The sequence below is a fragment of the Neobacillus sp. DHD-1R genome (genome assembly GCF_057747995.1).
In genome coordinates this window covers 2,355,590-2,470,932 of record NZ_CM173232.1, presented here as the reverse complement: position 1 = coordinate 2,470,932, position 115,343 = coordinate 2,355,590, and the positions used below count along the sequence as shown (strand labels likewise).

Below are 115,343 nucleotides of genomic sequence, written 5' to 3'. Positions count from 1 at the left end.
TAAATTCACCTGATCTGCGAGACGGTTTACTTGGTTAAACCTCGCAAAACAAGAGGCTGGGAATCTTGGATTATAAATGGTTCCAAGTGGAGCAATTACTTTAATAGGTCGAAAGATTCCACTATTTTGAGGTACAAAAACCTCAGAATTCGCTTCGTCTAATAGAATGGAACGGACAATTGTATAAATAGCGGGAAGTGTCGACCCAGAAAAAGGAACATTATAGCCAGTTTCTACTTGAGGAGAGCTTCCTGTTAAATCAACTATGATTTCACTTCCCCTGATTTCGACACTCGTTTCAATTCTTAATGGGACACCATAATTTCGTCCATCATCATCAAGCCATCCGGTTGGAGCTTTATAAATACCATCAGGAAGTTTTTCGATTTCTTTTCTCAACATTTGTTCTGAATAATCCATCCATCGTTTCTCTGCTGACTTAACTGTTTCCAAATCATACCGTTCAATTAATTCTATATATCTTTTTCTTCCTAAGCGAGCTGAGGCAATCATGGCCTCAATATCCCCTTTATTTTCTTTAGGGGTCCGTACATTTTCTAAAACATGCTTCCAAATGCTTTCATTTTTCTCACCTTTGCTATAAAGCTTAAGTGCGTTGTAATGTTTACCTTCCGCAAAGACATCGACCACATCCACCATTAAGCCTGGAGACATCCCGCCAACATCTAATACATGTCCCGTATTCGCTGCATAGGCTACAAGCTTTCCTTTGTAGAAAATTGGAACAATAATAGCTAAATCTGGAGTATGGGATGCTCCATAATAAGGGTTATTATGGAGAATGACATCTCCATCTTGTATATCGTCGTTGAGAAAATGTTTAATTCCAGAAATATAACCAGGAAGTGACCCAATGTGCATTGGAGATGAATCACTTTCACATAATTCATTCCCATTTTCATCAAATAAACCTGCACCTAAGTCCTCAGATTCACGAATAATACTAGAATATGCCATTCGATAGAGTACGAGTGCCATTTCTTTTGCAATAGAATTTAAGGAACCTGCAATAACACCTAATGTTACGGGATCAATATTTTTTTCATTCATTTTCCCCAAAACTCTTACCCCTCTCACCTGCAATTTTAATTAACAGAACTAAGTTCAGAAAATAATTTCTTTATTAGCTTTCAGCAACTGCAACTAGTTTTTCGTTCTTCTTCGCATTTTTTTCTTTCATATTAATTACGATGTTACCATAATTATCAAAGCTGGCTTCACATAAAGGTGGAATAACAGTGGTACTATCTTTCTGCTGTATGATGGCTGGTCCAACCAATATTTCTCCAAAAGGAATATCAGAGCGATTGTAGAAGGAGGTTTCAACTTCCTCTAATCGATCATTCATCCAAAAATACACAGGCGCTCTCGTCACGTTTCTTGGATCAAGTTTTAACACTTGCGGCTGAGGGGCCAAGTTATGATCATCTGTTACTACCCCAATACCAATTAAACGGATGTTTATAGCTAGTACATCTTGATCTTCAAACTTACTAGCATATTCTCTCTCATGTACAGTGTGAAAGGCTTCTATAACTTCTTCAACCCATTCTTCATTAATCTCACCTTCAGGTGCATCAACACGTAATTCGTACCCCTGACCCTCATATCTACAATCACATACTCGCTTCAAGATAATATTATCATCACTCATTCCATCTGATTTTAGGGATGCGATTGCTTGCTCTTCCAATTTTTTAAACTCATCGCGGAGTTGTTCTATACTTCCGGACTTTAAAGAACTCCAAACGGTGGAGACCTGTTCATAGGTTATATCCGATGCTAATAAACCAGTAGCAGCTGTAATCCCTGGAAAAGGAGGAACGACTACATATGGAATATTTAACTCTTCTGCAATATCACAGGCGAATAGTGGACCTGCACCGCCTGCGGCTACTAATGTAAACTCACGGGGATCATACCCTTTACGGACACTATTCATTTCAATTGCATTGACCATGTTATGAGTCATGATTTTTAACGCACCCGCTGCTGCATCTAGTGGAGTCATATTTAGCTTGTCGGCAATCTGCTTCTTGTAAGCGATTTCAGATAACTCTGGTCTAATTTCCAAACTTCCAGCGAATTTGTTTTCCCCACGGATTCTTCCTAAGAGAACATTTGCATCTGTAGAAGTTGGCAACTTTCCACCTCGGTTATAGCAGGCAGGACCTGGATCAGCACCAGCACTTTGTGGTCCAACACGGAAAATACCGCCTTCATCTACGAATGCAATAGAACCGCCGCCAGCACCAATCGCATCAATATCAACCATTGGAATCATCGCGTTATATTGACCGATTCGTGTATCCAGTAAATGACGCATTCTCATTTCACCACCTGGTGAAACACCAATATCCGCTGATGTACCACCAATATCCAATGTAATAACATTTTTAAAACCGGCATTTTGTGCTGCTTTTATTCCACCGATTAGACCTGCAACTGGGCCTGATAATAAAAGGTTGATTGGTTTTTCAGCTGCCATTTCAGAGGTTGCAATTCCACCATTTGATTGCATTAGGTGCAAATCAGCCTTAACCCCCATATTTTTAAGGTTACTTTTAAGTTTTCGAATATACTTGCTCGTTTTTGGTCCGATAAATGCATTTAAGGCGACGGTACTAAACCGTTCATATTCTCTATATTGAGGTAAAACTTCATTACTAATGGAAAGAAATACTTCAGGGTATTCTTCTTGGATTATTTCTTTTACTCGATTTTCATGCTGTGGATTTTTAAAAGAGAACAAAAAACAGACCGCAATTGAATCAACTTTTGCCTCTTTAAGCTTGCGAATATGTTCCCTTGTCTTTTCTTCATCGAGAGGAATTAACACTTCACCCTCTGCTGTTATACGCTCAGAAACAACCAATCGATTTCTTCTTTTAACTAGTGGGTATTTTTGCCAAGGGAGGTCTTGATAGAGAGAGAAATTGTAGGGTCGTTTGTGTCTTGCTATATGTAAAACATCACGGAATCCCTCCGTTGTCAACATACCTACTCTAGCACCGTTATGCTCAAGAACGATGTTAGTCGCAACAGTTGTTCCATGGAAAAATTGCTCAATTTGCCCAGCATTAATATTTGCCATTTCACAAATTTCGAATACACCCTTGATAACCGCTTCCGATGGATCTTTTGGAGTGGAAGGGACTTTATGAACAATGGATCTTCCTTCTTTTGAATCCATTAAAATTAAATCTGTAAATGTCCCACCAACATCAACACCTATTTTCATTTACTCTCCTCCTTTAATGTTTTTGACCAAAAAAAGGATCTCAATAAGTAGGGAGACTTTTATAGTCAATCTCTTATATACTCCTTGAGCAAAAAAACAATTTTCCCCTTTTCCTATAATAAAGCAAGTTTTATGCCAAGATTTTAATCATAGTTAAAAAATAAGGTAACTTGACTGAAAAACATATAAATTCCGATAACTATTATAAATAATTTTATCCTTTCTTCAGAAATTGTCATAATGATTAGCAGACAAAATTGCTAGTTTCAAATTGTAACGTTTCATTTTGTTTCATTCTCTAAATTAATGAAACAATACGTTAAACATATATTTAAACACAAGATTATGACTAGCCGAATTATCTCCTATTAGTTCTGAAAGAATTTTATTTCTATTGAACCGGGCTTATGCCTGCCAATTTTTGCTTTAAACGCTTATTATTATAATAATGGATATATTCTTCAATTCTCTCTTTAAATGGGCACAGTGCTTCGCCGTAATACATTTTTTGTTTAAGTATCCCAAAAAGTTCTCCATAGGAGAGCTGTTCTTCATTTTATGTTTCTCCGCCAAGAGATCATATGATAATTTTCCTTTTGATACTCTCTAACGACCATTTACTTAAATTGTTCGCTATATTTATCCATAAAAATACACCTGAAAAGTTAGATTTCATCTAACTTTTCGGGTGCAGTACATTGAAGGAAGCCCTTTTTGTTGTGATATTCTAAAATGTAATATTAAGGTAAATGGCATATAAGCTAGCCATTAAATTAGCTTTTATTATATAGGTTTGATTTCCGTTTCAATATTGATGGTTTGTCTATTTGCTAATTTAACCGGCGCTGTCTCCTTAATTCCTATCGCAAGTAGGAAAGAAATAGCACAAGCAATGGATACGACCCACAATGGAGCATATAAATTGTACTTATCTGCTAGTATGCCCGAAATAACTGGTCCCACTGTCCCGCCTATTCCTTCACCAACACACACAATGACAGCAATGGCAGATGCCACTAGAGGCCTAGGTACGGATTCTGCTGGAATTATTGCTAACGAAAGAGGCTGATATCCCATTCCAGCAGTAAGAAAAACTGTAGCAATTAATAACATAATAAAGTTACTATGCAAGACCATGACGGAAATCGGTATTAAAATAGAAACTAAGGTGTAAAGCAGCATCGCAGGTTTTCTTCCGATCCGATCGGAAATCCACGGTCCAAGTAAATTCCAAAGAAACATACCTACTCCCAGGACAGCCATGTAAGCAGCGGCTTGACCTGGAGAATAATTTGCCACGTTTAGTAAAAACAACGGAGCAAAAGCGGTCATCGTTGCAAAAAATATCATAAAGAAATTAGAAATTAAAATATTAAGTACTATATTTCTAACTTTGAATATTTTCTTGTAATCAGACATCGTTAGTTTAGGTTTTTCTGTGCTGCCACTACTCTCATCTATTAATTTTGGTTCTCTCATGTACTTCATTAAAGTTAAAGCCAAAATGACACCAGGAATAGCAAGGAAGAAGAATGCATATCTCCAATTGAAGGAAGTAGCGATTGCGACCACAATGACTGGAACCAAAGCGCCACCGAATAATGGGCCTGCACTTTGGACAAACCCCATATTAAATCCCCGTCTCTTTGGATTAGATTCAGCCATTACCGCTGAATTCACGAGTGGAACAACCGGACCTTCTGCTATTCCCATTAGGACCCGGATAAGGATTAAAGATAAGAACCCAGTGATTAAGCCTGAAAAGAAAGTAGAAACCGAAAAGAGAAGAATAAACGAAATTAATAATATTTTTTTCTTCCCGAGGAAATCTGAAAGTGTGGCAAATACGATATTTGATAATGCCCAAGATAAGGCTAAAACGGCTGCGACAAGTCCCAGTTGTGTGTTATTGAGGCCTAATTCCGGTGCAATGTACGGAAAAAGAAATATCATCGCCATACGATCCATGAACACAGTCCCAAAGACAAAAAACATAACGATAATGGTAAAATTCTCATATCTAAAAAATGACTTCTTGGTGTTCATTAAAAAACCACCTTTACCAATTTTTTATGTTCATAAAAATCTAATAAAAATAATCCATACAAAAATTACAGAATTTTCAGAATTTAATTATCAAAAAAATTCTAAAACGATTTCTTGCACCTATTGTTCATTCAGCTATTTCACTATGAAATAACTGAATGAACTTGATTAGATTAATAAGTTAGACTTTTTACTGGTGACGAAACGACTTCATTTTCGAGCAAGCCTAAATTTATTTTTCCATCAGGAGATTTAACCTCACATCGGACTACATCACCTTCTTTTAAATAATCTGGAAGATTCTTTTGCTTGGAAATGGTTTCTTTCTTTTGGTCTTGTGAGAAAGCTGGGCCCTGCAGAGTATCAATTTCATCATGGGTTAATTTCATTGCTACGCCGCCAGGAGTACCTGTTAACACTAAATCACCGGGATAAAAATTCATCAGACCAGATAACTCAGTTAATGTTTCTTCCGGTTTATATAATAGTTGCGATGTATTAGATGATTGACGTACTTTTCCATTTACGGTTAAAGTGACATCCAGATTGTGAATAATTGGTAGTTCATCCTTATCAAATAAGTATAAATAAGGACCAGTTGGACAAAAAGTACGATAACTTTTGCCCTTATACCACTGAAAGTGTGTAAACTGAATATCTCTTGCAGAAATATCATTCGTTATCACAATACCAGCAACATATTTATGAATATTTTCCGTTGTTACCTCTACTTGATCTGTAATTTCTGTTCCAATAACTAAACCTACTTCAATTTCATAATCTAATAACTCCACCTGTGATGGTCGAATTATTTTATCCCCTGGGCCGGCGAGGGAACTGGATGCCTTCGTAAAAATTAAATTATAGGGTGCTCTTTTAACATCAAGCCCCGACTCAGCCCTATGTGCGGAATAGTTTGCTCCTTGGCAGACAATTTGTGCTTGCTCCGTAACAGGACTTAGTAATGTCACTTGACTAAGGGGTATACCCTCGCCTTTAGCAGCCGTTGTTTTAGCTTTTGGTACACCATTTTCTAAAAAAGATCTAAGAGATTCATAGGTTTCATTTACTGGGTAAACATGCCCATTGTTCACTACTCCCCACTTTACTTTATCCTTGTCTTCAAAACGTACGACATAAATACCCATCGTTTTCCTCCTTTATTTCCCTCAATAGTTATCACTCTTCGTTAAATAAATTTCCAATGAGCGTTAATAGCTCAAACATTTTTTGATATGCTTCTGTTCCGTTTCGATTACAAACCGCTTCCATAACAGCCTTATGTCTTAAAAGCGCTTCTTCGCTGTATTGATCATTCCTCTTTTTTAGCTCTGGAATAGAAGTATGCCTGCTATGAACAAGTGCATTACGCAGGGTATTTACCAGGCTAAACATTAATACATTATGGGAGGCCGATAAAATGCTATTATGGAACTCGTAGTCTGCCTTAGCCCATTCGTCCTCATTTTCAAGTGACTGTTCCAAGTTATCAAACGCACATCTAATCCTAGTTATATCCTCATCCGTTGCATTCATTGCCGCTATTTGGACAGCAGCTGGTTCAATCGCAAGTCGGATCTCTGTCAGTTGTTGAAGAAATTCTTGACTTCGATGAGACTGCAGCGCCCATTGGATAACGTCAGGATCCAACCATTGCCAGTTTTTATGATTTTGTACAATGGTCCCAATTTTTGTAGATGATTCTACTAATCTTCTCGCTGTCAGTCCCTTAAGTGCTTCTCTAACAACAGTCCGGCTTACACCTCTTTGCTCACTTAACACTTCTACTTTTGGTAATATCTCACCTGGTAAAATTTCGCCATTTACAATTTGTTTGCCAATATCATTTAGTAATTGTTCGTTTAAATTATGCATATAGTCTCCTAAAAGATTTACTCACTGCTATAAATATTATTATAATTTTATATGCTTTGTGTCAAATTCATCCATTCCTTATAATAGATTGATCATTCATTTGTTCATGCAGCTTTTCGACCATTTGTGGTAAATCTTCTATCCTACCAGAAGACCCATAAACATAAAAATCCGGACGGTTGATGACTACATCCATTTTATTGCTATGAAAATAATGTTGAAAAACACCATCCATATCAAAGTAACCGTTTTCATTTGAGGGATCGTTAGTTATCTCAATAAATTGTGCTCCAATATTCTGAAGAAACTGGATCTGGTTCTCGCTTAAGTAAAATCTCGGATCATGATTATTACTAATAACCGTCCATCCCCTTCCGATCAAATCATCTAATAGCCCAACTTTTCCATCATGCTTCACTGTTCCTTGTACAGATAATCTTCCAGTTAAGCAATCAGGTAGATCAGAATAGTCATACAGAATTCCAGTAGTTAAATGAGGTAATGGTGGAAATGGACCGACGCTTCCTGATAAAAAGACTTCATCTCTTTTGGCTGCTTCAATCGGATCGGTAACACAAATCATCTTTCCCAGCTCTACACCCATATGGATGTAGCCTTGTACATTGGGATTTCTTTCGTTTGTATATGAATCAAGGATGTTTTCTCGACTTTTATTTTGGAAAACTAACTCCAATTTCCAGGCCAGATTCCAAGCATCCCGTAATCCTGAAGCCATACCTTGACCCAAAAATGGAGGGGTTAAATGGGCAGCATCCCCAGCAATCATGACTCTTCCTTTTCTCCATGTTTCAGCCCAAGCACCCCTGAATGTATAAACAGCATGACGGACTAATTCACAATTTTCCTTCGTAAATCCCCATGGTTTTAATAAAATCCATGCCGTTTCTTCCGTATTTAGTTCCTCAGCCGTTTCCCCAGGCAGGGCCATAAATTCCCAGCGTCTCCTATTTGGTCCTCCTGCCACAATCGTCGTCGGGCGTTTTGGGTCACACAATTGCCAAAAATTCGGTTCCATTTTTTTCTTTTCTTGCGGAATAATATCGACCACTAACCATGTATAGGCAAACCCTAAATCAGTAAACGCTACATCTAATTTCTCACGAATAATACTATTTGCCCCATCACAACCAACAAGATAATCGGAGGAAAATCTCTTTTTCTCGCCCCCCTCAGTTACTACCATCAGTTCAACCGAATCTTTTTTATCGATAAAATCAATGGCTTTATATCCCCTAAAGAGCTTAATGGTGGGAAGACTTTGACAAACGTCATTCAGTAATTTTTCTAAGTCTGGTTGGTTAAAAAAATTATGAATCGGTAAACCCGAAGGTCCCTTTTCTGGCCACGCAATACTTAAGAGAGTTTCACCTAAAGCATTTCTCCATTCATATTCGTCAAAAATGTTTTCTGTAATTTGTGCGAGTTTTTCAGGATTGCAAACCATTCTTAGCATCCTAGCAATTTCATCATCATAGACAATGGCACGCGGAAGTGGGTAATGATTCGGCCATTTCTCAAATACTCCAACACGATACCCCTTTTTCCCAAGTAAAATCGCCAGCATACTTCCGACTGGACCATAACCAACAATCGTGACATCAAAATCGTTTTTCAAAGGCTCCACTCCTTTCTACTAATCTCCAATTCTGACTCTTAATCTTTTACTGTTTCTTTATTTAAAGACTTTGCGAATTCGATAAAAAATGGGAGCGATTGTGGATTGCTCAACGAGTCTGGATTTATAACCTTATCGATCCTATGACCAAGAAGTATTTTACGGATAGGAACCTCCATTTTTTTACCATTCAGCGTTTTCGGAATTTCATTAACTTGATAAATTTCATTTGGGACATGACGTGGAGATGCTAATTTCTTTACACTTTCGTTTATCCTATTTTTTATCGAATCCGTTAGTTGTTCACCATCTTTTAAGACCACAAACATTGGCATGAATGATGGTCTGCCTAAAAACTCTAAATCTACCACCATTGATTCCATTACTTCTTCAACAGACTCTAAAGCCCGGTAGATATCACTAGTACCCATCCTGACACCGTTTCGATTTATCGTTGAATCAGATCGGCCGTAAATAATACATCCGCCTCGCTCATTGATACTAATCCAATCCCCATGACACCAGATACCTGGATAAACATCAAAATAAGATTCTTTATAGCGTTTATTTTCAGGATCGTTCCAAAAATAAAGCGGCATGGATGGCATAGGTTCGGTGATAACCAATTCCCCAACCTCATTCAATAAAGCATTTCCAGCTATATCAAATGATTGAGCGTTTACCCCTAACCCCCTACATTGAACTTCTCCGCTATAAATGGGAAGGATTGGACTGCTAATAATAAAAGCAGAGCATACATCCGTTCCGCCGCTTGAATTTACAAGCCAAACTTTCTCATCAAAATTGTCAAATATCCAGATAAAATCATCCTCTGTTAAAGGAGAACCCGTACTGCCAATTGCCTTCAAGTTTGAAAGTTCATAATGTTTCGGATTAAGCCCGATTTTTTTTGAATATTGGAGATAACCTGCTCCTAAACCGAAAAATGTGGCTTTCGTTTTTTCACATAGTTTCCATAATGCATCTTTTGCCGGATAAGTAGGGCTGCCATCATACAAAATCGTTGTCGCACCAGTAAGCAGCGAACCAACGGTAATGTTCCAGACCATCCAGCTAGTGGATGTATGCCAAAAAAATCGATCGCTTGAAGAAATGTTTTTATGAAGATGAAACGTTTTTAGGTGCTCGATGATAATTCCACCGTGCCCTTGTACAATTGCTTTTGGATGCCCGCTTGTTCCGGAAGAATACAGAATCCATAATGGATGATCAAATGGAACTTGCTCAAAGAATAACTCGCCATCAACTTGTTCAATACTATTCCATAGAATGGAATCTGCCGAAATCGACTCAGGTTGTTCGGATTGAATATTGGAAACGATAACCGTTTTTCTTATGGAGGGTAATGAATCTTGCAATCTAGCAATATCATCTTTCAAATCATAAACTTTTCCGTTAAACTGATATCCATCTACCGTAAAAAGAAATGTTGGTTCTATTTGTTGAAAACGTGCTGTTACACTGGTTATGCCAAAGTCTGGGGAGCAGCAAGACCATATAGCTCCAATGCTTGCACAAGCTAAAAAAGCGATGACTGTTTCCGGCAAATTAGGCATTAATGCCACGACCCGATCTCCTTTTTTTACACCCTGCTTTTTTAGATAGGATGCAATGGTCACGGTTTTTTCATATAGATTTTGCCAAGATACTTCTATTACCTTATTCATTCCTTCGTTAAGAAAAAGTAGGGCCGGTTTTTTATCCGTGCTATTTCGAAAGATGTGCTCAGCATAATTTAGTTTAGCTCCAGAAAACCATTTAGCTCCAGGCATCGTTCGATTTTCAAGCACTTTTGTAAAAGTAGAACTTGATTTTATCTCGAAATAGTCCCATATGGATTCCCAAAAGTCTTCTAGGTTATCAACGGACCATTGCCAAAGCGTTGAATAATCGTTGAACTGGTATCCCCGCTTTTCATTTAACCACTTTAGGTACAACGCCATTTTGGATCGTGTTAACATTTGTTCAGACGGCTGCCAGATCGGGGTTTTTAATTTCTTATTTTCCATAGCATTTCCTCCAGTAATTAAAGAGTAGCTATATCTTTAGCAAACTCTGTTTCCCAGGAGCTAAGAGCCACCCATTGTTTTGGTTTCTGAGGCATGTCTTTATGCCATGGTCGTGGTTCAAAGATTCCTACCTCAGGGAGATAGACGTCCATATCAATATATAATTCAACTAAGTTTTGGTCAGGGTCATGATGGTAGGTGGCAATGTTATGTCCTGCCGTATGGCGGGAAGGCCCCCATAAGATTGGATAACCATGTTTGGATAAGTAATCGGAGCTGGCATAGTGGTGACTGGCATCTTTTAATTGAAAGGCGATATGATGCATTTTTGTTTGGTTGGATTGAACAATATTGATCACATGATGATCTGTGTTACAAGTTAAAAAGTTTGCTATGTTTGGTCCAATCATATCCGTAAAATGGAAGCCAAGAGCCTCCTGATAAAACTCAATGGTCTTTGCATAGTTCTTTGCTTGAAACGCCACATGACCTAATTTAAATGGAATAATACCTGTTTTTCCAAATCCAATTGCCGCTTCCTCCATTTTGGTAAATAATTGAAGAGAGTTACCTGCTGGATCTGTCAGTTCGAGAATTTCTGAGATTCCTGTTTTTGCGTCCGTTTTAATAGCAGAGTCAATTCCCTGGACTTTTAGTTGTTTTTGAACGTCTGATAGACTCATTTGACCATCTAATTGATAGCCATAACATTGTGCACCTTCCTTGTCAGACTGGGAGACAATAATATTGTGGTGATCCAGCCCATTACTTAAAAACACCTTACCACCCTTGTCTTGCTCAACAAACTGATAACCCATTATATCTGTGTAATAATTTTTTAACTTACCAACATCCCTGGTAGCGAAATCAATAAAACTTAATTTAAATACCTTTACTTTTGACATTATTACAGATCAACTCCTTTTACTTTTGTAATCGCTTACCTTTTTTGGCGTTCTGTGTTGGAATTAATTAATATTATTTAATTATTATATTATTTCTAGTTATCTGAATTGTCAATATATTTTGTTGTCTGTTGAATAAATATTTTCCAATTACTCCTTATTAATATGGAAGTGTCAGGCTCGCATAAAGCCTGACACTTGGTAATCATATTAGGAATGTTAATACCGATACCCTGACCCTTACCCTAGAGTTAATGTTTCGAAGCCAAATAATGACTTACCAAATGCATCAACAGAATCTTCATAGAGAAGTACTTTATGAGTGGCTACTGTTAATAAATCTCTAGTAAACAATTCTACTGTATCTCCTTTATAAACAGCTACCCCCCCTAGAGTGGTTAATACTTTAGTAGTGATTTCTGTAACAAAACTGATTATTTTTGCTCTAATCGCAAAGAATTCCTCAGCACCAACGCCACTATCCCAAGTAAAGGTTTCTAATAAACGAATGTATCTTTCCATTAGTCCTTCGGCAGCATAAAATTTTGTTGTCAATTCTGCTAACACCCTCTGGCTTCGAGGTGAATCTTTTTCAAGATTTCCTTCTATTCGAACACGCTTTTCTGTCCGTTTTTTAAATTCTTCCAATAAACGCTCTGCTCCACCAAGGGCAAGTGCTGCAAATCCAACATAAAATGCTGCAAAATACGGCAGATCGTAGAATAGATAATCCTTATCATAGTCAGTCTCTGGAGGTCTACCCGTTGTATTGGCTACCGTTAGCCTAACAATACGTTCCATTGGAACAAAAACATCCTCTACAATTACCTGATTGCTTCCTGTTGGTCTGAGCCCTAGAGTATTCCAATTCTCAACAATTTTTACATCTGTTTTTGACAGCATGAACATGCAGAACTCTGGACCAATACTATCAGGCATTTCCATCATCAAACCAAGACCAATCCAATCTGCATAAAGAACACCACTTGCAAAATTATAAGTACCAGTAATTCGGTAGCCATCTCCATCTTTTTCTGCTCTGCCTACAGGGGCAAATACATCCGCAATTAATCCGCCTTGATTTATTATTTCCTCCCTTCCTTTTTCCGGCAAAAATGCCAATAAAGTATTATGAAGAGGATAGAAGTAGGTTAACCAGGCTGCAGAAATACTATGTTTTGCAACCGTTCGAATAATTTTAGTATAGGTCGAAAAATCAACTTGAGGACCGCCATACTTTTTTGGTAAAAGTAACTTTGGTATTTCGGTATCTTTTAAGGTATTGATCACTTTTTCAGAAAATGTAGAATTCCTCTCTGCTTCATGTAATTCTTCGGCCGCTGCCCTTCCTACTTTTTCCGCACCATCGAGTAATTTTTGAACCAATGCTTGGTCTGCCTTTACAATTCTATTTTGCAAAATGACACCTCTTTCTTTCATTTTTTTCTGGATTTTGTTAATCCATTAAATTTCATCGTGTAAAAATTGATCTAGCATTTTTAAGAACTTGTCTCTTTTTTCAATTTGAATCCAATGGCCACAACCTTTGAACATGTGCAGTTGTGCATTTGGTAAATGCTGAAGAAGCGATAGGCTGCTCTCTTTGGCAACAAAACGATCCTCTACTCCGTGTAATAATAGGAAAGATTGTTGCATTCTTCTTAACGCAGACGGAGGTATGGTGGCTTCGCCAGGGTTCATTGGAAACATATTACTCAAATAGGATTTTCGAACTTCGGGACGCATAACCGTTTCATAACGTTCCTTGAGGACCGATTCTAATTGGTCCCCGAGCACTTCCTCATTATAAACAAACCATTTGGTAAGATTTTTTAGTGCAGTATAGGTAGGATTCCGATAAAATCCTATCATTCTAGCTATTTCAGGAGTTGGCGCAGCTTCTCCCCCAGCACTTCCCATGAGGATGACTTTCTCAAACCGTTCAGGTGCAGTCATGACAAGATTAAGAGAAACATAGCCACCCATGGAATTACCTACTAAATGAGCTTTATCAATTCCTAGATGATCCATTAACTCTAGAACTTGTTCAACACGTAAATGAGTCCACTCCCAGAAACTATTAGGTGGTTCCTCAGGATGGTCCGTGTTCCCGAATCCAAACATATCGGGTGCTATTACATGATACTGATTGGTTAGTGCGGGTAAGACTTCTCTCCAATTTGATTCTGATGTAGCGCCAGGACCTGAACCATGTAGGAAAATGATTGTTTCTGAATGAGAATTTCCTCCTTCGCAAAAAAATGTATGAAATCGTCCTGTATCTACTTTCTTCATCTTATAGACTGTCATATATTTAAACACCTTTCCATCGATATAATCTATTAAGCTTCAGTAGTTTCTTCATTCCCTATAACTGCGTTTTCTCCCCAATAAGTAAGCCCCTGTTCCATATCTTCTGGTGACCATTCAATTGGTTCCCAATCCGGTTCAAAAATCAAGTAACTGTTGGAAAATAATTCAACACGGTGACCACTACCTGGATCTTTCACATAAACATACATTGCTTGAGAAATCCCATGCTTTCCGGGGCCTTTAAATTTTATCCCTTCTTCACTTAAAATATCAGCAGCCCGAATAATATCCTGAGCATTATCGAGCCAGTATGCCAGATGATGAAGACGGTTTGGCCCTGCATTTGTTGTATCACCCATGACGGCAATATCATGAACCAGCGGGGTTACACTCATCCATCCAGCAACAACTGGACCATTTGGGATTTTGATATATTCACGCATCTTAAAGCCTAGATTTTCAGACAGCCATGTATGAATTCCACTTGGGTCATCCGTTGTAGCTATGTTTACATGATCAATTCTTCGAGGAGATATCCCTTTTCGCCATGATTTATAGGTTTGGTTTTTCAAAGCAGATTTTAGTTGTTCAGGTGCTTTTGGTTTTTCAACATCAAAATAGATTTCAAATGGATGCTTACTTGGTATTTGAAAACGGATTGCCCTTCCTTGTCCAGCCTCCTCACCTGTTTCAACCCAATTTATTTTAGTACCCGCTTTTTCTAGAAGTGTAGCGAAACTTTCCACATCTTCAGGGCGTTTTGTGCGCCATGCAATATGATCAACATGGGCCCGATTACCTGCTCTTAGGGAAAGTGTGTGGTGTTCAAAATCACCCCAAGCACGCAGATAATGTGTCCCATCTCTTTCTTCTGTCTCTTCTAATCCGATTACATCACGGAAAAACCATAGCGATTTTTCTAAGTTCGGTGTAACTAAAGCAATATGACCTAATTTTGCAATTTCAGGTAATAACATCTTCCTTTTCCTCCCTTAAAGTCTTAATATTTTTGAAAATAGTTAACTATGTAACTATCAACGAAAACATCCTAATTCGCTTCTGTTCAAAGTTTAAACAATTACAAATAATCTGAATACGGTAAAAAGTATCTAAATAAGCTTAGATTTTTGTACTTTTGTATTGGTTATAAAAAAAAGACCATCGCAGATAGAATCTGGTGGTCAAAAGTCTTACAAATCCAATTCACCTAGTGCAATCATGGATTGTAAAATCAGTAAAAGTTGATGGGATTCGACAGGGTCACGAAGATTTTTCTCAATCAACTGTTCAATTTTCTTAATTCGATAAATTAATCCGCTCTTTGATATTGGCATTTCGATTAGTATTTGTTCAAGATTTCCTCCATTTTTGAGAAAAATATACAAAGTTTTTAGTAATTCTATGGTTTTAGGGTCCACGGAATTAACCAAAAGTCCAAGTTCTTTTTGTGCAATCATTTTTATCTCTTTTATATTTTTGGAACTTATTAATACTCCGACTATACCTAAGGAGCTAAATAATACCATTTTCTTATAAGTTGTCATTCGTAAAGCTATTCCGGCCTCTTCATAATATTTTGATAAGTTTTCAATATCATTTCCTTCGTTACTGATCCCCAGTTTATATTCATAGTTGGGATAATTCTTTTTCAAAAATTTGTAATAAGTATTTATAAATTCATAAATATTGATGTTCTTCAAATTGTCTTTTGTGATGAATAAAATAATTTTTCCCTCACGATGACTGATTAGAATATTTTGGCGCTCTTTATTAAAATACTGATATGTTTTTTCAAGGAATTGTTCCCGGAAAAGAAATTCATCTTCGAACGGAATCTGTTTATTCCTGTATTCTAGTATGGCAATATAAAATGGCAATCCAAGGTCTAAACCAGTATATCTTCCTTTTCGAAGAATTTCTTGTTTTGAAGTAAAGTTGCCAATTAAAATTTGCTCTAGAAAATTCCCTTTCATTCTTTCAAAAGACTCAAAACTAATCTTTTCATTTAAAAAAATGAGGGAGGCTACATTTGCTATCCTATCTAGGAGGATTTGGTCATTCTCTGGATTAAATTTTATTCCTTCATTATAAATAAATGAACAATATCCTATTAATTTTTTTTGGACTATGATTGAAACGGAAAGACGTTCCTGAAGATCAGTTTTTATTATTTTGTTATTTAAGCGCGGTTGGAAAACCTTATTCTTTTCATTACTAAAAATTGGAAAATCCCTCTGATTATATAATTCTATATCTTCTTTTAAGCTTAATAATTTCCTCTGGCTTAAACCTGAAAAGGCTAAGGGATGAAAATCGATATCCTCAATAATTAGGGGAATTTTTATCTCTTGATAAACAATGTCTGCAATGGTCTGCAAATCGCTTCCATTGGCTATTTCTTCGGTTAATTTTCTTTGAAAAATAGATAAACGCATATTGAAATTTTTCTGTTCTAGAAGTTGTTCATAGGTATACTCTAATTCTTTGACTATCGGTATTTCAAGGTAATAATGTAGTTCATCTTGAATCTCTTCTTTCCAGTCCTTTAATGATTTCACAATCCATCTGCACTCTTTGTCCCCCTTTCCAGTACAAGTGACTTCTTTTGCAAGTACTTCTTGCTTACAAATTGTAGACATGAAACCGCTCGCATAACCAGTCAGGGTATGACAAACACTGGTATCGGATATACCAAGACGATTAACATGCTCATAAGCCTCATAGGAATCAAGCCAAGTACCAGTACCATATACCGAAATGATATTTTTATGATCATCTAATTCAACAAAACCCTCATATGTTGTCCCGCTTATATGACCGTTTGTAGTATGAAAAATAGGTCCTTGCTTCATTAAGAAATCTAAGGATAAATCAGATTTCATAGCGGTTTTAGCGTCATTCACTCCCATTTCCCAGCCAAATCGAACAAGAAAACCCTTCTTTCTATCAGAACCTAAGTTTTTCCCAAGCTCTTCTCTTAACAGTCCTAGAGATCCAGATGATGTAACAATCCTTCTATCAATATAATCAAAATCCAAATTATGATGTTGCTCTGAAAAATGGACTCTCACTCCATCACCTTTTTCTAATTTTGTTCGCCATCTTTTATCTAGTATTCAACTATTATGTCTTTTTTCCCTTTACAATATGTGAAATTAAAGATAAGTTAATAGACTTATAAAAAGAACCAATCAAAGTGATAGGTTCTTGTATTGAAAATATTATAGTCGTTCCCAAATGGATGCAATACCCTGCCCTCCACCAATACAAACAGCAGAAGCACCATATTTTCCATTTCGCCTTTGTAATTCATAGGCTAGTGAAAGTGTAATTCTTGTCCCACTTGCAGCAAGCGGGTGGCCAATTGCGATGGCACCGCCATTAACGTTACCAATTGCTGGATCAAACCCTAACTCTTTTTGGCATGCTAGGTATTGTGCTGAGAATGCCTCGTTAATTTCGATTAAATCTAAATCTTCCAGTTTTAATCCAGCCTTTTGTAATGCTTTTTGAATAGCAGGTACAGGTCCAATTCCCATGTATGTTGGATCAACTCCAACAACACTCCAGGAAACGAGTCTTGCAATCGGTTTTAACCCTTTTTCTTCCGCAAATTGACTAGATGTGACAATAACAGCTGCTGCACCATCTACCATCCCGCTGGCATTCCCAGGTGTTACCACACCATTGTCTACAAAACGTGCTTTTACCTTGCTTAACTGTTCCATACTTGTTTTCCGTACATGTTCGTCTTGATCAACCATTTTGTTTCCTTTTTTATCAGGAATCGTGACTGGCACAATTTCTTCTTGCAAATATCCCCTATCAATTGCCGCTAATGCCCGCTGATGACTTGATAATGCGTGACTGTCAACCTCTTCACGAGAAATTTGGTATTTTTGAGCCAGATTTTCTGCCGTTTCCGCCATCGTACAGCCGCCAACGGTATCGTATAAACCATCCCATACCCAGTCCTCAATAGCAGGTCCGCCAAGCTTGCTTCCCCATCTCATACCCGGAATAACATGAGGAACATTACTCATGCTTTCCGTTCCTCCAGCAAGTACTGCATTTGCTTCACCAGTCATGATATAGCGGGCAGCTGTTAAAATAGCTTCTACCCCACTTCCGCATAAACGGTTAATGGTTAATGCAGGGACGTGAATCGGAAGTCCTGCCTTCAAACCCACATGCCGAGCAAGTAGGTGAGCATCTTTACTGGATTGCTGGACATTTGCAAAGACAACTTGATCAATTTCCTCTGGATTAATATTTGCTTTATGTATTGCTCCTCGCGCTGCTTCTACCCCTAAATCGGTTGCAGATATCCCTCTAAACGTGCCTGAAATTTCTGTAAACGCTGTGCGGGCCCCTTCCACTAATACGATATCGGACATTTTATTCATCTCCTTTTCATAAGTACGTTCATTAATTCTGTCTTATCACCTTAATGTTTCTCAATAACGCTCTTTCTCGATAACAGCGTCGGCTATCCGTCGTTTGACATTTACTAAGTTCTCTGGGCTGCTCATAATCAGACGGCTTGCAGCACGAGAAAAGAGTGGATCATCTCCAAGGTAATTGATTAGGTTTAATGCTCTAAGGGCAATCTGCTGGGAGGTTTCATGCGTATATATTTTTGTACAATCTAGCTTTAAATTGTTCAATTTTTCTCTCGTTGTCTGAATAGATTTTTCCGTTCTCAAAATTGCACTCTCAATTCCATAAATTGAAATGACGAGATCTGCTAAGAAGGCGGCAATTTCCTGTTCAATATTAAAATTGCTGAGTGATTTCAACTGGATCGTCTTAATTGTTCCATGGTATAGCTTTTTCATTAGCTGAAGTACCTTTTTTTCATGGAACAGCCATTCCTCAAGAATATCATTATTTTCTTTTGGCTCTGAATAGTTTTTAAAAGCAATGGTAGCAATGAGTATCCGATTAATTTCATTCGTACCTTCAAAAATCCGATTAATCCTTGAGTCTCGATAGTGGGTTTCAATTTCATATTCGGCCATGTAACCATATCCGCCATGAACCTGAACGGCCTCATCTACAATAAAATCAAGAATTTCAGTTGACATTACCTTATTAATGGAACATTCTAAAGCAAATTGGGCAATCGTTGTTCCATAATCTTGATTGGTCCGCTTCATTTCTTCGAACCCTTTTTGCATCGCACCAGCTGCCCGGTATACAGCACTTTCATTTGCGAAAGTCTTGATAACCATATCTGCTATTTTACTTTTAATTAAATTAAAGCTGGAAATAGGCTGACCAAATTGGTTTCGTTCATTGGCATATTTGACTGCTAGCTCAATTGCTCGTTTTGCCGTTCCAAGTGATGATGCAGAAATCTTATGACGGCCAATGTTTAAGATATTAAACGCAATAACATGGCCACGGCCGACTTCACCGATTACATTTTCAATGGGAACTTTGACATGGTCAAGGATTAACGATCGGGTTGATGAACCCTTTAAGCCCATCTTCTTTTCCTCTGCACTCGTGGAAACGCCTTCAAAACTTTTTTCTACAATAAAGGCAGTAAACTTCTTGCCGTCGACCTTTGCATATACAATAAAGATTTCTGCAAAGGCGGAGTTCGTTATCCATTGCTTTTCTCCGTTTAAAATATAATACTTGCCACAATCAGACAGATGGGCCGTGGTTCTAGCACTTAATGCATCTGTGCCAGATGATGGCTCTGTCAAGGCGTACGCGGCAATTTTTTCACCACTCAAAAGATCAGGCAAATACCTGCTCTTTTGCTCTTTTGTTCCAAAATAGGCGATTGGTAAGGCTCCAATCCCTGTTTGTCCTCCAAAAGTTATCGAAAACGAACGGCCAAGAGCCATTTTTTCTGAGATGATCGCTGCACTCACTTTTCCTAACTCCAGCCCGCCATCATCCACTGGTATATCAGCGCCAATAAGACCAAGTTCTCCCGCTTCTTTCATAAGTTGGACCGTTTCAGAAAACTCTTTGTTTTCTATTTTCTCAAGTTTTGGATAGACTTCGTTCATAACGAATTTTGTTGCAAGATCTGCCACCATTTCTTGCTCGTCATTAAAGTCTTCAGGGGTAAACACATCTATTGGAAAAATTCCATCGGTTAGAAAATGTTTATCCTCTTTATTTTCAATTAGCATGTCTTACCCACCCACCTGTTCAACCTGCGACTTCATTTTCTCTCTGATTTCATTTGGGATCGGATGCGCCTTTGGTTTATCCTTAAAGGATGTCCATGCACGTAATTCATAACCTTCGGCCACTATTTGATCACCTTTTACAAAATCATGTCTGATTTTAAATACTTTGTTGTGCAGCTCTTCAACCAAGCTATTTACAACCACTTTGTCTTCAAACAACAGCGGCCTTTTAAAAACACAATTAGCCTCTAATATAGGTACTCCAATATGTTGTTCCATAAAAAGTTTTGAGGAAGGAAAACCAATTGCATTTAAATACTCATGTGTTGCCTCATCCATCCATTTATAAAAATTGGGATAAAAAACAATACCTGCTGCATCTGTATCACCCCATCGAACTTGGAAACTATATTCAGATTTCATTCTTTTTACTCCTTTCATTATTGGATAGACTGATTAATCTTAATACTTCATTTATCTCATAGTTTCGTTATTTGAATTTTTCTAGTAAAACCATGCGTGCTTCGACAATGACAACACAAACATGTTAACTGCGATACCAAATATGTGGAATAGAGGTGAAGGAAATTAAGTCAGCAATTGGAGAAATGAAGTATCCGTTATTTTACAGGATACTTCATTTATTTTTAGATTTTACTTCCCTGCAAAAACTGGTTTTCTTTTTTCTGCAAACGCTTGAAGACCTTCTTTACGATCCTCTGTTGAAAATGCATTTGCAAAACAACTGCTTTCAATGATTAAACCTGACTCTATGTCGGTATTTGCCCCAGAGTTTACTGCCAGCTTTACCATTTGCAGAGCAACAGGTGGTTTTTGTGCTAATTTACTGGCCCATTCCTTGGCAGCCACTAGTAATTCTTCAGCAGGCACTACTTTATTAACAATTTGTAATTCAAACGCGCGATAGGCGTCAAACATTTCCCCAAAATAGAGGAGTTCTTTTGCAATCCCTTGACCAACAATTCTTTGTAAGCGCTGGGTACCGCCTCCGCCAGGGATAATTCCAAGTCCTACTTCTGGAAAGGAAAATTTTGCCTTATTTGAACTAATTCTTAAATCACATGCTAGCGCCAACTCAAAACCTCCGCCAAGTGCAAGACCATTTAATGCAGCAATGACAGGTTTATTCAAATTTTCAATTTTTGAAAAAACAGCCCTAGATATTTTATTCATTTTATTAATCCCCACTAGGTCTTTGCTTGCCATTTCATTAATATCTGCCCCAGCTACAAATGCCTTTTCTCCACTTCCTGTTAAAACAATAGCACGTACTTCATCATTATCTTCCAATTCGTCAAATAAACTAGCAAGTTCGGTGAACACTTTTGTGTTTAATGGGTTTACTGGTGGTCGATTGATTGTAACAACAGCTACTTTATCTTCAATATCACATAGTAAAAATTCATAACTCATTTTTATCCCTCCAATATTATTCGAATCTATTATTCGTAATCGTAAAATCCAGCACCTGATTTTTTGCCAACTCTTCCAGCTCTCACCAATTGTTTTAATAAAAGTGGTGCAGCATATTGATCACTGTTAAATTCCGCTTTAAAATACTCCATAACATGGTAGCCAATATCCACTCCAGCAAAGTCTTGAAGTTCAAATGGACCCATTGGATAATTTAAACCTAGTTTTACTGCCTTATCAATATCCTCATAGGAAGCAACGCCTTCTTGGACAAGTTTAATAGCCTCAATAAACTGCGGGATCATAATTCGATTTACGATAAATCCAGGGGAATCCTTTTTAACTTCAACAGGTTCCTTTGAGAGCCTTTTAGATACCTCTTTTAACTCTTGAACCGTTTCATCACTTGTTTTAAATCCACGAACCACTTCTACTAACTTCATAATCTGTGCCGGATTAAAGAAGTGTAATCCTGCTACCCGCTCTGGGCGATTCGTTGCAGAGGCAATTTCTGTAATAGACATAGAAGATGTGTTTGTTGCTAAGATAACCCCTTCTCGAACTATTTGATCAAGCGCTGAAAATACTTCCTTTTTTAACGGTAAATCTTCAAGAACCGCTTCAATTACAAGATCACTATCTTTTAAATCTTCCAAATTAGTAGTAGTTCGAATGCGACCTAATGCGTCTTGTTTCTGCTGTTCTGTCATCTTTCCTCTTGAAACACTTTTATCCATAAATTTACTCATTCGGTTTAAAGCGCTTTCTAAATAACGCTCCTCAATATCTCTCAAAATCACATTAAATCCATTTATGGCAGCAAGGTTTGCAATACCTCCACCCATGGATCCTGCTCCTACGACGCCAATTGTTTGAATGGTCATTTCTACCTCTCCTTTAGCTTTGATTTTTTGAACCTTCTGTCATTAATTATAACGAATATAGACATTCCGATTGTACCTACAATATGTAGGGAAAAAAATTAGATTTTCGCCAAATTTACGGCATTGAAAGAAAGAGTGAACCGATTTTATTTTCTAAATCAAAAATGGTCGATATTAATCAAACTATCGACCGAAAACATGCTATTTATTTAAAACTAATTAACACTTGAATTTAGGAGTTTATTTTTTTCTATTTCTTGTCCATACATATCATAGAGTTTAAAAGCCATCATTAAATTAAATCGTACTTCTGGATCATTTAATTGAACACCCAATAGTGCTTCAATTTTTTCGAGGCGATATAATAAAGAACTTCTATGAATAAATAGTTCATCCGAAGTGCTTTTCACATTTCCATTATTTTGGAGATAAGTATACAGTGTATTAGATAAATCTGTATTTTTCCCTTCGGAATAGGAGATTAGCGGACCGAGTTGATTATTTACAAACAGGTCAACAGCCATTGAATGATTTAAATGATGTAGTACAGTATACGAACCCAGTTCATCAAAAAGGGAGAAACCCGATTGTCTTAACCGGCTGCTTAAAATGCTTACCGCCTGCTTAGCTTGTTGATAACTTATATAATATTCGTTAATGGCTCCGGTTTGGCCGCCTATCCCCATTAACACATTACATTGGACTGTCGATTCTTTTGTCCAATTAGTTATCTTTTTGTACAGAACCTCCCAACTCTTTTTTGAAAGTCTCTTTTCATTCTTGGCTGGTACGATAAGAATAATATTCTCTTCGTGAAAAACGGTTAATATAGTTGAATCAAATTTAATCAACTGAGATTTAATATAATCCCAAACTAGTTTTTTCTTCATCTGCTGCTCAAATAAATTACTCCTATTTATTTCTTTTGCATCGAGATTTATTACTAGTACAGCTAGTTGATGGCTTTGGAAAAGATCCCACTGAAAAAGGTTTGCATATTGTAGGATTCCTTCCTTATCTTCAATTCTTTTGGTCAGAAGCTTTTTAATAAAACTATCCATTGCCTGCTCCTTTGCATCAAGGACTAGTTTTTGTTTTATGAATTGGATAGAACATATATTTCGTGCTAATTCAATGGTTAAGCGATCAATTTCATCCATATCCTGATTGAGTCTGCGCACTGCTAGGTATCCAAGCAAACTCCCTCCCCCATTAATCATCCAAAATAAAAAACAATCTGTGGTACCATTGGGATCTTGAATGGTAAAAACGGCAGGATCTTTTGAATTACCCTTTTCACGTTTTGCAATTTCAGAAAGTTGCTCAGATAGCTTGTCCAGACTTAAATGATCATCTTTAGAAAATGAAATCGGTCTCATAAAACGGTCAAATAAAAGGACTTGATTATTAAACAGTCTAGAAAGCATGGAAGTTATACCATCAAAATTTTCGACTTCCACCGTTTCTTTTACTAGTTCTTGTTGATAATCCAAAAGAAATTGAAGCCGGTTTTTCTGCTCTTTTTCATTGTTAAATAGACGAGCATTTTCCAAAATAACCGCTACATGTTTTGATAACAATTCTAATACTCGAAGATCATTTTCTGTGAATATATCATTCTTTTCTACATGTAAAACACCAATGGTTTTTAGGTCAATACTCAAAGGAACGGTTAACTTGGAACCTCCTGGCTTCTCCAAAAAAGGAAAATATTTATTTAACTTATAATTTTCTTCAATCTTAATTCTTTCCGTGAACTTTGCGATTCCATACGATGGCGGTTGGAAAACAAAACAATTTTCTTTCTCATTAACTAAATAGATACAGGCAAAATCCGCATTTGTTCCCTCGCCTGCTCTTGAGGTCAACTCTTCAATATGCTTTTGAATCGGGGCATTGAGGGAAAGATTCTTACTAACCCATTCGATCCCTTCCATTTTCTTAAACTGGTAATTTTTTTGACGTGCCATTGCCATTGCGACAGCAATATCCTTGCCAAATTCTTCGAACGGTGTTTCCATATCTAATAATGGAACGTAATTCAAAAAACCAACCATACAAAAACCTAAGAAGATATGATTATCGTATAATGGGACTGTAAACCACGTTTTAACATTCGCTTCTTTTAGTATTTTTGACAACTGACACCTTTTAGCTGAATCAGCATTTTCAAATCTGACACTATGCTGTAGAAGTTTTGGGGAACAATCAACAATGGTCAAAGGAAAAGATTCTGAAACAGTTGGTATGTTTCCACTCCAAGCTTTCAGCACAAATTTCTCCCCTTCATTCATTACGATTCCAACACAATCACAGAAAAGTTCTGAACGAAAAGATGCCGTTAAGTACTGGAGCACTTCTTCTTCTGTATCAAATTTGATAAGATGACGTGATGTTGAGCGTAAATGGTTCTCTAATTTCTTCATTAATTTTTCTTTCTTCGTTTCGAACACAAGCCATTTCCCCTCTCCTTCTATTAATTTTATAGGAAAAATGGATTTATTGGAAATTTTTTAATATACAAATAATTGACAATAAAAAGAGTCCCAGGGATTTATTAGTGTGCTTGCTAATGGCATAAAAAAACGCCCTCCATAAAATATATAAACATAATGAACTCATTTGTTTATATGATTTCTAGACGGGCGTCCAGTTTAACTGCTTAAGCTTTGCTATCTTAACTGCGCTTTTAGTGTTTCCTTTAATTGGTCTTGAAGTGACATCTTTCGAATCTTTCCGCTGGCCGTCATTGGGAATTCATCCATAATTAGCAGCTTATCAGGAACTTTATAATCAGCCACTCTTTGTTGCACATACTCAAATAGTTCTTTCGAATCAATCGAGCCAGCGTGAGGTTTAAGCTTTACACAGGCACAGGAAATTTCCCCTAAGACAGTGTCAGGCAGTCCAACAATCGCCACTTCCATCACCTGGGGATGAGTATAGAACACCTCTTCAATTTCACGGGGATAGATATTATAGCCGCCACGAATGATCATTTCCTTTTTTCTGCCGACGATCCGGAGATTTCCGTGCTCATCCAAGGTTCCAAGGTCGCCTGTGTAGAACCAGCGGTCGTGATCAAGGGCTTCTGCCGTTTTTTCTGGCATATTATAATATCCTTTCATCACGCCAAATCCACGGCAAACGACTTCGCCCACTTCGCCAATCCCGACTTCTTCTCTGAACTCGTTGACGATTTTTATTTCTGCACCAGGAAGTGCCCTGCCAACCGTTTCCGCCCGGATCAGATCATCGTCATCAAAACCCGTCATGGCTAAGGTTGGAGAAGTTTCACTTAACCCATAAGAAACAACAATATCGCAGCCCATATCCTTCCGAATCCGTTTCACAATTTCGACCGGACATGGCGCCGCTGCAATAATCCCCGTTCTAAGGGAGGACAAATCATATTTTGAAAAATCAGGATGATTCAGTTCCAATATAAACATGGTTGGTACCCCATGTTTAACGGTAACTTGTTCGGATTCGATTATTTGCAGCGCCTCTTTTGCTTTGTATACCTCCACTAATACCATACGCGCTCCGCAAGCAATCGTGCTGAGAATGCTTGGTACCATGCCAAAGACATGAAATACGGGAACGGCCACAAAAAAGACATCATCTGATGTACATTTCATCGCTTCGGCTGAGATGATAGCCGTATTCACCACATTGCTATGGGTTAACATTGCTCCTTTAGGAGCACCTGTCGAACCTGAAGTATACAGAATCGTAAAAACATCGTTTTCCGCATCAATGGTGGTTGGAGTTAATGACGGTTTCTCACTGCGTTCCAGTAATTGCTCATAACTCATGAGCCCGTCCTTATCGCTTCGAACGGTAAATAATCTTTCAAGGGTGTTTACTTGTTGAATAGCCCTAGTAAATTGCTGATAATGATTCACTCCAGTAAATTCTTCTGTAAAAAACGCTGCTTTCGCTTCGGAATTAGCCAAAATATATTCCACTTCGTCTTGACGATAACGGGTATTAAACGGGACAAGCACCGCTCCCAAATGACTACAGGCCAAATAAATGACCACAAATTCATTCCAGTTGGGCAGGCAGACGGCTATTTTAGCTCCTTTATCAATTTTTAAGTCTTGAAGAGAAGCTGCAAGAGCAAGAGATTTCTCCCATAAATCTGAATAAGACAGACGAGAATACCCATCGTACAATACTTCATGGTCAGGGTTACTACGGTAAACGCTTTCAAGTAATTGCGAAACACTTAATCTGCTTAGCTCTGTTTTCATATTATCCCTCCTCGGTCGCACCTTTCATTAAAGGACTTCCCAAATCGCGGCAATTCCCTGTCCGCCGCCAATACACAAGGCCGATGCACCGTATTTCTTATTTCTTCGTTTTAGCTCGTATAATAAGGAGAGGCTGATTCTTGCACCGCTTGCGCCAAGTGGATGTCCTAAAGCGACGGCCCCGCCGTTTACATTGCCGATCTCGGGATTGAAACCAAGTTCTTTTTGACAGGCTAAATATTGGGCTGCAAACGCTTCATTAATTTCAATTAAATCCAAATCCTCGATTTTCATATTGGCGCGTTGTAAAGCCTGCCTTATGGCTGGAGCAGGACCAATCCCCATATATTGGGGTTCAACACCAACAATCCCCCATGAAACCAGTCTTGCCAATGGTTTTAAATTTCTCTTTTGGGCATATTCACTGGATGTGACCACCAAGGAGGCGGCACCATCATTGATTCCGCTTGCATTTCCTGCCGTTACGACCCCATTTTCTTTAAAGCGGGCCGGCATCTTGCGGAGCACCTCAACCGGGGTGGCACGCGGGTGTTCATCCTGGTAAATTACCTTTTCGCCTTTCCGTCCCTTAACTGTAAAAGGTACAATTTCCTCTGCAAAATAGCCATTTTCCATGGCCGCCAAGGCACGTGTGTGACTCCTGGATGCAAATTCATCTATTTGGTCCCTGGAAATTTCATATTTTTCTGCAAGGTTTTCTGCCGTAATTGCCATGGTACACTTTCCATAAGGATCATATAGGGCTTCCCACAGATAGTCCTCCATCGGCGCCTTGCCAAGCGGCAGACCCCAGCGTGCTCCCCGAACCACATGAGGAACCTGACTCATGTTTTCCGCTCCACCTGCGATGCTGACGTTGGATTCTCCAAGTTTAATTGATTGGGCCGCATTTACAATCGCCTGCAAACCAGATCCACAAAGGCGATTAACGGTTAATCCGGGCACCTGCTCAAGTATGCCTGCCTTCAGGGCAACGTGTCTCGCCATATAAATGGCATCCGTACTAGATTGAATGACATTTCCGATTACAACTTGGTCCACTTCTTCAGGCTCAATATTTGACCGCTTCATCGCCTCTTTTGTGGTGGCGACTGCCAGGTCAATCGCCGATATATCCCGAAACGATCCCCCAAATTCGGTAAAGGCTGTTCTAGCTCCGTCGATCACAACAATTTCCTTATTTTCCACTGTTTCCACTCCTTAGCGTCCTGTATCTAATATTCTTAATATAATCTAAGTATTCTAAATTTTAAATATTATTATAGTGCTTGTGTGGTAATTTTCACACCTTGAAAATAAGGAATTTGCTAGAGCCATTTCCTCAATATTAAGGAAAGTTTTTTACTTATTATTGACTCGCAGCCACAGGTAACTACTGGCAAGATACGACAAAAAGGCATGAATTCGGGTCAATACCGAACTCATGCCAAGATTCAAGCTATAATCGAACCTACTTAGTAAGCTTTTAGCCTTCTAATAATAAAGAATGTGGATCTTCCAATAAATCTTTCACGGCAACCAGGAAGCTAACAGCCTCTTTTCCGTCCACAATTCGATGATCGTACGATAGAGCAATATACATCATTGGACGGTTTTCCATTCGTTCACTGTCAATCGCGACTGGTCTTGTTTGGATTTTATGCATTCCGAGAATCCCCACTTGCGGGCTATTCAAGATTGGCGTTGACATTAAGGACCCGAACACGCCGCCGTTTGTAATCGTAAATGTTCCGCCTTGCAAATCACTTAAAGTAAGGGCGTTATCACGAGCTTTTTTACCGAGATTACTGATTTCTTGTTCAATTTCAGCAAAGTTTTTCTGGTTCGCATGGCGAACAACTGGTACGACCAATCCCTCTGGTGCTGCTACCGCAATGCCGATATCATAAAACTTCTTGATCATCACTTCATCGCCTTGAATTTCGGCATTTAAAAGAGGGAATTGCTTTAAAGCTGCCACCACGGCTTTTGTAAAGAAGGACATGAACCCAAGACGTACACCATGTTTTTCGAAAAAGGCATCTTTCCGCATACTGCGTAAATCCATAATGGCAGACATATCCACTTCGTTAAAGGTGGTTAACATTGCCGCTGTATGCTGGACTTCTACTAAGCGTTTAGCGATGGTTTGACGCCGGCGGGACAATTTCACGACTTCTACTGGTTTATCAAATTCTTCGTCTATTTGTTGTACGGATGGTTTTGGGCTTGCCTTCTCAAGCTTTGGTTCTTCTTTAACCGCTGCAGTAGGTGTGTAGGCTTTTACATGCTCTGGTCTAATTCTGCCAAGTGGATCACGGCTGCTTACTTGGTTTAAATCGATTCCCAGTTCTCTTGCCAATTTTCTTGCCGCAGGTGAAGCAATCGGACGTGCGGCATTCGAACCTTCTAGGTCAGGCTGGCTGCTTGGTTGACGTAAAGTTTCTTCTGCCGGTTTTTCCGGAGCTTCAGTTGGAACAACTGGAGTGCTTGGAGTGGCACCTGCAGCCGGATTCTCATCGATAATTGCAATGACATCGCCTACTTCGACAATTTCGCCGGTCTCTTTTAATAATTTTGAAACGGTGCCGGAGTATTCGGCATTTAATTCGATATTCACTTTGTCCGTTTCCAGCTCAACAACACTGTCTCCTTTCGTCACTTCATCCCCAATATTAATGAGCCATTGTGAAATGGTTCCTTCTGTAATTGATTCTGCCAGTTCTGGTACTATTATTTCTTTCATCTGATGTATCCTCCTAGGTAAAATGGTAAGTCTCCTATAATACTAGTTTATCAACTATAGTATTTGTTAGTGATGATGGTTAGTGAGTAACTATACACTCTTTCTTGTTTCTGCGTATCTACTAGACTCTATACCGTTCAAGGCCTGGTGGATAATGCGTTCTTGCTCCTTTTTATGCACGAGTGGATCGCCGCCTGCCGTACTTGAACGCTCTTGACGTCCGATGTATCCAACTGTCAGGCTGCCTGAAGCAAGATCAAAGAGAATAGGAGCGATATAGTGCCACGCGCCCATATTTTTCGGTTCTTCCTGTACCCATACGATTTCCTTCAAGTTTGGATAACGCTTTATGATCGCTTCTACCTTTTCCTGAGGAAATGGATACAATTGTTCGATTCGAACGATGTGTATTTCATCTAGTTTTCGCTTTTCTTTCTCTGAGTCGATTTCTACAGCCAAATCAATGGCCATCTTACCTGTTGTTAACACTAAACGCCTTACTCTATCCGTCACTTTCCCCAGCTCAGGCTGTTCCATCACTGTTTGGAAATGCCCTTCGCTTAACGCAGTTCCAGGAGAAGCGACCAACGGCTGACGAAGCAGACTCTTTGGCGTCATAATCACCAAGGGCCGAACAAACTCTGTTCCTAAGATAGAGGCTTGACGGCGTAAAATATGAAAATATTGAGCCGCACTTGTCAGATTCGCAACAGTCCAGTTGTTTTCAGCTGCTAACTGTAAAAAACGTTCCGGACGGGCACTGGAATGCTCCGGACCTTGGCCCTCATATCCGTGAGGCAATAGGAGGACAAGCCCTGATTTTTGACCCCATTTTGCTCTTGCAGATGATACGAATTGATCATAGAGTGGCTGTGCCGTGTTGGCAAAGTCACCGTATTGTGCTTCCCAGATGACAAGTGTTTCAGGCGCAAAGACATTATATCCATATTCAAAACCTACAACAGCTGCTTCTGACAAAGGACTATTATGAACCGCAAACGAAGCTTGTGCTTGCGGAAGCTGGTGCAATGGTGAATAGGTTTCATTTGTTTCCGCGTCGTGGAGGACAATGTGCCGCTGCGCAAACGTTCCCCGCTCAGAATCTTGGCCGGTTAGCCGAATTGGTGTCCCATCTTTTAACATCGACGCAAATGCGAGCACTTCTGCTACCGCCCATTCTACTTTGCCGTCCTCTTCGAGTGCCGTATTACGGCGCTCCAGAATCCGCTTTAATTTTGGATAAACATGAAAACCTTCCGGCCATTTCAACAAATCTTGGTTTAATTCACGAAGGGTATCAAGAGCCACACTTGTTTCCACCGGCGGAATTCCTTTGGCGACCACCCTTGGAACCTCTACTTCTGTAAGGTGTTCACTCTCTTTTTTCTCGGCCATGTTGTCAAACTCAGCCTGCAGCATTTCTTGGACGCTGCGCTGAATATGCTCAACTTCTTCTTGGTTGAGAATGCCTCTATTTTGCAACTGTTTGGAATACACCGCTCTTACGGTTGAATGATTCGCGATTTTTTTGTAAACCTGCGGCTGAGTGACCGCTGCATCGTCCATTTCATTGTGGCCAAATCGACGATATCCAACTAAATCAATCAAAAAGTCCTTTTGGAACTGAGTACGGTATTGATAGGCCAGACGAACTGCAGCCAGACAAGCTTCCGGATCATCCGCATTTACATGTACAATCGGAATCTCAAATCCTTTTGCAAGGTCACTCGAATATCTCGTCGTTCGAGAGTCTTGGCTATCTGTCGTAAAGCCAATCAGGTTGTTGGCGATAATATGAATCGTTCCACCTGTTCGATATCCTCTTAACCCGCTTAAATTCAAGGTCTCCGGTACAATTCCCTGCCCCGGAAAGGCGGCATCGCCATGAACCAATATCGCAAATGCCTTCATAACATCCTGCTTAGGGTAACCGGCTTTCTTTCGTTCTTCTTGGGCAGCTCTTGCAAAACCTTCGACGACCGGATCAACAAATTCAAGATGACTCGGATTATTGGCTAAAGTAATCCGCGCGCGAACGTTCCCGGGGCCTTCCATAAATCGATTGCGTCCTAGATGATATTTCACATCTCCCGTCCAGCCCTCACTAATATCGACTAAATCTTCGGACGGACCCTGCTGCTTAGCAGATGAGTGCTGAAATTCAGAAAACATCTTTCTGTATGGTTTATTTAACACATGCGCAAGGACACTGAGGCGGCCGCGATGAGCCATACCAATCACGACATTACCTGCTCCATCCCCGACACCTTCGTGCACGGCTTCATTCAGCATCGGTACAAGCATGTCAACACCTTCAATGGAAAATCTCTTTTGACCGACAAAGGTTTTATGCAAAAATTGTTCAAATCCTTCAACCTCTGTCAAACTCTGTAACAAGTTCGTTTGTTCTTCTTTAGATAAGGAGCGATGCAAGGAACCTGACTCGACCATTTGCGTTAACCACGCTCGTTCATCCAGATGGTGCACATGGTTAAATTCATAGGCAAGTGTGGAGGTGTAAATATCCTTTAAATGGTTGAAAGCATCCCATGCGTTTTGAATACCTGCCGGCGCCTCCTCCCAAACAAGTTTCGATGGAATCGCTTTCAGATCTTGCTCACTTAGCCCATATTTTTCTGGATTAAACAACTCTTGATTTTGTAGATTCCCCTCTAAAGGGTTCAAATTTGCCGCTACATGCCCGTTTGAGCGAATTTCTTCAAGAAGCTTTACCACTTTTAGTACCTTTTGTATATTTGTAGAATTAGTAGGTTGATCGGATTCATGATTAAAGGTTTCTTCGGTTTGATTTGACTCAAAAGACAAAGGTGAGCCCCATTTAATAAATAGCTCTTTTAATTTTGGTTCAATGGTGTCTTCCCCGTTCGTATACCGCTCATATTGTTCTATTATATAGCCCAGATTTGGACCATTAAATTTCCGCCAAGGATTATGTTCGTTTTTTTGTACTCCCATTCCCGATTCCTCCATTGTTGGTGTTCCTTTATATGATTTGTTTAGGATGATTTAATGAAATCATTTTCATTTACTTATAATTAAGGATAATATAATAATAGAAATAAATAAAATGATAAAAAATTATATTTAATTATAAAAAAAATTTATATCAGATAGCAGGGTGGAAAAATGGATTACCGAGATTGGGAAATACTGAAGATTCTTTATCAACAAAAAAATCTAACCAAGACTGCTCGACTTTTATTTCTAACTCAACCCGCCTTAACGACTCGTTTAAAGCATATGCAGGAAGAACTAGGTGTAAAAATCGTCACCCGTGAAAGCCGGGGTGTGCATTTTACCCCACAAGGTGAATATCTTGTCCATTGTGCGGAGGAGGCCCTTGCTCAATATGAAAAGATAAAAGAAACTGTCCTAAATATGAGTCATAACGAGAGTGATAAAGTGGCAGGTACGTTGAAATTGGGGGTATCTAATTTTTTCGCGAATTATGAACTCCCCTATATTTTAAAACTATTTAAAATGCAATATCCCCATGTGGAATTCAAAGTAACTACCGGCTGGAGCAGAGACGTCACTCAGCTTATCCACAATAAAGATGTTCATATTAGCTTTGTTCGGGGAGACTATGGATGGAGGGGATTATCAAAACATCAATTATTTGAGGAAACCATCTGCATTGCATCCATGGATAAGATTGATAGTAGGGATCTCCCCCGCCTTCCTAGAATCGAATATCGAGGAGATTATTTATTAAAAACTGTCATTGATCATTGGTGGGCTGAAAACTATGCAGAAGCGCCCTTTATCAGTATAGAAGTCGACCAAGTTGATACGTGTAAGGAAATGGTTCTAAATGGTTTAGGCTATGGCATCTTGTCGAGCAGGGTAATTACTGGTATAGAAGACTTACAAAAAATCAACCTCCTTGATCAAGAAGGAAATCCGATATTGCGAAGGACGTGGATGTATTATCATAAGGAGTCTCTTGAATGGAATGTCGTGAAGGCATTTGTACATTTTATTGAGAATTTTGATTGGAAAGACTAAAGTAAAAAATAAAGTGCCGGGCACCCTCCGATAAATTTTGACGCTGCCCGGCACTTGATTTTTTCACTCCGTATCGATACTTCCGGGGTTAACTCTATCTAATAATAATTCCGATGCTGCACTGGCATATAAATACAACCGATGCATCGGTCTAGTCATGGCTACATACAATAATTTGATGTCTAGCTCTTCATCACAATACGATTCTTCCATAGTAAGAATCAGGACAGCATCAAATTCCAATCCTTTTGAAAGGTACGAAGGCAGGATCACCACGCTGCCTTTTTTCATATCTTCTTTTTCTTCTAATAGCTGAATGGGAAGATGGCTATTTTCCAGCATTTTATAGATTCGTAAGCACTCTTTGTCGGTTCTTCCAATAATTGCAATTGAATTAAGCTCTTCCTCTTTTAATAAATGGATATCATCTTCAAGTATTTCTCTTACCTGCTGCAAATTGGCAGGATCAATTTTCGTAAAACGTGGTTTGGCCCCATGTCGGATGACAGGTTCAACCTTTGGCAGGTCTTTATTCATAATCGAAAGAATGTCGTTTGCTAGATGCATAATCTCGACCGTCGTTCGGTAACTCTTTTGTAATGCTTGATAATTAGCATTAGGAAAAATTTCCTTTACTAATGGCTCCCAGCTATGTAACCCTCGATAGGAATGAATCCCTTGGGCCAAATCTCCGACGATTGTAAACAAATCTGTTTCAAAACCTTCTTTTAGTGCGGCAAATTGAAAATAACTGTAATCCTGGGCCTCATCAATAAAAATGCTCTTCATTTTAAATGGTTCTTCGATACCTTCTAATTTCGCCTTCATATAAAATAATGGAGCTAAATCCTCAAGTTCTAGGGCATTTTTAGCAAAAACCTTTTGGCAATAGTGACTTAACTTCTTGCATTCCATCTCTGAAAGTGAACGTGAATACATTTGTAAAAGTTCAGGCGATGTCATCAGTTCCTTATATAAAGTAAAAATATCTTTTTTAACAAAAGAATCCATATAATTTTTTACTGCCACTTTCGACTCTTGTTCCACCGTCTTTATTCTTTGTGCTTTTGAATCCATAAAGCTGATTACTTTTTCCCTTCTTTTATCTGCATCCAGCCTGGTGCTGTACAGGGCCTTATCTAAAGCATCGTCATATTTATTGTTAATTTTAGAAAGTATGATGGATTTTTTTATTCTTAGGTCATTTGCTAATACATTTTTGATTTTATCCAACCTCTTATAGATCGGTAAGTATTGAAATTCTTTTAAAAATAGCCTTTTGAGGTTTTCCCCTCTCAAGAGACGGGATTTTTCAATGATAAAATCCTCGGAAGGGGCCAAATTTACTTCAATTTCTTTCAAATAGCGATCGATGATCCCCTTAAATTCCAGGGAACCTTTAAAACTAGAAACCCATTGGATCCATTTGGTTTTTTCATTCCGATTAATAAAGGCGATTAATTTAGAATTAGGAGATAATAATTTTATTTTCCTGCCTAAACATTTTCTCATAAACTCAATATAGGTCGTTTGATTAATCTTGTTTACCCCTAAATCCGGCAATACCGCGGAAATATAATCGATAAACAATCGATTTGGTGCTAGAATCATTAATTTTTCTGGAGGAAATCGATAACCAGAAGAGTATAGAAAATAAGAAATTCGATGGAGAGCAATGGTTGTTTTTCCACTTCCTGCCGCTCCTTGGACGATAATGGGATGTTTAAGAGAGGCTCTAATCACTTCATTTTGCTCATTTTGAATGGTCGCGACAATTTCGGTTAAGCGATTGTCCGCTTTTCCTGATAAGGATTTCTGGAGTAGTTCATCGTGCGTTGTTAAATCGATATCCCGAATCTCTTTTAATATTCCATTTTCGATTTCATACTGTCGCTTTAGCGATAAATAACCACTTTGCGTTTCCCCATAGGCGTCATAGGTTACATTTCCTAGGCGGCCATCATAATAAACATTGGCAATCGGCGACCGCCAATCGACAATAATGGGGGTCTGATTCACACGGTCAAACAGTGAAGCTTTTCCGATATAGAGAATCTCTTCTTTGCTGTCACCACTGCTTGTGAAATTGATCCTTGAAAAGTACGGTTTGCCGATTACACTTGCTAACCTTTCCAATTCACTTTCGGCCAGTTCTAAATATTGAGCATTTGTGAGGAGGGTCATGTAGCTTAAACTACTATCTGAGGTATCAAGATCAGCAAAGGCTTCTTTCAAATTCTCTACAAACTGTTCTTTATTTCCCTTCGACATTTCCAAAACGCTTTTAATATATTCCTTTGTAAACTCTAACCGCTCGACTTCTGCTTGATAATTTTTATGATCCCGAACTGATTTTTGCTTTTTTTGGCTCATTCTCTAAATGGGTCACCTCTCATCTATGGGAACAGGATGAAAACAAAAAGAAACATCTACCATGCTTTGTAGATGCTTTCATTCATAATGGAGCTATATTTTACCATGGCATAAGTGTTTAAACAAACTATTTGTTAGTAATAAGTGAAAAGTAGTCGATGATCTTTCCCACATCATGTTAATCTTTATAGGAGCTGCCCTGCCATACAAAGCCCATTAGATCTAATTTCACCATTTTTATCCTTTATAATACAATAAAGCAATTAGGAAAATAATCAATCCTATTAAGAAAATAGGACCAAGACTCGTAGTATATACAAAGTAAATTCTAATATGAAGAATGGCATGAATTATAAGAATGATTAGAAGGCAAACAAGCAAAAAAATGGTTAATTGTACGTTTCTATTCCGATTCAAAGGATTTGCTCCCTTCTAAGAGCTTAACAGGAACACTGAATATTTTTTATATAAATATTTTACGGCAGCTCGAATTATTCCTGCCTATACTTGTTCTCATGATACAATAGCTTTAATGAATCGGAGGTAGTGAAATGAAAAAAGTGATTATATTTACTCAAGAAACATGCCCGCCTTGCCATGCGGAAAAACTTTGGTTAAAAGAAAAAGGAATTGAGTTTGAAGAAAGAGACATACGTAAAGACGATCAATATCTCTATGAACTTATTGATCTAGGTGCTGCTGCTACACCTGCAACCATTATCAAAGACGGGGATCATGAGGAAGTTATTCTAGGCTTTGATCAATCGAAATTGGCTGAACTTTTAGGTATATAATGCTTGTTGAAAAGCTTAAAATTTCTTTTTTAATGGTGTTATAAATAGGACTGGCGAACAGTGGATGGCATTGTTCGCCTTACTCAACCGTTTGATAAAACTTCCATTTTTGATATATGTTTAAAATTAAACGCTCTTTCATTTACCGTCATCACCCTTATTCTCTATCAGTGGGCAATGAAACGAAAATACGAATTTAGATGAATTGGAAACAATGGAATTAATCTACTAGAGATTTATCCTGCGAATCCTGATATATTAAGTCATGTCGCTTCTAAACGAATTAAATACTATGAAATGGTGAGTAGTCGCGGTTCCATTATTGGAGCTGAGGAAAGTCCAGGCTCGCACAGTGCTGAGATGCCTGTAGTGTTCGTGCCATCCGTAAGGGTGGGCAGTCGGTTATTATTTCGGCTGACGGCGGTGAAATCAAGCTACGTCCTTGTTGATATGCTGAGAGTAACCTGAAAGTGCCACAGTGACGATGCTTTTCTGGAAACGGAAAAGGTGGAACGGGTAAACCCCTCGAGCGAGCAACCCAAATTTAGGTAGGGGCATCATCCTGCGGGAATATGAACTTAACGGATGAATTGACAATAAGTCGATAGTTATATGACTACTACTTCCTGTACAAGGCTTGCTGCCGTTTGTAGTACGGAGGAAGTACAAAACCTGGCTTACAGCCCTTTCATGAGCTGATTTAATCGTTTAAGAGCAATGATTGCGGGAGTTTTATTGATTCTCGTGTGCTCCCCCTTCAATACATAATCTTCATGGCAAAGCAAAAATACAGAATTATAACCGATTATGAAAGTCGTCTTGACCGTTAGATAAAAGATTTGCAAGGATTGCAGAGTTTTCCTGATCCGCATCATATTGCAAAACATCGTCATATTCAAAAATCTGGAACGAATCACGAAAGTTTTCACTCATGTACTTTACAAAAGCTTCCATGTTGTCTTCCCCATTCTGGCGAAACTCCATCATGATTGAACGAAATTGATGCGGCGGAATCTCACATTTAATATGAAAGGATTTTGAAAATCCGAAGTCGTTTAAGCTGTAGAGATTGTATGTATATGCCATTGGAAACACCCCTCTGCTTATTTATGTTTATTTTAACCAATGTTGTGATACTTAATGAGAATTTTATCGAGCAATAAGATACCCTAAAAAAATAAAAAGTCACATCCGATTATTGGATGTGACCGCAAGATTGTTGTAAAAATAGATCAGACACCATCCAAAAATATGGATGATGTCTGATCTATTTTTTATTTTGTCCTATGTAATAGCCCACACAATTTCACTAGTTATGGCTGCTGCGTTCCCGCCCTGACCCGTTCCTAGTGTCCTTGTTGGACTATGACTCCGCAGGTAGGACTCGAACCTACGACCGATCGGTTAACAGCCGATAGCTCTACCACTGAGCTACTGCGGAATAATGGTGCCTGCTTGAGGATTTGGACCCCATTGAGGGCAAATTGCCTGCATTTAATTACACGGCTAATGTATCGTATTAAAGATGGTTATTTAGTGGAAATGACGGGAGTTGAACCCGTGTGCAAAGATATTGGCACTTATACATCTACGAGTGTAGTCAGTAGAATTCATTTCACACACTTCTTTAGCCTACTGACAGGCATTGAAGCAGCTAGTCTGATTATTCTCTTCCGGCATCCTCAGACGGTGGATTTCGGCGTAGTCCACTTAAGATGAGTCCCTTACCTTACCACATGGACGATGGAAGGAGGAACCGCTATCGTCTGTTATTATGCAGCGAAAGCGAAGTTATTGTCTTGTTTGCCAGTTATTAGGCTTTATCGTTTTAACGAGGACGAATCCCTCGACTCGCCATATAAGCTCAAACTATCCCTGTCGATACCAAGACATTCCCATAATATAATGGCAGAGAAGGAGGGATTTGAACCCTCGCGTCGGTTACCCGGCCTACACCCTTAGCAGGGGCGCCTCTTCAGCCACTTGAGTACTTCTCTGTAATAAAAAACTTACACGTAAATTCGTTATGAACTTACAAGAAAAATATATCATGTTTTCTAAATGGAAGATAGCTGTAAAATTTGGTAGTCCAAAAGTCCTAATTAATATATAAACTTTGTGTTATCTTATATTGACCTGTTTGTTTAAATATTAATAGGAACGGTTCTCATGAGCGGGAACTTTACCATTAAATCCATGAGAACCATCCCTGTAAACATTCTATTTCAGTATCGAAGGAGAATCGATGCTAACGATACCGTTCTTCTTTAAATGGATTTGCTGTCATCGAATAGCCAAACTCTTCCCAAAAACCGGCTTCGTCTTCTTTCAAAAACTCAATCCCTGACACCCATTTCGAGCCCTTCCATAGATAAAATACTTCAGGTGGAATAAACCTTAGCGGATAACCATGTTTTGGATCAATATCCTGCCACTCATGATGTTTATCCTTCCAACGGTATACAAACAAAGAATCGTCCCCTAATAAAGGCTCGAGCGGCAGGTTGGCAGAATAACCAAATCTATCTCCATTATAGTAACCATAAATTTTTATGTATTTTACATCTTTATCGATTTCAACAAACTTTAATAACTCTTTTAGTGCAATTCCTTCAAAAGTTGTATCAAATTTAGACCAGGTGGTCACACAATGCATGTTAACAGTTGAAATAGTCTTCGGAAGCTCCATGAATTCTTTATACGATAAGACCTTTTCTTCTTTTACTTCACCAAAAAGCCTGAAACTCCAAAAGGTTTTATTAAACACTGGGATATCCCCTTTGTGCAGTATGGGCCATTTTTCAGTTTCAAATTGTCCAGGCGGCAGCTGTCTTTCCATCATACACCATCCTTTTTCCTCTTAATCATTTTTTAAGTAAAGTGATTCGTACATATGCTCTATCGTATCATAATAAAATAACCGCCAGTAGGCGGTTATATATTTAAACTACTTAGACGCAGTCGCTAAAGTTGCTTCAGGTGTTGTTACCTTGTCATAAAAATCCACGAAATTGTCTCGTTCGTCGGTATTACGATACGCCATTGCAACACGTGGATGTTCATTCAGCACTCCAGAGATCATGTAAGGAATGATATAGCCCCACTCCCACTTATTTCTCATTTCTACCATGTGCTTTTCAATGATGCCAAGTACTGGCCTTAGTTCATAGCTTGTTTTTTGGATATAGCTAACGAGAAGTTCTGTGTTACAGTTACCTGCTGCACGTCCCATGCCATAGACAGATGAATCTAAGAAGGTTACTCCATTTTGATATGCAGTCAAGGTATTGGCGAATGCTAATTGCATATTATTATGTGTATGAATTCCGAGCTGTTTGTTAGGGAGCAGTGATTGGAATTTTTTCACTTGATGCGCTATTCCCGCAGGATCCAAGCTTCCAAAGGAGTCCACGATATACACAACATCTACAGGGCTTTCTTTCACCATTTCCATTGCTTCAATCAGCTGATGTTCAGGCACACTGGATAAAGCCATGATGTTAAGTGTGGTCTCATATCCCAAATCATGAAACATTTTTACAAGCTCTAAGCCTTTATCCACTTCACGGACATAGCATGCCACCCGGATCATATCCAAAACACTTTGCTCACGGGGCAGGATATCATTTGGATCCACACGGCCAATATCTACTAAAGCAGATAGCTTCGTAAACTTTTTCTCAGGAATGACCTCCTTTAGGAATTGATCATCAAGAAATCTCCATGGATTAGGCTCAGTCGCGTTAAGAAGCTTAGCGGAATTTTTGTAGCCAATTTCCATATATTCCACACCGGCTTCACTTAGTCCGTTATATAGGTCCTGAACAAATTCGACACTGAAATCCCAATTGTTTACTAACCCTCCATCTCGGATCGTACAGTCTAATATTTTGCTGTTATGTACCATAATTGCCACTCCCCCTGTTTTATGCTATTCGTCATATTATTTGTTATTATGAAGGACTATATCAGAAAGTGTCAAACTTTTTTTAAAATTGGAGAAATTTTTCACACTAGGTCATTTGATCATAAAAAAGACTTCCTCTATTAAGGAAGCTGTTAATATTTGACTTAAACACTTCATTTACTTTGGTTGATTAACAAGTGCTTTACGGTCAGTTGATAACGGTGGTTCTTCTAACCAAGCGTGGTTAATCATTATGTTTGCCCCATCTTCTGCAAACAAAGCAATTTCCGCCGCAAGCCGTACATATGTAGCATTCAAATCCATTCTTTGGCAAGTTCCAGCGGCGGCACCGTAATTTCCTATCCCAAGGGCAATCAAATAAGTTGTATGAAACATCATCAATTTTTCTGAAAAGGGTGCAACCGTACTATCGGTAACAAGTGAATCCCAACCCATAGGTACAGGAATATCTTCATTATTCAATATTGAACTGAATTTTTTTATATGCTTATTAGCAATTCCTTTCCCTTCCAAAAAGAATTGTTTTACATCTTCATTTTTAGACACTTGTGCAAAGGCCATCATCATTGCTTTCCCTAAAGCGTTCGATTGGATCCCTATAAAAAGATGTGTTATTTCTATTGCCGTTAACGGTCGTTTATGTCCTATAAAATCCAATAAAAAACTTTGTTTTTCTATAAAATCAACCTTGCTTGGCATTGGTATTTGCGGTGGTCGGATATATAAACCTTTTGATAATAATACTTTTCTTGCCTTATCGTGTAAATCAGATACAGATACAAGTAAATTTCTAAAAAAATCACTAACATCTGAACGTGCCGAAACTCCAATTACCATACTTATACTTGCCATTGCAATTGTCTCTAATTTTTGTATATACATCAGGATAAAAACGTCTGAAAACAATCTAGGTGCATGCGGATTTACATCTTTATCAGTAAAACCAAAAGGTATCGGATAATTTTCTTTAGTAAAAATCTCCGTCATAATTTTAATGTCATTTTGTGCTATGCTCAAGGAATTTTCGATAAGTAGAAGGATTTCTTTATCTTCACAAGTATTTTTAAAATATTTCATCACACAAATTGCTAAGGTATCGTTTAAATACTGTGCCCAAAGAGAACCTATTTCCGAAGCTGTTAAACGGATATGATTAGGTTCGGACCTTCCCTTTTTATCTTCAATCATTTTGTCCCCTCCTCTTATCATTTTTTAATTAATAAACCAACAATTACCGCGTGTAATACGACCATTAACTTTTATGCCTCAAAAAACAATAATTTTACCATTTGTCCTATCAAGAATAATGTTCCCCCTGATAGAAAAAATATTTCTAATGAGAGTAACATCCAATTGCCTCAGAATGGTAGTCCACCGTCTTCGTCATTTCCAAGAATTTAGCTAAACCCTATCTCCTCACGGCTTGAATTTCCCCTTTTCCTTCCTAAGTTTAAATAAGCTTTTTATGGGAAAACAACCTGTATATCATATGAATAGGAGGAATATCAAATGGATCATAATGTACAAAAAACAGGGGCAAGCCAAGCACCAGGGGAAGCTCGATTAGAATTGGCAGCTACAGCAATGGCCAGCAATAAGAAACTTCATGCTAGTGGAAGTGATCGAGATATGGGGTCTACTAGTACAGTAGATATGGAAACAGCTCAAAAGATTATTGATAAATGGCCTGACACTTCTAAAATGGCAGCCAAAAATACCCTCGACTTTAACGGACCACCGAATGAAGCAACTGCCAGCCAGTTAATTTGGTATCATAACGGTCCATGGAAACGAACCATTGCCCATCGTGACGAAGTACCTCATGATTTTCCTGAGCCGCATACCGATGTGCTCGAACAGTTTATCGATTACCATGTACCCGCTGATAAAGTAGGGTTAGTTGCACGTTTGGAAGGCAGCATTGTGATTGATCGAACTAAAGGCGAAGTTTCTGTACATTGCGATAACGAGGGTGCGAATACACTATCTTTAAATATGATGCATGAAATCGTTACTGGCAAACGGACACCAGAAGAAGCTAGAGAGTTTATTGCAAAGGAAATTGTTGAGTACTTATTGAACCGTCCTGCTCCATATGCCGAGCAGTTCCAATTTGAATTACCTAAAGGTGAACAGTGGGATACGGATGAAACGATTGTTGAAGATGCAGCACTAGACAAAGCGGTTACTAAAATGAAAGAAAAACTAGGATTAGCGTAAAATTAACAGTCGTGTAGGTTGTTCCAACAAGAAGTGCCCACTATTAATAGAGGGCACTATTTCAAAGGTAACATTCTATACCCCAACCGTCTGTCCGTAATTTCCTTTTTCAATGGACTTTCTCGTTTGGAAAATCTGTAACCATTGATATTTTGTAAAGAGAGGATTTACATAAATGATTATCATGGAACAAGAACAAAGCTACTTTATGTCCACTCAAAATGACCACGCCAAAATGGCAGGCCAAATCGCCCGACATTGTAAAGAGGATTATTTTTTTGACCATCAACAAACGCAGGAAGTGCTATTGGCAATCGAAGAACATGACCGGGGCTGGATTGAACTGGATATGTCTCCAGTTTGGAATGATCAAACGGATAAGCCCTACTCTTTTATCGACTACCCGACCGAATTGAAAATAGCTTTTTATAAAAAGGGATTGGATGAGGTTGAAAAAATGAGTAAGTACGCAGGGCTGTTGTGCAGTTTGCACTACTCCTCCTTCATTCAGGATGCGGACGAGCCAGCCGTAAAGGAATTTTGGAATGGAGAAAAGCAAAGACAGGAACAGCTTTTAAAAGTTTTGCAAATAGCGGGAAACGAGAAAAAAAATGAAACCTTAATGTATCACTTAGATCTTTTAAAATTTTGTGATTATCTTTCCCTGTTTATTTGCTTGAGTGAACCTGGAGATAATAAAAGGGTGCACCCCTTCTTTCGCAATGGATTTCCTCAATTATTTTCTTTTGTTACGGACAAACCCATCGTGGCTCATTGGGAAAATCAAGAAACGGTTGCCCTTTCGTTCTCCCCGCTGAAGAGTGAATTTGAAGCAAGACTGCCGTATAGGACTGTGTTGAAAAGTCAAATTGAAGAGCATGGCATTTTACAGGCATACAAGGAAACTCCTAATTCGATAAGAAAGGTAATATTAAAATAGACAAAACATATACACGAATCGTTCTTATTTGATTTTAAAGCACATCGCTTATTCGAAATGAAACACCAATAAAACACCTTTTTAGGCTGCCGTCATTCCAAAGTCTTTTGGAATGAGGCAGCCTTACTTTTGGTTAGTTCTTTCCTAAAAAGAAGTTAGTTTATCCTATCCTGCATACCCGAGATAAGTAATGGCTTTTTTTATGATAGAATAAGAATATTCAATTTATTAAAATACACTTTATTAAGGATGATCAATCTTGAAAAAACGAATTGTTTTATCTTGGAGTGGTGGAAAAGATTGTTGCATGGCACTAGACTCCCTTGTTCAACAAGGATATGAAATTGCATGTTTAGTTACGACTGTACCAAAAGAAATCGGTCGAACATTTGGTCATGGAGAGCGTACTGAAATGATTTCATTACAAGGAGAATCACTTTCCATACCTGTTTATTTTATAGAATGTACCTACGAAAATTATACAGATCAATTTATCAAAACAGTCCTATCCTTGAAAAATCAATATAAAATTATGGGAATTGCTTTTGGAGATCTTTATTTGGATGAGCATCGGGACTGGGGCGAAAAAGTTGCTGCCGTTGCGGGAGTTGATGCCTTGTACCCCCTTTGGATGAAAAAGGAAGATGCCCTACAATCGCTGGAAAACTTTGTTCAATCTGGCTATGAAGCAGTTGTTGTGCGTGTGCGCGAAGATTTATTAGATGAAACGTGGCTTGGCAGAAGTATTGATGAATCGTTCTTACAAGATGTTCAACAGGTTACGATATGTCCAATGGGAGAATCTGGTGAATTTCATACCTTTGTATTTGATGGCCCTTTATTTACAAAAAGGATTGATTTGAAAAAGGGAGAATTAATCCAGCTTGAAACGACAAAGAAGCTGGAATTTAAGAGTTATTGCCTATTAGATAAGAATTGAGAAAATCATATTTCAGCTAACATAGTAAAACACTTGGATGTACTCCAAGCATTTTACTATGTTAGCTGATTTAATAAGGTTTATTAAAGAATATCTCTTTTCGGAGTGCTTTTAACCAGCTTAATTTCTCCATTTTTAGGGATTAATTCACTGATATTTTCGTAGTTTTCTACCTTATCTGAACGGTTCTGGTTCTCTATTATATATTCCTTAAAGGAGCAGCAAAAAAGTTGACGAGCCACTCTTCCTTTATCACCGATGAGATTGAACCAGCCTTGTCCAACATAAAAAGAGTTCATTAGAAGGTTATCAATAATATGAGCTATACGTTCTTTTTCTTCCTCAGAATTAAATTTTGTTTTAGAAGAAAGGGCCAAGATAAAATAGTTTTTGAACCTATCTAATTCTAATAATTGCAAATGGTAGTTCTTTCGATGCTTTTGATTAAAATCCTTCAGGACTGTTTTGATGCTTTTTTCAATATCAATTTCAAATTTAATTGCATCCTTCCAGGTCGAGATCCGGGAATCAAAAATGGACAGTGTCAGGATATAATTGGCAGCATAATTTTTCGGATCAAATACTTCTTTCTCAACCTTTTCATCTTCCGGTATCACAATAAAGTTTTTATAGTCAGCAAAGAAATTTTCAATCATACGTATACCTTCCTTCGTACCTTGATAGAATGGTTTACTAAATTGGCTTTTATCTTTTTCTACCTAAGCTAAACAACTGTTGAAAAACATGTCCAGGGATAATTACGTTTTTATATCGCTGTTCTTCTCCTAATTTGACAAAATCTTTTCGAGGAGCTAGAGAATCTTAGTTTAATCATATTTATTCTTCGATTAAAGCCAAAAATCCTGCCTTTCCCCCAATAATTCCACATTTTTCACTTTTTTAATGAAATAGTCCCATTATTGAATTCATTATTTGTCGGATCAGGTCTTTTGGAGGAGTTAGCGAGAATAGCTTTTAAAAAAGAGCCTTTCACCTATTTTAAGTTTAAAATGGGCGAAAGGCTCTTTTTTGTAAAAAGGAGTAATTAATTTGATTATTCTGGACTCTGCGGGCAGTAACAGGCACTATTTTATTTTTGAATTAATTCAAAAAAGGAACATATCGTTAAGATGCCTTTATCAAAGTTTTCCAAGTTAAAATGTTCATTAGGTGCATGAAGATTTTCATCGGGTAAACCGAATCCCATTAAGACCACGGGAGCATTTAGGGCTTGGCTGAAGTCCGATACGATTGGAATGGAGCCGCCTTCTCGCTTGTACACTGGTGATTTCCCATAGACGTTTTGATACGCTTCGGCCGCTTTTTGGATCATCGGACTATCGATTGGAGTTAAAAATGGATTCCCCGTATCGCCAAGAGACACTTTTACCGTACATCCTGTTGGTGCCTGTTCTTCCAGATGCCTTTTAATCACTTCCTGAATCTTTTCAGGGTTTTGATTGTGGACTAAACGGCAGGTGATTTTGGCATGAGCCTCATTCGGAATGACCGTTTTAGTCCCTTCCCCCTGAAATCCGCCCCATAAGCCGTTGATTTCCAAGGTTGGCCTTGAACTAATTCTCTCTGGGTAAGGATAATTGTTTTCTCCTCCCGTAAAATCCGTTAACCCTAACGATTTTTTTAATTTTTCTTCATCGAAGCCTAATGCTTTAATTTGTTCCTTTTCAAATGCGGTCAGTTCCACGACATCATCATAAAAATGATCCACCTTTACTTTACCGTTTGAATCATGAAGGCTAGAAAGCAACTGGACCAATAAATGGTTAGCGTTCTGGACTCCCCCGCCAAACATGCCCGAGTGCAAATCAGAATTCGCCGTTTTAAGGGAAACTTCCAGCGCACAGAGACCTCTTAAAGAATAAGTGATGGCTGGGACTCCCCGATCCCACATATCAGAATCGGAAATAACTACCACGTCACAGGCTAATTTTTGTTTATTTTCGGATAAAAACTGTGGAAGATGAGGACTTCCGATTTCTTCTTCTCCTTCGATGCAAAATTTAACGTTGACCGGTAACTTCCCATCGGATTCCAACAAGGCTTCCACTGCTTTGATATGTAAAAACATCTGCCCTTTGTCGTCTGTTGCCCCTCTTGCAAAAATCTTTTCATCCCGGATGGTTGGTTCAAACGGAGGGGTTTCCCATAAATCTACAGGGTCAACGGGCTGGACGTCATAATGACCGTATACTAAGACCGTAGGCGCATTTTCTTGATGAATATAGTCCGCATAAATGATGGGATGACCTTTTGTCTGGATGATTTCCACATGTTCCATTCCAATGCGTTCTAATTTATTAGCAATCCATGTAGCTGCTTTCTGGATGTCCTCTTTATGCTCAGATAAGGAACTTATGCTCGGAATACGGAGCAATTCTTTTAATTCCTCGACATTTTGATTATGATGATTGGATAATAACTCAGATAATTGATTCATGTTCTCACCTTTTCTGTTTTAGTTTCTATTCTATTATATACAAATTTGATGGATTTTTTTCTGATTTCCTTATATTAAAAAACTTGAATCAACATTTAATAGAATCTTTTCCTTGTTAAGCCTTGTTATCCTTTTTTCTATTAAATATTTGCTCAATTGTGAATTCATTTCCTGCCACATAGGCAAACAAATACCCACTACCAAACATTAGGCAGTGGGTTCATTTAAAACTATTTATGAGATTCTACTTTTTTAGTCGCTATTTGGATGGTACCATCCTTTAAAAACTGTTCTATTTGTTCTTGGTTGTAACCTAGCTTGCCTAATACCTCTTTCGTATTCTCGCCCAGTTTTGGCGGAGCTTGGTGAATGGAAACAGGTGAATGGCTGAGTTCAAACGGCAGTCTTGGCAGTTTGAAGTTTTGAATGGTTGAATGAGTCACGTCAGTCCACATTCCTAAAGCTTCTGTCTGCTCATCCTGGACAACTTCTGATATTTTCTTCATCTTTGAGCTTGGCACTCCCGCATCTGCTAATAGCAGTACCCACTCGTCCGCCGTCTTTCCCTGAAGAATGTTTTCAATTGCTACTCGTAAAGTTTCTCGATGTTCGACTCGCTCTGGGTTATTTTTGTAGCGCGGGTCCTCTGCCCATTCTTCCTTGCCGAGTACCTTACATAATTTCTTGAATAATGAATTATTCGAGATCCCAATAATCACTGGTGCATCATTCGCCTGAAAAGCCCCATATGGTGCAAAGGCAGTATGACCGGCGCCATTTTTCTTCGGCTCATTACCTGTTGCAAGCCATGATAACATATGATAGCCAACCCAGAAGACGCCTGTTTCAAACAGGGAAGTGGTCACTAATTGACCCTCTCCCGTCTTTTGCTTATGGAATAATGCGGAAATAACTCCAATTGCTCCCCACATCGCACTTCCTTGATCTAAGACCGATACAGGAACACGGGCAATCTCCGCCCCTTCTGCACCATTAATCCCCATTATCCCGGAATCTGCCTGAGCAATGGCATCATAGCCGGGACGACCACAAAGCGGACCATCTTGGCCATAAGCAGATAAGGAACAATATACTAAAGAAGGATTAAGTTGTTTTAAGCGCTCATATCCAAGTCCCATTTTTTCTGCTTTTTGAAAGCGGAAATTTTCTACGAATACATCTGCCGTCCTGACAAGGTCATAGACAATCTGTCGTCCGCTTTCCTTTTTTAAATCGATAACAATTGACTGTTTATTCCTGTTAATTTGTAGAAAATAGACCCCTTCGCCTTCCCAAAAAGGACCCATCCCTCTAGAATCATCACCAATTTCGGGTCTTTCAATTTTAATGATCTCCGCACCTAAATCTGCTAAAATCATCGTTAAACTTGGTCCTGAAATATTTGTCGTTACATCCACTACTCGAATGCCGCTCAATGGTCCTGGCATGTTGGCTCCTCCTTTTCCAATAGAGGACTTGTTTTTATGAAGATCCTCAAGATAGTACTATTAAAATGAACGCGGCAGGCCAAGGACGTGCTGTCCTACATAGCTTACAACCAGGTTGTTCGTAATTGGTGCGACAATAAATAATCGTGCTTCCCTAAATTTTCGTTCGATATTGTATTCTGTCGCAAAGCCATATCCACCATAGGTGTCCATCGCTGCATTGGCTGCACGCCAGGTTGCCTCGGAGGCAAGATATTTTGCCATGTTCGCCTCTGCTCCGCAATCCATTCCGGCATCAAACATCTCTGCTGCCTTATCTCTCATCAATTTTGCCGCTTGAATATCCATGTAGCCTCTGGAAATTGGGAATTGTACCCCTTGGTTTTGCCCGATTGATCGGCCAAATACTACCCGTTCATTTGCGTATTGTACTGATTTATCAACAAAGTACATGCCGTCCCCAATGGATTCAGAGGCGATAAGAATTCGTTCTGCATTCATTCCGCCTAAGACATAACGAAAGCCCTTTCCTTCTTCCCCAATCAAATTTTCCGCCGGAATTTCGGCTCCTTCAAAAAATACTTCTGTTGTCGCATGGTTAATCATGGTATCGATTGGTCGAATATCGATTTTATCGGCTTGATCCTTCATGTCTAAAATAAACAGGCTCAACCCGTCAGTTTTTTTCGCCACTTGGTCTTTGGGTGTTGTTCTCGCCAATAACATCATTAAATCGGAATGCTCCGCTCTGGATGTCCAAATCTTTTGGCCATGCACCACATATTTGTCGCCTATTCTTTCAGCATATGTTTGAATGCTAGTGGTGTCACTTCCCGCCGTAGGTTCGGTTATACCAAAGGCTTGCAGGCGAAGCTCGCCACTGGCAATGTTTGGAAGAAAACGTTGTTTTTGGTCTTCATTCCCATAGCGAAGAAGAGCTCCCATCGTATACATTTGGGCGTGGCAGGCACCTGCATTGCCGCCTGAACGATTTATCTCTTCTAAAATGATACAGGCTTCCTTCATGCCCAGTCCTGCGCCGCCGTATTCTTCCGGAATCAAGACAGACAGCCATCCCTCTTCGGTTAGAGCTTGCACAAAGGCGGTAGGATAGGCGCTCTTTTCATCTAATTCCCTCCAGTATTCTTCAGGAAAGCGTTCACATAATGTTCGAACGCTTTTCCGGATCATTTCGTGTTCCGTGTTTTCCATCATTTTTGTATTTGCCATGTTTATTTACCTCCAAATTTTTTATTGTGCAGGCTGGTTTATCTTAATCCTAGTTTCGACTAGAAAAAGTAGCGCGAACGTATTCGCGAGGAAAGTTAGTTTATCCGAGTGTCACACCATCCTTACCGGCAGTTACGTCCATTCATCCTGCCGAAGCAGCCTTTTAACGACCTTTCCATTCTGGCGAACGCTTCTCATTAAAGGCATAAATACCTTCGAGCCGGTCTTCTGAATTTGCACATTTATAGTAAGCTTCTAATTCTAAAACAAGTCCTGTAGTTAAGTCTGTTTCTGTTCCTTTATTAACGGCCTTCTTTAAGGCTTTTAAGGAAAGAGGGGCATTGACGGAGATCATTTCCGCTAGTTTCATTGTTTCTTCTAACAGGGATTCAGGTTCAAACACATGGTTAATGAGCCCCCATTGTTTTCCTTCCTCAGCTGTAATCCGTTTTCCGGTGAATAATATTTCCTTTGCTAACCCGATTGGTAGAATACGAGAAAGTAATTGTGTGCCCCCAATGCCAGGAATTAACCCTAGTTTTGCCTCAGGCAGTCCTAATCCAACCCGCTCTGCAGCGGTTCTAATGTCACAGCTAAGCGCAATTTCAAGTCCCCCTCCTAAGGCATAACCGTTAATTGCAGCGATCACTGGAAATGGAAATTCTCGGATACACTCTGTCACTTTTTCAAAATAATCATGCTGTTTTTTCCAGTCCTTCTGCGACATGCCATTCCGCTCTTTTAAATCCGCCCCTACACAGAAGCTTTTAACTCCGGAACCGATGATTACCAGAACACGGACGGTTTCGTCATATTTTAATTCCTCAAAGGCTTCAATTAATTCCAATGCCATTTTCGTATTCATCGCATTCATCGAATCAGGACGGTTCAAGGTTAAAACCATAACTCCTCGATGGCAGCTTTCTAATTTAATCGTTTCATAGGTTTTGACTAGCATGTATACTCATCCCCTTAACATAAAGAATTTGTTATTTTATTTGGTACAGGATACAAGCGAGAGCTTTTCCCTGCTTTTGCAACTTGACCTGGCAACTCATGTTCTAGTATTTCTTTTAACCGATGAGAGGCTTTAATTAGCTGGTCTAGATTAATCCCCGTGTGGACGCCCATTTCTTCTAACATATGCACCACATCCTCTGTGCAAACATTTCCTGTTGCTCCCGGAGCAAATGGACAGCCGCCAATTCCGCCTAAGGAAGCATCGAAAATCGTGACTTCCGCTTCTAAAGCGGCTAAGATATTGGCCAGTCCCATTCCCCTTGTATTATGAAAATGGCAGCCAAATTCAATATCCTTCCATTCATTCACGACTTGCTTCATCAATTGGTAGACTTGCTTCGGATTGGCCATTCCTGTTGTGTCTGCTAGTGTAATTCTATTTATGTTATGTAAAAGAAGTTGGTCAATGAGATTCATGATGCGTTGTGGTGGAACTGTACCTTCAAAGGGACAGCCAAATGAGGTAGCAACTGTAACGTTAAGCTGAATATCGTTATCTGATGCAAATTGAGATAAATGTTTGAAGTTTTCCAATGACTGTTCTGTCGTTTGCCGAACATTTTGTTCGTTATGGGTATTACTGGCTGAAAACACATAATTGACAGACTTTACGCCATAATGTTTTGCCAGCTCGAGCCCTTTTAAATTAGGGACGAGGGCAACAAGCTGCATCCCATTATTTTGCATGAGGTGCGAATAAAACGCTGCAGTATTGGCCATTTGCGGGACTAGTTTTGGATGAACAAAGGAGCCAAATTCAATCTCGGAAACATTTGCTCCTTGAAGTAAAGAAAAGAGCTCTACTTTCTCGTCCACCGTTAATACCTTTGACTCTAACTGAAGCCCATCCCGTAAGCCCACTTCATAAATTTTGACTTGATCAGCTAATTTCATCATATTGGGTGCCTCCATCAGAAAAAAATGGTGTTTCATTTATATAAATAGGATACTGTATCCAAAATACAATTTCAATAGTTTTTAGAATATTCATAAATTTTTATTTCTATTTTCTTTTTATCATAAAAAAACAAGGTGGCCATCGTCTCACTCGTCACCCAGTCCATTGTATTGCTTTTGAAATTGTTGTTTTCCAAGCTGGTACCAATCATTTCCCTCATGATCAATGATGACCACAGCTGGGAAGTCTTTAATCGTTAACTTATTAATGGCTTCTGTTCCTAGGTCATCGTAGGCGATGACTTCTACAGATTTAATGGTTCGGGCAATCAGCGCTCCGGAACCACCGATAGCGGCAAAATAAACAGCTTTATTTTTCTTCATTGATTCAATGACTTCATAACTGCGGTATCCTTTTCCAATCATCCCTTTTAAACCAAGATCTAATAACGCTGGAGTGTATTTATCCATTCGTCCGCTAGTGGTAGGACCTGCTGCACCAATCACATGACCAGGTTTCGCGGGAGTGGGTCCGACATAGTAAATCGTTTGCCCCTCCACATTGAAGGGTAATTTACCGCCTCGTTCCAGCGTTTCGAACATTCTTTTATGGGCAGCATCCCGGGCCGTATAAATGGTCCCGCTTAATAAAACTCGATCACCCGCTTTTAATTTAAGTAATTCTTGTTCGGATATTGGATTCGTTATGTGAATGGCTGACATGGTTGCTCCTTTCTATATTTTGACCTCTTTATGTCGACTTGCATGGCAATTCAAATTGACCGCAACTGGCAAGGCGGCAATATGGCAGGGTTCAATTTCTATTTTTACGTCAAGTGCCGTTGTATTTCCGCCCATTCCCTGCGGTCCAATCCCAAGCTCATTGATTTTTTCCATCAATTCCATTTCTAGCACCGCAATTTCCTGTCGGTCACTGCGATGTCCAATCGGACGAAATAACGACTTCTTCGCTAAATAAGCACAACGCTCAAAATTTCCGCCAATCCCTATACCAACGACTAGCGGTGGACAAGCATTCGGTCCTGCTTGAGCCACAATGCTTAGGATGTAGTCCTTGATCCCGTCCAATCCATCAGCAGGTTTCAACATTTTTAAGGCACTCATATTTTCACTGCCGCCGCCTTTAGCCGACATATGGATCACTAGCTCCTCACCCGGGACGAGCTCAATATGAATAATCGAAGGGGTGTTATAGCCCTTGCTTTTTTCTCTTAAAATCGGATGGTCAACAATAGAATGTCTTAAATACCCCTCTTCGTACCCTTTCTTGACCCCTTCATTAATGGCATCGTAAAGACTGCCTCCAGAAATGTGGCAATCTTGACCAACTTCTACGATAAAAACGGAGACTCCGGTATCCTGACACATGGGGACCCGCTCCGACCGAGCGATATCAGCATTCAGCAGCAGCTGCTCTAAAATGTCTTTCCCCGTTTCCGAGGTTTCTTTTTTCAAGGCAGATTGAAAGGCTTGAATCACATCCTGACCCAGCTCAAAATTGGCCTCTTGACACATGACGGCCACCTGTTTCACTATCTCTTCATAGAAAATCGTCCGCAAAGCCCTCTTCCCCCTTTTACACTTAAAATATCCAGACCGTTTTTTACCTGCTCCCCCCTAATTAGTTCAATAAGAACGAGGCATATCCTGTTTCTGATTATGAATGTAAATGGCCTATTTGTTCTTTCCTTACCCATTCTCTCGTATTTATTACATCTAATTTTAAAATCGCTTCTATCTCTTCTTCTCGGTTTACTAGCTTGCCTTCCGTCGTAGAGATAAACTTCTGAATTAACTCCTCTTTGCTGGCCATTTTTTCCGGATCTCCCTTTGGAAAATCGGTGGCTTTTTCAAAAAGCTTCCCGTTATTAAGAACTATTTCTACTTTCGCTCCCCATTTTTCCGGATAGGCTTCCTCATAATAGGAATCTACGATTACGAATACTTTTTTCATCAAATTCGCAATCTCAGGGTCTCGTAAGCTTTCATTCGTAAAATATAGTAACGATGCAGAGCCCTTTACAGCAGCGAGGCTGGCGCAAAATTGGCTGCTAAATTTACATGCATATACACTATCTGGGTTTGGTTTATCAGTAATATTCAGAACGGTTTGATACGTCTTAATGGTGATTCGTTCTATTTGTTGATACGAAATGGAATGTTCATTCATGATGTTGAGGATACAGTCAATTGCAGGATGTGTATGGCGGCAGGAGGCATGGATTTTAAAGCTGTTTTCTGTTATCTTCCATTCGGTACCAAGGTTTTTCGTAATTTTCGATGGGTCTGCTGTTTCAGCCATGGCTTTAAAGAACCCTCTATTTCCTTCTAAAATTTTTGTTGCCCCTGTGAAGTTCTTTTTGGCGAGAAGTGCGGCAAGTGTCCCGTTGTAGGCTGCTTTAGCGGTGTGCAGCTGTTTTGTGTTGGCTCCATCTACGATAAACTCCCACAGTCCTGCCGCTTGGCTGCCGGCATTTCCCAGGGCGTACATGGTTTGTTCCACATTTAAGTTTACTAGTTTTGCAACAGCTGCGGCGGAACCAAATGTCCCGCATGTGGCAGTATTATGCCAAAAATAATAATGAGACGGAGAAACTGCTTCGCCAATTCGGTAACAGACTTCATAGCCGACGGCCACCGCAGTAATCAATTCCTTTCCGCTTAGGTCATAAGTTTCTGCAGTGGCAACAGCTGCGGGAATGACCACTGTACCTGCATGAATAATAGAAGATTTATGAATATCGTCCAGCTCGACAATGTGGCTGGAGGCTGCATTGACCAACACAGCATTGCCAAGTGAGGATTTTCCTCCCGTAACAAGACTTGCTTGCTCATGCCCGCCCCATTCTTCCACAAGCTCTTTGATCGCTTGAATGGGTGGCAGGTCCTTCCCGGCCACGGCAGAACCATACCAATCTAGGATACAGATTTTCGTAAATTCTACTACCTGTTCAGGTAAATCTTCAAAACTGGTTCGGCATACATATTCAGCTAATGCTTTTGAAAGTGTCATTATACTTCCTCCAATTTAAGTACCGTTTTTTGGATATTGGATACGATTTATTTTAAAAAGGCCCCGCTTAGAACCTCTATAAAGGACCCTTTCCGCGCTTACAGTTACAACAGTAAGATCTCCCATAATCTCTCTTTCAAAAACCCTTCTAATTTTAGAATCCTTCCTGAAAATAATGGATATTATTTTTGTCCATCTTCTTTTAGATGTTTCACTAACATATTACCGGTTCGCGAAATATGATTGGAAACCAAGTTAGCTGCTGTCTCTTTATCTTTATTTAATACTGCATTTAAGATACTTCTATGCTCGACATTCGATGTACCCTTTTGACCTTTTAAAATGTGTGGTGTTTGCTGCGGCAGACCGTTCCATAATGTACTGATAAACGAATTTAGACGATCCCAGGAACAACGCTTAATTAATAGGCGATGAAATTCAATATTGTAGCGGATAAAGTCATCCACATCGTCGCTAGATTCCATTTGCTCTACTAAAGCAATTAATTGCTTTAGGTCTTCATCGGTTAAATTCTCCACACTTTGGTAAACAGCCATTTTTTCTAATTCCGACCGAAGAGCGTAAATTTCCTCAAGATCCCCCACTTGAATAGACTTTACCACTGCCCCTTTATGCGGTTCTAGCTTAATAAGTCCTTCCGCTTCAAGCTTTTGAAACGCTTCGCGAATCGGCATTCGGCTGACACCCATTGCATTGGCAAGATCGGATTGTTTAAGCCGTTCACCTGGTTTAAAATCACCTTTTAGTATCGCTTCGCGAATGATGTTACAAACTTTTAAATGTAAGGTATCCCTGTTTTCAATCATAAGTCCGTTTTTTTCCATTGTCTTTAGCTACCTTTCAAAATCCTATTTTGATTTAGGATACAAAATCCAAATTAAATTGTCTATAGATTCTGGTAATTTAACAAAAATATTTCTTATAGCAACCCAAGTAAATTCCACCATGTTACCGCCGTCAATAGGACAACAACACTCATCAGTGCCGTCAAGTAAATACCAGGCATTAAGAACTCCTTTTGCTGAATCCGGCCTGAACTATGAACAATGATATTCGGAGTGGCTTCTACTACAAGAATATATCCATGTAAACACGCTAATGAGGCGGTTAAACAGACAAGCACCGGATCCGCTCCGGCTTTGGTCGAAAGTCCGATAAAAATTGGGACAAGGGTGACTACCGCAGTTGATACATTAGCCACTGCTAAATGAAGAATATGGGTAATCAATAATACCGTAATGACTGCAACCACCGGTGAGTGTAGAAAATAGAGAATCCAATCCGTACTTAAACTTTCGCCAACCAGCTTGGCGGCTCCCGATTTATTAAAAGCATAACCGAGTGAAAGTGTGACTCCCATCAGCAGGACCGTATCAAAGTTGATTTTCACTAAATTGTCCCATTTTGAGCAGCCGATTCCCGGTAAGGCCATTAACACCACCCCAATCAGAGCAGGAACACTTGGATGCAGACCGTGTAAGGGCTCGGTAAACCATAGGGCAACAATGATGAACAGGATCGCTAAACACTTTTTCTCCTGGATATTTAATTTTCCTAATTCGTCTAGTTTGTTTTCAAGTTCTGCTTTTACATGTGGAAAGTGTTTTTCATCTTCTGTCAAGGGGAACTGTTTTAACAATGTAAACCATACAATCGGAATCATGATTAGCCATATGGGGAAGGTATAGGTAAACCACTGGATGTAGGTGATTTTAATTCCTACAAACTCTTTCAGTAATTCAACTGTTAAAATATTCCCAATTGCAGCTGTCATCACCGCTGTTCCGCTAACCGTACCCCCAAACGCTACTCCAAGCAGAATCATTTTCCCTAGATTTCCTTTTGCTTTTTCTCCAATGGTGTCAAGTGACATCGTCGCAATCGGAAGCATCAATGTTGCCCTGACAGCAGCTGCTGGGATAAAAAACGACTGTATTTGAGGAATGATTAGGATACTTGCGAGCAGTCCTTTGGCCGTGCCACCCCATTTTGATAAAAATAGATAGGCTATTCTTTTCGTAAGCGTCGTATCATTGACCCCCTTGGCCAGCATCATGCCCCCGATGATTAGAAATACTGCTGGTGATGCAAAACCGCTATAGATCACATCTGTTGTCACCACACCGAATACAAGCATTAAAACAAGTAAAATCACGGCCGTTAAACCAATCGGAATCGGCTCAAACGTCCAATAAAAGACACTCAACGCCAAAAATGACAGCATAATTCTGGCGGATTCTGTATAGTTTGCGGGAAGAAGGAAATAGATTGCTGCCATTAGTGCGATGCCCACGCCCAGGATGATCACTTTTTTACCTTCCACGGAAGACCCTTGTTTACGTTTTGCTTCTACATTTACTTTCACCCTCGTATTTGGGAAAGCCATAATTCTCTCCTTTAATCCTAAGAATTACATCATCACCTTAGGAACCTGACAGCTGTTCCTAAGGTGATTTGGTTAATATTGATTGGCTGTTTCTATCGGCTGGCATAGCTGAAAGAACGAGGTCAAATCCTCCACCTCTTCGAAGCGGTTGACAAGGCCCATCAGTTCTTTTTTTGCCGCTACACTGATGATATCTCGTGTGACATCGATGAACTTCTCTTTGATTTGTTCATCGCTCATTGGAGTATCAGCACTGCCGATGGCATGTTCTACAAAATGAGAGACCTGTTTGCCATTCTGTAATTTCACTTTCATATGAACTTGATCTTCCTTAATATTCTCATCAATAACGAGCGTAATTTTATCACGAAGCTTCTTGACAGACGAATCATTCACATATTCATCTGTGAATTCATAAACACCGGCTTTTAGGTTAAAAAAGCCTGCTGCCACACAATGATAAACACTGAATTTCCCTTCAAGCCCTGTGGTGATTGCCGTTTTTCCGGTCAGCTCTTTTACTAGGGGATGGGCTGTTATCACGATGGATTCTACATCTTCGGCCCGAAGGTTGTGTTCCTTTTGAATCGTAATGATCGCATCAATGGCCGGATGGGTAACAATTCCGCTTGCAAACGGTTTATAACTATTTTTCTCAATTTCCCACTTTTCGCCCCACTGTTCAGTGACGAGCTCCGCCTTATTTTCTTCAGATAACACGTTCAGAAACCCTCGCTTGGCTTCAAGCGGCTGTTTGGAGGAGGTAAATCCTTGCCCGCCAATCAATGCTGCTAAGAGTCCATTCATCGCCGCTTTTCCTGGATGATATGGCTTTGTCATGGTGCCAAACATTTCGCGTAACCCTGTCGGATCGGTTGAGGCAATCCCAAGGGCATAAATGGTATTTTCGATATCTAAGTCCATCAGCTTACTAATTGCAGCTGCTGCCCCAATTCCTCCAACACTCCCGGTAATATGCCAGCCGCGCCAATAATGAGACGGATAGACACTTAAGGCAAGCCTTGCTTCGACTTCGCAGCCAATGATAAACGCTTCAAGTACATCCTTACCTGTTTTCTTTTGGTTCTCCGCATATGCCAAAATGGCTGGCAAAACAGGGGCGGAAGGATGGAGTACCGTTTCTAATAACGTATCGTCAAAATCATAGATATGAGAAGACATTCCGTTTAAAAGGCTGGCAAACAGCATATCGACTTTTTCATTTCTTCCCAGCACAGTTGCCTGCGGCTGGCTCGCCGTCAGTTTTGCAACGTTAAGAACCATATCCATTGATTCATGGTTGGCCGCACCGATTGCTGCCCCAAGCCAGTTTAATAGACTTCGTTTCGCTTCTCTTAAAGCGTTGGGACTAAAATGTTCATAAGAGCTATTGGTAATATGTAAGGCTAGTTTTTCAGTTACCATTCATACTTCCTCCATCATTCTTCTTTTTTAAAGACGGGCAGACTGCAATAATGCTTTGGCTTTTTTATAAACCGGATAATCCACCAATTTGTTTTCTACTGCAACGGAGGCCATCCCTTGCGACTCTGCCGCCTCAAACGCCTCGACAATTTCTAAAGCATTGTCCATTTCCTTTTGACTTGGTGAGAAAATTTCATGGATCGTCTGTAATTGCTTTGGGTGTATGGCAAGCTTTGCCTTAAAACCGAGCTTTCTTGCCCTTTCTGATTCATTTCTTAAACCCGATTCATTCGCAAGATCAGGATATACAGCATCAATTGGACTGCCAATGCCCGCCGCTTTCGAGGCATTGACCACTTGCGACCGGGCATAAAGCAGTTCTGTCCCTTCATCTGTTAGTTCACAATCTACATCCAAACAGTAATCAATCGAGCCAAATACTACTTTTTTAATTAAATAATGGGCGGCTGCAATTTCATAAGCAAATTGAACCCCTCTAGCTGTTTCGATTAATGGAAGAACGACAAACGACAGAAGATCTCTTCTCTGTCTTTCTAAGCTTATAAGAGCGGATTCGCATACCATCTTCATACTAACCGCACTTTCCGCTTTCGGTACGATGACCCCAGAAGCCCCAGCCTTTATTGCTGCTTCTAAGTCCTCTCTCCAAAAATTCGTTGACACATCGTTTATCCTGACCAAAATGTCTTTACTAGGTTGATTGTTTACGAGAAAATTTTTTGCACGCTCTCTAGCTTCTTGCTTTTTAGAGATGGCAACAGAATCCTCCAGATCAAAAATGACACAATCAGCTTCGCTTGCTATAGCCTTTTCAAACATCCTGGTAGAAGTTGCAGGAACAAATAAATACGATCGTTTCATGCACATAGAATTCCTCCATTAGGATATTGGATCCATTGACTTGGAAAAGGACCGCTTACTCCATTAATAGAGTAAGCGAAATTGCCAATGCAGTTTCATCCTATCCCCTTTTTACCACCTGTTTTATTTAGGCAGCTGGTTACTTCGCTAAATATAGAGATACCTGTGGGAATATAACGACGATTATGAGCGCAAGAATCATCAATGCAAAGAATGGCAAAACCCCTCTGACAACTTCGCCTACCTTTTCCCTCGTAATTCCACTAACCACAAAGAGATTTAACCCTACCGGTGGTGAAATCATGCCCAATTCCATATTAATCGTCATAATGATGGCAAAATGGATCACATTAATATCAAATATCGCTAAAACTGGTAGTAAAATCGGCAGTGTAATTAAAATAATGGCAACTGAGTCAAGGAACATTCCCAAAATAAAGAACATAATATTGACACCAATCATGAAAATCCATTTATTGGTTGTGCTTGCCTCAATCCATGTCGCAAAATCTTGCGGTACCTGTTCTGTTGTTAGGAACATACCGAAAATCATGGCCGATGCGATGACTAGAAAAATCATCGAAGTAATGTTGATTGACTCTTTCAAGACCTCTCGAAATTTAGGAAAGGACAGTTCTTTGTAAATAAAAATAGAGACAATTAATCCATATAAACATGATACAAATGCTGCCTCAGTTGGTGTGACAGCACCAGAATAGATTCCACCGAGAATGATGACTGGAAGCAGAAAGCCCCAAAAAGCTTTTGCTGTCTTTTGCCATCTTTCTTTCATCGACTGTTTTGGTAATTTACCATAATTATGGATCCTTGCATGAATAATCGCAGATACTAATAGAATTCCCCCAAGTAAGAATCCAGGAATGATTCCCGCTGAAAAGAGTTTTCCAATTGATTCTTCAGCAACGGTTCCATAGATAATTAATGGAATTGAAGGCGGAATTAAAATCCCAAGTGTCCCTGATGCAGCCACAAGCCCCATTGCGTACCGTTTGCTATATCCTGCTTTTACCATTCCAGGAATCATAATACTTCCCACAGCAGCAGCTGTTGCAGGACTTGAACCTGAAATGGCTGCAAATATCATACAAGCGATGACAGTGATTACAGCCAGTCCTCCACGTATATGCCCTACCCAAGATTTCAATGCCTCAATTAAATAGAAGGATATCCCGCCTTTTGACATAATAATTCCAGCGAAGACAAAGCCTGGAATCGCCATTAATGTGGCTGAGTTTAATGAATTAAACATTTTCTGAATAACGGTATAAAGGGTAAAATCCGCCATCGAGAGTGCGATGATACTCGATAATCCCAAACTAACGGCGATCGGTACCCGTATTAAGCACAGGATTGCAAAAACTAAAAACAGCATTAAAACTGGATTCATGCGCCTACCCCTTTCTCATCTGAGTTTCCATCGTTCTTTTGCATCGATTCGTATAACTGTTCAATCTCACCTACAAGCTCCTTTTGATCTCCTTTCATCGCTTTGGAAGCCTTTACAAGAAAGTAAAACCCAAGGAGACCCATTCCAATTGGCAGGACTAGATATGAAATCCAAATTGGCATTCCTATATCAATCGTTTTCGTTCCTTGTTCCTTTGAAACCGCTATCAATTCTAAGGAAGAAAAAGTAAGATAGAATGAAAATCCCGCGCCGATTAAATTACTAATACTAGCTACAATTCTTTTTAGACCTTTTGGAAGCATGTCGAATAATATTTCTACTTGAATGTGTCGATTGTCTTTAAGTGCTAACCCGAAACCGATAAAAATAGACCAAGTAAGCAAAAATTCAAAGATTTCCGTAATCCAGGATGCCGGTGCATTAAGAACATACCTTGTAAAAACTCCGTACAAGCTTACAACTACTCCTCCAATAAATAGCACTCCTGCTGTTCCTTCTTCGATGTGATCAAGCCATTTAAAGAGTTTCTTCATAACCATCAACTCCTTAATCTTGTGGATTGTATCCAATCTACAACTGGACCTAATTTAAAATATACAAGAAAGTTTCGGAAAAATAAACAGAAAATTTTATTTATTTTATATCTTTTGCGTATTCACAATATTTACAGTTTTTGTTATAGTGATACTATCAACTTTTGATGAGACATCTCGACAGTAGATTGTATCCAAAATCCAAAATAATGAGGAGGCAACACATGGAACTAGAAATTAGAAAAATTGTAACCATTTCCGAAGAAACTTTTATTGAAGGTTTTAAAAAAACAGATAAGCCTGTCCGAGTAGCTGCTGCATTAGCTGTCATTAAGAACCCTTATGCTGGCAGGTATGTAGAAGATCTCCTTCCCCTCATCAAAGCCTGTTCCGAACAACTTGGTGAGCTGCTGCCAAAGAAAGCGATGGAAGCCTTAGGTGTTACAGGAGCTGAGGTAGAAGGATATGGAAAAGGAGCACTCATTGGACTCGATGGAGAAATTGAACATGGGTCTGCGATCATCCATACTCTTACCTTTGGAAATCCGTTCCGCTCGCTATGCGGTGATGCGGAAACCCTCCTCCCTTCTGCTGAGAAAAGAGGGGCTGCCGGCAGTAGTCTAGATCTGGCTATTAAGCACAAAATGGATGCGAAAATTCGCAGCCATCACATGACATTTGAAACTAGGATCCCTGATGCACCTAGAAATGACGAAATCGTCATTGCCGCAGTCGTTACAACGAGCGGACGTGCACACCCGCGAATTGGCTCTTTACATAAAGAGCTTGAAGGAGTTTTCCCTTCATGATTCAAAGAATAGGTTTTATGGGGCTTGGTAAGATGGGGTTGCCGATGGCAAAAAACCTATTAAACAATGGATATGATGTGTACGGAATGGATGTGAATGATTCCGCGATCATAGAATTCCAGAGCTGCGGCGGGAAACCAGATAAATTGTTGGATTGGATTCATAACGTACAAACGATTCTTCTCATGCTCCCCTCATCAAAGATTGTAAATCAAGTCATTGACGAAATTATTGACCACTACGTCTCAGATCAGCACCTTCATCAAGAGCCTTTAGTCATCATTGATATGAGCAGTTCCCACCCTGACGAAACAACAAAGAATTTTAAAAAACTCGAAGATAAAAACATTGAATTTTTGGACGCTCCTGTTAGCGGCGGCGTTAAGAAGGCCGTTTCTGCCGAGTTGACGATTATGATTGGCGGCAAGGAGGAAACCTTCACTAAATGTAAGCGTTTTCTAGAAGCGGTGGGTAGTAATCTCTTTCATGTTGGTCCAATTGGAAGCGGTCACCTAATAAAGGCCATTAACAACTTCCTTTCTGCCACCCATCTATTAGCTAGCTGCGAGGCTATTCAATTACTTGAGCGTTTTGAAGTTAAACCAGAGACCGCTATAAATATATTTAATAATAGTACGGGCAAAAGCGGTTCAACAGAGTATAAGTTTCCATCCTTTATCTTATCTGAAAGTTTTAATTCTGGTTTTAGTCTTGAACTGTTAAGGAAAGATTTAGAAATGGCAAAACAGCTATTTACAAATGCTGAAGCGGTGACACAACTGCCGCAGCTTATTTTTGACAGATTTGATGATGCCAGTCATGCACTTGATATGGACGCGGATCATACAGAAATTTATCAATATGTATCAAGCTATTTATTACCAAGGGGGAAATCAAATGAAAAAGATTCAGAAACTATTCGTAATAGCGGTAACTCTTCTATTAGTATTTAGTCTTGCAGCCTGTGGTTCTTCTTCGAAAGAAACAAGCGGCAGTTCCGCCGGTAAATCGAGCGACGGTGTGCAAGAGTTGACGATTAAAATCTCCCATGTTGTGGCGGAAAATACTCCAAAACAAGCCGGTGCCCTTGCGATGAAAGAGTATATAGAAAAAGAATCTGGCGGTAAGATTAAGGTTCAAGTATATCCAAACAGCCAGCTATTTGGCGATAAAGATGAATACCAGAACTTAGTAGCCAATAATGTCCAGTTTATAATTCCGGATATGTCAAAGTTAGTTGGGAATGACCCTGGCTTTAATGTTCCTGCCATGCCATTCTTATTTAAAGATGATGCAGCCGCAAACGCCTTCTGGGATGGCGAAAAAGGGCAAGAAATTTTTAAGCGTTTAGAAAAGGACGGTGTACTTGGTCTTGCCATGTGGCCGAATGGGGCTAAACACATGACAAATAATAAGAAACCAATTACGAAGCCAGAAGATTTAAAAGGCTTAAAGATTCGTACTCAAGGCGGACAGTTACTTGAAGATATTTACGGTAAACTAAATGCCGGTTCTGTTTCCATTCCATTCGCGGAACTTTACACCGCCCTTCAGCAAGGTACGGTTGATGGAGAAGAAAACACTTACAGTAACATCGAATCAAAGAAATTCGACGAAGTACAAAAGTATACAACTATAATGGGGCATACGCGAGTGGACTACGCCATATTATCTAATACAAAGTTTTGGGATAGCATGAATGATGCAACAAAAGCCATTGTCCAAAAAGGTTTGGAAGCAGGAACAAAGGTTGCTCGTGACTCAGCAAAAAAATTAAACGAAGAATCTTTGAAGAAGTTAAAAGATCGCGGTCAAACCAAGATAAACGAACTTTCACCAGCACAAATTGATGCCTTCAAAAAAGCTTTAGAACCAGTTTACCAAGAGTGGGCTAAGAAGATTGGTGAAGATATCATTAAGGATGCCGAAAGCAGAAATAAATAATTGTTAGAAAGCCCCTAATCTATGGAATTTTCGTAGATTAGGGGTTTTTATGTTCACTTTAAGAGGTAAAAATATAAAAAAAGGCTGTCAAAAGGCGTAATCGAATTACAACCTTTTGAGACAGCCTCTTTTATTTGGGACCATAATCATTTAAGATACGGAACAAGCCCTTTTCAAATGATTGCAGATCGCTTCTCCCACCTCAATGGTTGAGGATGTACCGCCAATATCCGGGGTTTTGATTCCATCATTTGTGACCTCTTCCACTGCATCCAGAAGCTTCTGACCTAATTCCAGCTCTCCGAAATGATCGAGCATCATCTTTGCTGTCCACACCTGCCCGATTGGGTTCGCAATTCCTTTTCCATAAATATCAGGTGCTGAACCATGTACAGGCTCAAACATAGATGGGTACTTTCCATTTAAATTTATGTTGGCTGCAGGCGCAATTCCGATACTTCCCATGATGGCCCCGCCGATATCCGTTAAAATATCACCAAATAAATTACTAGCTACAATCACATCAAAAATTTGCGGTCTTGTTACAAAAAAAGCAGCTAACGCATCAATATGATAGGATGCGGTTTGAATATCCGCATAGTCCGTCTTAACTTCATTAAAGACCTCATCCCAAAACGGCATGGAGTGGAAAATACCGTTTGATTTTGTCGCAGATGTGACATGGCCCCTTCTCTTTTTGGCTAATTCGAACGCATAACGCATTGCCCGTTCTGTGCCTTTTTTTGTAAAAATAGCATTTTGAATGGCGACCTCATCTTCTCCGCGGTGAATTCTTCCGCCCACTTCACTATATTCTCCCTCACTATTTTCTCTGACGACAATTAAGTCAAAGTCCTTTGGATTGACTAGCGGCGAGGTAAGTCCCTTAAAAAATTTGGCTGGACGAATATTAATCGATTGTTCAAATTCCCTGCGAATCTTAATTAATAATCCCCATAAAGAGACATGATCGGGTACAAGCTGAGGATTTCCAATCGCTCCTAAGAAAATAGCATCAAAGTTTTTTAATAGTTCCAGTCCGTCATCCGGCATCATTTTACCATGCTCGATGTAGTAATCACAGTTCCATGGGAACTCTTTATACTCAAATTTTAAGCCGCCATGTATCTCGGCCACTGTATCTAATAGTTTTGTTGCAACTGGAACCACTTCTTTTCCAATTCCATCTCCTGGTAAGACGGCAATTTCTAGTTTCTTCATATTATATACCTACTCCCTTATTTGCATTTTTATTGAAGTTCTCATACTTGGCAATTTCTTGTTCATACAAATCTAGACCATGTGCGTCATAGGCAACCAGTAGTGGGAAATCTTCTACCTCAAGCCGTCTGATTGCTTCTGGGCCTAAATCCTCATAAGCCACCACTTCAACTGCTGTTATCCTTCTGCTTAAAATAGTGGACAATCCGCCGACTGCGGCAAACGAAATGGCACCAAACTGCTTACAGGCTTGCCTTACGATATCTCGCCTAGGTCCCTTTCCAATCGTTCCTTTTACCCCATACTCATACATGGCAGACGCATATGGATCCATGCGATAGGCTGTTGTGGGGGCAACTGGTCCGATAATTTGCCCAGGTTTGGGTGGACAAGGGCCAGCATAGAAAATAATTTCACCCCTTAAATCGACTGGCAAAGGCTGATTTGCTTCAAGAAGGTCAACCATTCTTTTGTGGGCAGCATCTCTTGCCATATAAATAGTCCCCGTTAAAAGAACCTGGTCCCCAATTTGAAGTTTTTGGATATCCTCATCTGTTATCGGTGTTTTTAATCGATATTCTGCCATCTGGTCCCCTCCTATAACACAGCCGTCTTTTTACGAGCAGCGTGACATTGAATGTTTACTGCAACAGGTAATGCGGTTATATGACAGGCATATTTTTCAATTGGTACCCATAATGCGGTATTGGTCCCGCCTAACCCTTGTGGACCAATGCCTGTGTTGTTAATCTCCTCTAGAAGTTCTTGTTCCAGCTGGGCAATATGCGGCTCATGATGATGAACACCAATTTCCCTTAACACAGCATGTTTCGCTAGGGAGGTTACTTTATCAAAGCTGCCGCCGATGCCAACTCCGACCACCACGGGCGGGCAAGCCTTTCCTCCTGCTTCTTTAATCGTTTGTAAAACAAAATTCTTCACCCCTTGCATGCCTTCTCCTGGAAGCAGGAATTTCATTGCACTCATATTTTCACTGCCGCCGCCTTTTGGAAGGACCGTGAATTTGATTTGATCACCTGGGACAATTTCGGTATGTACGACAGCTGGTGTATTATCCCCTGTGTTCACGCGAATGAGCGGATCCCCGACAACGGATTTTCTTAAATAGCCTTCTCGATATCCAGTTCGTACTCCTTCTTGAATCGCATCTAAAAAGCTACCGCCTGTTATATGGACGTCTTGGCCAACGTCTACAAATACCACGGCCATACCTGTGTCATGACAATAAGGCATGTGATTCAGCTTGGCTTCATCTGCGTTTTCAAGAAGCTGCTGCAGGATCGTTTTCCCGATGGGAGAAGCTTCCGTCTTTTCAGCACGTCTAAAACCCGCCACTACATCCTCGGGTAAGTAGTAGCAGGCTTCCCAGCATAGTTTGGCAACGGTTTCAATAAGTTGATCGACATGAACGATTCGCAAATATTATCTCTCCTCTAATTGTTCAATGACTTGAACCAAGTTTGTTAGATCCTCTTGCGTATGCTCTTTTAATCTTTCGGATGCTTTTTTCGGGTTTCTCTCTTTTAATGCCAGGTAAATGTCCGTATGACCTTTTAAAATGGTATTTACACGGTCTTCCCCTTGGATATTTAATACACGATAATAATAAATCAATCCATTCAAATCCTCTACAAGCTTCATTAATCTAGCATTGCCGCTGTACTGGATAATGAGTTCGTGAAAACGGGCATTACATGCAATAATAGAATCTGATTTACCTTCTTTTATCGCTTCTGCTGTTTTTGCTAACGTGTTTTCCAGCTCTAGCAATTGCTCCTCTGTTGCGCGTTCTGCAGTAAGCTCCACGGCTGTTGACTCCAGGGAAATCCTGCACTCGTAAATATCGCGCACATCCTGTAAATTTGGTTTATAGACGGAGATTTGTGACTTTTGATCCATTACAAGTAAGCCTTCAATTACGAGCGCCCGAATGGCTTCTCTCACCGGACTGCGGCTAATATTGTACAGTTTCGCAATTTGAGCTTCATATAATCGATCGCCCGGTTTGTAAATACCATAAAAGATACTTTCTTTTAGGGATTGTTGAATTTGTTGATAGTACGGCAAAGGCTTTATCAATGGGTTGTTATCGAACATTTCTTCACCTCATTTCAATTGGCTTTTCATTCTTGTGTCAGTTCATGGTGGTTCTTTTTCTATCCTATGTCGGCTGTCGACAAGGCACATTTTTATTATAATAAAAATATTCAGATATTTCAAATTATATTTTCATACTTTAGTCTCACTTCTACTTAGAAAAAGAAATTAAATTTTTATTAAAACAACCCTAAATTTAGATTAACTTTTTCTTGAAAGCGTAATTTAATGGTAGTATTAAAATTGCGAAATTTGTTTGGTTTATTTTGAAATAAGGAAGAAGGAAAATCATGAATGAACATATCATCGCTTTTATTTTAGGCATCGTAGAAGGATTAACTGAATTTTTGCCTGTATCATCGACAGGTCACTTGATTTTAGTGGGGAACTTATTAGGATTTACAGGTCAAAAGGCAAATACCTTTGAAGTAATCATTCAACTTGGGTCCATGCTTGCTATTTTAGTATTATATTGGAAAAGATATCTTTCACTTTTAAATTTCAGCACGATTGGAAAACCAGTAAAAAAGTTAGATGTCATTCACATCATTTTAGGAGTCATCCCTGCCGCAGTGGTAGGGTTATTGTTACATGACTTTATAAAAACACAGCTTTTTTCTCCCACTGTTGTCGTGTACAGCCTGGTTGCAGGAGCCATTCTAATGATTTTTGCAGAAAAAAAACATGGAGCGTTCACTACTAATACCGTGGATGAGTTGAGTTACAAACAAACATTCATGATTGGATTATTTCAATGCTTAGCGGTCATCCCTGGATTTTCTCGTGCAGGATCAACCATATCCGGTGGGTTACTCGTTAAAGCCAATCATAAAACAGCTGCTGAATTTTCCTTTTTAATTGCCCTTCCGATTATGGTCGGAGCAACGGGCTTGGATTTTATTAAGAGTTTAGACTTCTTGCATGCTAGTGACATCCCTTTGTTCGCGATTGGCTTTATCACTGCGTTTGTGGTAGCCATGTTAGTAGCCGTCGTATTCTTAAAGATAATCGAAAAAATCGGTTTAACTGTTTTTGCCTACTACAGAGTTGTTTTGGCAGCCCTATTTTTTATCTTTATTATTCTTTAAGAAGCTTCATTCATTATCTTCAATGGAAAAGCTGGTCCCTCGCTTTTAAAAAATAACTCGAATAATGGACACTTTTAATAACGTCCCTTATTCGGGTTTTTTTATGCCCTATGAAACTCCTGCCATATAACATTTATTCCCATTAAAAGTTCCACGGCCATTTATCTGACATAAGATATAGGTGACAGTCAGTTAAATGGCAAAATAGCCAAAAAATATCATTACTAGAATTAGACGGAAGTTTGGCACACGCTGGCTTACTCATTCATGTGACACTTTGAAAAATCAATATAGGAGAATTCTAATGGAAATTTCATTAATTAGACATGGAAGGTCCAGGTTTACCGACAATAAGCCCATCTCATGCAAACAATTTAAAGATTGGCTGGACCAGTATGATCGGCATGGAGTTTATGAAGAAAATTCCTATCCGGCTGATACTCTTGAAAAAATGAGGAATGCCACGATTATATTCACCAGTGATTTGAAAAGATCCATTGAGTCTGCAGTCATATTAAATCCAAAAAAGAAAGCAAAAATAAATCCTTTATTTCGTGAAACAGAGTTACCTACCCCTTCGACAGACTATCCAGGATTAAAATTAAATCCTGCGATCTGGGCCGTTATGTTAAGGGGGTTATGGCTCAGTGGCTATTCGAGCAACTGCGAGTCCTTACAGGATGTAGAAGCGAGGGCGAGAAGAGCCGCAAAGGTATTAATGAAATATGCACATAAACATGCTCGAGTGGTCTTAGTCGGACATGTTTTTTTTAATAGGTTAATAGCGAAGGAATTGCTTAAAGCGGGATGGAAAGGAAAGAATACGACCAGTTTAAAACACTGGGATTGTACGACCTATGTTATGCTGGACTCATAATATCCTTCAAGTTCTTACCTGGACCACAAAGATAAAAAAGCGTTCCTGCCTATTGCAGAAACGCTTTTTACTAATCTAACTCATAATAACCACAAACGACATATCCTACTGCTTTTGCTGCTACGAGAAGGGCATCTTCATCGATATCAAATTTAGGATTATGGTTAAAATAAGGTTTTTCTACGCCCTTAGGTGTACAACCGATATAGAAGAAGCATGAAGGGAATTTTTCAGCATAATAAGCAAAGTCTTCGGATGGCGGCATAGCTGGCCACTCTTCTACTTTTGTAATATCTTGATCATTTGCACTCTTTAAGAATTGAGATACTTTCTCTGTTAATTCTGGATTGTTATAAAGTGGTGGATAATCATTTTCGTAAGTTAGATCACATGTTACACCAAATTCTTCTTCGATTCCTTTTACAATACGTCTCATTTCTGTTTCAATTCTTTGTTTTGTTTCAACAGTCATATAACGGATATCACCTTCAAGTTCTACACTATCTTTGATAACATTGAAAGTACCTTTACCATCAAAAGACCCAATTGTAATAACACCAATATCAAATGGACTTAAACGACGGCTAATAATCGTTTGAACTGCAGTAACAAAATAAGCACCAGCTACAATGGCATCATTTGCTAGATGTGGTGAAGAACCATGTCCGCCTCTACCTTGAATTTTTAATTTCATGTATGCTCTACCGTTAAATGAATATCCAGCGTGGTAACCAACAACCCCCGCTGGTCCCATTGGTAATAAATGAATACCAAATACATTATCTAAATCGTCAAGAATTCCTGATTCGACAATACTCTTTGCCCCGCCTGGCGGAACTTCCTCTGCATGTTGATGAATAATTTTGATGGTACCTGGAATTTCATCTTTTAATTGAATGAGGCAATCCGCTAAGATTAACAAATAGGCTGTATGTCCATCATGACCACACCCATGAAAAACGCCTTCATTTTTTGATGCAAATGGTAAATCTGTTTCTTCGACAATTGGGAGTGCATCAAAATCAGCGCGCAAACCAATATTTTTCCCAGGTTTTCCACCTTTAATCGTTACGATAATTCCATAGCCATTGCCTACATTCGTTTGAACTTCTACATCCTTACCTTTATAAAAGTCAATAATATATTGAGCCGTTTTTTCTTCTTTAAACGAAAGCTCAGGATTTTCATGTAGATGTCTGCGAATTTCAATCATTTCATCCTTACGAGATTCTAACATTTCCATTAATTTACTTTTCATCATCTTGTCATCCTTTCCTTACTTTTTAAAAACGCCACTAACTGTGGCGTTTTCTGTTTCTACCTGCTCATTAATCTAAGACAGGTTTGCCAGCCTTTGATTTTTTAGGAGCAGGAGCTGTTTTTCCAGCATCTCCTGGCACCATAAAGATAATCGATAATATGGAAAGGACACCGAATATCACGTTTACGATAATTCCTACTGAAGCCGCTGTTTCAAGATTTCCATTTGCTGCGATTGCACCGTAAACAGTTGCAGAAATCGCAACACCGAATGCACTGCCAAGCGAGCTTGCCATTTTATAAACCCCAGCTGCTTCACCTACTTTGTCAGCAGGAGCATTTGATACAGAGGTATCTGTTGATGGTGTCGCATAAAGTCCAAGTCCAAGTCCAAATAGTACAAATCCAATGAAGACAACAACTGTATAAGTGAAGTCTGGTAAGAATGTTAAGCCCATGATTGCCACACCAATTGTTGTTATCAGAGCACCCCAGATCATTGGTGATTTTGCCCCTACTTTTTGTAATATTTTCTCTCCGACACGAATCATCGCAAGTACAACTACTAAATACCCAAGTGATAACATACCTGATTGGAAGGAATTAAATCCACGACCTACTTGTACATACGTATTGGCTACAACTAGGGTACCCGCAATTGCATTCAGCAAGAAATTGGAAATCGTCGCACCCGTATAAGGCTTATTTTTAAATACAGCAAAGTCAATCAATACGATATCTTTACTTTTTTCAACTTTGATGAAAACAATTAAACCGATGATTGTGACAATCAATAGGCCGATTGTAAGCGGGCTTGTCCATCCCAAATCTGATCCGTAATTAATAAATACATTCAAAGCAAGCATTGTGATGATAAAAATAACTAAGCCAGCGTAATCGAATTTAAAAGCACCTTTAGATTCTTGTTTACTTTCTGGTGTATCTTTCAGAAGAAACATACCAATAACAGCAAAGATGATGGAAAAAATGAAAATCCATCTCCAACCCATATAGGTGGCAATGGCACCGCCGGCAAAAGAGGCAACCCCTGATCCGCCCCAAGAACCGATGGACCAGAAACTTAGAGCACGCTGACGATCTTTCCCTTCGAAATAAGCTTTCATTAATGCAATGGTTGAGGGCATAATACATGCGGCTGAAAGCCCTTGAATGACACGTCCAATAATGAGCAATACGGACCCTTGAGCTAAAACTAGGCAAAGTGAACCGATTATACTTAAAATAAAACCAATATTGGCAATCTTTTTACGTCCAATTTTATCGGCAAGACCACCAGCAGCAACGATAAACATTCCGGAGAACAACGCCGTTAAACTAATCGCAATGTTCACCGTTCCAAGGGAAATACCCAAATCTTTTTGAACAGCTGGTACTACATTGACCATTGCTTGTGCAAATAGCCAGAATGTAATAACACCAAACACAATTCCTATGATCATTTTATCTGTACCTTTATAACTTGTTTCCATGACTCTTCCTCCTAATTATTCTCTAATGAAGCAACGGTAAAAATTAAATAGATTGCTGTGTTCTTGTTTAGCATTTACATTAATTCGAAAAAAATAATGAAAAAATAAAATCTAAATGCTTTCCACAAGTTAATTATAAAAAATTGTTCTAAAATTAATGAGCCATTATTCGCCCATCTATTCCTTAAAAATAGGAAAATATTTCACCAATCGTGATTCATATCAAAAAAGGGAGGTCGATTTTTAACTTAGCAAGTAAATAAGCGATTTGAAGAAACTCATAAAAATGCAAAAAAGCCATTGTAGCCTCCTTACTACAATGACTTTTTTAGATAATCGATTTTCTAATATCAAAAAAATGAATTGCATTAATCGTTAAATAGGAATAAAAAGACCAATCATCCTCAATGCTTTCATCATATATCTCTAAATCAGGATGACTTGATCGATTGATATAATCAATAATTTCCAAATCCATCCCATGCTTACTGTTTAAATTCCACCATTTCGTATATAAAGCACCGTGATCTTTATCAAAAATATGTTTCCGAATCTGATACTCGCCTGCTTCTAGCCCAGTAATCTTCACTAAAATCTCTTTATTTAGCTTTTGAAGAAAGGCTTCCTCAATGGAATAATAAGGATTTACCGTATTACAGTTCATAAGCACTAACTGATAACCTCGATCATTTTGCATCATCAAATAATCTGATCCTTGAGCAATGATTGTCCCATTCAGTTTCTTAGCAAATACCATGGCAAAAAAGGCTGGCCGTTTTCCGCTGAAATAATGAAATAATTCCAAGCCTTCAATACGAATCCTCAGATCCTTGCCCCCGCCTTCATGTAAGGCTGTGTTAATCCAAAAGCCAATCGATTCTACTTCATTCCTAACATCCAAAACACTTTTCAACACTAATGCCGCCCGAAAAAAAGTTCCGTTCGTAAAGCGAGTGTTTCCAGACAGTGTGTTCCATGAAATCAGATGAAGCGGCTTCTCCAAATGATGCTTTTTTAGATACGATTTTATTTTCGCCGTTTTTTCTTTCAAATAATCTTTAGCCAAGAAAAAGCGGTCATTACTCAATTCCTGAAAATCAATAATGTCATTCTGGTTGGAATGATAACCAATAAAATCGATATGATTGGCTTCAGTTAACATCCATTTATTAGGATCACTGGTTTTCCCATCCTTATAGGAGAATGGTAAAAACACACCCACATGAATGTCTGGAACAAGATTTTTTAATAAATCAACCATTTTTAAATACACACGTTTTAATTCCTTTGCTTCAACAGCGGTGTAATAGCGCTCATAAAAGAGAAAGTGCCATGAACTTAAATAAGATGCTCCGTATACTTGTAAACAATGCTTCATAAATCCATACAGCTTTTCAAAATATCTTTCTTCATTAGCGGAAATCTCTTGATATTCAATCCTAATAAAAAGAGAAAGTCGATTCTTTATCATAAAATTTAAGGCAACATCTGATTGAAAATACGGTGAACTGGTTGCAATCGCTTCATCTGTTTCAACATCTGCAGTAATCGTTTCCCCGCTTAATAAATGTCTAATCCCAATATAATCAAGACGCATATCTTCCTTCGCCATCAGCACTTGGGATCTTACATCTTCCTTTAGCAGCTCTTTCAATTCTCTAATGATTAATACATGATCAGGGCGAGATAGTTTCGCATTGATTGGTTTTGAAACATCGAGCAGCAATTCTTCAAAACGAGACTCCGTATTACTATAGGATTGATCATGTTTGGTGAGGACGGTTCCCAATTCCGCTAAAATATCAGGTGAATTGATTAAGGTTTCTGCATCTTCAATATGATAGTTTTTAACCAACTCAACTTGGTCCTCTGAATGGCTTTCACGGTACACATGTGGTGTAACTCCGTACATTTCTTTAAAGAGACTCGTAAAGGACTTGGTATTCGCAAATCCATTTTTCATAGAAATTTGGGAAATCGTCTCATTTGTATACAGCAAATCCTTTACACTATGCTTTAATCTGATGTTCATTAAAAAACGGCTAAATCCTATTCCCATCTTTTGTTTAAAATACCGCGATAAATAACCGGTTGAAAGGTAGGATTTTTCCGCCATTTCTTCTAGTGTAATAACTTGATGATAATTTCTTTCCATATACTCAATCATTTTTGTGAGCCGAAAATCATCTGTATCCATTTTTTCAATGGCGCTTCCTTTTTGCTTAAACCGACGGATCAGCATTAACAATATTTCACATAAATATCCCTGCATTTCAATTTGATAGCTCTCATCTCTTCTACTATAGGTAATCATTAATTCCACAAGCAATTTTCTCACTTTATCGAGCATGATTTCTCTGCCCATTTCTATATCTTGAGAAAAGCACTCAAACCTGCTGTTTCGATATTCTGAATAGTATTGATCCATAAAGGAATCTGAAATATTTAACAGTAGCACACAATTTTTTTGCATTCCTTGTGCTTGAAAAAGTTGGTTTCGATTAATAAGAAGCACATCATGTTCTTTTAGCACAAAAAAGCGACTATCGATCTCAACCGTTAATTCCCCGTTAATCACAAAAATAAACTGCAATCCTTGATTCACTCGTGGAGGTAAAAATTGAATATTCTTTAAGGAAATTTGAAAATCGGTCAATTGTTCAACCATCTAATCACCTCTTTGTTATTTTCTTCAAAATCTCCAATATATTATTATTGACATACTTAACAAGATATAATTATATTCCAATAACAAATAAATTGTATTATATTATTATATAGTAACAAAAACAATAGTTGATTCGTTTCATATGATTGAAGCTTTGGCATGTGAAAATGAGTGGAATTTTAAAAAAGGAGGAATCGCTTTGACTTGGGAAATTCTTAGCATCATTGGTACGATAGCTTTTACGATAAGCGGTGCCCTTGTCGCAATAGAAGAAGATTATGATATATTAGGAGTTTACGTTTTAGGGTTTACAACAGCCTTCGGTGGAGGCCTCATTCGTAATCTATTAATTGGAATACCGATTGAGCATATTTGGGCGCAAATTTCATTATTTGAAATCGCCTTTTTCGCTGTAACTATAGTTTTTATATTGCCAATAAAATGGATTTATCAATTAGAAAAATGTGTGTTTTTATTTGATGCCATTGGCTTAGCAGCATTCGCTATTCAAGGTGCAAACTATGCTGTATCGATTGATGCGCCATTAATTGCCGTCATCCTTGCCGCTACCATGACTGGAGCAGGCGGCGGAATGATTCGAGATGTCCTTGCAGGTCGAAAACCGATGATTTTTCGTTCAGATATATATGCCTTATGGGCAGCTTTAGCAGGTCTTGTCATTGGGTTAGATTTGGTACACGGACCTTATGGCACACTTATCCTGTTAATCGCAATCGTAGTCTTTCGGATCTTATCCGTCTACTTTAAATGGAATTTACCACACAAAGTTCATATGGATCATAAAAATAGTATTATCAGTTAAATAAAGTACCAGGACCAAAAATATAATGGTCCTGGTACTTTATTTTGATCATCGATCATTCAAATTGATAATTGTCTATACGATTCCGAAATCCTTTTAGTCTACAAAAACACCCCAGCCGTCAGAATAACCACCATGTGGTTTACTTAAAGTATCTAATTTATTCTGAATCTTAATTAATTCATTATAATTTAAGAGCATTCTTTTCGAGCAACTACAAGCCCACTCGTCTGTTTCGTCATCTTGTTCTAAGAAACAATTGAAGCCTTCTCCTTTGAGGACTTGCGCTAATGTTTCACCTGTTGCTTGATCAGGCACGGCTACAAAAAACTCGACTGATTGTTGTTTTTTAAAATCTACTCCATCTTTAGATAGACTGCGTAACGCATCTCCATCAGCATCATTAGGGAATTTCATTCATTTTTCCTCCATATTCTAGTACTTACAATGGTGTCATTATAATTCACTTATTCCTTTTTTTCTATCATAAATGGTTCATCTTTTCACTCATCACAATTTGGGTGAATTTTTCTGGTTTCATATGTTATGATAATTCAAAGAGATGTTAACCATATCATAATTTCAGTTTACTTTAAATCCTAATCGATAAATCGCACTGGAGGAGAATTATGTTTAAGTTGCGCGGCCATCACCTTTTTTGTCTTCTTGGCTATCGGGGCATGGGCTATTCTCAAGAATACGTGGAAAATATGACACGTGTGCATCAAACTTTGAGAAATAACCCCGAAATATTGATTCAGCTTGTCAAGGGACCAGATCAGTTGTGTGAGAAGTTCCCGAACTCAGGTGAATATCATTGCCAAAACGAACAGATTTTTGAAAGAGATGCTGTTATTTTAGACAAAATGAACCTAAAAATCGGACAAATTTTGAAATGGGAGGAGATTGAGTCTCGTATCCGAAAGCATGTCATCCCCTCCGATATTCAAGTATTCTGCGAAACTTGTTCCTGGCGTTCTTATGGAGTTTGTGAAGAAGGAATTCGAGAAATCCATGAAGGAAAGGGCTTAAGGCAAGTTCAATAAGCCCTCTAAAATGGTAAAATGGGGTCAGTCCCCCGGTGCGTTAAAGCTTTAATACACCGGGGGACTGACCCCTCTTTATTTTTCTTTTTTATAAAAACGCTCCCCTGTTTGAGGGTTAAAGTACACTCTTGTTTTTTCATTGGTCACTGGGTCAATGTTTACTTCTTCTGTTTTTTCAAATCCAGCAGGCACTTTTTCACCTTGCCGGCCTTTGAAACGTTTGTCATAAATAAAAACCCCTAGTAAAATAAATACAATTACAGCGATGATTTGTAACCCGTAATAGGTAATAATAATCCAAAGACCATTCATTCTATTTTTTCAACTACTACTGCCGTTCCATATGCAAAGATTTCACTCATGTTTTTTCCCGCTTCTCCAGAGTCAAAGCGAGTCATGACTACTGCATTGGCACCCATTGCTGTTGCATTCACGATCATCCGGTCCATGGCTTCTTTTCTCGAATCCTCGAGCATTACAGTATATTGTTTAATTTCACCTCCAACTAAGCCTTTTAAGCTTGCCATTATATCCGCACCCAAGCCACGGCTTCTAACGATTAAACCAAAGACAGGTCCTTTTACTTCGACTACTTTGTAGCCATGGATATTTTCTGTTGTTACCACTTGCATAAAAACACCCCAATTTTACATTTTTAATATAGACGGATTGTACATTTTTCGTGATGGCGCACCCGTTAGAAGGTGTCATCCAATTCTTCCTCATTATACCATTAAAGCACATCCGTTTATTAAAAATTTTTTCCCGTCTTTCCTCTTTAATCTTGGATATTAATCAGGATTGTACCAGTTTCAATTCGAATAAATAGATTCTGGCCTCCTATCTCATAACTACAAAAAAATAATACTGTACCCCGGTATTTACCGGGGCAGCAGTATCTCAACATTTGTATCTCGAAAATCCCTTATTTCAATAATTTCCCTAATTCCGGAGTTACTTCCTTTGTCCACCGGTCTGTCCATTCACCGCGGATTTTTGCTAATTTATTAATGTCCACTGTGTATGTTTTATCTGTATCGTTTAAACCAATGATATCTTTATATTTATCTGGTATGCCCAGTCCATTTACAACTGGATAAAAACCTTCTTCTGAAATCGCTTTTTGTGATTCTTCACTAATTAAGTAGTTGACAAATTCGAGCGCTTCTTTTGAATGCGGTGAGTTTTTAACCACTGCGGCACTAAAAGCATTCTTGTTTACACCTTCTTTAGGTACAACCATTTTCAATGGAATTCCGGAATTTGCTGCCAGGTCAGCAATGACATAGCTTCCCATAACGGTAACATCAGCAGCTCCCTGTTGAATCGCCGGCATCATTTGCGTTGAATTTTTGTAAAAAGTGGATGAATAACCGGCAAGTTCCTTTGCCTTTTTTAGACCAGGTTCCAGGTTATCGATGCTTCCTCCGTTTGCAAGAGCTAAATTATATAATGTGTTAAAGCCCCAATCATTGGCTATATCAGCAAATGCTGTTTTTCCTTTGTATTCAGGACGAATCAGGTCATTCCATGACTGTATTGGTGCGATCCCCTTCTTTTTAAACACTTCTGTGTTATAAGCTGGTGCAATCACCAAGCCAAAGGCAGGTGCTGCTACATTCTGAAGCGCAACAAATTCTTGATCCACATTTTTCATATTCGGAACCATTTTTTCGTTAATGTTTTCGATTAGTCCTTTTTCGTTGGCTCTTTGAACATCAATTGGTACAAAGAAAGCGATATCAATTTGCGGTGCATTTTTTTGTAATTCTACCTTGGACAATATTTCACCCGATAACCCAGAAATATAATTGACCTGAATACCGGTTTTTTCCTTGAATTTAGGTGCAATAATATCACGGATAACTTTTTCGATTTTACCACCATTTCCTGAAATTGTAATTTGTTTAGCCCCTCCTTTTTCTGTTGTGGCTGCAGACTTTGCATCCCCTGGTTTTTGTGGAGTAGGGTTGCCACAAGCGGCTAGGGCCATCATCATAAAAACGATCACAAACAAACTTAACCATTTTTTCATTTTACTTTCCTCCCTTTATTGTCCTATCAAATTTTAATTTGGTACATCAGCGAGAAAAAAGATTTTCAGCTTCATAACGAAGTAGAATCGTTAAATGGAAATTTGATTGTTCATGGATGTTATGAAAGACCATAAATCATCTGCTTCCATATTAAAAATTTCATCACCTAGTTTGCTGGCCCAATGACTCTCATTTCCATATTCATCTCGCCATGACCAGAGTCTTCTCGTGCTTTGCTGCAAAGAGTGTTCTTCCGTAAAACCAATTGCTCCGTGTATTTGATGGGCGATCGGCGTGGCAAGGCTAGCTGCCTCACCTACTCGAATTTTTGCTGCGATGATTTGGTTCTTTCCATTGCCAGCTTCAAAAGACTTAATGGCTAATTCCGTAATCGCTTTTGCGGCTGAAACTTCACCCGCCAGTATGGCGATTTGTTGTTGAATTGCCTGAAATTTGGCGATTGGGCGTCCAAATTGGATTCGTTCTTTTGAATAATTCACACTCAATTCAAGAATCCGTTCGAGTGCGCCAGTCATTTGAACGGACCTAATCAGTGCAGCCATATAGTAGAACTTATCAACATTGACTACTCTTAGGCTAGCTACGTTATCACTCTGTACTTGAACATCTGTAAAGTACACATGATCTCTTGCCTCACCTGCATAATTCTTCCCCTCATCGATACGGCAAGTACCCGGATCTACAATTGCCACCATATTTTCCTGTTCGGACTCCCCAATGACCACAATCGCCTCCGCATATCGTGCATAGGGTACATCATAGGCAGAACCAGAAATCGTCCACCCGCCTTTAACTTCATTGAATGTTATTTGATTCCCATTTTGAAAGGAAGCAATCGTGGTGGGTTGGTCTAATAAAGGTAAATCGATATTCGAAAGGAGCCAATTTGCCATAAACGTCTCAGCAATCGGGATGGGTGCTGAGAAACGCGCTGCATTCCTTAAGAACGTAAGGGCATCAGCTAAGTCTCCCCCTGTCCCGCCTGATTCTTCAGAAATCCCAATCGCTGTCATTCCGGTCTCAACAAGTGTTTCCCATAGTTCTGTAGGAAAAATGCCTTGTTCAGCAGCTTCAACCACTTGTTTCGTGCACAAATCCTTCATGATTTTCTCTGTCGTTTCCTGAATAATCTGACTCATTTCGTTCATCGGATCCCTACCCCCCTTGCAATAATGCCTCTTAATATTTCTGTTGTTCCTCCCCTAAGTGTAAAACCAGGAGAATGCAATAACGCCTCCGCTAACAAGGATTTAAAGCGAACATTGGTTACTTGAGTGTGCGCAGATACTAATTCTCTGGCAGCTTCTGCAATCTGAAACTCCAATTTTGTTCCTATATCTTTTACTAACGCGGCCGTAACATCAGGAGAAACACCTTTTTCAAGCAAGCCCGCCACTCCTAGCGACATTTCCCGTAACGTTGTTAGACGTGCTGCTAATTTACCAATTGTGATTTTTATATGGTCATTGGCTCCTTCTTGTTGCAAAACGCGAATTAACTCAACAAATAGGGGAAAGGTACTTAAGAATCGCTCTGGTCCGCTACGTTCATAGGCTAGTTCAGCCATACTTTGTTTCCAGCCATCCCCAATCGTTCCGACCACCATATCATCGGGAACGAAGACATCTTCAAAAAATACTTCATTAAAATGATGTTCCCCGGTCATTAACTTGATCGGGCGCACAGTTACACCAGCGGCAGATAAATCCACCACTAATTGGCTTAACCCTTCATGTCTGTTGTCTGTTTTCGCTGAGGTACGGCATAAGGTCACCATAAAATGTGCATGATGTGCCCCACTTGTCCATACCTTACTGCCATTAAGCCTCCAGCCGCCTTCTACTCTCTTTGCATTCGTCGAGATCGAGGCGAGATCTGAACCTGAATTTGGTTCGCTTAGTCCGATGGAAAAAAAGATTTCACCTTGAGCGATGCGTGGAAGAAATTCATTTTTTTGCTTCTCCGTTCCATATCTCAGGAAAAGGGGACCTGTCTGACGATCGGCAAACCAGTGTGCAGCCACAGGTGCACCGAAAGCCAATAACTCTTCCGTCACCACATAGCGTTCTAATGCCGAACGCTCATGACCGCCATACTCCTTGGGCCAGGTCATTCCCAGCCATCCATGTTGCCCAAGCTTGCTGCTAAACTTTGCATCCCAATGACTTAACCAAGAATCACAATGAGGAACAAATGCTCCTTCTATTATTTCCTTTTTTAGGAATTGTCGTACTTCCTGTCGAAGCTTTTCTGACTTTTCCGTTAGCTGTATCGTTTCTAACTCCAAACTTTTTACCAATATCATTCACCTCCGAATAATCTATAAGCTACCCTTAAGGGGAAAACATGTTTGGTAATCTAGGAAACTTTCTTTACGCAGAACCCTTAAGGGCTTTATGGAACCAACTTATTTAAATTCTGGCTTTCGTTTCTCATTGATTGCATTTAAGCCTTCTTGATAATCAGGATGTTCAGTAACCAACCCCATAAACGAAGACACCATATCGAGAGAAGTTCTTAAGTCCATCTTTAAACCTTGATAGACCGTCCGTTTGATTAAGCGTATCGCCTGTTGCGGACCACGGGCTAGTTGATTGGCTAGTTTATACGCTTCCTCCATCAATGCTTCATGCGGCACTTGTTTTGTGATCAATCCAAGTTTAGAAGCTTCTTCCACATCTATAATTCTCCCCGTCCATAACAATTCAAGTGCTTTATCAATCCCTATTATTCTAGGTAAATAGTAACCACCGCCGTCACCTGGGACAATTCCTACGTTGACATATCCTTCACCAAATCTTGCCCCCGAAGAAGCGATGCGCAAATCACATTGCAAGGCCATGTCGAGTCCGGCTCCAATGGCATCTCCATTTATCGCGGCAATCGTTGGTTTGTCAATTTCCTCCATTAACAACGGAATTCTTTGGACATGCTTCCATAAACTATTCTTTCGCGCTAATCCCGTTGTTGAGAAATCCTTTTCTTCTTGACCGGAGAGATCTAAGAAACCTAATCCGTTTTTCATCGATTTAATATCCCCGCCGGCACAAAAAGCCTTGCCATTCCCTGTTAAAATCAACACACGAATCTCATCGTTGTCCCTGACCTCTTCCAAGGCCTTAATCCATGACTTAATCATCTGCAGACTAAAAGCATTTCTTGCGTAAGGTCGATTTAGTGTAATCGTTGCGATTCCATCCTCTACTTCAAAAAATAAATCAGACATGTTAGCACCCTTTTCATTCATTTTTTTTTCGTTCTAATAGGTTTGTATAAAAATCGATTAAATGGCTCCCTCGGACTTTAAATTCTCGATTTCTTGTAAATCTAGTTTTAATTCCTCTCGCAGAAAGGAAACCGTATGCTCCCCTAACAGAGGCGGGTGCCTGCGAATCTTCATTGGTGTATTCGAAAAACGAATTGGATTTCGGACTAATTTAATTTTTCCTAACGTAGGATGTGAAACTTCTTCCACCATTTCCCTCGCTAGAACTTGAGGATGCTCTAATGCTTGTTCCACATTGTTAACGGGGCCTGAAGGAATTCCTTTTTCCGAAAGAAGCTTAAACCATTCATCTGCCGTTTTCGTGATAAAGATGTGTTCTAATTGCTCTGTCATTTCTTCACGATTGGCAACCCTCGCACTGTTCGTCCTGAATTTCTCCTCTGTGAGCCATTCAGGGCGATCAAGGATTTCACAGAGTTTCTTAAATTGTTTATCATTTCCAACGGCAATCATCATCGGCCTGTCTTCACATTGGAATACTTGGTATGGAACAACATTATTGTGCTGATTGCCTAATCTTTTCGAGATATAGCCTGTATTTAAAAAACTACTCGCAATATTCGCAAGCGAGCTAATTTGGACATCTAACAAAGATAGATCAATGTGCTGCCCTTCGGCTCCTTTATCTCTTGCTCGGATCGCAGACATAATGCTTACCGCTGTATATAAAGAACAAATAATATCGACAATCGGTACTCCGACCCTGGTTGGCTCTCCTTCATTAAATCCAGTTACGTCCATCAACCCGCCAATCGCTTGAATCACAGGGTCAAAACCTGGTTCCTTGCAAAAAGGTCCCGTTTGCCCATACCCTGTAACGGAACAAAGAATGATATTGGGATTCACTTTTTTCAGTTGTTCATACCCAATCCCTAACCGATCCAGTGTCCCTGTAACAAAGTTTTCAAGAACGACATCCGCTTTTTTAACGAGTTCTAAAAATAATGCTTTCCCTGTCTCATTTTTCAAATCGATGGTAACAGATCGTTTATTTCGGTTCGCGGTGAAATAATATGTGCTTTCACTTTGTACAAAGGGGGACCAATCCCGCATACTATCCGTTCCTTTAGGCGATTCAATCCGAACTACATCTGCCCCCAAATCCGCTAGAATCATAGAACCTGCAGGGGCGGCATAAATTCTCGATAGATCAAGAATCTTTATATCTTCTAATGGCAGTGTCATCATACATCCCTCCTAGCTTATGGTTTAAGGTCACTCACACCGATGATACATTGCGTATATAGGCAAGGCATCTTTTAGCGGAGGCTTTTGGTGCAGTTAGAATGGGGACAGTTGATTGAACCTGTGCCGCGATATGCTCCATACTATATTGCGATAGGACAATCACATCTACCTTCCCTTCTAACTGATGAATCATATTTCTCACCCGATGATCGTGTTGTCCTTTATTCCCTTTAATCAGTGTGTGGATAAGTCCCGGTTCTACTATGGATTCCACTTGAACACCTGGGTTTTTGTCTTTTAAATAACTCAATAAAGCTACAGGCGTTTCTTTTACGGTAGAAATTAAACCGATCCTTTCATAGACTAACGCCTCATCGAGTACGGCTTCATCTGATCGAAATAATTTCATTGGGTATAGCGGCTGCAGGATATTCGTTACGTTATTAAACGCAGAACAACTGAGCTGAATACAGTCCACATCCGATTCATCAGCTAAGTTCACTAATAAGGAAAATCGTCGGATAATCTCTGGTGTAAGTGAACCACTTTCTTCTATCATTGAAAGCAATCCAGTATCCATAAAATGCAGGAGTTCAACATGACTGGATTCCTGTTCAAATGCTTTGACGATTGGATCTAATGCCGTGGTTGTAGCATGAATCAGCCCGATTTTCATAGTGCTCCCGATTTCCCGCCGTCGATATTGACGGCTGTCCCGGTTACATAGGATGCTGCATCAGACACGAGAAACGTAATCACTTTACTTGCCCCCGTGATAAGTGCTACTTTCCCTTTTAATCCCAAATCCATAAGAATCCATCTCCCTCCTATTGATAAAGCAAGTTGTTTATCCAAAACCGCAGCTCTCTGCTAATAGTTCAACTAAATGCATACTTCTTATTTGATTGGAACGTCCTTGCCGTTGAATACCGAGGCTTATTTGCAGTTGGCATCCAGGATTGGCAGTGACGACAACGGTCGTATTCGTCTGGGTTACTTTCGTCATCTTCTCATCGAGTATTTTCATCGATTCATGAAAGTGGAGCAGATTGTAAATGCCTCCTGACGCACAGCAGCGATCGGCTCCTTCCATTTCGATGTATGTGGCACCCGGTATGGACTGAAGCAGCAGTCGTGGCTCTTTATATACTTTTTGAACGTTCCGTAAATGACAGGAGTCCTGATACACCACAATGTCAGCCGAAGATTTTTTTAAGGGAAGTGGGCCATATTTGACAAGAATTTGGCTTATATCCTTTGACTTTTTAACAAACTCCTTAGCTAAATCCCTCCATTCAGCTTCATTTGCTAATAAATGGTCATATTCCACTAGTGCGGCTCCACAGCCACCGGCATTGTTCACAAAGAAATCGGCACCCGAATTCTCAAAGGCTCTTATATTTGCTTTAGCTAATTCTTTTGCCATTTCATGTTGACCTTGATGAGCGTGCAGGGCCCCACAGCATGTTTGCGCCTCTGGTATCACCACCTCACATCCTATCGATGTTAGCAGCTCAGTCGTCAAACGGTTCGTTCGCGACATCATCGCATCCATAATACAACCAGTGAAAAAAGCAATCCGAATTTTCTTCTCCCCTTTTGGAGGAATAGTAGTCCCACGTTTGAGTCGTTTAGACGGAGATTCGACTAAAGAAACTGCTTTTTCTAGCTGGGCCATCGGTTCTGATAGCCTATTAAGCACATTTGTACGGTGAACCAATTTATTTAGTCCCGTTTTTTGGTACCACCACACTAGATTTCCAAGTGCTTTCATCCGTCTAGGATAAGGAAATAAGTGGTTTAATGCTCCATTTTTCAACCTATTCGCAACGGTATACTGGTCGTTACTCTGTCTATTTTCAATGATTTCTCGCGCCGCTTCTAGGATATGCCCATACGGCACACCGACCGGACAGGCAGTCTCACAAGCCCGGCATCCCAGGCATAAATCGATTGGATTCGCTAAATGTTCTTCAATCTCAATCTTTCCCTCAGATGCCATCTTAACGAGATTGATTCTTCCTCGTGGAGAAGCTGATTCTTTCCCCATAGATGTATAGGTTGGACAGGCTGGTAAACAATAACCGCACTGAATACATTGATTTGTCCAATCATAGGTTTGTTCAAATAGCTTTTGCGCGGCTAGATTGCTAACTTTGCTTTCTTGAATGACAGATGCTTTCATTTAGGTAAGCGCCACCTTTGTCTGACCAACTGTTAGAAAAATTTTCCCAGGATTTAAAATTTGATTTGGATCCCAAGCATCTTTGATTTTTTTCATCATCAATAGCCCTGCTTCTCCAAGCTCCATCTCCATATAAGGGGATTTTAAAATTCCAATCCCATGTTCCCCTGAAAGAGTTCCCCCTAGCTCAACAGCTGCCTCGAATATTTCGCTAACGGCATCCTCGACTTTTTTCATTTCGGGAATGTTTCGCTTATCCGTGATAATATTCGGATGAAGATTGCCATCACCGGCGTGGCCAAAAACAACGAGATTCAGTTGATATTTCTCCCTTATTTGCTCTAGCCGTTTCATCATGGCTGGAATCTGGCTGCGTGGAACGGTTGCATCTTCAGATATTTTTGTTGGACCCATTCGGGTTATAGCAGGTGAAACCATCTTTCTCGCTTTCCAAATACTTTCCCTTTCAGCCTCATTTTGCGCTACTTTTACATTGATCGCTCGTGCTATTACACACAGCTCTTTACATTTCTCCATTTCTTCTTCAATAGCTGCTGGATGTCCATCTACCTCGATGATAATGACTGCATCTGCTTCTACTGATAATCCAGACGGACTATAAGCTTCGACCGCACGAATACAGGCATTGTCCATTAATTCCATCGCGGACGGTAAAATACCAGAAGCTAAAATTTTTGTTATCGCATGACCAGAATCAACAAAGTCGTTAAAGTATGCAAGCAAGGTTTTTCGTGCTTGCGGCTTTGGGATTAACCGTAAAATCGCTTCTGTTACAATTCCCAATGTACCCTCTGAACCAACAATCAGCCTTGTAAGATCGTATCCAGTTACATTTTTTACGGTTTTGCCGCCTGTCTTGATTATATCCCCCAATGGCGTGACAATTTCTAAGCCAATCACATATTCTTTAGTTGTTCCATACTTAAGCCCTCTTGGTCCGCTTGAATTCTCCAAAAGATTGCCCCCTATCGTTGCAACCTGGGAACTGCTGGGATCAGGAGGATAAAATAATCCGGCTTCCTCTGCTTTTTTATGAATGTCTGCCGTTATGACGCCTGGTGAAACAATGGCAAGTAAATTTTCACGATCAATGACTAATTTGTGATTCAGTCGAGACATATCTAAAACCATTCCTCCCTTAACCGGAAGTGGTCCCCCACTTAGTGAAGTTGCGGCGCCTCTCGGATAGACGGGAATAAGATATTTATTCGCTAGTTTGACAAGCTGGCTGATCTCTTCTTTATTACTTGGTTGAATGACAATATCAGGTAAATACTGGCCAAAAGAGGCATCAAAACTATAAGAATATCTTTCTGCTAAATCGATAAATACACGGTCAGACGGGATGATTTTTTCGATTTCCCTAATGAATTCAGTCCCCATCTTGTTCACTTCCTTTGCTTTTCCATACCATTCATCCATCCAAAACACATGCAGCCCTTCTTCTAAATACTTGGGTAATCGTTACGTTACTAGGGAGTACGATGTGAGCATTTCTACTACTTTTTTACCAATCTCGATCGAGGCCGTTGCGGCCGGAGAAGGAGCATTACAGATATGGATAGAACGTTTGCCGTTAACAATATAAAAATCATCTATTAATGAACCATCGAATCGTAAGGCTTGGGCTCGTACACCGGCTGGTCCGGGAATGAGATCCTTCTCCGTTACACTTGGAACGAGTCTTTGAACCTCTTCTAGCAATTTCTTTTTATGAAAGGGAACGAATAATCTCCTCCATCCCTTCTTTCCTATAAAGCTTCGCTAGCTTCCAAAATCCTGAGTAGGACAGTACCTCTGCTGCATCTTTAAAGTTAAAAGACGTTTTCTTATATCCTTCCCGTTTCAAACTTAAAACGGCATTTGGTCCTACATCCACCGTACCGTCTATCATTCTAGTAAAATGCACCCCCAGAAAAGGAAAATGAGGATTTGGAACAGGGTATATAAGGTTTTTGACCAAATGTCTTTTTTCAGGTACAAGTTGATAGTACTCTCCGCGAAACGGAACAATTTTTAAATCCAGTTTATACCCTGTTAACTTTGCCATACGATCACTATGCAAGCCGGCACAGTTAATGAGCATGGAGCCATGAAGAACCCGGTTATTCGTCTCAATGATGACTTCCTTTTCAGTTTCTTTTATGCTCTTCACTTCCGTATTTAAAAAGATCTCTCCGCCATTCTCGCGAATAATCATTCCCATCTTTTCACAAACATTTTTATAACTCACAATACCGGCCATTGGAACATGAATGGCTTCAAGACCGCTTACATTAGGCTCCAATTCTAACAGTCTCTCTCGGTCGATTTTGCTAACTTCTAGACCATTTTCTAATCCCCGTTGACATAGATTTTCTAATAATGGAAGTTCATTTTTAGAAGTGGCAACAATAACTTTGCCGCATTGTTCATACTGAATACCATATTTCCTGCAAAAGGCAATGATCGACTTGTTACCCTCTTTGGCTAAGCGGGCTTTCAGACTGCCAGGCTTATAATAGATGCCAGAATGGATTACCCCGCTGTTGTGACCGGTTTGATGAAACGCAAGCTGGGATTCTTTTTCTACCACGGCAACTTTTATGAGCGGATATTTTTTATAGAGTGCCATAGCAACTGATAGTCCAACAATACCGCCGCCAATAATGATGTAATCGTACAAAGTCGTTTTCCCCCGTCTCTATCAGGATTTTGTCCCATTTGGATTACGAATGTGAGCCGCCGAATACTTTGCCAACGCCCTGCATTTTTTCAAGAATCACAATCAAAATGACCGAGATGAAGATTACGACGCTGGAAACAGACGCAACGATTGGATTATAGGCATCCTGCATCTGGGAAAAAATTTCGATCGGAAGCGTCCTCATATCTGGTGATATCATGAACATGGAGACCGTTACATTATCGAACGATGTAAGAAAGGCGAACAAGCCTCCAGAAATAATCGCTGGGCGTATGAGCGGCAGGGTCACTTTCCAAAATACGACAAGCGGATTTGCACCAAGAATGGCCGCGGCACGTTCGAGATTGTAATCAAATCCGCTAAGTCCTGTTAAAACCAGTCTGATGACATACGGGATACAAATAATGATATGGGCGAGTAAAAAGCCGGTCGATGTACCAGCTAGCATCAATGGAGTAAAGAAAATCAATAGCGCGATTCCAAGAACAAGTTGAGGCACACTTAATGGTGATGTGAGTAGTGATGTAATATAGGTTTTGCCTGGAATATCATACTTTGCAATAGCCATCGCTCCGAGCGTACCAAATAGAACAGAAAAAAAGGCGGCTAAAAGAGCGAATTTCACACTGTTCATCATCGCTTCCATGAACTCTGGGCGATCCACAAGCTTTGTATACCATTGAAGGGAAAATCCCTCTGGAGGAAAGCTTGGATAACTTGCACTAGTGAAGGAAGCAGGAATGACCACAATAAGTGGAATTAATATATAAATAATCGATATGATCGCAGCGGCCGTGCGCAACCATGTGAGACTTTTCATTAACGGAAAACCTCCTTGAATTTGCTTCGTTCAAACGCACGTGTAAAGATGGTGACCGTAATGAGGGTCGTTGCCAAAAGAACATATGAAATCGCCGATCCAAACGTCCAGCGCAGCAGATTATTAATTTGATCGTATACGACCACTGGCATCACAGGCACATTTGCACCACCCATTAGGGCAGGTGTGACATAAGCGCTCATCGATAAGCTAAACACTAGCACACAACCTGAAATGATTCCTGGCAAACTGAGCGGAAGTGTGATGGAAAAGAAACTACGAATCGGACTCGCTCCTAAGATGGCGCTCGCTTTTTCCAAAGATGGATCGATGTTGTACAGGCTAGTGGCAATCGCAAGAACCATAAATGGCAGGTAGGCGTTTGAGAGACCGATCACCACTCCAACCTCTGAAAATAAAAGCTTGAGCGGAGTATTGATAATCCCTAGCGACATTAATGTTTGGTTAATCGTTCCATTTGGCAGCAATAAAAGATACCAGCCAAAATTTCTTACTACAATACTCACTAAAAGCGGAGAAGCGATTAATAAAGCGATCACACCACGAACTCGAGGCGAGCTTTTAGCCATCGTTAACGCCACTGGATAGGCAAGTATGAGAGAAACAATTACCGTATACAAGCTAACTTTTACCGTGACCCAAAGAGATGATAGATAGTAACTATCCGTGAAAAAATGGACATAATTTTTGAGGCTGTATGCTGCGTCCGTGCCGCCTAAATTGTCGGATGAAATAAAACTTAAATAGAGGATGTACAGCATCGGCACAATAAAAAAGCCAAATATGAACAATAAAATGGGAAGGAGCAGCAGAAGACCTGGTATCCAGCTCTTTTTATTTTTAAACTTTTTCTTAGGTTCTAATGTCACTGTATTTCGTTCTTGTTTTATTTCTTGATTAGCATAAGATCGTACGGGTTCCATCCGATATACACCTCGCTTCCCTGTCTCCAATTAGTGTCAAAGGAAGGTGTTAATATTTGTAGCGGTTTTCCATGCAATGAAACATCAACCTCCCAGGAGGTTCCTAAATAGTTCAATTGCGTAATTTTCGCTTTGTGTAACTCTAGTGTGGAAGAGGTTCTTTCCGATGAAGAGATTTGTATCTTTTCCGGACGTATATACAGCTTTACCTGATCTCTCATGCGGCAAGCTCTGTCACTCCCCATCACATTTTCCAAGTCGACATGGGCTACTTCGTCATTCACGAGGACAGAAATTTTCTGACTGTCTATCGAAGCAATCGTTCCTTCGAAGCAATTCGATTTTCCGATGAAATTAAAGACAAATTCGGTTTCAGGATGATTATAAATTGCTGTTGGCGTGCTAATTTGTTCAATTTTCCCTGTATTCATAACAACCACTCGATCCGACATGGAGAGTGCTTCTTCCTGATCATGTGTCACGAAAATCGTCGTAACTCCAATTTCTTTTTGCAGGCGCTTGATTTCTACCCGCAATTCATGCCGTAATTTCGCATCTAGATTGGAAAGAGGCTCATCGAGAAGGAGCAATTCTGGCTCGACTACTAGTGCTCGGGCAATCGCTACACGTTGGCGCTGACCTCCCGATAATTCACGCGGATAGCGATTTTCAAGCCCTGACATCTTGACAAGTTCAAGTGCTCGGGCAACCTTCTTTCCTTTTTCCGATTTTTCCACCTTCCTCAGCTTTAAACCAAAATCGAGATTTTCATAAACAGTCATATGAGGGAACAGGGAATACGTTTGAAATACCATACCTAAATCGCGTTTATAGGGCGGTGTTTTTGTTACTTTTTTCCCTTTAATAAATACATCACCCTCATCCGCTTCTAGAAAGCCAGCAATGAGATTTAATGTTGTCGTTTTTCCACAGCCGGATGGCCCAAGCAAGGTAAGCAATTCTCCCTGCTTCACATTAAGGTCTATACCGTTTAGGACCACATTTGATCCAAATTGTTTGAATGCCCCTATTATTTCTACATCATTTTGGATTGCTTGCATGATTGGAACTCCTTTCTCTCCTCCAGTGATTTATGTTTGAAATAGTAGATTTAATGATAGATTCCATGTTTTGAAAAGTACTTTTCCGCTCCGGGATGGAATCTGAGTGGAATACCTGTTTTTGCTTCCAAAAGTTTAATATCACGGGCTGCAGGGTGTATTTCTTCCAGTTCAGGTAAATGCTCATATAATGTTTTTACTAGATTATAAGCTTCCTTATTGGACATGTCTTTATTTGTAAGCAGGACATTTTTGATTGAAAACGTTGGTATATCTTTTTGCTGACCATGGTAGGTTTCTTGAGGAATGACGGCTTCTGAATAAAAACCAAACTGATCCCTAAGTTGATTAACGATTTCTTCCGGAATGGGAATTATTTTAATAGGCATTTCTTTAGAAAGGGATGTAATTTCTGGATTTGGCAAGCCTGATACAAAAAATGCGGCATCAATGGTTCCATTCCTTAAAGCATCCGCGGATTGTGAAAAAGATAGAGTTAATTTTTTGATTTTATTACTAGTCAATCCAGCCTCTTGAAGCGTGCGTTCTGCAATAAGTTTGGTTCCACTATCAATAGAGCCTACACTTACCCGCCTTCCGGTTAAATCCATTAAAGAGTGAATGCCACTTTTTTCTGTAGTGACAATTTGTATAAAATTGGAATAGAGACCAGTTAGGGCTCGCAGCGTTTTTTGAGGTTCCTCCCCTTTCAAGTGTTGTTTTTCTAAGAGACCTAGTGTGTCAACGGTGGCAAATCCTAATTCGGCATTCTTTCGGGTGACTAACTTGGTATTTTGAAATGAAGCATTCGTTACTTGAGTAGCTGATGCCAATCCATTGTACTTTGCATACAAATCCGCCATGGCCTGACCTAAAGAGAAATAGACACCGGACATATCACCTGTTGCAATGATAAGAACATCTTCTGACTTAGCCGATGGATGTTCCTGATGAGCATGCACAATAGCCGGGGTAGGGATTGCTTGCTTGTCATTTTCCATTGTGCATCCTGCCAGAAAGGTTAAAAGTATGGTTGCAGTGAAGAATGTTCGTATCTTCATCTACGAATCTCCTTTCATTAAAAAATAAATGCAATTTACGTGCCAAAATTCTGATAACTATAAAATGTATACGCTTTCATATATTTGGACTGAATGATAAAATCAAATCGGCAAAATTTGCCGTATTGAACAGGCAAATTTTGCCGATTTTACATTTACAAGTGAAATTCTGCCGATAAAGCTTCATTTGATTGGCTAAACATTCTTGTTCTGATCTTCGAGCGCATAAAGTTTGATCTTATCACGTAAACTCCTTTCCGATATCTGGAGTGTTTGTGCTGTTTTCTGGCGGTGTTTGCTAAAGTGATTTAATGTAGCAGTGATCACTTTTTTTTCGATCTCCTTCATTGGAATTCCAATCGGAATTTGCATGCTGCCGCCGCAATCCACTTGTCCTGTTGTGGAAAATGCCGGCCTTTTCTCCTGAACATAGTTGGGTAAATCTAATACGGTAATTTCATTATTCATCGATAATGCCACTGAATATTCGATGATGTTTCCCAGTTCACGGACATTTCCGGGATAACGATATTCCAGTAATCGTCTTCGGGCATTTGGGGTGAGATATTTCTCCCCCATTTTCATTTCCCGACAGTATTTTTGTAAAAAATGGTCGATCAAAAGTGGTAAATCTTCTGACCTTTCTCTTAGTGGAGGTATGGAAAGCGGTATCACGTTCATACGGAAATACAAATCTTCCCGGAATGTTCCTTCTGCCACCATTTGTTCAAGGTTTTTATTGGTCGCACCTATGATTCGAACGTCGAGCGAAATCTTTTTATTGGAACCTAGTGGTGTAAGCTCCCTTTCCTGTAGAACACGAAGCAATTTCACTTGAAGGGCGAGCGGCATCTCACTAATTTCATCCAAGAACAAAGTTCCCCCATTAGCAGCCACCCATTTCCCCTCTTTTCTCTGTGTCGCACCGGTAAAGGCACCTTTTTCATAGCCAAACAATTCCGATTCTAGCAAGTTTTCAGGAATGGCTGCACAATTCACAATTTCAAGGGGGCCATTTTTTCTTTTACCTGTGTTATGGATGCTGCGTGCTACAAGCTCTTTTCCTGTTCCGCTTTCACCTGTGATGAGAACACTGGAATTGATGTTTTTGATTCGCTCGATCATCGAGAATACACGTTCCATCGCTTTACTCTTACCCAGGAAGTTGTCATACCCTCGTATTTGCCCCAGTTCTTCATGAAGAGTCTCGATTTCCGATGACATTCTCTTAAATTCAGTCGCTCTCAATAAAAGGAGATCGAGTTCTTCCATATTAATAGGCTTTTCGATATAATAATAGGCTCCGCTTTTTATCGCTTTGATGGAGGACTCGATTGAGGCATAGGCCGTCATCATAATAACGGTAACAGATGGATCCATTTGTTTTATTTCTTGTAACACAACAAGTCCACTGTGACTTCCTAAGCTCAGGTCAAGCAGAACAATATCAATGTGCTTTTGTTTTATAAGGAGCAGACCTTTTTCCGGATCCGTTGTTGTTGTTACTTGATAATCATCTTCAAGAGCAAAGTTAAGCGATGCGCAAATCGCTTGTTCATCATCAATGATTAATACATGTGGCTTCATCTGCAATCTCCTCCTTTTGGTACAAAGGTAACGTGACCGTAAAAATAGTCCCTTTATTGTATTGACTGAACACTTGAATATCCCCATCATTTTCTTTAATCAGCTGGTAAGAAAGGGCAAGGCCCAATCCTACTCCCTTTTCCTTACTTGTATAAAAGGGTTCAAAAATACGATTAAGCTCGTCCTGCATCATTCCTTTTCCGGAATCGGCAATCATAATTCGTCCAGAATGTTCATTTTCTTTTTCCATTGTAACCGTAAGTTTTTTCTCGAGTTTCTCTTCTACCGCATCAATGGCGTTCAAAATTAAGTTGAGTAATACTTGACGAATTTGCTGAGGATCGATATAGAATATTAGCTGGTCGTTAAGAGATTGATGAACAGTGATTTGTTTTTTCTTAAATGTAACCTGAAGAAATGCAAGCAAGGAAGTAAGATCGTGTGCCGTACACTGTTGTTTATTAGGCGGCCTTGGCCGTGCGTAATCAACCAAATCACTTACGATCAGTTCAAGCCTGTTTACTTCCGCGGGTACATGCTCCATCATCATCTCGCGAAATTGAGGACGGTCATACTTTCTAGGCAACAATTCAATAAATGTTTTAATCGCTGTTAAAGGATTGCGGATTTCATGTGCGACCCCTGCGACGAGCTGGCCAAGAGCATGAAGCTTCTCTTGTGTGATCAATTTTTGTTCCAGCTTCTTCTTTTCTGTCTCATCATTAATCGATAGTAAATATCCAGTTTGCATACGTTGAGAGTCATACATTTTCATGATCCGGTAGAAAAAAACCTTTCTATGGCCCTTTTCGTTGATTTCAAGAATATTAGGACTAGCTGAATCATGCTGGGATGGAAGAGACATTTGTTCAAGTAGAGAGGACTTCTGAAGATGTAAAGGTGTAATAGTTGAAAGATTCAGCATGTCCATTGCCCTTGCGTTACAGCTTGTAATCGTAAAATCAGGAGCAAAGGTGACAATGCCTGTATCGATATTATTCAAAATTAGTTCTTTAAAGGCATAACTATCCGCGATCTCTTGACGCTGTTCTTCGAGATTCTTATTTAGTCGACGAAGTGTACGTGTTTGCAGGTTGACAGCTTTTTTCAAACGTTGGTTCCAAATGTAAATAAACAAAAGGACTAGTGCTACGGTCGATAAGACGATGGTTAATAGCAAAATAAAGTGCTCCAACCTGGCAATGACAGCGTCTGGTTTCGTTAGGACCCATTTGTTTATTACAGTATTAACTTCCCCTTTCGCTTTTAAGGAGGTCAAGGTGTGGTTAATCATTCGAAGTAACTCGTCATTACCTTCCTTAACTGCAATTGTATAGTCAGCCGGTTCAATCACTTCATCAAGAATCACAAAATGATCTTCTTGGTTTAATTGTTGCAAATAAACTTTTGCTGTCCATTTATTTCCAATAAAAACATCGGCCCTTCTATTGATGAGAGCAAGAAGACCGGAGAATTGATTAGTAGAAAGAGTTAATTTGGTATTTCGCATGTTCAAAAGCGTATCGACAACAGGTGTATGGTTCTCTACAACTACATTTAGATCACGCACGTCTTCGATTCCTTTTACCCGCCTTTTTTTATCCTTAGGAATAATAAGAGAGTCAGACATTGTAAAAAAGGGTTCAGAGAAATCCAAATGCCTATCATTTTCTGTGCTGTAGGCAATTCCAGCGATCGCATCGACCTTCCCGTCTTCCAATGCTTTTTGTGCTTCATTCTTGCTCATTGGAACATATTCAAATGTAAGCCCGTTATCGGCTGCCACTTTCTGCATTAAATCAATACTAATACCGGTCAGCTTCCCGTCTTCTTTCGTGTAAGAAAAAGGAGGCAGTGCCCATTCCCCGGCAATTTTATATGTAGTTTTTTCAGCAAAAGCAGTAGGAGCATATAACAAAAAAGGTGCTAGTACTATGAGTATTCTGAATAGGAAATTTATAGTTTTTACATATTTCTGTACTATTAGTGCCACTCCTTTCATTGGTATCAATGATTGTTCTTTTATCGAAAGCGCTTTACCCCATATTTTTAAAAAAAGGTCAGTAAAACAAACAATGCCTAAAACATTGTCGTTTCACTGACTCTTATTTAAAGATCTCTTCTGACTAAAAACATACAAATTTAGAAAATCATTGTATTGATATTTTAGTAGTTAAACAAACAGCTATTCCACAAGGTTAAAAATTTTTATTTTAAACGATGGTAACATTATAACTAAATATTCTGTATTTTACAAATCATTATATGCTGTTTAAAACTAGCAGCAGGTGTCATTGGTGGGAAAGAGGGACCAGTAAAAAAAGTGCGAAATGAATTCGCACTTTTTTACGTAAATATTATTTTAAAATTTTTTCTTTAGTGTTTACGAAATCCTCGCGTATACTGTTTTGGGATTTCTGTTTCTTTCCCTAACACTGATGCAGCTTCCAAAGTCCAATACGGATTTCTTAACATTCCTCTTCCAACAGCCACAAGGTCAGCATCTTCGTTGCAGATGACAGCGTTCGCCAGTCTCGGTTCATCCAATCTTCCCACTGCAATAACAGGGATATTTAGTGCTTGCTTAATGGCTCTTGCTAATGGTACTTGATAAGCTATATGAGTTCCAGGTCTTCCAGCGGAACCAATCGGCCCTTCGCCTCCAGAGCTAACATGGAACATATCTACTCCTGCTTTTTGATATTCCCTTGAAAATTCAATCGCTTCGTCGATTCCATAACCGCCTTCTACATACTCTCTTCCAGAAATCCGTAAAATTAACGGCATATCCATAGGCATCTCATCTTTTACCGCCTGAATGACCTCTTTACCAAATTTGGTTAATTCCTGTCCGTATTCATCTGTTCTTTTATTAGTGTAAGGAGATGTAAATTGGTGAATCAAGTACCCGTGGGCACCATGAATTTCAATCACATCCACCCCTGCTTTTACTGCTCTTTGCACAGCTAAACGGAATTTCTCGACTATTTCTTTTATTTCTTCTGTGGAAAGGGCTCTAGGTGTTTTAGAATTTTCATCAAAGGCAATGGCAGAAGGAGCAACTGGTACCTCAGCATCTCTCGCTTTTCGTCCCGCATGAGCAATTTGAATCCCCACTTTCGCTCCATATTTGTGGCAGCCCTCGACAATTCGTTTCAATGCAGGAATTTGTTCGTCCGACCACAATCCTAAATCAAAATCTGTAATTCGACCATCTGGATCTACATCTGTCATTTCAATAATGATTAAACTGGCACCGCCAATAGCACGGCTAACATAGTGCATGTAATGCCAATCAGTTGCAATACCGTCTTTATCGGTAACGGAGTATTGACACATTGGCGGCATAACTACGCGGTTTTTTAACTTTAGTCCTTTAAATTCGTATGGGGTAAACAAATGGTTCATGTGAACAACTCCTTTTATGTATTTGGATATTAAAAGTATTAGGTTGAGAGCTAGACATCCATGCATCTCTACCTCTATTTTATTCTTTTTTACCCTTCAATCCTATCAATTATTCAATTTACTAGCCAATTTACTTGTTGGATTTAGACCATTTTTCAAAATTAGTCTCTTTCTAGTCACTCAGGAATCATTACTAAAAGAATGGTGATTTTTTCCTTTTTCCTATTTGTGTTTCATTTTTCGTTCATGATCCTGAAATCAAAAGAAAAAAAGACTTATCCGATTATGGATAAGTCCTAGGTAATCCTTATTATAAAAACATACTTAGATTGATTGTTCCTAAGACAGTCTGATCAAGATAAATGATTCGTGATGCAATCTTCCATTCACCTTTTTCTCTTCTTATTACATCTTCCCGCTGACCAAATAATTCCTCGGAAGTAATCGCAGAACCCCTATTCCGTTTATATAGGAAGTTACTGCGGACAAAATACTCTTCATCCCCGTCATTCATCATTCCTTTTTCGATGAGAATGTTACTAATAAAGTGCCGTTGTCGTGGACCGGAGATTTCTGACCATGCCGAAGATGTGTCCAACCGACTTACTCTTGTTACCAGCGTTTGTTTTGTTTCCTCAAAATATCTCGACTTATAATCAATGTTTGGGGTATCATGTTTACCCTCATTAGTTATGCGCGCAGGCATCCGATAAACGATATCCTCAGCAAGTAGGTCAAGCCATCCCTTATAGTTCCGACTATCTAACAGATGTGCTTCGTGATAAAGGAGATTTGTAATTTCAAATTGTATATCTATACTCACAGGTAGGGCTTTTACTTCTACTTCATGATTCATTAGCGGACCTCCTCTTTGACGATCGACTCTTGTAGAAGAAGATCAATCCATCTTTTATGCATACTTCGCGATAAAGTATCTAGGAAACAGAGCGGGTAAGCCGTTCCAGGTCCAGGAAAACTCTCATCTGGCTGGACGCGATCAAGACCCATAAGATAATTGAGGAAATTGTTATAACTTAGTTCTTTATCCTGGGCCATTATTCCATTACTTGCTTGAGCAACTCGGCTCCAAATTTCTGCATCATCCTGCTCAAGAAGACCTGAAGGACCAAAAGTACCTAAAAAGGCTAAATATGATTTTTCTTTATAATCTTCCGGAGCAGCTTTATCAATCAAGTGCCAGCTCCAAACTTCTACTTTATCCGGTGCTAAAGGCCTCCAAACTCTAAAGTTTAGGAAGTTGTATATATGATTGTCTGCTTCAAAAGGAGGAAAACTAAATTGTAAAAATCCTAAATTAGGATAAACTCCACCGACAAAATAGGAATTCTTTAATATCTCCTCTTGTTCTGTGGTTAAATTTTTCTGAAACATAGGCCACATGGACTCTGGCATTCCTTGATATGGGAAAGGAGATGTTCCGGAATCATCTAATTGAACAAGATTAATTCCATGTCCATTATCTAAAACAACTTGATAACCATGTCCGGGAAAAAAGGGATCACTAGGAGCAATTCCCATTTCCTTTGTTGACTTATGGGTAAATTGAACATGGTAAGGATCAGCCTCGAAATTTTCCGCAGTAACTTTCCAGTTCACTTCAACGACATATCTTTGTGGAGACCCGATTACTTCCATTCCTCCATCACTTCTGCCTAACATAATGTCTAAATACCATTTTATATTTCCAAGATATTCATCCAACGATTCAGCATTAAAATCTAAGTTTCCAAAGATCATCCCTTGATAACTGTCAACTTTTGGGATTGGCCGAAGATTCCAATCTTCCTTGTTCATCTCTTCCCCATATACCTTATTTCCTACCGCTACTCCAACAAGACACCCTTCATTATTATAGGTCCAACCATGAAAAGGGCATGTGAAGGATTTTTGCTTTCCCGAATCCGCGGTACATAAAAGCGTGCCGCGGTGTGTACAAGAATTAAGAAAAGCTTTGATTTCTCCTGACTTTGTTTTTGTAATGAGCACTGGATCATTGGCAATCCAACGAGTAACGAATGAACCAGGCTCCTTTAATTCAGATTCATGGGCCAAAAACTGCCAAGTTCGACCAAAAATCTTTTTTATTTCTAAATCATACATTTCTCTGTCTGCTAAAACCCACTGAGGTAATACACCCTCTTTCAATTTTTCTTTTATTGTCAAGAGTGTTTCTTTCGTTATTCCACTGTTCTTTACCATTTATTGACCTCCTAATAATTTTTGTTAATGCCTTTATAGGATCAATTATGCTCCTGATTTTTTTCTTATTAAAAAGGTATTGGTAATGAAAATAAGAAGCCATCACCCAACGTATAAAGCGCTTTCATTTTGTGAGGCAAAGAAAAAGCGCACAGGTAGTTTAAGCCCTACGCCTTTTCCCCTTATTCTTCTTTTTTAAAAAACTACTTTAATGCTATACAAATATTTTTTGCTTCCGTAAAGAATTCCAAGCTGTGATGGCCGCCTTCACGTCCAATTCCGCTCTTCTTAAATCCGCCAAATGGTGCACGTAAATCACGAACAAACCAGCAGTTTACCCAAATCGTACCGGCGCGAACCGCATGAGAAATTCTGTGTGCACGTTGGAGATTTTCCGTCCAGACGACACCATTCAAGCCATAATCGGTATCATTTGCAATTCGTAGTGCGTCTTCTTCTGTATCAAATGGGATAATCGTTACAATCGGTCCAAAAATTTCTTCTTGGCAGAGCCGTGATTTTGAATTTCCCTGAACATACACAGTAGGTTCTAAATAATACCCATCTTGTAAATATTCAGGCAGATCAGGTCGCTTTCCTCCACAGATCAAGGTTGCATGTTCTTCCTTTGCAATTTCGAGGTAACTGGTTACCTTTTTATAATGCTCTTCACTAACGACTGGACCCATTTTCGTGTCTATATCCTGTGGATCGCCCACTTTTAGTTCCATGGCCGCTTGCTTAAATCTTTCCAAAAACTCATCAAAAATCGAGCGTTGAACTAAAATTCTTGAACCCGCAAGACAGATTTGCCCAGAATTCATAAAGGCAGCATGAATTGAAACAGGGATAGCTTTATCAAGATTTGCATCCTCAAATACAATATTGGCAGCTTTGCCGCCCAGTTCAAAGGATACCTTTTTCAAGGAATCTGCTCCGCTCTTCATGATTCTTTTTCCTGTAGCAGTAGAGCCTGTAAACGATACTAAGTCTACCTCAGGGTGAGTAGTCAGGGCATTTCCTACTACTCCGCCAAGACCATGAACGACGTTTACGACACCATCTGGGATACCTGCTTCTTTTGCAATCTCCCCAAGTAAGGACACTGATAGCGGGGTCATTTCTGCCGGCTTGATCACAGCCGTATTCCCTGCAGCCAAACATGGTCCAAGCTTCCAAGTTGTCAGCATGAACGGAACATTCCATGGTGTAATGAGCGCGGCAACTCCAACTGGTTCGTACCGAGTATAGTTCAAATATGCTTCTTCCATCGGATACGTTTCCCCGCCTTGTTGTTCCATGAAATCTGCAAAGAATTTTATATTGTTTGCTGCGCGCGGGACTTCGTGTTGAACGGCAGAGTGAAAGGGTTTCCCCACATCTGTCGCATCCAGCCTGGCGATTTCTTCTTTTCGCTCGAGGATAATTTCAGCCATGCGGCGAAGTTTATCACAGCGCTCCGCTACCGTCATCGTCCGCCATGGTCCATTTTCAAATGCATCCCTTGCAGCGCGGCAGGCTTTATCGACATCTGCTTCTGTTGCTTCACTTACCTTAGCAATGATTTCTTGGGTAGCAGGGTTTTTTACATCAAAGGTTGCCCCGTTACCTGCTGGCACATATTCACCGTTTATATATAATCCAACTTCTCTTACCCCGGTTTGAACTTTTGTCATTTTGAAGCCTCATTTCTTTTTTTCACCGATTCGCCCGCGATCCCCCAATGTTCAGGTTCACATTCATTGATCATCACACGTACACTTTCAACAGGAGCTTCTAACACCTCAGAAACTAAATGGGAAACTTCTCTTATCAATCGTTCTTTCTTTTCAGGCGATCTGCCTTTAAGTATATTAACCTGAATAAATGGCATAAAACGCTCTCCCTTCTCTGTTGTTTATTCAGTAAATACAGCCTCAACCGAACCAAGCCCATCGAAACTTGCGGAAAAATGGTCACCCGCATCAATCTTCATGGCAGCTGATAGGGAACCACTTAACACAACTTCACCCGGTTGAATACTCTGTCCAACCTTATATAATTTATTTGCCAGCCATGCAATCGCCCTCGCAGGGTGCCCCATCACAGCTGCACCAGCACCAGTTGCAACGACTTCCCCATTTTGCTTGAAAACCATCCCCATTAATTTCAAATCGAATTTTTCGGGTGCAAAGAATCGTTCACCTATGATAAAACGGGAAGAGGAAGAATTATCGGCAACGGCATCTGGCAGCGTAAAGCTAAACCCTTGGAACCTGCTGTCGATTATTTCCACAGCAGGAGCTACATATTCTGTGGCCGCTAGTACATCTGCTACGGTTACATGCGGACCTTTTACTTCCTTTTTAAAAATAAAGGCGATTTCGGGTTCTACTTTTGCATGGATAAAGGGTGAAAGTGAAATGCGCTCGCCCTCAAATATTTGCATATTTTCTAGCAATACTCCGTAAGATGGTTCATGCACACCCATCATCACTTGTTTTGCTTTACTCGTTAAGCCAAGCTTCCGACCGACTCTTTTTGTGTTTTCTTGCTTGCATTTCATTTCAATTAAGCGTTCTTGGACCTGGTAGGCTAACGCTTCATCCAATTCTGGATAGGCCTCGACAAACTTATTTACCGACTTTTTCTGTTTTTCTGCCGAATAAAGTTCGAAAGCAATTTGATCGATCACATCTGTCTTGATCATAGCTATCACCTAATTTCTTTTTTATCGTTTAAAGGAAGCCGTGACTGAACCAATGTGAGCAAACTCAGCCGTAAATGTGTCCTGATCCTTCACTTCGATTGCGCTTGTTAAGGCCCCTGAGAGAACGATTTCCCCGGCTTTTAAGGCTACATCATACTTCCCTAAAGAATTCGCAAGCCAGGCCACAGAACGAAGCGGATTTCCAAGTACGGCAGCCCCTGCTCCTGAATCAATCATTTCTCCGTTTCGATAAGCCACCATTCCAATATGGGTAAGATCCAGTCCTTCAAGCTTCGTCGGTTTCCCGCCAATTATTGCACAAGCAGAAGAGCCATTGTCTGCGACTGTGTCTTCAAATTTGATCTGCCAATCCACAATGCGGCTATCGATCACTTCAATCGCCGGAACGATATAGTCTGTTGCCTCGATAACATCTAGTACGGAAACATTAGGACCTTTTAAATCTTTTTTTAAAATAAAGGCAATCTCAAACTCTACTTTTGGTTGAATAAAGTGATCAAGTGAAATCGTTTCACCTTCGACAACCATCATGTCAGCCAATAAATGACCATAATCAGGCTGTTTGACACCAAACATCGTTTGAATGGCTTTGCTGGTGGCCCCAATTTTTTTCCCAACAATGATACCACCTTGGTCCACTTTTCTACGGATAATCTCTAATTGCGTATAGTAGGCTTCATCCACGGTAATGCCTGGGTAGGAAACGGTTAACGGTTCAATAACCTGCTTCGTTTCCTCGGCTTCCAATAGGCGGGTAGCAGCTTCTTGAATAAGCGTCACGAATGATTCCTCCTCTCTCTACTACTAAACCTTTACCCTTTTCTTCTCTGCTAGTTCAACTGCTACATCCAAAATCCAGTCTTCCTGACCGGCAACGGCCTTTCTTTTACCCAATTCCTCCATAATTTCTGAAGCCTTGACACCGAACTTTTCCGCTGCATGCCTAACATGTAATAAAAAGCTGTTATATACCCCTGCATATCCACTCGATAAGTTGTCACGGTCGATCAAAATCGGTGCCTCCATCAACGGCGCGACAACTTCCTCTGCGACATCCATTAAAATCGCTAGATTCATTCCTGTATCTACGTTCATTTTATTAAGTACGGCTACTAGTACTTCCGTTGGTGCATTCCCTGCCCCTGCTCCTAATCCCCTTAAAGTGCCATCAATTTGGTCGGCTCCCGCTTCAAGCGCTGTGATGGTATTGCCAATTGCTAATCCAAGATTATTATGAGCATGAAAACCGACTTCGATCGATAACACTTCCTTTAGAGCAGTTACCCTTTCCCTAACACCGCTTTGAACAAGTGCCCCTGCTGAATCGACCACATAGACGCAATCAGCACCATAGGATTCCATCAGCTTCGCCTGCTCAGCCAGCACCTTTGCTGGCTGCGTATGAGACATCATCAAAAAGCCCACTGCCTCGAGACCTAGTTCTTTTGCTAAACGGAAATACTGCTCTGTTACATCTGCCTCGGTACAATGAACGGCGATTCGGATCACAGAAATGCCTATTTCCGCAGCCTCTCTTAACTCCTTGCTCGTTCCAATTCCTGGAACGAACAAGGAAGCAATTTTTGCCTGTTTTGCCGTTTCAACCGCCGCTTTTATCAGTTCAAATTCCGAATGGATCGAAAACCCCTGCTGAATCGTCGACCCATTCAAACCGGAACCATGGCTGACTTCGATGACACGGACACCTGCTTCATCTAGATTACGAACAATTATTCGGACTGTTTCCGGCGTATAACTATGACTAATAGCATGGTCGCCATCTCTTAGTGTGGTATCTGTCAGTCTAGGAATCTTCATCGGATTACCTCCTTCGCTCCAAGAAAATGTGCGGCAAATAAATCTCCCACTTTGTATGCCGATGCGGTCATGATATCCAAATTCCCCGCATAGGTAGGGAAGAAGTCCCCATCGCCGACAACCTCATTCATTATCACGACTGTTGGTAACCGACCCCAAGGGGTTTCGCGAACATCAATAAATGGAGTACCTTTTAACTTGTATCCCGGAACATAACTTGATATCTCCGCTACAATCGATTGAACCGATGCAATAACCTCTTCTTCATCAAACTCTTCTTTAATGACTGCATAGACAGAATTGGTCATATTAATTGGGGGTTCCGCCGGATTAAACACCGGAATGGCCCTTGCTAGTTTCGCTCCGCCAACCTGTTGGACGGCATTTGCAGTTGTTTGAACAAATTCATCTACATTTTGTCTAGTTCCCGGGCCGATCGAAACACTGGCTGCCGTTGTAATGACTTCCGCATAGTGAACAGGTACCACGCGATTGACTGCATGAACCAGGGGTGTAGTGGCCTGACCGCCACAGGAAATCAAGTTGACGTTCATCGATTCCAGATGCTCCTTCAAATTTACGGTTGGCACCACAAATGGGCCGACAGCCGCAGGAGTCATGTCAATCGCTAATTTCCCCTTCTCGCGCAGTAATGGGGCATTCAGCTTATGCGCTTTAGCACTTGTCGCATCAAAGACAATTTTAATCTCAGGGTCTTCCAATATCGCCTCAATACCATAATGGCTCGTACGAATTCCCTTCGCCTGAGCTCTGGCCAGTCCTTCTGATTCGGGGTCAATACCTGCCACCAATGCTAATTCCATATGCCCTTCATTTTTTAAAATTTTGTACATTAAGTCCGTTCCAATGTTTCCGGACCCAAGAATCGCCGCTTTTACTTTAGACAAGACCTCACACCCCGCTTTCTAGGATTCTATGAATTAAGGTTTTACTGTTTCAACAGACTCTACTTTCGTAATCGGTGTACCTTGCGTCCACCAAGAAACAGGGAAATCGGTACCAATCCAAGTATCACCGTTGCCAGGTACATCCTTCATCTCCCATACGACCGGTTTCCAAGCTGGGTCTGTAATAATATAACCGGCGTCTCCAAACAATTCGATTCTATTTCCGCCTGGTTCAATCACATACATACAGAAGGCTTGGCTGATTCCATGTTTATTTGGAGGAACTTCAATGGAAACACCATGATCTTTAAGCAAATCCGCCACATCATAAAGATTTTGAGGGATTCCATACCAGTAGCAAAGGTGGTGGAGCTTCCCTTTTACCCCATTTGGCTCTTGCATGTAGGCAATTTCATGAACAAGATTGGAAACGCTGATCCAGCTGCCAAGGACATGGCCATTGTCTTGAATTTGCTCTCTTAGACGGAACCCGAGATTATCGATCAAGAAATTTGTATCTACTCCTGGGTTAGAGGTCATTAAATTAATATGATCGAGACGACGTACAGGTACACCACGATCTGGCCGCTTAGAAGGACGATTTAATAGTTTGGACCTCTGCTCATCTGGAACCTTGTAATACTCCACATCCCATAAAATTTCCATTAAATGACCGTCTGGTGTCATAAACTGATAGGCCTCACCATGACCAATATCCCCTTCGATCCATCCTTTACCTAATCCTGTTTTATCGAGTTCCTCTACACGGCGTTGAAGAGCTTGAGGGGAACTTGCACGCCAAGCGACATGTCCTACTCCTGCTTGTTCTGCCTCCGTGATAATTAAGGTATTGTGATAGAAATCTTCATAAGCGCGAAGATATACAGAACTACCAGAACGAGCAGTTACTTCCATTCCTAAAAATCTTGTAAAAAATTCAACTGATTGTTCAAGTTTTGGAGAAAGAATCTCCACGTGTGCGAGTTGTGCAACATCAAAATTTGGTTCCTTAAAAATTGTCATTTTTCCGTTCCTCCCTGGATTCATCTTTTTTAAATTTATGTTTTTTTAAGCATGAATAACCTATATTGACGAACTATACGGAAAATGATAACGTTTACATTATCTCCACCTCCAAAATTTTCTAAATAATCTAAATCCTGATGTATGATTCTATCGTAATGACTTTGACTCCTGCCTTCAACATATCGTCCCTTTATAAGGGACACGTTCCGAATTTTTTTAATATTTTTTTAATCGGAGGAAAATATGATTCAAGAACAAGAAAATCTACTTTCATCAGTAAAAAATGCGATCAGAATTTTACGCTCGTTTAAAATGGATCAGCCGCAAAAAGGAGTGCGTGAACTTGCTGCTGAGTTGGGACTGGGGAAAAGCAGTGTTCAAAGAATTCTTGCCACACTTGCATCGGAAGGTTTAGTTCATAAAAATAGCGAAACAAATAAATATGAATTGGGCTTATCTGTTGTAGAGTTTAGCTCAATCGTCCTTGGCAATATCGATCTCCATACTGAAGCCCTTCCGGTTCTCACCCATTTGGCCCATAAATGCGGGGAAACGGCTCACCTTGCGATCTTAGAAGAAAACCACGTGGTCTATTTATGCAAAGTGGAAAGTAAAAACTCTTATAAACTACCATCGCACTTAGGATTACAAAATTATGCGCACTGCACGAGCTCAGGTAAGCTCCTTCTAGCCCACAGTGGCAGCTATTTCGTTGATCTTGTTACCCGAAATGGACTTGCATCTATAACGCCACATACCATCACAGATCCAAATGTATTCAGACAAGAGTTGAAAACCATCCTACATCAAGGGTACTCAGTCAGCATGGAAGAATTCAATCTAGGAGTAACCTCCGTTTCTGCTCCCGTAAGAGATCATACAGGTGATGTTATTGCAGCTATCAATCTAGTCGGACCAAGCTCTCGATTCTTGAAACAACGGATTCCCTATTTAGTAAGTGAACTCATCCGTTCCGGAGAGTTAATTTCTGAGAGGCTGGGCTATTGGAAAAGGTGAAATTTATTTATTTATTGTGGAGATCAGGGGAAAATTTAGTAGTTAACTGAACTACATAAACTATTTCCCCTGGACACACGTCAGTTGGTCATGAATCATATCCCTATAGGACGTCCATTATTCATCTTTATAATTTAACTGATTGTTTTTCGGCTGCATCAAGCCATGTTTTGTTTGTCCATCCTTTTAAGTCATAATCGCTTAAGGCAGATTCTACAAACGCTTTCGTTTGATTTGCTGCACCTGACGCTTCGAAATGGAATAATGCTTCCATATTAATATTTTCATGATTTCCGGCATAATTTACTTCATAAAGCTCATGACGGCCCCCAAACTCAGTACCAATGGAATCCCAGACCATTTTCAGTAATTTAACACGGTCTTCTGCATTAATCCCTGTTCCTCGATAATAAGTATCCAAGTAAGGTCTTAAATCTTGATTTAGGAAATCCTTTGCACTGGAAGGTAATTGAATTAATCCACCTGCAACGACTTGCTCAAAAATGTTTTTCACTTTTACCCAGGCTAATGGAGCTAACGCTCTATAAGCTGAACTTGAAAATGAGTTTGGAATGGCTAAACCATTTGGCCCCTGATCAGGATCCGTTGCCATCGCTGTAGAAAGACCCCAAAACATATTTCTTAGTGCTACAACTTCTCCTATTTTTGCCTGTACACCCCTGAAATTTTTCGTCCCTGCGGCTTCAGTTGCTTTCAACAATAGGCCAGTCATAAAATCTAATTTAACTGCCAGCCTTGTACAACCATGGAACGTAAACCGAGGGATAAAACCGCTTACTTTTGCAAAATTATTCGAAACTTCGATGTTTCGATAGGCCAATACATTTTCCCACGGTATAAAGACATTATCTAACACAATAACCGCATCATTTTCATCGAAGCGGCTGGATAGTGGATAATCAAATGGTGTCCCGTTTGTTACTGCCAGTAATTCGTATGATTGGCGGCTTATCATTTTTAGTCCCGGGGCATTCATCGGAACAAAAAAGATAAGCGCGTGACTATTATCCCCTTCTCCCAGATCATTGGGTCCATAGTTGGCAACAAAGTTATAATGCGTTAATGCAGATGCCGTCCCAACCATTTTGGCACCGCTTACAATTATGCCGTCATCACGTTCAGCAACAGCACGGACAAAGGCATCCTTATTCTCATGAAGCGGTTTTGAGCGGTCAACCTGCGGATTGATAATGGTATGATTAATAAATGGCAAATCCTTTGTGGTTTTTTTATACCACGCCTTCGCATTATCTTCAAACCCCTCATAAAAATGAGCAAACGAATTTAAATGTCCCGTGAAGGATGCTTTATAATCGGGGGTACGTCCCATAAAGCCATAGCTTAGCCTTGCCCATTCAGCAATCGCATCCCGTGCACCCAATAAATCTTCGGCACTTGTAGGAGTTTTGAAAAATTTATGTGTTCTGTCACCAAATTCAGTAGTTGTCGTTAAGATATCACGTGTAGCTGGATCATGAAGCGCATCATACATTCTTGCATACGAACGAGCAGCATTTCGATAGGCAGGATGGGTTGTTACATATTCAATTTTTTCACCATTTAAATAAACAACTCTTCCATCATTCAAACTTTCCAAATATTCTTTACCTGTGTACATTGCTTCAACTCCATTCATATGATTACTTTTAAAATCCGGAGATCAAGATGTCGATCACTAATTTTATGGTAGTTTATCTGAAAATTCTTTACAACGACACCAAGTGTTAGAAAAATCAGAAAATACTAACGCTTTATGTCAGTTTAATCCCAAATAAAAATGTCAGCCAACCATGGACTATTTCCATAGAGATGATCTGACATCTAGTTACCTCTTTGAAATTTCAGGACAAACACTATTTTGAATTTTTTAGTCTCTCATGGTCGACAATTTTTAAGGCCTTTAGTGCTATTAGCATTTGAAACTGTTTTCGCGGATCACGCAAGTCACAGCAAAGAAGATCCGTGATTTTCGTTAATCGATAACGAAGACCACTTTTAGATAAAGCCAGTTTTTCAGCCGTTTGTTCTAGGTTTCCACCATTCACGAGAAAATGATATAGGGTTTCAAGTAATTCAATTTTATTCCGATCTAAATTCTCATACAGAATCCCAAGCGTTTCCCGTATCATTTTTCGAATCGCATTTTCATTTTGATCATTTATCAAAACTCCGATCATGCCCAGTTCACTAAAAGCTGTGATCGGTTCATCTCTTGAAGAGATCCGTACAGCTGAACGAGCTTCTTCAACGGCCACAACTGCATCCACTATTTTGCTATTTAGAGAACTAATCCCCGCTAAGAATAGGGCATTTTTTATTTCCCCTTTTAGATAGGTTACTAGTGACAAAAGGGTACTTTCTATCTTTTTCGGGCTTAATTGTTTCTCCGTAATAAGAAGGACTAAGCTATCCGGCTGCTGACCAATTAAGACATTGATGCCCTTATTTCTAAAAAAAGCAGCCACCGCCTCAAAGGTGTTTTTATGAAGCGTCATTTCCTTTTCTTCACACTTTTTCATAAACTTATAGGTAAGAGCAATGATATGGTAGTGTTCCGATAAATCTAACTGAAAAAAATCCGCTTTCCTCATAATTTCTTGTTGAGTATACTTTCCACTAATAATTTCTTCAAGAAAATGACCTTTGACTTGTTCCATTGATTCAATTTCCGCTTTTTCCTTTAAAAACAAGAGTGCACATATAGACGCTAATCGGTCAATAATCATGGCATCTATCTCATAGTTAGGTGACCTTCCTACCTCATAAAGAAATGAACAATACCCGGCGATTTTTCCTAAAAGATAAATAGGGATCATAAGTCGTGTCCCTTTTTCAAAGGTAAGAACGCTCACTTTTGAATACCTTTGTTTTTTATCAGCTGAATCGTTACATGTTTTTCTAAGCGATTCATAGTTATCCAGTGTGATTCCTGTTAACGCTATGACCTGACGACGTGTATCCTCAATCACAATCGGCAGGTTTATTTGTTTATGTAAAATTTCTAAAATTGAATCAATGTTATTCCCTTTTATAAGCTCATTGGTCAACTCATTATACGTTTTAGACACTAGTGCAATATTATTCCTTTCCAGCATAACCTTTTCGTTTGTCTGTTCCAGTTCCTTAAGAATGGGAAGTTCCTTACTATAAGAAAAAAATTCTTCTGCCTCCTCCTTCCACTCCGAGACAAGGCGCCCCTCCCAAATACAACAAGGTGCCCCTTCCCCCTCACACTGGAGCTCTTTAAAAAATACTTCCTCCCCTAGGAGAGCGGTAATATACCCAGTTGCAAAACCGGTTAAGGTATAACAAACTGGTCCTTTGCTTATACCAAAATTTCGGATTTTTTGTTCTGCTTCATAGGAGTTTTCCCAAATCCCCTTAAATCGAAAGGATTTTATTTCGTTATTTTCTATTTCAAAATCCTTTTCCGTGATTCGGGATTTCGCATGTCCTTTTAAGGCATGTATAATCGGACCAAATTCGATTTTTTCAAGTAGACTTAATGACTCGTTTTTCGAAACCTCTCTAGCATCTTCTTCTCCCAGGTGATACCCATATTTGAAAAAAAAAGCTTTCATCCGATTAATCCCAATATTTTCAATTAAATCACGCTGCATCGCACCAAATGCCCTTGTCGAAACGATAACAGATCTTTCATTATTGGCAAATAGGAGTTCATTCTCTTGTCTAATCTGTAATAAATCATCTAGCTTTAACGTTTTCATTCCATTGCTCCCTTCAAAATGGATCTGTAGCAACAGTATTTCTTTCTCTCTAGATTCCTTGTTAAGAAAGATAACAAGATTGTAGAGTAATTCTATTTCATGTTAAAAAATACCTTCCTAAAACCAAATTTAATACATGAGACCATGCAAGTGGAGTTAATTGATTTTAATAGCAGGAAAAAATGATTTCATCATAGAAATAAAGTAGAGAGTGAGGAACAGAGGTGATTATGATGTTAACCAAGGATGAGCTGGCTTCCATAAAAGCACTACAAAAGGAATGCGAGGAACATGGCGGCTTCCAACTGAAGCTGAATTTTGACATGCTTGAAAATAGAGCCGGTAATGAACAAGAAGACTTTTTCCATTATGATGACGGCAAGCTTGTTGGTTTTCTGGGCAGCTATGGGTTTGGAAATAAGGTTGAGCTTTGCGGTATGGTACACCCTGATTTTCGTAGAAGAAGTATTTTTTCTAATTTACTAGAAAAAGGGCTGGAGGAAGTCAAAAAACGAGGATTTAAGACGATCTTGTTAAATGCACCAACCGATTCCGAATCTGCAAAGGAATTTATAAAAAATCTTCCATGTACCTTTGCGGTTGCAGAATATCAGATGAAGTGGCAAAAGACAGAATTAATAGAGGACCCAGCTGTTATCGTTAGACCTTCTACGACAGTCGAGGATTTGGAAGCTGAAATACAGCTAGAGGTCTCAGGATTTGGGTTTGCTGAAGAGGAAGCTCGTGCGTTTAATCTGAAAATCAGAGAGAACAATAGTGAGCAAAATCTTATCATTGAAGCAAATGGAAAAACAGCCGGAAAAATGCGCGTGGCTGAAGCGGATGGTGAAGCGTGGATTTATGGATTTGCGATTTTTCCCCAACTCCAGGGAAAAGGAATTGGGAGAAGGGCTCTCTCAAGGGTTGTTAAAATGGAGGATCAAAAAGGCATGTCTGTTTTTCTGGAGGTAGAGGCTAAAAATGCCCATGCACTAAAGCTCTATGAATCATGTGGATTTAGAAGCTATCATTCACAGAATTACTATACGTATTCAATGTAGTTACATAACTCCAAGGGACTCCAGAAGGCTGAGCCAACTGGATCCGTCCCTTTGGTTTTCCAATACTTTCACACCTTTAAAATTGAAAAAAACTTTGAAATAAGCCAAGGTCCCGGTGTGAATCCCAGCGTTAATTGCCATGCTCCAAGTCCTTGTAATTTATATTCGTGAATAAGTAACATTTTTTCCCCCATGCTTCTTACATCTTCGAACCAAACTTCATGTGTTGCTCCTTGTGCGTCTCGATAGTGAAAAAAAGGAGATTCAAATTCTCTTGAATATCGTATTGGTGATTGGTACCTTATAGCCATTTCCACAGCATTTTGATTTGATACAGCTGGGGCAACTCTTCCAGGAATGTATGGAATCATCCAATCGTAACCGTATAATGGCATGCCTATTATGATTTTCCTGTGAGGAGCATACTTGATAGCAAATTCAATCGTCTTTCTCACCTCAGTAATGGGAGCAACAGGTCCTGGTTCGCTGCCAGCATGGTGCCAGTCATATGCCATGATAAACATGAAGTCCACGACTGAACCTATTCCCCCATAATCATACCCCCTTAACCAGGAAATTTCATCACTGGTTTTTGCAGGCAAAGCAATCGTTAACGTACGACCTAGAGGCTTCAAACGATCTCGCAATTCACCTAAAAAACCTGTAAAAATATCTCGATCTTCCGCCAAAATACGCTCAAAATCGATATTAACTCCGCCATAGCCCCTATTAGTGATTAGAAACGTAATATTATTTACAAGGTTAGTCCTTGAAGTAGGATTATTTAAAACCTGGTTTACGAGGTTGGGACTAAATCCTTCAGAAGTTAAGTTCGTTATGGTTACAAGCGGTCTAACCCGAAATTTCCAAGTTGTTTGAATAGCAGTCAAATCATTTAAGGTGTTTACAATATCACCATTACTAGAAAAATGATATTCAAACATCGATATGGCTGTACTATAGGGTGCAAAATCACTAATCAAAGTCTGGTCTAATTCCGGGCTTCGAACCACATAAAAGCTAAGTGTGGATGCATGAAAGTTTGAAATAGTAGGAATCGTTAGGCTCATCCCTGGTTGTAATGTTTGAGGATTAACGGTAGGATTTGCAGTGGTGAGTTGTTCAAGTGATAAAAAAGATTTTCTTGCAATCGCTGTCAATGTATCACCTGGCTGAACGATATAAGTATATAAAGGAATTAACAATGCTTGCCCCTGAACAATGTTAGGCTCATCTAGACCGTTCACAAGGCGGAGCTGATCTATAGAAGTTCCATATTTATTACTGATTGTAAATAAGGAATCACCCGCTTGAACTTCATGAAAAAACATATATGTCCCTCCATTAAACGACCCCAAGTATTTTTCCTATCTTTTTTTTGCAAAAATTAAAATACAAAGTATATTCCTTTCATTATATGAACAGTTTTTATACGTAGAACTTGATTAACTATCAAGTTTCCCTTCCCTTTATGTCGTTATTTTTATATCTTTCGTAAACCTAAAAAAGGGAGTGGATATCTCCACTCCCTTTTTTCTATCTTAGTTTTTAAAATGACGAACTCAGAAGATTTTAAATCGTCTTCAAATAATACCAAATAAAATTTGTAAATGTGTGCACTTGCGCTTCAATGATGGTTTCATTAAATAATTGTTGAAATGGTTTTAATAATGGCTTAAGGACAATCTTCCGGATCCGTTCACGTTGTAATTCGTTGATAATAACTTCAAATAAATCTTGTTGCTCTTCATTAAATTTATGTTGTTGCTGAAGTTGACTACCGAACTCCATTAACTCTGTTATCGTTACCATTTTTTTAGGAACATTCGCTCGAAAAAAATCAATGGCAGATTCATTTAACATGGACCTGTCATTCTTGATCATATCCTGCAAAATCAATTCGGTATAGGACAAAATCCCATATACTAAATCATGTAAAGAATACGTACTAGATGACATTCGGATGGTAAATAACATATTTTGCAGCATCCCGTTAAACAAAACGGTTCCTTCAAAAGCATAGTCTCGAACACCTTCCCCCATGACTTCAATAAGCCGATTGGCAAGCCAGTCCATTTCAATCATTCGATGCTGCAGCACTAATTTTTTCAGTTCTGTTTCATTCGAAGTTAAAATCGCTTCAAATAGTGGATAGAGATTTCGTTCTTCATTCAATTGGATTAAAATGGTAACTTGTTCAATCAACACGTCACGGTCTTTTGTATCTTTGCCAATTTGCATCGCAATTCGCTGCTGGCTTGCATCATAACGAAGTATTTCTAATATATCGGCAATACAGTCATTTTTTGAGGAGAAATAATTGTAAAAAGTACCTTTAGAAATATTAGCCTTTTCAATAATTTCTTGAATGGAGGTTTGCTGAATTCCTTTCTCCACAAATAACTTTAATGCCACGTCTGCTACTTTTCTTTTTCGATTATTCATGCCGCCCTCCTATCACCTCTCTCTATAAGTATAAATTTCTCGCCCTTAAAATACAACTAGTTTATACCTTAAGTATGAATATATTGATTTATTTATACTTAAGGTATAAACTAATTAACGTAATTAATTATCTAAAAAAGGGATGAGTAGATGGATTCAACTTTACAACATAAAAAAACACCATATTTAATGATCGTTATCTTATTTGTTGGTGCTTTTGTTTCATTTCTAAATAATTCGTTATTAAACGTTGCCTTACCATCAATTATGGTGGATTTAGAAATTAAAGATTACTCTACAGTACAATGGCTATCAACCGGCTATATGCTTGTCAGTGGTGTATTAATTCCGGCGTCCGCATTTTTATTAACACGCTTCACCAATCGTAAATTATTCATTACATCAATGGTGATTTTTACAATTGGTACAGAATTAGCAGCCTTTGCACCAAACTTTGGTGTATTGCTAACAGGTCGTATGGTTCAAGCAGCAGGTTCTTCGATCATGGGACCTTTATTAATGAATGTTATGCTAGTTAGTTTCCCACGTGAAAAACGTGGTACCGCCATGGGAGTCTTCGGTTTAGTGATGATTACGGCTCCGGCTATCGGACCTACCCTTTCTGGTTACATTGTCGAATACCACGACTGGCGGGTTCTTTTCGAAATGATTCTGCCATTATCCGTAATAAGTTTATTACTAGCCATTTGGAAACTTGACAATGTCATGGAACAAAACAAAAATGCCACACTAGATTACGTATCCGTTATTTTATCTTGTATTGGTTTTGGTGGATTATTATATGGCTGCAGTTCTGCCAGCTCTGATGGCTGGTCCGATGCGATGGTCTTAACCTCACTAATTGTTGGTGGGATTGCTATCATTGCATTCGGTATTCGCCAATTAAAAATGGATACACCATTGTTAGATTTGCGTGTTTACAAATACCCCATGTTTGCACTTGGATCGGTGATTTCGATTGTTAACGCAGTTGCTATGTTTTCAGGTATGATTTTAACTCCAGCGTATGTTCAAAATGTCCGTGGTATTTCACCACTTGATTCCGGCTTAATGATGTTACCTGGTGCCATTATAATGGGGATTATGTCGCCTATCACGGGTAAACTTTTTGATAAAATGGGCCCTCGAATTTTAGCGGTAGTGGGACTTGGCGTTACGGCCGTTTCGACTTTCATGCTCGCCCATCTG

The 115,343-nt window shown here is 39.5% G+C and carries 96 protein-coding genes, 2 tRNA genes, 3 other RNA genes and 2 pseudogenes (2 of these 103 running past the window's edge); 16 read left to right on the top strand and 87 right to left on the bottom strand.

Translation table 11 applies throughout. From position 1 onward, the window contains the following. The 23 genes from AC3ANL_RS11905 to AC3ANL_RS11795 all read right to left on the bottom strand — a co-directional run. Positions 1-1,071, bottom strand: partial view of a hydantoinase B/oxoprolinase family protein gene (locus AC3ANL_RS11905; protein WP_488329713.1) — the 5' portion only. 687 nt of this gene lie to the left of the window's left edge; the window shows 1,071 of its 1,758 coding nt (coding positions 1-1,071); its start codon is at positions 1,069-1,071; its stop codon lies beyond the left edge, outside the window. Between the two features lie 73 nt (positions 1,072-1,144). Continuing rightward, positions 1,145-3,262 (bottom strand): hydantoinase/oxoprolinase family protein, encoded by a 2,118-nt coding sequence (locus tag AC3ANL_RS11900; RefSeq protein ID WP_488329412.1) that lies wholly within the window; start codon positions 3,260-3,262, stop codon positions 1,145-1,147. Positions 3,263-3,653: 391 nt separating this feature from the next. Then, entirely contained in the window at positions 3,654-3,767 is a 114-nt protein-coding gene (locus AC3ANL_RS11895) for an IS3 family transposase (protein WP_488329411.1), read from the bottom strand. A gap of 278 nt (positions 3,768-4,045) precedes the next feature. Beyond that, positions 4,046-5,308: an MFS transporter gene (locus AC3ANL_RS11890; protein WP_488329410.1), complete on the bottom strand. Its 1,263-nt coding sequence runs from the start codon at positions 5,306-5,308 to the stop codon at positions 4,046-4,048. Positions 5,309-5,481: 173 nt separating this feature from the next. Then, positions 5,482-6,456, bottom strand: coding sequence for a fumarylacetoacetate hydrolase family protein (locus AC3ANL_RS11885; protein WP_488329409.1), 975 nt, complete (start codon positions 6,454-6,456; stop codon positions 5,482-5,484). Between the two features lie 31 nt (positions 6,457-6,487). Then, complete coding sequence (locus AC3ANL_RS11880) at positions 6,488-7,183, bottom strand: FadR/GntR family transcriptional regulator (RefSeq protein WP_488329408.1); 696 nt, start codon at positions 7,181-7,183, stop codon at positions 6,488-6,490. A 67-nt stretch (positions 7,184-7,250) separates the two neighbouring features. Then, positions 7,251-8,819 carry a bifunctional 3-(3-hydroxy-phenyl)propionate/3-hydroxycinnamic acid hydroxylase MhpA gene (mhpA, locus tag AC3ANL_RS11875; RefSeq protein ID WP_488329407.1) on the bottom strand — a complete coding sequence of 523 codons (1,569 nt, stop codon included), beginning with the start codon at positions 8,817-8,819 and terminating at the stop codon, positions 7,251-7,253. A 38-nt stretch (positions 8,820-8,857) separates the two neighbouring features. Further along, positions 8,858-10,849, bottom strand: a complete 1,992-nt coding sequence (locus AC3ANL_RS11870) for an acetoacetate--CoA ligase (protein ID WP_488329406.1) — start codon at positions 10,847-10,849, stop codon at positions 8,858-8,860. Positions 10,850-10,866: 17 nt separating this feature from the next. Continuing rightward, on the bottom strand, positions 10,867-11,754 hold the full coding sequence (locus tag AC3ANL_RS11865) for a VOC family protein (RefSeq protein ID WP_488329405.1): 888 nt from the start codon (positions 11,752-11,754) through the stop codon (positions 10,867-10,869). Between the two features lie 240 nt (positions 11,755-11,994). After that, entirely contained in the window at positions 11,995-13,173 is a 1,179-nt protein-coding gene (locus tag AC3ANL_RS11860) for an acyl-CoA dehydrogenase family protein (protein WP_488329404.1), read from the bottom strand. 45 nt (positions 13,174-13,218) lie between these two features. Further along, positions 13,219-14,064: an alpha/beta fold hydrolase gene (locus AC3ANL_RS11855; protein ID WP_488329403.1), complete on the bottom strand. Its 846-nt coding sequence runs from the start codon at positions 14,062-14,064 to the stop codon at positions 13,219-13,221. A 32-nt stretch (positions 14,065-14,096) separates the two neighbouring features. Further along, on the bottom strand, positions 14,097-15,044 hold the full coding sequence (locus AC3ANL_RS11850) for a VOC family protein (protein WP_488329402.1): 948 nt from the start codon (positions 15,042-15,044) through the stop codon (positions 14,097-14,099). A gap of 213 nt (positions 15,045-15,257) precedes the next feature. Then, entirely contained in the window at positions 15,258-17,138 is a 1,881-nt protein-coding gene (locus tag AC3ANL_RS11845) for a XylR N-terminal domain-containing protein (protein ID WP_488329401.1), read from the bottom strand. Positions 17,139-17,288: 150 nt separating this feature from the next. Further along, positions 17,289-18,464, bottom strand: a complete 1,176-nt coding sequence (locus AC3ANL_RS11840) for an acetyl-CoA C-acetyltransferase (RefSeq protein ID WP_488329400.1) — start codon at positions 18,462-18,464, stop codon at positions 17,289-17,291. 60 nt (positions 18,465-18,524) lie between these two features. Further along, positions 18,525-20,222, bottom strand: a complete 1,698-nt coding sequence (locus AC3ANL_RS11835) for an acyl-CoA dehydrogenase family protein (protein ID WP_488329399.1) — start codon at positions 20,220-20,222, stop codon at positions 18,525-18,527. Positions 20,223-20,225: 3 nt separating this feature from the next. Beyond that, on the bottom strand, positions 20,226-20,645 hold the full coding sequence (locus AC3ANL_RS11830) for an acyl-CoA thioesterase (protein WP_488329398.1): 420 nt from the start codon (positions 20,643-20,645) through the stop codon (positions 20,226-20,228). Between the two features lie 231 nt (positions 20,646-20,876). Further along, on the bottom strand, positions 20,877-21,656 hold the full coding sequence (locus AC3ANL_RS11825) for an enoyl-CoA hydratase/isomerase family protein (RefSeq protein ID WP_488329397.1): 780 nt from the start codon (positions 21,654-21,656) through the stop codon (positions 20,877-20,879). 29 nt (positions 21,657-21,685) lie between these two features. Beyond that, the gene (locus AC3ANL_RS11820) at positions 21,686-22,540 is read right to left on the bottom strand and encodes a 3-hydroxyacyl-CoA dehydrogenase family protein (RefSeq protein WP_488329396.1); all 855 of its coding nucleotides are present in this window, start codon (positions 22,538-22,540) and stop codon (positions 21,686-21,688) included. A 215-nt stretch (positions 22,541-22,755) separates the two neighbouring features. Next, positions 22,756-24,966 (bottom strand): helix-turn-helix domain-containing protein, encoded by a 2,211-nt coding sequence (locus AC3ANL_RS11815; protein ID WP_488329712.1) that lies wholly within the window; start codon positions 24,964-24,966, stop codon positions 22,756-22,758. Positions 24,967-25,212: 246 nt separating this feature from the next. After that, complete coding sequence (locus AC3ANL_RS11810; RefSeq protein WP_488329395.1) at positions 25,213-26,799, bottom strand: AMP-binding protein; 1,587 nt, start codon at positions 26,797-26,799, stop codon at positions 25,213-25,215. 27 nt (positions 26,800-26,826) lie between these two features. Next, a complete protein-coding gene (locus tag AC3ANL_RS11805) occupies positions 26,827-28,008 on the bottom strand; it encodes an acetyl-CoA C-acetyltransferase (protein WP_488329394.1) in 1,182 nt (393 codons plus the stop codon). Positions 28,009-28,285: 277 nt separating this feature from the next. Beyond that, positions 28,286-29,545: a 2-oxoglutarate dehydrogenase complex dihydrolipoyllysine-residue succinyltransferase gene (gene odhB, locus AC3ANL_RS11800; protein ID WP_488329393.1), complete on the bottom strand. Its 1,260-nt coding sequence runs from the start codon at positions 29,543-29,545 to the stop codon at positions 28,286-28,288. A 90-nt stretch (positions 29,546-29,635) separates the two neighbouring features. After that, positions 29,636-32,521 carry a 2-oxoglutarate dehydrogenase E1 component gene (locus AC3ANL_RS11795; protein WP_488329392.1) on the bottom strand — a complete coding sequence of 962 codons (2,886 nt, stop codon included), beginning with the start codon at positions 32,519-32,521 and terminating at the stop codon, positions 29,636-29,638. A 171-nt stretch (positions 32,522-32,692) separates the two neighbouring features. On the opposite strand from AC3ANL_RS11795, the gene AC3ANL_RS11790 reads away from it, so the two are divergent. Beyond that, entirely contained in the window at positions 32,693-33,574 is an 882-nt protein-coding gene (locus AC3ANL_RS11790; RefSeq protein ID WP_488329391.1) for a LysR family transcriptional regulator, read from the top strand. 63 nt (positions 33,575-33,637) lie between these two features. Here AC3ANL_RS11790 and helD read toward each other — a convergent pair whose 3' ends face one another. Continuing rightward, the gene (gene helD, locus AC3ANL_RS11785) at positions 33,638-35,947 is read right to left on the bottom strand and encodes an RNA polymerase recycling motor HelD (RefSeq protein WP_488329390.1); all 2,310 of its coding nucleotides are present in this window, start codon (positions 35,945-35,947) and stop codon (positions 33,638-33,640) included. A 551-nt stretch (positions 35,948-36,498) separates the two neighbouring features. Here helD and AC3ANL_RS11780 point away from each other — a divergent pair. Further along, entirely contained in the window at positions 36,499-36,741 is a 243-nt protein-coding gene (locus tag AC3ANL_RS11780) for a glutaredoxin family protein (protein WP_488329389.1), read from the top strand. A gap of 296 nt (positions 36,742-37,037) precedes the next feature. After that, positions 37,038-37,426, top strand: an RNA gene (rnpB, locus tag AC3ANL_RS11775) — RNase P RNA component class B. Positions 37,427-37,536: 110 nt separating this feature from the next. On the opposite strand, the gene AC3ANL_RS11770 is transcribed toward rnpB, so the two are convergent. The 8 genes from AC3ANL_RS11770 to AC3ANL_RS11735 form a co-directional block, all read right to left on the bottom strand. Continuing rightward, entirely contained in the window at positions 37,537-37,827 is a 291-nt protein-coding gene (locus AC3ANL_RS11770) for a hypothetical protein (RefSeq protein WP_488329388.1), read from the bottom strand. Between the two features lie 199 nt (positions 37,828-38,026). Next, positions 38,027-38,111: signal recognition particle sRNA small type (gene ffs / locus AC3ANL_RS11765), an RNA gene on the bottom strand. Beyond that, a tRNA-Asn gene (locus tag AC3ANL_RS11760) sits at positions 38,111-38,182 on the bottom strand. Before AC3ANL_RS11760 ends, ffs begins: the two co-directional genes overlap by 1 nt. A gap of 93 nt (positions 38,183-38,275) precedes the next feature. Beyond that, positions 38,276-38,638, bottom strand: a transfer-messenger RNA (tmRNA) gene (gene ssrA, locus AC3ANL_RS11755). A 9-nt stretch (positions 38,639-38,647) separates the two neighbouring features. Then, positions 38,648-38,738 (bottom strand) — tRNA-Ser (locus AC3ANL_RS11750). A 251-nt stretch (positions 38,739-38,989) separates the two neighbouring features. Beyond that, a complete protein-coding gene (locus AC3ANL_RS11745) occupies positions 38,990-39,580 on the bottom strand; it encodes a molybdopterin-dependent oxidoreductase (protein WP_488329711.1) in 591 nt (196 codons plus the stop codon). A 108-nt stretch (positions 39,581-39,688) separates the two neighbouring features. Then, the gene (locus tag AC3ANL_RS11740) at positions 39,689-40,648 is read right to left on the bottom strand and encodes an aldolase catalytic domain-containing protein (RefSeq protein WP_488329387.1); all 960 of its coding nucleotides are present in this window, start codon (positions 40,646-40,648) and stop codon (positions 39,689-39,691) included. Positions 40,649-40,825: 177 nt separating this feature from the next. Continuing rightward, entirely contained in the window at positions 40,826-41,857 is a 1,032-nt protein-coding gene (locus tag AC3ANL_RS11735; protein ID WP_488329386.1) for a DUF3231 family protein, read from the bottom strand. A 321-nt stretch (positions 41,858-42,178) separates the two neighbouring features. On the opposite strand from AC3ANL_RS11735, the gene AC3ANL_RS11730 reads away from it, so the two are divergent. The 3 genes from AC3ANL_RS11730 (at position 42,179) to AC3ANL_RS11720 (ending at position 44,769) form a co-directional block, all read left to right on the top strand. Continuing rightward, entirely contained in the window at positions 42,179-42,889 is a 711-nt protein-coding gene (locus AC3ANL_RS11730) for a hypothetical protein (RefSeq protein ID WP_488329385.1), read from the top strand. Between the two features lie 175 nt (positions 42,890-43,064). Beyond that, positions 43,065-43,829, top strand: coding sequence for a DUF3891 family protein (locus tag AC3ANL_RS11725; RefSeq protein ID WP_488329384.1), 765 nt, complete (start codon positions 43,065-43,067; stop codon positions 43,827-43,829). Between the two features lie 259 nt (positions 43,830-44,088). Next, the gene (locus AC3ANL_RS11720) at positions 44,089-44,769 is read left to right on the top strand and encodes a Dph6-related ATP pyrophosphatase (RefSeq protein WP_488329383.1); all 681 of its coding nucleotides are present in this window, start codon (positions 44,089-44,091) and stop codon (positions 44,767-44,769) included. An 83-nt stretch (positions 44,770-44,852) separates the two neighbouring features. On the opposite strand, the gene AC3ANL_RS11715 is transcribed toward AC3ANL_RS11720, so the two are convergent. The 15 genes from AC3ANL_RS11715 to AC3ANL_RS11645 all read right to left on the bottom strand — a co-directional run bounded on the left by AC3ANL_RS11715 (position 44,853) and on the right by AC3ANL_RS11645 (position 61,532). Beyond that, positions 44,853-45,425, bottom strand: a complete 573-nt coding sequence (locus tag AC3ANL_RS11715; RefSeq protein ID WP_488329382.1) for a hypothetical protein — start codon at positions 45,423-45,425, stop codon at positions 44,853-44,855. Between the two features lie 434 nt (positions 45,426-45,859). Next, complete coding sequence (locus AC3ANL_RS11710; RefSeq protein WP_488329381.1) at positions 45,860-47,227, bottom strand: dipeptidase; 1,368 nt, start codon at positions 47,225-47,227, stop codon at positions 45,860-45,862. Between the two features lie 230 nt (positions 47,228-47,457). Then, positions 47,458-48,675 carry a CaiB/BaiF CoA transferase family protein gene (locus AC3ANL_RS11705; protein ID WP_488329380.1) on the bottom strand — a complete coding sequence of 406 codons (1,218 nt, stop codon included), beginning with the start codon at positions 48,673-48,675 and terminating at the stop codon, positions 47,458-47,460. A gap of 60 nt (positions 48,676-48,735) precedes the next feature. Beyond that, positions 48,736-49,905 carry an acyl-CoA dehydrogenase family protein gene (locus AC3ANL_RS11700; RefSeq protein WP_488329379.1) on the bottom strand — a complete coding sequence of 390 codons (1,170 nt, stop codon included), beginning with the start codon at positions 49,903-49,905 and terminating at the stop codon, positions 48,736-48,738. Between the two features lie 163 nt (positions 49,906-50,068). Next, a complete protein-coding gene (locus AC3ANL_RS11695) occupies positions 50,069-50,863 on the bottom strand; it encodes an enoyl-CoA hydratase/isomerase family protein (protein WP_488329378.1) in 795 nt (264 codons plus the stop codon). 14 nt (positions 50,864-50,877) lie between these two features. After that, the gene (locus tag AC3ANL_RS11690) at positions 50,878-51,822 is read right to left on the bottom strand and encodes a hydroxymethylglutaryl-CoA lyase (RefSeq protein ID WP_488329377.1); all 945 of its coding nucleotides are present in this window, start codon (positions 51,820-51,822) and stop codon (positions 50,878-50,880) included. Between the two features lie 147 nt (positions 51,823-51,969). After that, on the bottom strand, positions 51,970-52,545 hold the full coding sequence (locus AC3ANL_RS11685) for a Fe-S-containing hydro-lyase (RefSeq protein WP_488329376.1): 576 nt from the start codon (positions 52,543-52,545) through the stop codon (positions 51,970-51,972). 12 nt (positions 52,546-52,557) lie between these two features. Continuing rightward, a complete protein-coding gene (locus tag AC3ANL_RS11680) occupies positions 52,558-53,403 on the bottom strand; it encodes a fumarate hydratase (RefSeq protein ID WP_488329375.1) in 846 nt (281 codons plus the stop codon). 97 nt (positions 53,404-53,500) lie between these two features. Continuing rightward, entirely contained in the window at positions 53,501-54,856 is a 1,356-nt protein-coding gene (locus AC3ANL_RS11675; protein WP_488329374.1) for an MmgE/PrpD family protein, read from the bottom strand. A gap of 182 nt (positions 54,857-55,038) precedes the next feature. After that, the gene (locus AC3ANL_RS11670) at positions 55,039-55,701 is read right to left on the bottom strand and encodes a GntR family transcriptional regulator (protein ID WP_488329373.1); all 663 of its coding nucleotides are present in this window, start codon (positions 55,699-55,701) and stop codon (positions 55,039-55,041) included. 95 nt (positions 55,702-55,796) lie between these two features. Then, positions 55,797-57,263, bottom strand: coding sequence for an SLC13 family permease (locus tag AC3ANL_RS11665; RefSeq protein WP_488329372.1), 1,467 nt, complete (start codon positions 57,261-57,263; stop codon positions 55,797-55,799). 72 nt (positions 57,264-57,335) lie between these two features. Beyond that, on the bottom strand, positions 57,336-58,688 hold the full coding sequence (locus AC3ANL_RS11660; RefSeq protein WP_488329371.1) for an MmgE/PrpD family protein: 1,353 nt from the start codon (positions 58,686-58,688) through the stop codon (positions 57,336-57,338). Between the two features lie 27 nt (positions 58,689-58,715). Then, the gene (locus tag AC3ANL_RS11655; RefSeq protein ID WP_488329370.1) at positions 58,716-59,576 is read right to left on the bottom strand and encodes an HpcH/HpaI aldolase/citrate lyase family protein; all 861 of its coding nucleotides are present in this window, start codon (positions 59,574-59,576) and stop codon (positions 58,716-58,718) included. Positions 59,577-59,709: 133 nt separating this feature from the next. After that, complete coding sequence (locus tag AC3ANL_RS11650) at positions 59,710-60,978, bottom strand: TRAP transporter large permease (RefSeq protein ID WP_488329369.1); 1,269 nt, start codon at positions 60,976-60,978, stop codon at positions 59,710-59,712. Next, on the bottom strand, positions 60,975-61,532 hold the full coding sequence (locus tag AC3ANL_RS11645) for a TRAP transporter small permease (protein ID WP_488329368.1): 558 nt from the start codon (positions 61,530-61,532) through the stop codon (positions 60,975-60,977). The genes AC3ANL_RS11650 and AC3ANL_RS11645 overlap by 4 nt, the downstream gene beginning before the upstream one ends. A gap of 224 nt (positions 61,533-61,756) precedes the next feature. On the opposite strand from AC3ANL_RS11645, the gene AC3ANL_RS11640 reads away from it, so the two are divergent. Genes AC3ANL_RS11640 through AC3ANL_RS11630 form a run of 3 tightly spaced genes read left to right on the top strand, consistent with a single transcriptional unit; the run spans position 61,757 to position 64,285 of the window. Then, on the top strand, positions 61,757-62,341 hold the full coding sequence (locus tag AC3ANL_RS11640; RefSeq protein ID WP_488329367.1) for an amino acid synthesis family protein: 585 nt from the start codon (positions 61,757-61,759) through the stop codon (positions 62,339-62,341). Further along, positions 62,338-63,294, top strand: a complete 957-nt coding sequence (locus tag AC3ANL_RS11635; RefSeq protein WP_488329366.1) for an NAD(P)-dependent oxidoreductase — start codon at positions 62,338-62,340, stop codon at positions 63,292-63,294. The genes AC3ANL_RS11640 and AC3ANL_RS11635 overlap by 4 nt, the downstream gene beginning before the upstream one ends. Beyond that, positions 63,239-64,285 (top strand): DctP family TRAP transporter solute-binding subunit, encoded by a 1,047-nt coding sequence (locus AC3ANL_RS11630; RefSeq protein WP_488329365.1) that lies wholly within the window; start codon positions 63,239-63,241, stop codon positions 64,283-64,285. Before AC3ANL_RS11635 ends, AC3ANL_RS11630 begins: the two co-directional genes overlap by 56 nt. A gap of 150 nt (positions 64,286-64,435) precedes the next feature. On the opposite strand, the gene AC3ANL_RS11625 is transcribed toward AC3ANL_RS11630, so the two are convergent. The 4 genes from AC3ANL_RS11625 to AC3ANL_RS11610 are packed head-to-tail and all read right to left on the bottom strand — an operon-like array spanning position 64,436 to position 67,624. Continuing rightward, positions 64,436-65,506 (bottom strand): tartrate dehydrogenase, encoded by a 1,071-nt coding sequence (locus AC3ANL_RS11625; RefSeq protein WP_488329364.1) that lies wholly within the window; start codon positions 65,504-65,506, stop codon positions 64,436-64,438. A gap of 1 nt (position 65,507) precedes the next feature. After that, positions 65,508-66,092, bottom strand: coding sequence for a FumA C-terminus/TtdB family hydratase beta subunit (locus AC3ANL_RS11620; RefSeq protein WP_488329363.1), 585 nt, complete (start codon positions 66,090-66,092; stop codon positions 65,508-65,510). Positions 66,093-66,103: 11 nt separating this feature from the next. Then, complete coding sequence (locus AC3ANL_RS11615; RefSeq protein ID WP_488329362.1) at positions 66,104-66,946, bottom strand: fumarate hydratase; 843 nt, start codon at positions 66,944-66,946, stop codon at positions 66,104-66,106. Between the two features lie 3 nt (positions 66,947-66,949). Continuing rightward, positions 66,950-67,624: a GntR family transcriptional regulator gene (locus AC3ANL_RS11610; protein WP_488329361.1), complete on the bottom strand. Its 675-nt coding sequence runs from the start codon at positions 67,622-67,624 to the stop codon at positions 66,950-66,952. A 290-nt stretch (positions 67,625-67,914) separates the two neighbouring features. On the opposite strand from AC3ANL_RS11610, the gene bacA reads away from it, so the two are divergent. Further along, a complete protein-coding gene (gene bacA / locus AC3ANL_RS11605; protein ID WP_488329360.1) occupies positions 67,915-68,712 on the top strand; it encodes an undecaprenyl-diphosphate phosphatase in 798 nt (265 codons plus the stop codon). Positions 68,713-69,016: 304 nt separating this feature from the next. Beyond that, the gene (locus AC3ANL_RS11600) at positions 69,017-69,589 is read left to right on the top strand and encodes a histidine phosphatase family protein (RefSeq protein WP_488329359.1); all 573 of its coding nucleotides are present in this window, start codon (positions 69,017-69,019) and stop codon (positions 69,587-69,589) included. A 70-nt stretch (positions 69,590-69,659) separates the two neighbouring features. Here the strand turns inward: AC3ANL_RS11600 and AC3ANL_RS11595 are convergent, their stop codons facing one another. The 3 genes from AC3ANL_RS11595 to AC3ANL_RS11585 form a co-directional block, all read right to left on the bottom strand. Next, positions 69,660-70,847, bottom strand: a complete 1,188-nt coding sequence (locus tag AC3ANL_RS11595) for an amidohydrolase (RefSeq protein ID WP_488329710.1) — start codon at positions 70,845-70,847, stop codon at positions 69,660-69,662. Positions 70,848-70,917: 70 nt separating this feature from the next. Further along, the gene (locus AC3ANL_RS11590) at positions 70,918-72,339 is read right to left on the bottom strand and encodes an MFS transporter (RefSeq protein ID WP_488329358.1); all 1,422 of its coding nucleotides are present in this window, start codon (positions 72,337-72,339) and stop codon (positions 70,918-70,920) included. A gap of 328 nt (positions 72,340-72,667) precedes the next feature. Continuing rightward, complete coding sequence (locus AC3ANL_RS11585; RefSeq protein ID WP_488329357.1) at positions 72,668-75,007, bottom strand: helix-turn-helix domain-containing protein; 2,340 nt, start codon at positions 75,005-75,007, stop codon at positions 72,668-72,670. A gap of 199 nt (positions 75,008-75,206) precedes the next feature. Here AC3ANL_RS11585 and AC3ANL_RS11580 point away from each other — a divergent pair, with 199 nt between their 5' ends. Then, the gene (locus AC3ANL_RS11580) at positions 75,207-75,830 is read left to right on the top strand and encodes a trimeric intracellular cation channel family protein (RefSeq protein ID WP_488329356.1); all 624 of its coding nucleotides are present in this window, start codon (positions 75,207-75,209) and stop codon (positions 75,828-75,830) included. 96 nt (positions 75,831-75,926) lie between these two features. On the opposite strand, the gene AC3ANL_RS11575 is transcribed toward AC3ANL_RS11580, so the two are convergent. Next, positions 75,927-76,247: a ribonuclease E inhibitor RraB gene (locus AC3ANL_RS11575; RefSeq protein ID WP_488329355.1), complete on the bottom strand. Its 321-nt coding sequence runs from the start codon at positions 76,245-76,247 to the stop codon at positions 75,927-75,929. Positions 76,248-76,459: 212 nt separating this feature from the next. On the opposite strand from AC3ANL_RS11575, the gene AC3ANL_RS11570 reads away from it, so the two are divergent. Continuing rightward, the gene (locus AC3ANL_RS11570) at positions 76,460-76,876 is read left to right on the top strand and encodes a DUF1284 domain-containing protein (protein WP_488329354.1); all 417 of its coding nucleotides are present in this window, start codon (positions 76,460-76,462) and stop codon (positions 76,874-76,876) included. Between the two features lie 75 nt (positions 76,877-76,951). Here AC3ANL_RS11570 and AC3ANL_RS11565 read toward each other — a convergent pair whose 3' ends face one another. The 28 genes and pseudogenes from AC3ANL_RS11565 to AC3ANL_RS11430 form a co-directional block, all read right to left on the bottom strand. Next, on the bottom strand, positions 76,952-77,188 hold the full coding sequence (locus AC3ANL_RS11565) for a hypothetical protein (RefSeq protein WP_488329353.1): 237 nt from the start codon (positions 77,186-77,188) through the stop codon (positions 76,952-76,954). After that, positions 77,185-77,508: a YbjQ family protein gene (locus tag AC3ANL_RS11560; RefSeq protein WP_488329352.1), complete on the bottom strand. Its 324-nt coding sequence runs from the start codon at positions 77,506-77,508 to the stop codon at positions 77,185-77,187. Before AC3ANL_RS11560 ends, AC3ANL_RS11565 begins: the two co-directional genes overlap by 4 nt. 293 nt (positions 77,509-77,801) lie before the next feature. After that, on the bottom strand, positions 77,802-78,911 hold the full coding sequence (locus tag AC3ANL_RS11555) for an extracellular solute-binding protein (protein ID WP_488329351.1): 1,110 nt from the start codon (positions 78,909-78,911) through the stop codon (positions 77,802-77,804). 90 nt (positions 78,912-79,001) lie between these two features. Next, on the bottom strand, positions 79,002-80,081 hold the full coding sequence (locus AC3ANL_RS11550; RefSeq protein ID WP_488329350.1) for an acyl-CoA dehydrogenase family protein: 1,080 nt from the start codon (positions 80,079-80,081) through the stop codon (positions 79,002-79,004). Beyond that, a complete protein-coding gene (locus AC3ANL_RS11545) occupies positions 80,078-81,238 on the bottom strand; it encodes an acyl-CoA dehydrogenase family protein (RefSeq protein WP_488329349.1) in 1,161 nt (386 codons plus the stop codon). Before AC3ANL_RS11545 ends, AC3ANL_RS11550 begins: the two co-directional genes overlap by 4 nt. 102 nt (positions 81,239-81,340) lie before the next feature. Next, positions 81,341-82,159 (bottom strand): enoyl-CoA hydratase/isomerase family protein, encoded by an 819-nt coding sequence (locus tag AC3ANL_RS11540; protein ID WP_488329348.1) that lies wholly within the window; start codon positions 82,157-82,159, stop codon positions 81,341-81,343. Positions 82,160-82,216: 57 nt separating this feature from the next. Then, a complete protein-coding gene (locus AC3ANL_RS11535; protein ID WP_488329347.1) occupies positions 82,217-83,407 on the bottom strand; it encodes a CaiB/BaiF CoA transferase family protein in 1,191 nt (396 codons plus the stop codon). A gap of 31 nt (positions 83,408-83,438) precedes the next feature. Continuing rightward, the gene (locus AC3ANL_RS11530; protein WP_488329346.1) at positions 83,439-84,083 is read right to left on the bottom strand and encodes an aspartate/glutamate racemase family protein; all 645 of its coding nucleotides are present in this window, start codon (positions 84,081-84,083) and stop codon (positions 83,439-83,441) included. Beyond that, positions 84,080-84,175, bottom strand: a pseudogene (locus AC3ANL_RS11525) (SDR family NAD(P)-dependent oxidoreductase); the annotation flags it as partial. The gene AC3ANL_RS11530 and the pseudogene AC3ANL_RS11525, both read right to left, overlap by 4 nt. A 79-nt stretch (positions 84,176-84,254) precedes the next feature. Beyond that, positions 84,255-85,592, bottom strand: a complete 1,338-nt coding sequence (locus AC3ANL_RS11520; RefSeq protein ID WP_488329345.1) for a (Fe-S)-binding protein — start codon at positions 85,590-85,592, stop codon at positions 84,255-84,257. Further along, entirely contained in the window at positions 85,593-86,996 is a 1,404-nt protein-coding gene (locus AC3ANL_RS11515; RefSeq protein ID WP_488329709.1) for an FAD-binding oxidoreductase, read from the bottom strand. Between the two features lie 81 nt (positions 86,997-87,077). Then, positions 87,078-88,278: pseudogene (lhgO, locus tag AC3ANL_RS11510) on the bottom strand (L-2-hydroxyglutarate oxidase). A gap of 43 nt (positions 88,279-88,321) precedes the next feature. Further along, positions 88,322-89,119, bottom strand: coding sequence for an ABC transporter permease (locus AC3ANL_RS11505; protein ID WP_488329344.1), 798 nt, complete (start codon positions 89,117-89,119; stop codon positions 88,322-88,324). Beyond that, complete coding sequence (locus AC3ANL_RS11500; RefSeq protein ID WP_488329343.1) at positions 89,119-90,063, bottom strand: ABC transporter permease; 945 nt, start codon at positions 90,061-90,063, stop codon at positions 89,119-89,121. Before AC3ANL_RS11500 ends, AC3ANL_RS11505 begins: the two co-directional genes overlap by 1 nt. After that, positions 90,027-91,124: an ABC transporter ATP-binding protein gene (locus AC3ANL_RS11495; RefSeq protein WP_488329342.1), complete on the bottom strand. Its 1,098-nt coding sequence runs from the start codon at positions 91,122-91,124 to the stop codon at positions 90,027-90,029. Before AC3ANL_RS11495 ends, AC3ANL_RS11500 begins: the two co-directional genes overlap by 37 nt. A gap of 50 nt (positions 91,125-91,174) precedes the next feature. Further along, entirely contained in the window at positions 91,175-92,185 is a 1,011-nt protein-coding gene (locus AC3ANL_RS11490; RefSeq protein WP_488329341.1) for a TAXI family TRAP transporter solute-binding subunit, read from the bottom strand. 195 nt (positions 92,186-92,380) lie between these two features. Next, on the bottom strand, positions 92,381-93,772 hold the full coding sequence (locus AC3ANL_RS11485) for a sigma-54-dependent transcriptional regulator (protein ID WP_488329340.1): 1,392 nt from the start codon (positions 93,770-93,772) through the stop codon (positions 92,381-92,383). After that, positions 93,747-95,774: a transporter substrate-binding domain-containing protein gene (locus tag AC3ANL_RS11480; protein ID WP_488329708.1), complete on the bottom strand. Its 2,028-nt coding sequence runs from the start codon at positions 95,772-95,774 to the stop codon at positions 93,747-93,749. Before AC3ANL_RS11480 ends, AC3ANL_RS11485 begins: the two co-directional genes overlap by 26 nt. A gap of 374 nt (positions 95,775-96,148) precedes the next feature. Further along, complete coding sequence (locus AC3ANL_RS11475) at positions 96,149-97,180, bottom strand: NADH:flavin oxidoreductase/NADH oxidase (RefSeq protein WP_488329339.1); 1,032 nt, start codon at positions 97,178-97,180, stop codon at positions 96,149-96,151. A 310-nt stretch (positions 97,181-97,490) separates the two neighbouring features. Further along, positions 97,491-98,036 (bottom strand): aromatic-ring-hydroxylating dioxygenase subunit beta, encoded by a 546-nt coding sequence (locus tag AC3ANL_RS11470; protein ID WP_488329338.1) that lies wholly within the window; start codon positions 98,034-98,036, stop codon positions 97,491-97,493. Continuing rightward, a complete protein-coding gene (locus AC3ANL_RS11465; protein WP_488329337.1) occupies positions 98,036-99,400 on the bottom strand; it encodes an aromatic ring-hydroxylating oxygenase subunit alpha in 1,365 nt (454 codons plus the stop codon). The genes AC3ANL_RS11470 and AC3ANL_RS11465 overlap by 1 nt, the downstream gene beginning before the upstream one ends. Positions 99,401-99,603: 203 nt before the next feature. After that, on the bottom strand, positions 99,604-101,076 hold the full coding sequence (locus tag AC3ANL_RS11460) for an aldehyde dehydrogenase (protein WP_488329336.1): 1,473 nt from the start codon (positions 101,074-101,076) through the stop codon (positions 99,604-99,606). Then, a complete protein-coding gene (thmT, locus tag AC3ANL_RS11455; protein WP_488329335.1) occupies positions 101,073-101,273 on the bottom strand; it encodes a 2-hydroxymuconate tautomerase in 201 nt (66 codons plus the stop codon). Before thmT ends, AC3ANL_RS11460 begins: the two co-directional genes overlap by 4 nt. A 24-nt stretch (positions 101,274-101,297) precedes the next feature. After that, on the bottom strand, positions 101,298-102,095 hold the full coding sequence (locus AC3ANL_RS11450) for a 2-keto-4-pentenoate hydratase (protein ID WP_488329707.1): 798 nt from the start codon (positions 102,093-102,095) through the stop codon (positions 101,298-101,300). Between the two features lie 15 nt (positions 102,096-102,110). Next, the gene (locus AC3ANL_RS11445; RefSeq protein WP_488329334.1) at positions 102,111-102,890 is read right to left on the bottom strand and encodes a 2-keto-4-pentenoate hydratase; all 780 of its coding nucleotides are present in this window, start codon (positions 102,888-102,890) and stop codon (positions 102,111-102,113) included. A 24-nt stretch (positions 102,891-102,914) separates the two neighbouring features. Continuing rightward, entirely contained in the window at positions 102,915-103,928 is a 1,014-nt protein-coding gene (dmpG, locus tag AC3ANL_RS11440; protein WP_488329333.1) for a 4-hydroxy-2-oxovalerate aldolase, read from the bottom strand. After that, positions 103,925-104,836: an acetaldehyde dehydrogenase (acetylating) gene (locus AC3ANL_RS11435; RefSeq protein ID WP_488329332.1), complete on the bottom strand. Its 912-nt coding sequence runs from the start codon at positions 104,834-104,836 to the stop codon at positions 103,925-103,927. Before AC3ANL_RS11435 ends, dmpG begins: the two co-directional genes overlap by 4 nt. Positions 104,837-104,869: 33 nt before the next feature. Next, positions 104,870-105,859 (bottom strand): catechol 2,3-dioxygenase, encoded by a 990-nt coding sequence (locus AC3ANL_RS11430; RefSeq protein ID WP_488329331.1) that lies wholly within the window; start codon positions 105,857-105,859, stop codon positions 104,870-104,872. A 246-nt stretch (positions 105,860-106,105) separates the two neighbouring features. Here AC3ANL_RS11430 and AC3ANL_RS11425 point away from each other — a divergent pair, with 246 nt between their 5' ends. Next, on the top strand, positions 106,106-106,879 hold the full coding sequence (locus AC3ANL_RS11425; protein ID WP_488329330.1) for an IclR family transcriptional regulator: 774 nt from the start codon (positions 106,106-106,108) through the stop codon (positions 106,877-106,879). Positions 106,880-107,006: 127 nt separating this feature from the next. Here AC3ANL_RS11425 and AC3ANL_RS11420 read toward each other — a convergent pair whose 3' ends face one another. Continuing rightward, positions 107,007-108,518: a 4-hydroxyphenylacetate 3-hydroxylase family protein gene (locus AC3ANL_RS11420; protein ID WP_488329329.1), complete on the bottom strand. Its 1,512-nt coding sequence runs from the start codon at positions 108,516-108,518 to the stop codon at positions 107,007-107,009. A 235-nt stretch (positions 108,519-108,753) separates the two neighbouring features. After that, positions 108,754-110,628: a XylR N-terminal domain-containing protein gene (locus tag AC3ANL_RS11415; protein WP_488329328.1), complete on the bottom strand. Its 1,875-nt coding sequence runs from the start codon at positions 110,626-110,628 to the stop codon at positions 108,754-108,756. A gap of 230 nt (positions 110,629-110,858) precedes the next feature. On the opposite strand from AC3ANL_RS11415, the gene AC3ANL_RS11410 reads away from it, so the two are divergent. Then, positions 110,859-111,689: a GNAT family N-acetyltransferase gene (locus tag AC3ANL_RS11410; protein WP_488329706.1), complete on the top strand. Its 831-nt coding sequence runs from the start codon at positions 110,859-110,861 to the stop codon at positions 111,687-111,689. Positions 111,690-111,757: 68 nt separating this feature from the next. On the opposite strand, the gene AC3ANL_RS11405 is transcribed toward AC3ANL_RS11410, so the two are convergent. Then, the gene (locus tag AC3ANL_RS11405; protein ID WP_488329327.1) at positions 111,758-113,020 is read right to left on the bottom strand and encodes a glycosyl hydrolase family 18 protein; all 1,263 of its coding nucleotides are present in this window, start codon (positions 113,018-113,020) and stop codon (positions 111,758-111,760) included. A gap of 241 nt (positions 113,021-113,261) precedes the next feature. Next, complete coding sequence (locus tag AC3ANL_RS11400; protein WP_488329326.1) at positions 113,262-114,134, bottom strand: TetR/AcrR family transcriptional regulator; 873 nt, start codon at positions 114,132-114,134, stop codon at positions 113,262-113,264. A gap of 150 nt (positions 114,135-114,284) precedes the next feature. Between AC3ANL_RS11400 and AC3ANL_RS11395 the strand changes: the two genes are divergently transcribed. Then, on the top strand, positions 114,285-115,343 hold the 5' portion of the coding sequence (locus AC3ANL_RS11395) for a DHA2 family efflux MFS transporter permease subunit (RefSeq protein ID WP_488329325.1). 453 nt of this gene lie beyond the right edge of the window; the window shows 1,059 of its 1,512 coding nt (coding positions 1-1,059); the start codon lies at positions 114,285-114,287; its stop codon lies beyond the right edge, outside the window.

Bases quoted from the DNA above. Each gene is read 5' to 3' on its own strand.
- AC3ANL_RS11540 (WP_488329348.1), bottom strand. From the start codon at position 82,159: ATGTCTGATTTATTTTTTGAAGTAGAGGATGGAATCGCAACGATTACA.
- AC3ANL_RS11610 (WP_488329361.1), bottom strand. From the start codon at position 67,624: ATGTTCGATAACAACCCATTGATAAAGCCTTTGCCGTACTATCAACAA.
- AC3ANL_RS11515 (WP_488329709.1), bottom strand. From the start codon at position 86,996: ATGGGGACTGAATTCATTAGGGAAATCGAAAAAATCATCCCGTCTGAC.
- AC3ANL_RS11600 (WP_488329359.1), top strand. From the start codon at position 69,017: ATGGAAATTTCATTAATTAGACATGGAAGGTCCAGGTTTACCGACAAT.
- AC3ANL_RS11810 (WP_488329395.1), bottom strand. From the start codon at position 26,799: ATGAAAACAGAGCTAAGCAGATTAAGTGTTTCGCAATTACTTGAAAGC.
- helD (WP_488329390.1), bottom strand. From the start codon at position 35,947: ATGAGCCAAAAAAAGCAAAAATCAGTTCGGGATCATAAAAATTATCAA.
- AC3ANL_RS11565 (WP_488329353.1), bottom strand. From the start codon at position 77,188: ATGAATGGTCTTTGGATTATTATTACCTATTACGGGTTACAAATCATC.
- AC3ANL_RS11850 (WP_488329402.1), bottom strand. From the start codon at position 15,044: ATGTTATTACCTGAAATTGCAAAATTAGGTCATATTGCTTTAGTTACA.
- AC3ANL_RS11495 (WP_488329342.1), bottom strand. From the start codon at position 91,124: ATGCAAGCAATCCAAAATGATGTAGAAATAATAGGGGCATTCAAACAA.
- AC3ANL_RS11740 (WP_488329387.1), bottom strand. From the start codon at position 40,648: ATGGTACATAACAGCAAAATATTAGACTGTACGATCCGAGATGGAGGG.
- AC3ANL_RS11620 (WP_488329363.1), bottom strand. From the start codon at position 66,092: ATGGCAGAATATCGATTAAAAACACCGATAACAGATGAGGATATCCAA.
- AC3ANL_RS11820 (WP_488329396.1), bottom strand. From the start codon at position 22,540: ATGACCATTCAAACAATTGGCGTCGTAGGAGCAGGATCCATGGGTGGA.
- AC3ANL_RS11470 (WP_488329338.1), bottom strand. From the start codon at position 98,036: ATGAATCATGAAGTAGAAGTAAAAGCCCTACCTGTGAGTATAGATATA.
- AC3ANL_RS11420 (WP_488329329.1), bottom strand. From the start codon at position 108,518: ATGTACACAGGTAAAGAATATTTGGAAAGTTTGAATGATGGAAGAGTT.
- AC3ANL_RS11730 (WP_488329385.1), top strand. From the start codon at position 42,179: ATGGATCATAATGTACAAAAAACAGGGGCAAGCCAAGCACCAGGGGAA.
- AC3ANL_RS11660 (WP_488329371.1), bottom strand. From the start codon at position 58,688: ATGGTAACTGAAAAACTAGCCTTACATATTACCAATAGCTCTTATGAA.
- AC3ANL_RS11635 (WP_488329366.1), top strand. From the start codon at position 62,338: ATGATTCAAAGAATAGGTTTTATGGGGCTTGGTAAGATGGGGTTGCCG.
- odhB (WP_488329393.1), bottom strand. From the start codon at position 29,545: ATGAAAGAAATAATAGTACCAGAACTGGCAGAATCAATTACAGAAGGA.
- thmT (WP_488329335.1), bottom strand. From the start codon at position 101,273: ATGCCATTTATTCAGGTTAATATACTTAAAGGCAGATCGCCTGAAAAG.
- AC3ANL_RS11535 (WP_488329347.1), bottom strand. From the start codon at position 83,407: ATGATGACACTGCCATTAGAAGATATAAAGATTCTTGATCTATCGAGA.
- AC3ANL_RS11745 (WP_488329711.1), bottom strand. From the start codon at position 39,580: ATGGAAAGACAGCTGCCGCCTGGACAATTTGAAACTGAAAAATGGCCC.
- AC3ANL_RS11465 (WP_488329337.1), bottom strand. From the start codon at position 99,400: ATGGTAAAGAACAGTGGAATAACGAAAGAAACACTCTTGACAATAAAA.
- AC3ANL_RS11400 (WP_488329326.1), bottom strand. From the start codon at position 114,134: ATGAATAATCGAAAAAGAAAAGTAGCAGACGTGGCATTAAAGTTATTT.
- AC3ANL_RS11705 (WP_488329380.1), bottom strand. From the start codon at position 48,675: ATGCCAGGACCATTGAGCGGCATTCGAGTAGTGGATGTAACGACAAAT.
- AC3ANL_RS11520 (WP_488329345.1), bottom strand. From the start codon at position 85,592: ATGAAAGCATCTGTCATTCAAGAAAGCAAAGTTAGCAATCTAGCCGCG.
- AC3ANL_RS11650 (WP_488329369.1), bottom strand. From the start codon at position 60,978: ATGAATCCAGTTTTAATGCTGTTTTTAGTTTTTGCAATCCTGTGCTTA.
- AC3ANL_RS11655 (WP_488329370.1), bottom strand. From the start codon at position 59,576: ATGTGCATGAAACGATCGTATTTATTTGTTCCTGCAACTTCTACCAGG.
- AC3ANL_RS11500 (WP_488329343.1), bottom strand. From the start codon at position 90,063: ATGGAACCCGTACGATCTTATGCTAATCAAGAAATAAAACAAGAACGA.
- AC3ANL_RS11790 (WP_488329391.1), top strand. From the start codon at position 32,693: ATGGATTACCGAGATTGGGAAATACTGAAGATTCTTTATCAACAAAAA.
- AC3ANL_RS11710 (WP_488329381.1), bottom strand. From the start codon at position 47,227: ATGAATCAATTATCTGAGTTATTATCCAATCATCATAATCAAAATGTC.
- AC3ANL_RS11855 (WP_488329403.1), bottom strand. From the start codon at position 14,064: ATGACAGTCTATAAGATGAAGAAAGTAGATACAGGACGATTTCATACA.
- AC3ANL_RS11665 (WP_488329372.1), bottom strand. From the start codon at position 57,263: ATGGCTTTCCCAAATACGAGGGTGAAAGTAAATGTAGAAGCAAAACGT.
- AC3ANL_RS11485 (WP_488329340.1), bottom strand. From the start codon at position 93,772: ATGAAGCCACATGTATTAATCATTGATGATGAACAAGCGATTTGCGCA.
- AC3ANL_RS11815 (WP_488329712.1), bottom strand. From the start codon at position 24,966: ATGAAGAAATTAGAGAACCATTTACGCTCAACATCACGTCATCTTATC.
- AC3ANL_RS11640 (WP_488329367.1), top strand. From the start codon at position 61,757: ATGGAACTAGAAATTAGAAAAATTGTAACCATTTCCGAAGAAACTTTT.
- AC3ANL_RS11825 (WP_488329397.1), bottom strand. From the start codon at position 21,656: ATGAGTTATGAATTTTTACTATGTGATATTGAAGATAAAGTAGCTGTT.
- AC3ANL_RS11630 (WP_488329365.1), top strand. From the start codon at position 63,239: ATGAAAAAGATTCAGAAACTATTCGTAATAGCGGTAACTCTTCTATTA.
- AC3ANL_RS11735 (WP_488329386.1), bottom strand. From the start codon at position 41,857: ATGATTGAAGATAAAAAGGGAAGGTCCGAACCTAATCATATCCGTTTA.
- AC3ANL_RS11645 (WP_488329368.1), bottom strand. From the start codon at position 61,532: ATGAAGAAACTCTTTAAATGGCTTGATCACATCGAAGAAGGAACAGCA.
- AC3ANL_RS11900 (WP_488329412.1), bottom strand. From the start codon at position 3,262: ATGAAAATAGGTGTTGATGTTGGTGGGACATTTACAGATTTAATTTTA.
- AC3ANL_RS11795 (WP_488329392.1), bottom strand. From the start codon at position 32,521: ATGGGAGTACAAAAAAACGAACATAATCCTTGGCGGAAATTTAATGGT.
- AC3ANL_RS11625 (WP_488329364.1), bottom strand. From the start codon at position 65,506: ATGAAGAAACTAGAAATTGCCGTCTTACCAGGAGATGGAATTGGAAAA.
- AC3ANL_RS11780 (WP_488329389.1), top strand. From the start codon at position 36,499: ATGAAAAAAGTGATTATATTTACTCAAGAAACATGCCCGCCTTGCCAT.
- AC3ANL_RS11870 (WP_488329406.1), bottom strand. From the start codon at position 10,849: ATGGAAAATAAGAAATTAAAAACCCCGATCTGGCAGCCGTCTGAACAA.
- AC3ANL_RS11895 (WP_488329411.1), bottom strand. From the start codon at position 3,767: ATGTATTACGGCGAAGCACTGTGCCCATTTAAAGAGAGAATTGAAGAA.
- AC3ANL_RS11685 (WP_488329376.1), bottom strand. From the start codon at position 52,545: ATGTCAGCCATTCACATAACGAATCCAATATCCGAACAAGAATTACTT.
- AC3ANL_RS11430 (WP_488329331.1), bottom strand. From the start codon at position 105,859: ATGACAATTTTTAAGGAACCAAATTTTGATGTTGCACAACTCGCACAC.
- AC3ANL_RS11410 (WP_488329706.1), top strand. From the start codon at position 110,859: ATGATGTTAACCAAGGATGAGCTGGCTTCCATAAAAGCACTACAAAAG.
- AC3ANL_RS11880 (WP_488329408.1), bottom strand. From the start codon at position 7,183: ATGCATAATTTAAACGAACAATTACTAAATGATATTGGCAAACAAATT.
- AC3ANL_RS11835 (WP_488329399.1), bottom strand. From the start codon at position 20,222: ATGCTAATTGAAAATAAAGAGGATAAACATTTTCTAACCGATGGAATT.
- AC3ANL_RS11675 (WP_488329374.1), bottom strand. From the start codon at position 54,856: ATGACACTTTCAAAAGCATTAGCTGAATATGTATGCCGAACCAGTTTT.
- AC3ANL_RS11475 (WP_488329339.1), bottom strand. From the start codon at position 97,180: ATGAACCATTTGTTTACCCCATACGAATTTAAAGGACTAAAGTTAAAA.
- AC3ANL_RS11575 (WP_488329355.1), bottom strand. From the start codon at position 76,247: ATGAAATTCCCTAATGATGCTGATGGAGATGCGTTACGCAGTCTATCT.
- AC3ANL_RS11595 (WP_488329710.1), bottom strand. From the start codon at position 70,847: ATGAAAAGTAAATTAATGGAAATGTTAGAATCTCGTAAGGATGAAATG.
- AC3ANL_RS11715 (WP_488329382.1), bottom strand. From the start codon at position 45,425: ATGATTGAAAATTTCTTTGCTGACTATAAAAACTTTATTGTGATACCG.
- AC3ANL_RS11460 (WP_488329336.1), bottom strand. From the start codon at position 101,076: ATGACAAAAGTTCAAACCGGGGTAAGAGAAGTTGGATTATATATAAAC.
- AC3ANL_RS11725 (WP_488329384.1), top strand. From the start codon at position 43,065: ATGATTATCATGGAACAAGAACAAAGCTACTTTATGTCCACTCAAAAT.
- AC3ANL_RS11490 (WP_488329341.1), bottom strand. From the start codon at position 92,185: ATGAAGATACGAACATTCTTCACTGCAACCATACTTTTAACCTTTCTG.
- AC3ANL_RS11505 (WP_488329344.1), bottom strand. From the start codon at position 89,119: ATGAAAAGTCTCACATGGTTGCGCACGGCCGCTGCGATCATATCGATT.
- AC3ANL_RS11670 (WP_488329373.1), bottom strand. From the start codon at position 55,701: ATGGAAAAAAACGGACTTATGATTGAAAACAGGGATACCTTACATTTA.
- AC3ANL_RS11585 (WP_488329357.1), bottom strand. From the start codon at position 75,007: ATGGTTGAACAATTGACCGATTTTCAAATTTCCTTAAAGAATATTCAA.
- AC3ANL_RS11690 (WP_488329377.1), bottom strand. From the start codon at position 51,822: ATGATGAAATTAGCTGATCAAGTCAAAATTTATGAAGTGGGCTTACGG.
- AC3ANL_RS11700 (WP_488329379.1), bottom strand. From the start codon at position 49,905: ATGGCAAATACAAAAATGATGGAAAACACGGAACACGAAATGATCCGG.
- AC3ANL_RS11865 (WP_488329405.1), bottom strand. From the start codon at position 11,754: ATGTCAAAAGTAAAGGTATTTAAATTAAGTTTTATTGATTTCGCTACC.
- AC3ANL_RS11830 (WP_488329398.1), bottom strand. From the start codon at position 20,645: ATGAAATCTGAATATAGTTTCCAAGTTCGATGGGGTGATACAGATGCA.
- AC3ANL_RS11405 (WP_488329327.1), bottom strand. From the start codon at position 113,020: ATGTTTTTTCATGAAGTTCAAGCGGGTGATTCCTTATTTACAATCAGT.
- dmpG (WP_488329333.1), bottom strand. From the start codon at position 103,928: ATGAAGATTCCTAGACTGACAGATACCACACTAAGAGATGGCGACCAT.
- AC3ANL_RS11560 (WP_488329352.1), bottom strand. From the start codon at position 77,508: ATGCAAGTGGTAACAACAGAAAATATCCATGGCTACAAAGTAGTCGAA.
- AC3ANL_RS11695 (WP_488329378.1), bottom strand. From the start codon at position 50,863: ATGCTAGTCAAAACCTATGAAACGATTAAATTAGAAAGCTGCCATCGA.
- AC3ANL_RS11590 (WP_488329358.1), bottom strand. From the start codon at position 72,339: ATGGAAACAAGTTATAAAGGTACAGATAAAATGATCATAGGAATTGTG.
- AC3ANL_RS11555 (WP_488329351.1), bottom strand. From the start codon at position 78,911: ATGAAAAAATGGTTAAGTTTGTTTGTGATCGTTTTTATGATGATGGCC.
- AC3ANL_RS11770 (WP_488329388.1), bottom strand. From the start codon at position 37,827: ATGGCATATACATACAATCTCTACAGCTTAAACGACTTCGGATTTTCA.
- AC3ANL_RS11530 (WP_488329346.1), bottom strand. From the start codon at position 84,083: ATGAAAATCGGGCTGATTCATGCTACAACCACGGCATTAGATCCAATC.
- AC3ANL_RS11425 (WP_488329330.1), top strand. From the start codon at position 106,106: ATGATTCAAGAACAAGAAAATCTACTTTCATCAGTAAAAAATGCGATC.
- bacA (WP_488329360.1), top strand. From the start codon at position 67,915: ATGAATGAACATATCATCGCTTTTATTTTAGGCATCGTAGAAGGATTA.
- AC3ANL_RS11885 (WP_488329409.1), bottom strand. From the start codon at position 6,456: ATGGGTATTTATGTCGTACGTTTTGAAGACAAGGATAAAGTAAAGTGG.
- AC3ANL_RS11550 (WP_488329350.1), bottom strand. From the start codon at position 80,081: ATGAACGAAATGAGTCAGATTATTCAGGAAACGACAGAGAAAATCATG.
- AC3ANL_RS11415 (WP_488329328.1), bottom strand. From the start codon at position 110,628: ATGAAAACGTTAAAGCTAGATGATTTATTACAGATTAGACAAGAGAAT.
- AC3ANL_RS11840 (WP_488329400.1), bottom strand. From the start codon at position 18,464: ATGTCCGATATCGTATTAGTGGAAGGGGCCCGCACAGCGTTTACAGAA.
- AC3ANL_RS11545 (WP_488329349.1), bottom strand. From the start codon at position 81,238: ATGATATTGGTAAAAAGTTTGGAGTTAGAAACGATACAGCTAACGGAA.
- AC3ANL_RS11480 (WP_488329708.1), bottom strand. From the start codon at position 95,774: ATGAAAGGAGTGGCACTAATAGTACAGAAATATGTAAAAACTATAAAT.
- AC3ANL_RS11570 (WP_488329354.1), top strand. From the start codon at position 76,460: ATGTTTAAGTTGCGCGGCCATCACCTTTTTTGTCTTCTTGGCTATCGG.
- AC3ANL_RS11890 (WP_488329410.1), bottom strand. From the start codon at position 5,308: ATGAACACCAAGAAGTCATTTTTTAGATATGAGAATTTTACCATTATC.